At 64.7% G+C, this 85,469-nt stretch carries 62 protein-coding genes; 31 read left to right on the forward strand and 31 right to left on the reverse strand.

The features are described from left to right. The 3 genes from A3E77_RS01255 to A3E77_RS01265 all read left to right on the forward strand — a co-directional run. Nucleotides 1–614: NAD-dependent epimerase/dehydratase family protein (locus A3E77_RS01255; protein ID WP_293643088.1), on the forward strand; the 614-nt coding region annotated here is incomplete at its 5' end. Beyond that, a complete protein-coding gene (locus A3E77_RS01260) occupies nt 611–2,221 on the forward strand; it encodes a serine hydrolase domain-containing protein (RefSeq protein WP_293643089.1) in 1,611 nt (536 codons plus the stop codon). The genes A3E77_RS01255 and A3E77_RS01260, both read left to right, overlap by 4 nt. A gap of 32 nt (nt 2,222–2,253) precedes the next feature. Then, a complete protein-coding gene (locus A3E77_RS01265) occupies nt 2,254–3,543 on the forward strand; it encodes an erythromycin esterase family protein (protein WP_293643090.1) in 1,290 nt (429 codons plus the stop codon). 146 nt (nt 3,544–3,689) lie between these two features. Here the strand turns inward: A3E77_RS01265 and A3E77_RS01270 are convergent, their stop codons facing one another. The 6 genes from A3E77_RS01270 to A3E77_RS01295 form a co-directional block, all read right to left on the reverse strand. Beyond that, nucleotides 3,690–3,992, reverse strand: a complete 303-nt coding sequence (locus A3E77_RS01270; RefSeq protein WP_293643091.1) for a helix-turn-helix transcriptional regulator — start codon at nt 3,990–3,992, stop codon at nt 3,690–3,692. Between the two features lie 285 nt (nt 3,993–4,277). Further along, entirely contained in the window at nt 4,278–5,924 is a 1,647-nt protein-coding gene (locus A3E77_RS01275) for an N-acyl-D-amino-acid deacylase family protein (protein WP_293643092.1), read from the reverse strand. After that, entirely contained in the window at nt 5,921–7,324 is a 1,404-nt protein-coding gene (locus tag A3E77_RS01280) for a serine hydrolase domain-containing protein (RefSeq protein ID WP_293643093.1), read from the reverse strand. The genes A3E77_RS01275 and A3E77_RS01280 overlap by 4 nt, the downstream gene beginning before the upstream one ends. 68 nt (nt 7,325–7,392) lie before the next feature. Further along, nucleotides 7,393–10,155 (reverse strand): TonB-dependent receptor domain-containing protein, encoded by a 2,763-nt coding sequence (locus A3E77_RS01285; protein ID WP_293643094.1) that lies wholly within the window; start codon nt 10,153–10,155, stop codon nt 7,393–7,395. Between the two features lie 1,252 nt (nt 10,156–11,407). Beyond that, a complete protein-coding gene (locus A3E77_RS01290; RefSeq protein WP_293643095.1) occupies nt 11,408–12,658 on the reverse strand; it encodes a tyrosine-type recombinase/integrase in 1,251 nt (416 codons plus the stop codon). Between the two features lie 225 nt (nt 12,659–12,883). Then, on the reverse strand, nt 12,884–14,020 hold the full coding sequence (locus A3E77_RS01295) for a sensor histidine kinase (RefSeq protein ID WP_293643096.1): 1,137 nt from the start codon (nt 14,018–14,020) through the stop codon (nt 12,884–12,886). 242 nt (nt 14,021–14,262) lie between these two features. Here A3E77_RS01295 and A3E77_RS01300 point away from each other — a divergent pair, with 242 nt between their 5' ends. After that, nucleotides 14,263–15,060, forward strand: coding sequence for a LytR/AlgR family response regulator transcription factor (locus tag A3E77_RS01300; RefSeq protein ID WP_293643097.1), 798 nt, complete (start codon nt 14,263–14,265; stop codon nt 15,058–15,060). A 124-nt stretch (nt 15,061–15,184) separates the two neighbouring features. Here A3E77_RS01300 and A3E77_RS01305 read toward each other — a convergent pair whose 3' ends face one another. The 5 genes from A3E77_RS01305 to A3E77_RS01325 all read right to left on the reverse strand — a co-directional run bounded on the left by A3E77_RS01305 (nt 15,185) and on the right by A3E77_RS01325 (nt 21,408). Further along, a complete protein-coding gene (locus tag A3E77_RS01305) occupies nt 15,185–15,709 on the reverse strand; it encodes a sarcosine oxidase subunit gamma (protein ID WP_293643098.1) in 525 nt (174 codons plus the stop codon). Further along, complete coding sequence (locus A3E77_RS01310; protein ID WP_293643099.1) at nt 15,702–18,632, reverse strand: sarcosine oxidase subunit alpha family protein; 2,931 nt, start codon at nt 18,630–18,632, stop codon at nt 15,702–15,704. The genes A3E77_RS01305 and A3E77_RS01310 overlap by 8 nt, the downstream gene beginning before the upstream one ends. Beyond that, nucleotides 18,629–18,916, reverse strand: coding sequence for a sarcosine oxidase subunit delta (locus tag A3E77_RS01315; protein ID WP_293643100.1), 288 nt, complete (start codon nt 18,914–18,916; stop codon nt 18,629–18,631). Before A3E77_RS01315 ends, A3E77_RS01310 begins: the two co-directional genes overlap by 4 nt. A gap of 7 nt (nt 18,917–18,923) precedes the next feature. Next, the gene (locus tag A3E77_RS01320) at nt 18,924–20,168 is read right to left on the reverse strand and encodes a sarcosine oxidase subunit beta family protein (protein ID WP_293643101.1); all 1,245 of its coding nucleotides are present in this window, start codon (nt 20,166–20,168) and stop codon (nt 18,924–18,926) included. Nucleotides 20,169–20,253: 85 nt separating this feature from the next. Next, on the reverse strand, nt 20,254–21,408 hold the full coding sequence (locus A3E77_RS01325; RefSeq protein ID WP_293643102.1) for an MFS transporter: 1,155 nt from the start codon (nt 21,406–21,408) through the stop codon (nt 20,254–20,256). Nucleotides 21,409–21,548: 140 nt separating this feature from the next. Between A3E77_RS01325 and A3E77_RS01330 the strand changes: the two genes are divergently transcribed. The 13 genes from A3E77_RS01330 (at nt 21,549) to A3E77_RS01390 (ending at nt 39,215) form a co-directional block, all read left to right on the forward strand. Then, nucleotides 21,549–22,181: a TetR/AcrR family transcriptional regulator gene (locus tag A3E77_RS01330; protein ID WP_293643103.1), complete on the forward strand. Its 633-nt coding sequence runs from the start codon at nt 21,549–21,551 to the stop codon at nt 22,179–22,181. 242 nt (nt 22,182–22,423) lie between these two features. Further along, nucleotides 22,424–23,398: a prolyl aminopeptidase gene (pip, locus tag A3E77_RS01335; protein WP_293643104.1), complete on the forward strand. Its 975-nt coding sequence runs from the start codon at nt 22,424–22,426 to the stop codon at nt 23,396–23,398. A 4-nt stretch (nt 23,399–23,402) separates the two neighbouring features. Further along, complete coding sequence (locus tag A3E77_RS01340) at nt 23,403–24,791, forward strand: peptide MFS transporter (RefSeq protein WP_293643105.1); 1,389 nt, start codon at nt 23,403–23,405, stop codon at nt 24,789–24,791. 427 nt (nt 24,792–25,218) lie between these two features. Then, nucleotides 25,219–27,621 carry a TonB-dependent receptor gene (locus tag A3E77_RS01345; RefSeq protein ID WP_293643106.1) on the forward strand — a complete coding sequence of 801 codons (2,403 nt, stop codon included), beginning with the start codon at nt 25,219–25,221 and terminating at the stop codon, nt 27,619–27,621. A gap of 71 nt (nt 27,622–27,692) precedes the next feature. Further along, nucleotides 27,693–30,119, forward strand: coding sequence for a S9 family peptidase (locus tag A3E77_RS01350; RefSeq protein ID WP_293643107.1), 2,427 nt, complete (start codon nt 27,693–27,695; stop codon nt 30,117–30,119). Nucleotides 30,120–30,143: 24 nt separating this feature from the next. Then, nucleotides 30,144–31,268 (forward strand): dipeptidase, encoded by a 1,125-nt coding sequence (locus tag A3E77_RS01355; protein ID WP_293643108.1) that lies wholly within the window; start codon nt 30,144–30,146, stop codon nt 31,266–31,268. 40 nt (nt 31,269–31,308) lie between these two features. Continuing rightward, on the forward strand, nt 31,309–31,812 hold the full coding sequence (locus A3E77_RS01360; RefSeq protein ID WP_293643109.1) for an Lrp/AsnC family transcriptional regulator: 504 nt from the start codon (nt 31,309–31,311) through the stop codon (nt 31,810–31,812). Nucleotides 31,813–31,933: 121 nt separating this feature from the next. Beyond that, nucleotides 31,934–32,950 carry a DUF1611 domain-containing protein gene (locus tag A3E77_RS01365; RefSeq protein ID WP_293643110.1) on the forward strand — a complete coding sequence of 339 codons (1,017 nt, stop codon included), beginning with the start codon at nt 31,934–31,936 and terminating at the stop codon, nt 32,948–32,950. Continuing rightward, entirely contained in the window at nt 32,943–34,037 is a 1,095-nt protein-coding gene (locus A3E77_RS01370; RefSeq protein ID WP_366652604.1) for a dipeptide epimerase, read from the forward strand. Before A3E77_RS01365 ends, A3E77_RS01370 begins: the two co-directional genes overlap by 8 nt. Next, nucleotides 34,037–35,707: an N-acyl-D-amino-acid deacylase family protein gene (locus A3E77_RS01375; protein WP_293643111.1), complete on the forward strand. Its 1,671-nt coding sequence runs from the start codon at nt 34,037–34,039 to the stop codon at nt 35,705–35,707. The genes A3E77_RS01370 and A3E77_RS01375 overlap by 1 nt, the downstream gene beginning before the upstream one ends. After that, complete coding sequence (locus tag A3E77_RS01380) at nt 35,707–36,204, forward strand: Lrp/AsnC family transcriptional regulator (protein ID WP_293643112.1); 498 nt, start codon at nt 35,707–35,709, stop codon at nt 36,202–36,204. Before A3E77_RS01375 ends, A3E77_RS01380 begins: the two co-directional genes overlap by 1 nt. Nucleotides 36,205–36,325: 121 nt before the next feature. After that, the gene (locus tag A3E77_RS01385; protein ID WP_293643113.1) at nt 36,326–37,117 is read left to right on the forward strand and encodes a trypsin-like serine protease; all 792 of its coding nucleotides are present in this window, start codon (nt 36,326–36,328) and stop codon (nt 37,115–37,117) included. Next, the gene (locus A3E77_RS01390; protein WP_293643114.1) at nt 37,083–39,215 is read left to right on the forward strand and encodes a S8/S53 family peptidase; all 2,133 of its coding nucleotides are present in this window, start codon (nt 37,083–37,085) and stop codon (nt 39,213–39,215) included. The genes A3E77_RS01385 and A3E77_RS01390 overlap by 35 nt, the downstream gene beginning before the upstream one ends. Here the strand turns inward: A3E77_RS01390 and A3E77_RS01395 are convergent. Beyond that, complete coding sequence (locus tag A3E77_RS01395; protein WP_293643115.1) at nt 39,212–41,050, reverse strand: hypothetical protein; 1,839 nt, start codon at nt 41,048–41,050, stop codon at nt 39,212–39,214. The two genes, A3E77_RS01390 and A3E77_RS01395, sit on opposite strands and share 4 nt — an antisense overlap. 251 nt (nt 41,051–41,301) lie before the next feature. After that, a complete protein-coding gene (locus tag A3E77_RS01400) occupies nt 41,302–42,033 on the reverse strand; it encodes a Crp/Fnr family transcriptional regulator (RefSeq protein ID WP_293643116.1) in 732 nt (243 codons plus the stop codon). Nucleotides 42,034–42,324: 291 nt separating this feature from the next. On the opposite strand from A3E77_RS01400, the gene A3E77_RS01405 reads away from it, so the two are divergent. Both A3E77_RS01405 and A3E77_RS01410 read left to right on the forward strand, forming a co-directional pair. Further along, entirely contained in the window at nt 42,325–44,922 is a 2,598-nt protein-coding gene (locus tag A3E77_RS01405; RefSeq protein WP_293643117.1) for an HWE histidine kinase domain-containing protein, read from the forward strand. Further along, nucleotides 44,922–45,518, forward strand: a complete 597-nt coding sequence (locus tag A3E77_RS01410) for a biliverdin-producing heme oxygenase (RefSeq protein ID WP_293643118.1) — start codon at nt 44,922–44,924, stop codon at nt 45,516–45,518. The genes A3E77_RS01405 and A3E77_RS01410 overlap by 1 nt, the downstream gene beginning before the upstream one ends. Here the strand turns inward: A3E77_RS01410 and A3E77_RS01415 are convergent. Further along, the gene (locus A3E77_RS01415; RefSeq protein WP_366652605.1) at nt 45,511–45,795 is read right to left on the reverse strand and encodes a response regulator transcription factor; all 285 of its coding nucleotides are present in this window, start codon (nt 45,793–45,795) and stop codon (nt 45,511–45,513) included. The two genes, A3E77_RS01410 and A3E77_RS01415, sit on opposite strands and share 8 nt — an antisense overlap. Before the next feature lie 337 nt (nt 45,796–46,132). Between A3E77_RS01415 and A3E77_RS01420 the strand changes: the two genes are divergently transcribed. Continuing rightward, entirely contained in the window at nt 46,133–46,810 is a 678-nt protein-coding gene (locus A3E77_RS01420) for a helix-turn-helix domain-containing protein (protein WP_293643120.1), read from the forward strand. Beyond that, a complete protein-coding gene (locus tag A3E77_RS01425; RefSeq protein ID WP_293643121.1) occupies nt 46,807–48,243 on the forward strand; it encodes a hypothetical protein in 1,437 nt (478 codons plus the stop codon). The genes A3E77_RS01420 and A3E77_RS01425 overlap by 4 nt, the downstream gene beginning before the upstream one ends. Before the next feature lie 77 nt (nt 48,244–48,320). On the opposite strand, the gene A3E77_RS01430 is transcribed toward A3E77_RS01425, so the two are convergent. From A3E77_RS01430 to hutI, 10 genes are all read right to left on the reverse strand, one after another. Further along, entirely contained in the window at nt 48,321–48,899 is a 579-nt protein-coding gene (locus A3E77_RS01430) for a hypothetical protein (RefSeq protein ID WP_293643122.1), read from the reverse strand. Continuing rightward, nucleotides 48,896–49,630, reverse strand: a complete 735-nt coding sequence (locus tag A3E77_RS01435; RefSeq protein ID WP_293643123.1) for a C39 family peptidase — start codon at nt 49,628–49,630, stop codon at nt 48,896–48,898. Before A3E77_RS01435 ends, A3E77_RS01430 begins: the two co-directional genes overlap by 4 nt. A 6-nt stretch (nt 49,631–49,636) precedes the next feature. Further along, nucleotides 49,637–50,053, reverse strand: coding sequence for a hypothetical protein (locus tag A3E77_RS01440; RefSeq protein WP_293643124.1), 417 nt, complete (start codon nt 50,051–50,053; stop codon nt 49,637–49,639). Nucleotides 50,054–50,137: 84 nt separating this feature from the next. After that, entirely contained in the window at nt 50,138–50,650 is a 513-nt protein-coding gene (locus A3E77_RS01445) for a hypothetical protein (protein WP_293643125.1), read from the reverse strand. A gap of 219 nt (nt 50,651–50,869) precedes the next feature. Then, a complete protein-coding gene (locus A3E77_RS01450) occupies nt 50,870–51,706 on the reverse strand; it encodes an HTD2 family dehydratase (protein ID WP_293643126.1) in 837 nt (278 codons plus the stop codon). Between the two features lie 4 nt (nt 51,707–51,710). After that, complete coding sequence (locus A3E77_RS01455; RefSeq protein WP_293643127.1) at nt 51,711–52,874, reverse strand: acyl-CoA dehydrogenase family protein; 1,164 nt, start codon at nt 52,872–52,874, stop codon at nt 51,711–51,713. 75 nt (nt 52,875–52,949) lie between these two features. Continuing rightward, nucleotides 52,950–54,626 carry a urocanate hydratase gene (hutU, locus tag A3E77_RS01460; RefSeq protein ID WP_293643128.1) on the reverse strand — a complete coding sequence of 559 codons (1,677 nt, stop codon included), beginning with the start codon at nt 54,624–54,626 and terminating at the stop codon, nt 52,950–52,952. Further along, nucleotides 54,623–55,417, reverse strand: coding sequence for an N-formylglutamate deformylase (hutG, locus tag A3E77_RS01465; protein WP_293643129.1), 795 nt, complete (start codon nt 55,415–55,417; stop codon nt 54,623–54,625). The genes hutU and hutG overlap by 4 nt, the downstream gene beginning before the upstream one ends. Then, a complete protein-coding gene (gene hutH, locus A3E77_RS01470; RefSeq protein ID WP_293643130.1) occupies nt 55,417–56,937 on the reverse strand; it encodes a histidine ammonia-lyase in 1,521 nt (506 codons plus the stop codon). The genes hutG and hutH overlap by 1 nt, the downstream gene beginning before the upstream one ends. After that, entirely contained in the window at nt 56,934–58,118 is a 1,185-nt protein-coding gene (hutI, locus tag A3E77_RS01475) for an imidazolonepropionase (RefSeq protein WP_458574397.1), read from the reverse strand. Before hutI ends, hutH begins: the two co-directional genes overlap by 4 nt. Nucleotides 58,119–58,174: 56 nt before the next feature. On the opposite strand from hutI, the gene A3E77_RS01480 reads away from it, so the two are divergent. Together A3E77_RS01480 and A3E77_RS01485 are read left to right on the forward strand one after the other, a co-directional pair. Continuing rightward, entirely contained in the window at nt 58,175–59,524 is a 1,350-nt protein-coding gene (locus tag A3E77_RS01480; RefSeq protein ID WP_293643132.1) for a formimidoylglutamate deiminase, read from the forward strand. Further along, a complete protein-coding gene (locus A3E77_RS01485) occupies nt 59,521–60,201 on the forward strand; it encodes a UTRA domain-containing protein (protein WP_293643133.1) in 681 nt (226 codons plus the stop codon). The genes A3E77_RS01480 and A3E77_RS01485 overlap by 4 nt, the downstream gene beginning before the upstream one ends. On the opposite strand, the gene A3E77_RS01490 is transcribed toward A3E77_RS01485, so the two are convergent. Then, entirely contained in the window at nt 60,185–61,708 is a 1,524-nt protein-coding gene (locus tag A3E77_RS01490) for an MFS transporter (protein ID WP_293643134.1), read from the reverse strand. The genes A3E77_RS01485 and A3E77_RS01490 overlap by 17 nt on opposite strands. 132 nt (nt 61,709–61,840) lie before the next feature. Next, nucleotides 61,841–62,875 carry a LacI family DNA-binding transcriptional regulator gene (locus tag A3E77_RS01495; protein WP_293643135.1) on the reverse strand — a complete coding sequence of 345 codons (1,035 nt, stop codon included), beginning with the start codon at nt 62,873–62,875 and terminating at the stop codon, nt 61,841–61,843. Between the two features lie 317 nt (nt 62,876–63,192). Between A3E77_RS01495 and A3E77_RS01500 the strand changes: the two genes are divergently transcribed. From A3E77_RS01500 to A3E77_RS01520, 5 genes are all read left to right on the forward strand, one after another. Further along, the gene (locus tag A3E77_RS01500; RefSeq protein WP_293643136.1) at nt 63,193–66,021 is read left to right on the forward strand and encodes a TonB-dependent receptor; all 2,829 of its coding nucleotides are present in this window, start codon (nt 63,193–63,195) and stop codon (nt 66,019–66,021) included. Between the two features lie 70 nt (nt 66,022–66,091). Further along, nucleotides 66,092–67,600, forward strand: a complete 1,509-nt coding sequence (locus A3E77_RS01505; protein WP_293643137.1) for a tryptophan halogenase family protein — start codon at nt 66,092–66,094, stop codon at nt 67,598–67,600. Next, on the forward strand, nt 67,597–69,399 hold the full coding sequence (locus tag A3E77_RS01510) for an alpha-amylase family glycosyl hydrolase (RefSeq protein ID WP_293643138.1): 1,803 nt from the start codon (nt 67,597–67,599) through the stop codon (nt 69,397–69,399). Before A3E77_RS01505 ends, A3E77_RS01510 begins: the two co-directional genes overlap by 4 nt. Before the next feature lie 12 nt (nt 69,400–69,411). Next, entirely contained in the window at nt 69,412–71,055 is a 1,644-nt protein-coding gene (locus tag A3E77_RS01515; RefSeq protein WP_293643139.1) for an alpha-amylase family glycosyl hydrolase, read from the forward strand. Then, entirely contained in the window at nt 71,055–73,085 is a 2,031-nt protein-coding gene (locus A3E77_RS01520; protein ID WP_293643140.1) for a glycoside hydrolase family 97 protein, read from the forward strand. The genes A3E77_RS01515 and A3E77_RS01520 overlap by 1 nt, the downstream gene beginning before the upstream one ends. A 93-nt stretch (nt 73,086–73,178) precedes the next feature. On the opposite strand, the gene A3E77_RS01525 is transcribed toward A3E77_RS01520, so the two are convergent. Beyond that, entirely contained in the window at nt 73,179–76,208 is a 3,030-nt protein-coding gene (locus A3E77_RS01525; RefSeq protein ID WP_293643141.1) for a TonB-dependent receptor plug domain-containing protein, read from the reverse strand. 414 nt (nt 76,209–76,622) lie between these two features. On the opposite strand from A3E77_RS01525, the gene A3E77_RS01530 reads away from it, so the two are divergent. Beyond that, nucleotides 76,623–79,013 (forward strand): penicillin acylase family protein, encoded by a 2,391-nt coding sequence (locus tag A3E77_RS01530; protein ID WP_293643142.1) that lies wholly within the window; start codon nt 76,623–76,625, stop codon nt 79,011–79,013. A gap of 114 nt (nt 79,014–79,127) precedes the next feature. Here the strand turns inward: A3E77_RS01530 and dacB are convergent, their stop codons facing one another. Genes dacB through A3E77_RS01550 form a run of 4 tightly spaced genes read right to left on the reverse strand, consistent with a single transcriptional unit; the run spans nt 79,128 to nt 83,356 of the window. Continuing rightward, on the reverse strand, nt 79,128–80,615 hold the full coding sequence (gene dacB / locus A3E77_RS01535; RefSeq protein ID WP_293643143.1) for a D-alanyl-D-alanine carboxypeptidase/D-alanyl-D-alanine endopeptidase: 1,488 nt from the start codon (nt 80,613–80,615) through the stop codon (nt 79,128–79,130). A gap of 1 nt (nt 80,616) precedes the next feature. Next, complete coding sequence (locus tag A3E77_RS01540; protein ID WP_293643144.1) at nt 80,617–81,639, reverse strand: serine hydrolase domain-containing protein; 1,023 nt, start codon at nt 81,637–81,639, stop codon at nt 80,617–80,619. Then, nucleotides 81,636–83,189 (reverse strand): MFS transporter, encoded by a 1,554-nt coding sequence (locus A3E77_RS01545; protein ID WP_293643145.1) that lies wholly within the window; start codon nt 83,187–83,189, stop codon nt 81,636–81,638. Before A3E77_RS01545 ends, A3E77_RS01540 begins: the two co-directional genes overlap by 4 nt. Further along, entirely contained in the window at nt 83,168–83,356 is a 189-nt protein-coding gene (locus tag A3E77_RS01550; RefSeq protein ID WP_293643146.1) for a hypothetical protein, read from the reverse strand. The genes A3E77_RS01545 and A3E77_RS01550 overlap by 22 nt, the downstream gene beginning before the upstream one ends. 94 nt (nt 83,357–83,450) lie before the next feature. Between A3E77_RS01550 and dgcN the strand changes: the two genes are divergently transcribed. Then, the gene (dgcN, locus tag A3E77_RS01555) at nt 83,451–84,488 is read left to right on the forward strand and encodes an N-acetyltransferase DgcN (RefSeq protein ID WP_293643147.1); all 1,038 of its coding nucleotides are present in this window, start codon (nt 83,451–83,453) and stop codon (nt 84,486–84,488) included. Between the two features lie 26 nt (nt 84,489–84,514). Continuing rightward, complete coding sequence (gene dgcA, locus A3E77_RS01560) at nt 84,515–85,435, forward strand: N-acetyl-D-Glu racemase DgcA (RefSeq protein WP_458574398.1); 921 nt, start codon at nt 84,515–84,517, stop codon at nt 85,433–85,435. Nucleotides 85,436–85,469: the final 34 nt, after the last annotated feature.

Genomic DNA, 85,469 nt, shown 5'->3' on the forward strand with positions numbered 1-85,469 from the left:
CAACAGGACGACGACGGAGCGGCAAGCGGCTGCTTACCGTCGGCACCGATTGCGCGCTGGGCAAGAAATATACCGCCCTCGCGATTGCCGATGCCTTCCGTGCGCGCGGGGTCGATGCCGATTTCCGGGCGACCGGACAGACGGGCATCATGATTGCGGGGCGGGGTATCCCGGTCGACTCGGTTGTCAGCGATTTCGTCGCGGGCGCCGCCGAGATGCTGAGCCCCGACGCCGATCCCGTGCACTGGGATGTGATCGAGGGGCAGGGCTCTCTCTTCCATCCTTCCTACGCCGGGGTGTCGCTCGGACTGCTTCACGGCTCGCAACCCGATGTCCTTGTCCTCTGCCACGCGCATGGCCGAGACCGGATCGTCGGCCTGCCCGATTATCCGCTGCCGTCGATCGGTCGCGCGATCGAGGTGACGGTGCAGCAGGCGCAACTCACCAACGCGCATGTCCGCTGCGCCGGCGTATCGCTCAACACAGCCGGGCTGACCGGCGAGGACTCCGAGCGGGCGATTTCCGATCTGGCGCGCGAATGGGGCGTCCCGGTCGCCGACCCGATGCGCGGTGGACCCGCCTTCGAACGACTGGTTGAGGCGTGTCTCGCATGATCCGCCTGCTCCTCCTGTCCGCCTTTGCGGTCGGCTTTTCTGCGACCGCGGCGGCACAGGAGAGCGACGATGCCCGACGCGATGCCACGCTCGCCGACATCCGGGCGATGGTCGAGGGGGCCGAGGGTGATACCGCGCTCGTCGTCGCGGTGACCGACCGCGACCGGATGCTGATGGTCGCATCGCACGGTCTTGCCGACGTCGACCGCCGGATACCCGCGGCACCCGATACGCGCTTCGCGATCGGATCGATCTCGAAATCCTTCACCGCGGTCGCATTGATGCAGATGGCCGACGACGGCCGCTTCGATCCCGACGCGCCGATAGCGCGTTACCTGCCCGATTTCCGGGTGCGCAGTGATTTTGCCCCCATCACCGGCGGCGCGCTGATGTCGCACACGTCGGGACTGCCCAATTATTTGGCGCATGTTGCGTCGATGCGATTCCTCGTGACCGCGCTCCAGGATTTCGAGCCACGCTACGCCCCCGGCGCGCATTTCTGGTATTCCAACTCGGGCTATCAACTGCTCGGCTATGCGGCCGAAGCGGTCGATAAGGCGCCTTTCCCGTTGATCCTCCAGCGTCGCATCCTGGACCCGCTGGGCATGGCGTCGACCGCGCCGCAGATCGACGACCGGCTGCGGCGAAAGATGGCGACGAGCTATGCGCGTGCGCCCAACGGCGACCTCGTCGTGGCGCCGTGGTTCGAGCATCTCGCCGCCGACGGGGCGATCGTGTCGACCGCGCCCGACATGACCGCCTATGCCCGGATGCTGCTCACACGCGGCAATTCTCCGCAGAGGCGGATCCTCTCCGAACGGGCTTTCGCCCGGCTCATCACGCCGGTCCGCGACGATTATGGCTTTGGCTTCGACATTGGCGAGCGCGGCCAGATGCTGTTTCACACCGGCTCGATCATGGGCTTTCAGGCCTATTTCGCCGTCCATCTTCAGCAGGGCCTCGGCATTGTCATCCTCGGCAACGGACCTGCCGACCGGACGCTGCGTGAACGCATCGTCGCGCGACTGTTCAATATCGCCCCGCACCAGCTGCCTGATCTCCAGTGGCGCGGGACGGAAGGTTTTGCGGGTCGCTTCGTCGGGCGGGGCGGGAGAGCGCTGCTATTCCGTCGCGGTCCGTCGGGCGATTTGCTGGTCGATGACGGCGGCGGCACGCTGATGCTTGCGCGGATCGCCCGCGAGGCTTGGGGTGCGCATCTGACCCCCGCCGGACCGCGCGCTTTTCTTTTCTTCCGCGACGCGAGCGGCGCGGTCTCGGAGGTCGTCGAAGGCGATGCGACTTATGCCCGCGAGAATGCGGCCCTGTCCGCCGACCCACCGACAGGCTACCGCCCGCTTGTCGGGCGCTATGCCGCGCATGGCGAAGAGGGACCGAGCGTCCGTATCTATGCACGCGGCGCGCAGCTCACCATGTCCTATGCCGACTCCAGCCTCGCCATGCCGCTCGTCGAGGATGGTCCCGGCCGCTTCCGTTTCGAAACGCCGATCTACGCGCCCGAGTGGCTGCAGTTCGATACGGTTGTCGAGGGCAAGGCGGAGCGGCTCGTCCTGAACGGGGTGCCATTGTACCGCATCGATCTGCCATGAGGTTCGGGTGGCGGATCGGAGCAGCCCTTGCGATGCTGTTCAATGCGATACCCGCCACGGCCGCGACGCCGGCCGAGGATGCTTTCGTCGCATGGGCGCGTACCCACGCAATCGACCTGCCGGTCTGTTCATCGATCCTTTCAGGTGCAGACTATTCCAATCTGGCCAAAAGGATTGGCAGCGCGCGCATTGTCGCACTCGGGGAGCCGGTGCATGGCGCGCACGAGCCGCTCGCCTTCCGGAACTGCCTCTTTCGTTACCTCGTCGAGAAACAGGGTTTCACCGCAATCGCGCTGGAATCCGGCCTTCATGAATCGCGCCGCCTCCACGATTATGCTGCCGGTGGACGGGGCGACGTGCGCGACGTCGCGCGGCGTGGCTTCACCTGGGGCTTCTGGCGTTATCCCGAGAATATCGAGCTGCTCGAATGGATCCGCGCCTATAATCTGGACCCGCAGCACACGCGCAAGGTCGCCGTCTATGGCATCGATGTGAGCGGCGGTGACGCCGACGGGGCGTGGGCGCGCGCGCGGATCACGCTCGACGATGGGCTCGCCTATCTGGCGCGCGCCGCGCCAGCCCAATCGGCGCGCGTTCGCAAGGATATCGCCCCCTTTCTCGGTCACTTCTCGGCGCCGGCTTACCGCGCGCTGTCAGGCAAGGAGCGTACAGCGCTGCGCCGCTCGCTCGTCCGCGTCCTCGAAATCTTCGATTCAAATCGGGCGGTTCTGCTCGCTGCGTCCTCGCGAAAAGATTTCGATTGGGCCAGGCAAAACATCGTTGCGGCACAGCAGCTTCAAGTCCTCTTTGAGGTGTCCGAGACCCCCGATCCTGGGGGCCGACTGTTGCCCGGCGAATATCGCGCCGATGCGGCGCGCGAGGCTGCCATGGCTGACAATGCCATGTGGGCACTACACCGCGAAGGGCCTGAGGGTCGGATACTGCTTTTTGCGCATAACGGTCATATAATGAACGTGCGCACGCGCGGCGGGATATGGTCAGTCTATGCCAAGCCCCCTGCCGCAATGGGATTCCACTTGCGGCGCGCGCTTGGCCGTGATCTCCTGATCATTGCTGCCAGCTCGCCGACCCGTGGCGAAGGCGCGGGCGGCCCGGGTGAGATTGACACGGCATTGGCGCGCGTTGGCCGAGAGCATTTCCTCGTCGATATCCATTCGGCCACGGGTCTGCCAGCCCAGTGGCTGTCGCGTGAGAAGCATCTGAGCGCCAATTATACGACTGAAAGTCTCGTCTGCCCACGGCAGGCATTCGACCTGTTGATCTTCTTCGATCGGCTGACTCGGTCGCAGAAGGATCGTTGAAGCATGCCTAGCTCATGCTCCCGCCCGCCCCGTCGCGTATGTCGGCTTTGAGATGCTCGCCTCCTGAAAGCGGACAGGCTGTAAACGGCCAGAACACGCGGCCTCGCTCGTCTAACCGCCATTGAGCCCCGGATCAGGATTGCCTTCTATCGGTGTAATGGACTTCCGAGCATCGCTGCCAGTTCCACCTCACGACCGACGCCAAATTTGGCGAAGACCGATTTGATCTGCGCGCGCACCGTTCCGAGACTTGCGTCGCGGCCGACGGCGATGCTGTCGCGACTCTCACCGGCGGCGAGGCGCAAAGCGACATCGGCTCCGGCGGCGGGGAGGCTGTAGAGTTGCTGCAGGATGGATGCCGACGCGCCGTGCCAGTTCGCGCTCGTCCGCGCGATCACCAGAGCGCGCGGGCGAAAGTTGAAATTCCACGCCGCGCGCGGTGCGGGCATATGTCGAGCACTAGCGGGAGCGCGCCGGACTGAGCCACCACGACCGTTCGCGTCGGATGTGGCGGCGCTCCTATAACTCGTTGCAGGGCTTTGCTTACCGTGCTCGCGGCGTTCGGTGACAGCAGGTCGAGCCGCCTCTCAATTAAACGAAGCCGACCGTCCTTGAGCAAGGCTTCCGCTGCACCGGACATCGCGGAATGCGCACAGGAGGTCACCTCTCCGGTCACCATGCGGCCGTAGTTCCTCAGACGCGGCTGGCAACCGCCGAAGCGGCCGCCGCCACGATTAAGAGCAGCTTCCAGCAGGCGGCACGTGCTTGAGCCCGCGACCCGCGGCAGCGCCCGTTGGAGTGCCCCGCTCGACGGCCACGACGCCGTTGACCAGCAGAGCCTGGACGCCGAGCGTCAGCATCTCGGGGTTCACATAGTCGGCCTTGGGCCGGTAGCTCTTTGGGTCGAACACGACGACATCGGCGAAATAGCCGTTGCGCAGGTGGCCGCGGCGGTCGAGCTTGAACGTGTCTGCGGTCTGGCCGCTGCTGCTGTTGATGAACTCGGCGATCGAGATCGTCTTTTCTTCCAGAACGTATTTCGCGTACTTCCTCGGGAAGGTGGCGTACATCCTCGGGTGGCCGTGGGACCCATCGGAGCTCGTCATGACCCAAGACTGCTTCATCAGCAACTTGATGTCTTTCTCGGCCATGTTGAACGACACGACGGAGGTGCCGCGCTCGGATTCGCGGATGATGCGCAGTGCGGCATCGATCGGCTCGAAATTCCATTCTCGAGCGACCTCGTCGAGGCGCTTGCCCGTCCAGGGCTGATTGGGGGCGGTCAGCAGCAAAGAATTCGCCCCGCCGCGGCGGCGCAGATTGTCGCGCATCTCGGCCTTGATCATTTCGAGGGCCGCGGGATCGTCGAGGCGCTTGAGCATCGGCGCGCGGCCGCCGTCGACGGCCCAACGCGGCAGCAGCGAGGCTTCGAGGCCGGAGCCGGAGGCTTCCCACGGATATTGATCGGCAGTGACTTGGAGCCCTCCGGCTCGTGCATTCTCGATCGTGGCGATCAATTCGGGCCCCTTGCCGTGCACGTCGACGCCGAGTGCCTTGAAGTGCGCGAAGTGGACCGGCATGCCCGCGGCACGGCCGATTTCGATGCCTTCCTTGGTCGAGTCCACCACGCCGATCGTGTATGAGGATTCATCGCGCTGGTGGCTGTCGTAGATCCCGCCGCGAATGGCCGCTTCCCGCGCGATCGCGATGACTTCGTTCGTCTTAGAGAAACTCTGCGGCGCGTAGAAGAGGCCGGTGGAGAAGCCCAGCGCGCCTTGGCACATGCCGTCGGCGACGACGCGCTTCATCCTGTCCAGTTCTGGCCCTGTAGGAGCTCGGTCCGCGTCGCCGATGACGGCGCGACGGACCGCACCGAAGCCGACATAAGCGGCGACGTTGACGCCGAACTTGTTCCGGTCGATGCCGTCGAACAATCCGGCGATGTCGACCTTGCCGCCGGGCTGGCCGTGGCCGTCGACGCCGGTGAAGATTGTCGTCACGCCCTGCATCATCCACGGCAGGTTGAGGCGGGTGGTTGCTTCGGTGCCGGTCAGGAAGGTGTCGGCATGGGTGTGCGGATCGATGAAGCCCGGCGCGACGACCAGGCCGCGCGCGTCGATCACCTTCGCACCCTTATACGGGTTCTTTGCGGCGGCGCCGACATAGACGATTTTATCGCCCGAGATTGCGAGGTCGCCGATTACGGGCGTCTGGGACGAACCATCGTAAATGGTGCCGCCCTGGATCACCAAGTCGGCGTTTCGCACAGCTTGGGCCTGCGTCGGCTGCGCTGCGGCGAGCGACATCATTGCCGCGCCCAAGCCGAGGGCGCTCGCCATCGTCGCGCCGCGGTCGCGGGAGGTGGTGGAGGAAAGAGTCATTGTGAGTTCTCCCCGATGTCTTTTGATCTGTCGGCGCGGCGGAAACGGAGCGCGTGGACCCGGGAGGATTTGATCGTGAAGCCCTGACCGTCCTCGTCGAAGATCAACCGCGTGCCGAGCCCGCCGAACGAGCCGTCTGGATTGCGCTTCAGGGTGAGCGGCTCACCCGGCGCGCGGGCGTAGGGCGACGTGACCACGGCCTTCAGCTCATCGCCGACGATGCTGACGTCGTAGGTCGCCTGGAGCTCATCCGAGAGATAGCGGTCATCAAGGGCCGGCTTTGCAGCAGCGGACGCATCCGCGGCCGTCAGGATGTCGCCCTCGATCACTTCGATGATCTCGTCGGCCTTATCCTGAGACACCCAGTCGCCGCGGTTGCAGAACACGGCTACGCCGAGCTTCCGCTCGGGGAGGCGGGCGTACATGTTCTTGAACGCTTCGGCGCCACCGCCGTGCTGGACGAAATACTGGCCGTTGCGGCTGCCGATCATCAGGCCGCCGCCATAGACGAGCCCCGTCCGCTCCTCGAGGGCGGGCTCACCGTTGGTGAAGGTGCCGGGCGTCGTCATGATCTTCGCGACCGCTGGCGTCCAGACCTTGTGGCCGACCTCAATGTCGCGGTCGAAACGGGCGAGATCGTTGATGGTGACCATGAGCCCGCCGGAGCCGCTGAAGGTCGGATAGGTATCGCGAATCTCGAACCCCTCGCCCACCGGGACGTAGCCGTGGGCGATGTTAGTCCCGCCGGGCTTGGCGTCGTTCATGAAGAAGCTGCGCTTCATTCCGAGCGGCCGAAGGATGGCCTTCTTGGCGTAGTCCGCGAACGGCATGCCGGAGACTCGCTCGACGATTTCGGCGAGGAGCAGATAGCCGCCGTTCGAGTAGGTGTAGGCGATTCCGGGCGTGAAGTTGGTGCTCTTCTGCGCGAACAACAGTTTGAGCGCGGTGGCCTTGTCGGTATCGGCTGCGCTGTCGATTCCGGCGAGGCGGATCAGCTCGAGCGAATCGCGGATGCCGGCGGTGTGCAGCATGAGCATCCGAACGGTGACCGGAACTTCATATTCAGGGAGTTCCGGGAGGTACTTGCGGACATCGTCGTCGAGCGACAGCTTTTTCTGCTCGATCAGCTTGGCCGCGGCGAGCGCGGTAAACTGCTTCGAGACCGAAGCCGCATAAAAGAGAGTGTCGCCATCGAGCGGTTTGCCCTTCTCTATGTCGCCGGAGCCGGCCGCAGTGACGAAGAGAGTCTTCCCTCCGCGAAAAGCGCCGGCCGCGCATCCGGGCGCAGCGAGGCCCTTAGGGTCGGATATGATTTCCCTTACCTTGGCGACGTCGATCGCCTGGGCGGGAGTCGCAACGAGCGTTGCGAGGAGAACGGAAATGATCTTGACCTTGGGCATCACTGCACTCCGAACGATTTTTTTATAAGGTGGGGCTGTGGCGCCATGCTGCACCACAGCCCCGAGGCTTAGTAGCGGAAGCGAACACCCGCGGTGTAGGTGCGGCCGACTACGTCGTAGAGCGAGCGCACCGTCGCGAAGCCACCCGTTCCAGTGATCGGTGGATCATTGTCGAGCAGATTTGAGATACCCGCGAAAAGGGAGACCTTCCGGTCACCGTCGTCGATGATCGCATATTGCGCCGACAGATCCACGTAGAGGCGGCCCGAGTGCTCGAGCACGTCGAGATCCTTGAAGGTGAAAGCGTTGTTGATGTTGCCGCCACCGACATAGCGACCGGTGAGGCTGAGCGTCGTCGGCCCAGCTTCGTAAGTCGCATTGGCGTTGGCGCGCCAGTGCGGCGTGCCGCCGAGGCTGGCGATGGTCGGCTGGTCAGTGGAGCCGGCCAGCTCGGTGACGGTCCGACCGTCATCCAGCGTCATCTTGCCGACATACGTCACGAGCGTACGCAGCGACAGATCGCCGGATGCCACCGGCATGCGGTAGGCAATTTCGATGTCCACGCCCCGCGTATGGACCGCCTGCAGGTTCTGCGGCGAGGATTCCACCTGGGCGATCCGCCCATCCGCTCCGCGGGTGATCAGGCCGCACAGCTGTGGCTGATCACGATAGCAGCGATCGACGATCGACGAAGCGGAGAGCGCAAGGATCGCATCCTTCAGCTTGATGTCGTAATAGTCGATCGAGACCCGGAGGTTCGGCACGAAAGCAGGGCTCAGCACGACGCCTGCGGTGAGCGTGTCTGCTTTCTCCGGTTGCAAGCTGACGTTGCCGCGGGTGAGGGTCTGGACGCTGTACGACTGGTTGATCACCGGGTCGAACGGGCTGAACTGCGCAGTCGTCGCTCCCGAGAAGAGTTCTGCCATGCTGGGCGCCCGGATGTCGCGCGAGCGTGTCGCCCGGAAGCGGATGTCGTCGTTGACCTCCCAAGTGCCGCCGACCTTCCAGGTCGTGACCGTTCCCGAGGTGCTGTAGTCGGTCAGGCGGCCGGCGACGTTGAGCTCGAGCGAGTCCGCCCAGCTCTGGTCAGCAGCGAGGGGAACGACGAGTTCGCCGAACGCTTCCTTGACGGTGACTTTGCCCTTCCACGGTACGGTGTTGCCGGTCGAGAAGGAGCCCGCCGCCGAGAGCGGATCCGAAGTCACGTCCGCCGTCTCGTGGCGCCACTCTGCGCCCATGGCGAGCGAAACCGGCCCGGCCCAGGTCGAGAAGGGCTCGCCGCGAAGCGTGACCGCCGCCGCATCCTGCGTAAGGTCCCACACGCGCCAGGTTTCGCCAGTCACATAATCGATCGCCTCGGGTGAGGGTGCTCCGTCACCGAACAGATTGATCGGCACGCAGCCCGCTGCGCGCGCGGCAAGGTTGCGGCAGACGGCGGCGCCGGTCACCGGATCCGTGACAGCATCCACTGCGAAAAGGTAATTGGCATTGATACGCGCGTTGGAGCCGCGGTGACGGTTCTTGGTCTGGCCGCGGGTATAATAAGCGTCCCAGCTCCAGCCGCCACCGAACTCACCCTCGAGGCCGCCGACAAAGCGGGTGGTCTCGGAGCGGATGTGGTTCATGCCCCGGCCGTAATCGCGGCTGTACCGGCCCATCGTGAAACGATCGATGCCGGCATCCACCATGGCACCGCGAACCGATTCCTGAAGGAACGGGTTTTCGATGCTGATGGCGATTGCGTTATCGGTGCGGGTAAGGCCGGGGTGATCGGTCTTGGACTGCGCCCAAGAGGCCTCGGCGTAGGCCGTGATCGAATCGGTGGCCTCGAACGAGAGGCGGCCGTAGGCGCTGCGGCGCTTCAGCGGCACTTCGAGAACAAGGTCGCGGGATCCGGAGGCTCCGTCGCCGCCAACCATACCGGTTGCAGTGCGGAGGCTTCCGTAGCGGAACGGAATCAGCGTGCCGTCCGGAGCGAAATGATAACCAGCCAGCGGGCCGGAGTTGATGACGCCGCCGTACGAGAGGTTGGCGGAGCGCGCGTCGGCGACGAGGAGGTTGCGAGGCTCCTGGTTGGTCGAGGTGTAGGCGGGATTCGCGATGATGCCCCAGCCTTGGTCGCCCCAGTCGCGGTCGCCCTGGCGCGCGATGCCGCTATTCTGCGCGATTTCGCCGGCGAGCAGCAGCTTGCCGCGACCATCGGCAAAGCCACGGCCGTAGGCAATGGAAGCGAGATAGTTGCGGTGGTCGTTATGGTCTGTGATGCCGGCCTGAACGCTGCCCTTGAAGCCTTCGAGCTTGTGGTCGAACTTGAAGTTGACGACGCCGGCAACGGCATCGGAACCCCACGCCGCGGAGGCGCCGCCGGTGACGATGTCGATGCTGCCGATCAGCGCCTGCGGGATGGCGTTGATGTCGACCGGACCCTGGATCTGGGCCGGAACGAAACGCTTGCCATCGACTAGCACGAGCGTGCGGTTAAAGCCGAGGCCGCGCAGATCGAGATAGTTGCCGCCGGCATATTGCGAGTTGTTGGTCGAGCTCGAGGGAGTCAGCGAGGGGCGGACCGCCGGCATCTGATTGACGACATCGGCCAGGTTCGGCGCTGCTACCTTCTCGAATTCCTCGGTACCCAGAACGGTGGTCGGGGTGGGTGCGCTGAAACCCGAACGGGCGACACGGGAGCCCGTAACGATGATGTCCTCGCCCTGTGCCTCATCTGCGTCGGCCGCGGCGGCGGTCTGCGCAAACGCCGGCGTTGTTCCCAGCAGGCTCGCGGTCGCGAGCAGCGCCAGTTTGAAGCCAGCGTGCGTTACTTTTTGTTCGGTCATTCGGTACTCCTCTTGCTCTCTCCGTCTAACCGCAGGTGCACCCAGGATGCGCCCGCGGCCTTTTGCTTCCCGCTCCGCCAATCGGCACAACGTGATTGTGAAACAGTCCCACAGACTGATCGGAATGCCGGCGCGCTCGGCGCGTCGGCTAATCTGGATGTATTTGAAACCGCATTCAAAGACCGCACAAGCGATTACAGTTGGCCGTTCTATAACTTTGGTGCATATTAGGAGGTGCAGCGCGGCGGTCGCAGAACGGCAGCGCGAGCGGGGTAAACGCCACCGGTGAGTATGATGCGAAGACTGAGTTGCGGGCTGTCATGACTGACGGCACTGATGCTCGGAAACATCCGGCCCCGGCCTCCTGGCGCTAATCGATGCTCCCGTCAGCGCGGCGGACTGAACCGCGCCGGGACTGCCGGAGGCCATTTGGTTTAAGCTACGCAGCCATGGCGACCTCGTCCAGCATGGCACGGTCGGCTGCGGCTACATCGCTTGTACCGATGGCGGCTCTGGCCGAGCCGGTGCAAGCGCTGCGCGATAGCATGGCCAACGTCGGCGCCGAAGGCCGCGCCCGACAATAGCTTCGTGACCACATCCATCTTGATTTATTGGCTTATGATGACTGGCTGGGCTCGGGCCACGCTGCGCCAAGGCGGGTCTGGTGGACTGCGCGCGGCGCCTCTGACGCTCGTCGGGGTTTACACTCGGCTCCACCGCGTGATCGGTGATAGCTTGACCTATCTCAAGTATGCCGTCTGACAATCTTTGGGTGCGTTTGAGCCGCCTTCTCAAACCCGGATTCCGAGAAAAGCTTTCGGCTTACATCCGTCTGACTTTTGCGCCGGACTCTATTTATGATCGGTCTATTTCAGGGGGAGCATGTTCCCGACCGGTTCGCACCAGTTTTTGCCGCTCCCTGTCCATGAAAGGCCGACTTTTGGGCGCAACGCAAACGTCGTCAAATGTCCTACTAGAGGCGCAAAACAGCCGTTCTTTGCCCTTAAAAGAGCTTTAGATGGTGATCTCCAGTGAGTTATAACAATGGTGTGCCCGTGAACGCGGGAACCCAGTGTGGAGTAAGCCGACGCACGCCCTGGGTCCCGCTTTCGCGGGGATGATGAAAAAGAAAAGAACGCGGCGACCGCTACCGGTCACGTGCTGTCACTCTCGCTCCACGGGCTGCGAACGTCCGCTTCTCTATGTTCGCCGCCTAGAAGCCGCCGGTCCGCGATCGGCCAATTATGGTCATTTACGACGCGTCAGCCAGTTCAACTGGCCGAGGTTCGCGGGCATCGTGAACTATTCTCGCTACGTGCCGACCCCACGTGTTCAACGCTTCGCGCTTTTCGTCCGCATACTCATAGCGCTGATACGTGCCCGCGACTCCCGCCTTTCGCCGGTTCTGTACGGCCTCGATCCACTCGCTAGAAACGCGAAGGCGTTGCAGACCCGTTGCAACCGATCGCCGTAGGTCGTGAAATCGCCACGCGGTGACGGGCGCCGCGTCATCTTCAACAAGGTCACGTACCTGCTCATCCAATTTGCGTTTGCACCGCGAGAAGCCGGATACGCGCGATTTTCCGCCATCGGTCGTCAAGACAAAGCCTTTTCGTGGCCAAGATGCGCTTCCTGCCAGGGCGTCCAGTTCGGCGATGACTTGTTTAGACAGGGGAATAAGGTGCTCTTTGCCATTCTTTGCCCGGGCCGAAGGCAGTATCCACTCTGCCCGGGCTCGATCCAGTTCTTGCCACTCCAGCCCGGCGACCTCGTCGCGGCGCTGGCCGGTAAGAAGCAGCAGCCGGACGAGCCCGCAAAATATCGCTCCGAGTTCCTCGCTAGCGGTCCAGACCAGCTTCAATTCGTGATCGTTTAACACGCGATCCCGGCTCGGAGCGGCGGCGGGTACCTCGAAGCCTTCGAGAGGATTACGGTCAATAATGCCACGGCCTTTGGCCCACCGCATCATCCTGCGAGCAACGGCGAAAACATTCCGTCGCAGCGCGGGACTGTGCGTCGAAAGGCCATCGAGGACCGAAAAAATCTCGCTACCCTGGATAGCGGGTAACGGACGCTTGCCTAATTTGGGGCGGAGATAGATTCTCAGGGTCGATTTGAAGAATTCGCGAGTCTTTTCGCGCAAGCCTTCAAGGCCCTTTTCTTCGAACCGATCAGCGACCGCGCTAAACGTCAGTTCGCTCGCGACGTAATGCCTGCGCCGTTTTTCTTCAGCGGGGTCGATGCCCTGCGCAATGAGGACAAGGAGGCGGTTGGCTTCTCTTCGAGCCAGCTCTGGCGTCCATCCGCTTCCATGCTGGCCAATCTTGTATCTCCTGGTTGGCGTCGTTCGCCCACCCATTCGATATTGAAGAACGTAAATCCGCCGACCCTCGGGCGTTACCTTGACGCCGAACCCCTTACATTCTGTGTCCCATAGGAAGGTGTCTCGTGGGCCTTTCGACAGCGAGTCGACACTCGTCTTTGCGATCTTTCCAACAGTCATAGCAATCACACCGCAATCACCACAAAGAAAGCTGTGGCGAAAACGAGAATACGAGTTCGTAGCTTAAATACCAGATAAAATTACATATTTCGTAGAAACGGACACGGTTGGATACCGCGGCGAACCGCGGCCCTCCCATTTCCTAATCTGGGGGCCACAGGTTCGAATCCTGTCGGGTGCACCACTTCGGAACAATGCTGGGCACCGCGCCCGGCTCTTCGGTCGCTATGCGGGTTCGGTGATGCGGGTTTCGCGGAGCTGGCGGATGGTTCGTTTGATGGGAAGGCGGATTTCGGATCTAAACCCTTCGTTCAACTGCGTTGTCATCAATTCGGCGTCGGGGCCATACATCGTTCCTAGCCGCTCACGCGTATTGGCAAGGCCGATACCAAAACCCGATGTCTTTGGCGCCGCGCGCCGCTGCGCGGCGTGATCGTCGACCGTCAGTATCAGGTCGCCGTTCCTCTCGCGCGCCGCAATGGTCAGGGTCATATTCCCGATCGCGCTGTTGAACCCATGCTTCATTGCGTTTTCTACCAGCGGCTGGAGGATGAAACTGGGGACCACCGCATTTCCAAGATCGTCCGGGCACGTCACATCGATGCTGAGCCGATCGCCAAATCGGACCCGTTCGACGTTCAGATAGGCGCGCACCAGCGCAATCTCGTCAAGCAGCGGTTGTTCCGCACCATCCGAGCGCTCCAGCGAAAAGCGCAGAAAGTCGGCCAGGTTATCCGCCATCTCTGATGCTCGCGGGCCGTCGTCGGTGAGGGCGAGTGTGGAAATGGCGCTGAGCGAATTGACCATGAAGTGGGGGTCGAGCTGCAGGCGCAGCATCTTGAGTTCGGCCTGCGTACGACGCGTTTCTGCCAAAGCCAGATCCCGCTCGGTCTGGCTCAGCGCGATTTCCCGTGCTTTTGATTGCTGGGCAACCACCGACAGCCAGAGCAACGCAGCGTTGCAGGCGTAAAGCGCGAAATAAACGACCCATGTGATCCCCAGATATTTCAGGTCGGTCTGCGGCATGGCGTGATCCGGGAATATCTGTGCAAAAAGCGCGTGCGTGCCATAGTCGGCAGCCGTCTGTAGTATCGATGCGACCAGGATGGCGGCCATGACGCCCGCCAAAGCGATGACCGCGCGCCTTTCCTGCAAAAGGCGGATCGGTCCATAGAGCAGTGTCGCAATTCCTGCGGCCGTGCTGACCGTGACGGGTACCGTCAGATACGCGCTTATCGTGTTCATCTGACCAACGAAGATTGCCCCGATGGTGACGACGGTGCTTGATGCGAGCCACAGGACTATCGAAAGTTGAAATGTCAGCCGCAGCTCGGGAGATTGCTGCCGGTTCCACATGAACATCTGTTTCGTCCTCCGTAATCGGGTTCGCCGGGCCATATCGCCTTCATCCGCGCAGAAATATCGAATTGTCGCTCGCACCAAATGATTGCATTTCGCAATCGCATTTTGAATATACGGAATTGCCGCGATCTGGCCGCAACGGTGTTGCCCGATGTTTCATCGCTTAAATGGACAACCAGCGAGCCGCAACTTGTCCTTATTCCGCCGAGCGTGGAAGCAACACGGCGCTTTGTGGAGGCATGATGACGTTTCTGAAGGTCATGGCGGTCGACGATGAAGATCTGGCGCTGCGCCGTATCGCTTTGCTGATGAAAGAGATCGGCGACGCGGAACTCGTCGCGACGAACCAGGATCCGCTGGATGCATTGACCCAGATTGACCAATTGCAACCCGACGTGCTGTTGCTGGATATCCAGATGGCGGGGCTCAGCGGGATCGAGCTGGCGGAACAATTATTGCATATCGGCGGCCATGTTCCACAGATCATTTTCATTACCGCGTTCAACCAACATGCCGTGCGCGCGTTTGAAACGCGTGCCGTCGATTATATTATGAAGCCGTTGCGGGCCGACAGGCTTTCGATCGCGTTCGACCATGCCCGTCTACGGATTCAACAGGAACGGGCATCGCACCATGTCGCGCATCTCCGGCGTGTCGTGGACGAGCTTCGGGGATCGACCGTGGCTGCCGGGTATGACAGCGACGATCAGGAGATATGGGCACAGCGCGGCGACAAATATGTCCGCTTGCTCGCGCGCGAGATCCAGTGGGTGGAATCGGAACGCGATTATGTCCACATCCATAATCACGAGCGCGCTTTCCTGCTTCGGAGCACGATGGCAGCGTTGAGTGACCGACTGGGTAGCGAACGTTTCATTCGTGTCCGGCGTTCCGCACTGGTCCGGCTCGACTGCATCGAATCGATCCGCGACCGGGGCTATGGTAATGTGCATGTGCTACTCCGGTCGGGCGCCGAAGTGCGGGTGGGGCGGACCTATCTCAAGCCTTTGCGCGATCGCATGCGACCCAAGATAGCCTGACAGGTAAGTAGCTGTTAGAATTTTACTTGCGGCGAGCTTGCCCTCGCCGTCAGCCAAATGAACCACCAATTATACCGGCTCCTCGCCAGTAGCAGCGCACCATTGTCGTTCTTTATGCGCGGGATCAGGCGGAACGGGCGCCTTGGCCGATGAGGTGGAGAATGTAGGGCGCATAGCTTTGCTCCGCGAGCAGCAGATAGGCTGGGGCGTCGCCGGTGCGCGCGACGAACAGGCCGACGTCGCCGAAGCGGGTCCGGACCGCTGCGCCGACCGGCAGCGCCTGCGGACGCAGGTCGAGCGGGGTGAAGGCCGCGAGGCAGGCGGTGCCCGCCGCGCCTTCGAGCCGCAGCGCGACCAGGCCGTCGGTGACATCGAGCGCCAGCAGCGTGTCCTCGCCGAGCGCCGCCTCGGCCCGTTCGAGCGCCCATGCGACGCCGTCCGCGCTGCCGGTGAGCAGCCATTCACCCGGCGCGATGGCGGCCAGTGCGATGTCGCTGTTCGCGCTGTATCGGTTCGCGGCGGGCGGCGGGATGCCGAGGGCCGCGGAAAGCCGGGCGGGCGCATCGGCAGCACCGCAGACCTGAACCTTTGCCACCGCCAGATCGGGGTCGATCCGGCACCAGCCGGGGGGAGGCGACAGGTCAGCCATCGAGCCGCGTTCCTTCGCGGTCATATCGGCAAAGGTCGGTGATGCGGGCTTCGCGCCAGTTGCCGAGATCCCATATGGGGACAGTTTCGCCCATTCGCGCCTGTCCACGCTCGACCATCGCAAGCGCCAGCGGCACGCCCAGCGTCGGCGACCATGCACTCGATGTAACCCAGCCGTCGCTGGGCCGGGGCTGCCCGGTTCCGGCGGGGAGGATGTGCGCGCCGATCGTCAGCGGGGCGGCATTGCCATCGGTTGTTTCGAGGCCGACCAGGCTGCGCCGGTCGGGGCGCAAGCCGTCGGGGCGATGCGCGGAGCGACGGCCGACGAAGTCATCGGTCTTTTTGCGCATGATCTCTCCAAAGCCGATGTCCTGCGGCAGCGTCGTCCCGTCGGTGTCCGCGCCGACGTGAAGAAACCCCTTTTCGATTCGCATCGTCATCAACGCCTCGACCCCGAACGGCGTGAGCGCGTGCGCAGCGCCGGCCGTGACAAGCGCGTCCCACAAATCTCCGGCCCGCCGCCAGGGCACCGCGATTTCATAGGAAAGCTCGCCGGTGAAGCTGACGCGTGCGACACGGGCGGGTGCGCCGCCGATATGGCCGATACGCGCGGTCATGTGCGGGAAGGCGTCGCCCGATGCGTCGATGTCGGTCGGCAAGGCGCGGAAGAGGGCGCGCGCCTTTGGTCCGGCGATGTTCGCGACGGCCCAGCAAGCCGTGACATCCTCCACCAGAACGCGCATCGTCGTCCATTCGCAGCGCAGCCATTCTCGAAACGCTTCGGTGACGGCGGCGGCGTGGCCGCTGGTCGTGCCGACCAGGAAATGATCGTCGGCCAGCCGCGTTACCACGCCGTCGTCGAACACGGTGCCATTTTCGCCGAGCATGATCGCATAACGGCAGCGACCGGGTTTCAGCGTGCTGATCCGGTTCACATACATGCGGTCCAGGAACGCCGCGGCATCCGGCCCCTTCACTTCGATCTTGCCGAGCGGTGACGCCTCGAAAATGCCGACGCCGCTGCGCACCGCCAGCACCTCGCGATGGACGGCATCGGCTTCGCTTTCGCCGGTTTGCGGATAAGCCGCGGGACGCATCCAGCCGCCATATTCGTCGAGTGCCGCGCCGCGCGCCACATGCCAGTCGTGGCGTGCCAGATGGCGGCGCGGGCGAAGGCCGTCGCCGACCCGATGCCCCGCAAACACACCGAAAGGGGTCGGGTCATAGGGCGGGCGAAACTTTGTCGTTCCGATCGCTTCGATGGGTTTTCCCAGCAGGTCGCCGAGGATGCCGATGCCGTTGACATTCGACGTCTTGCCCTGGTCGGATGCCATGCCCAGCGTGGTATAGCGTTTGAGATGCTCGACCGAGCGGAAGTTCTCGCGCGCCGCGAGCGCGATGTCGCCCGCGGTCACGTCGTTCTGGAAATCCACCCAGGCCTGGGCGTCGGGCGCCCCGTTTTGCGAGATCGACCACAGCGTCGCATGGATCGGGCCGTGCCGTTGTTCGGCGGTTTGCCCGCGCGCTGCGGCGAGCGTGCTGTAGCGCGCAAAATCGCCCGCCGCCCCGCCGATACAGCGATAGCCGCCCGCCGGTTCCGGGACAAAGCCGTTCAGGCGGCGATCGAAGTGCAATCGTCCGCCGGCCTGCGAATGCAGATGCACCGCCGGGCTCCAGCCTCCCGCCATCAGCAACAGGTCGCACCGCAGCGTCCGGGTCGCCCCCTCGATCCGCCCCGAATGGCTGATCCGTCCGATCCGGACCGCCCGCACCGCGCGCCGGCCCAGCGCCTCGGCGGGGGCCATGCCCAGGTAAAGGGCGATGCCCAGCCGCTGCGCGCGTTCGATGAGCGCTGGGGACGGGGCCGCACGGACATCGACGATGCCGACGATCTGCGCACCGGCCTCTGCCAGATCGAAAGCGGCGTACCAGGCGCTGTCGTTGGTGGTCGCTACGACGACGTCCTCCCCCGCGACGACGCCGTGGCGATGCAGATAGGCGCGCGCCGCGCCTGCCAGCATGACGCCGGGCCGGTCGTTGCCGCGAAAGACGAGCGGGCGTTCGATCGCCCCGGTGGCAAGGATCAATTCCCCGGCCCGCACGCGCCACAATCGCTGGCGCGGCCCCGAACCTTCGGTCGGCGGCAGGTGATCGGTCAGGCGTTCGCACAGGCTGACCATGCCATGGTCGAAATGGCCCGTCGCAATCGTGCGCGTCATCAGCGTCACATTGGGCATCGCGCCCAGCGTGCGCAGCACATCCTTGATCCAGATGCGCGCGGGCTTGCCCTCGACCATGTCGCTGGTGCCGGCAAGTCGGCCGCCCCAATGCCGGCCGCCCGTTACCAGCATCACCGACTGCCCCGATGTCGCCGCATGGTGCGCCGCCGCCAGTCCCGCGATGCCGCCGCCGACGATCAGCGTGTCGATATGCGCCGAGGTCTGCGCATAATGGTCCGGGTCGGCAAGCGCGGGTGCGGTGCCGAGTCCCGCCGCCTTGCGGATCAGCGGCTCGAACAGTCCCCAGTTGGGCCACATGAAGCTTTTGTAATAGAAAGCCGCCGGGATGAATCTTTTGAAGAGCTCGTTGACCGCCAGCAGGTCAAGGCGAAGGCTGGGCCACGCATTCACGGGGGCGGCATCCAGCCCCTCGTAAAGCTCGACATAGGGGGCTTTCAGGTTCGGGGTCGTGCGCGCGCCGCGGCCGAGCTGGACGATGAAATTGGGCTCGTCGAGGCCGGCGGCGATCAGGCCGCGCGGGCGGTGATATTTGAAACTGCGACCGACCATGCGCACACCCGACGCCAGCAGGGCGGACGCCAGCGTGTCCCCGACAAAGCCGGTGTAATGTCTGCCCTCCCATCGAAAGCGGATCGGGCGGTCGCGGTCGATGTCGCCGCCATGGTCCAGCCGATAGCCGCTCATGCGCCCGATTCCAGCAGGGGGCGCGGATCGGTGATGCCATAAACCGCCAGGATTTGATGTGAAACCGTATCGCGCGCAACGTTGAACCAGACGCCGCAGCCCCATTGATGATGCCAACGCTCGAAGCTCAACCCCTTCGCATTGTCGCGATAGAAGAGATAGTCTGCCCACGCGTCGTCGTCGGTCGCGGTGGGGTCCGCGGGGCGCACGATCGGGCTTTCGCCGCCACAGCGATATTCGTTTTCGGCTCGCGGCCCGCACCACGGACAGGGGATCAACAGCATAGGAACCTCAATGTGCGATGCCCGACGCCGCCGCTTCGTCGATCAACGCGCCGGTTCGGAAACGGTCGAGGGAAAAGGCAGCGGCAAGCGGATGGGCCGCGCCGGTCGCCATATGGTGCGCCAGGCAAAAGCCGCCGGCGGGGATGGCCTTGAAACCGCCGGTGCCCCAGCCGCAATTCAGGTAGAGTCCTTTTACCGGACTTTCGCCGAGGATCGGCGTTGAATCGGACACCACGTCGACGATGCCTGCCCATTGCCGCAACAATCGAACGCGCGAGAATTGCGGGAACAGGTCGATCAGCCCCGCAGCGGTCTGTTCGAGCACGGGCAGGCTGCCGCGCTGCGCATAGGAAGGGAACAGGTCGAGCGCACTGCCGATGACCAGTTCGCCCTTGTCCGACTGGCTGAGGTAGGTGCCGGTCGATGGCGCGAGGACGACGGTGTCGAGTACGGGTTTGAGCGGTTCGGACACGAACGCCTGGAGCGCATAGGATATGATCGGCAGCCGAAAGCCCGCCCGCTCTGCCATCACCCCGCTGTGCCCCGCGACCGCCATGCCGACGCATTCTGTGGCGATATTGCCGCGCGTGGTCTGGACGCCGACGACACGGCCTTCGCGGATGTCAAAGCCGGTGACGTCGCAATTCTGGATGATGTCGACGCCCAGCCCATCGGCGGCGCGCGCATATCCCCAGGCGACGGCGTCGTGGCGTGCGGTGCCCCCGCGCGGCTGAAGCAGGCCGGCCAGGATGGGAAAGCGCGGCGACGGGTTGAGGCCGGGAATGCGCCGCCGCACCGTATCGCCATCATGATATTCGGCATCGACGCCGTTCAGTTGCATCGCGTTCACCGACCGGCGCAGCATTTCGACGCCGTGCCGATCATGCGCGAAGCTCCACATGCCGCGCTGCGAAAACATGATGTTGTAATTGAGTTCGCGCGACAGGCCTTCGTAGAGGGTCAGCGCAAAGTCATAGAAGCGCGCGCTTTGCGGAAAAAAATAATTGGAGCGGATGACCGTCGTGTTTCGCCCGGTGTTGCCGCCCCCGATCCATCCCCGCTCAAGCACCGCGATGTCGCGGATGCCATGCTTGCGGGCGAGATAATAAGCGGTTGCCAGCCCATGGCCGCCGCCGCCGATGATGACGGCCTGATAGCGTTTTCGGGGCGCCGCATCGCGCCAAGCGGGCGCCCATGTCCGTTGTCCGGAGAAACCCGCGCGCACGAGTGACCACGCCGAATATCGTGTCACAGACGCTGCTCCCCCCGTTTGCTACAATCTGCGTGCCTCTATAAATACATCACTGTATTTGTGCAATGGTCTGATGACCGAATTTTCACGACGGAAGAGCAGCGGGGGTTCCACCGGACAGACGACGGGCGACAAGCGGCATGCAGAGCGGGATGGTCAGAACGCAACTGAGGAACCCCAATATGCCCAGCATCGAATAGGAACCGAAGTCGGCCACGATACCGCCAATCGGGGCGCCGATGGCAAAGGCGAAACGTTCGCAGCCGCCCCCCAATGTGCCGGCGCGGCCGGACGGGTCGATCGACGCGGCGACCCCCAGGAACACCGAATATTGGTACATATAGAAAATCCAGTAGGTGAGAACGCCGAGGGCAAACATCACCGTTCCCGTCGCGAAACCCAGCAAAAGGCAGGAAATGCCCGTGCCGACCAGCCCGACCACCATCGACAGGATGCGCGGCGACCGGCCGCCCAGCCATGCCGCGACCCCCGTGCCCAGGATGCCGCAAAGCGCGCTGAGCGACAGGATGGTGGCGGTTGTTTCGGGCGCGATCGCCAGCCCTTTCGCGATCCGTTCGGCAAAGCTCCACAGCGCGCCCGTTCCCAGCGAATAACCCGCCCACATCAGCATGAGCGCGAGGACCGCGGGTTGGCGAAGCAGGCCGCCGGCGTGGATTGTCGGCAGGCTGGCGCGAGCCCTGAACGCCAGCATGACGGGCATGGTAATGAGGATCGCGATCGCGACGGCGAGAAACGCCCCCATGGTGCCGAGATATATGCTCGCCATCGGCATCACAAACATCAAGGCGACGACATAGGCGACCGCGCCGCCATTGCCTATCGCATAGACCCGGTCGGGGTTTGCGGCGGTCGAGCCGCCGGTAATGGTCGCCGCGAAGATCAGGCCATAGCCGGTCCCGGCGAGCGCCGCGAACAGCAGCAACAGGGCGAATGATCCCGGCACCAGATACATCAATATGTGCGCCGCAATCGCGAGCGCCGCGCCCGTCATCGCGACGGTGACCGAACGGGCGCGGTGGATGACGGGAGCGAGCAGGATCATCGACAAGGCCAGCGCGCCGATCTGGAAAAATCCGAAAAGCCCAGCTTCGCGCCCGTTGAGGCCCATGTCCATCAGCGCCCCAACCTGGAACGGCATGGTCGATGTGCCGATATGTGCGATGCCGTTGCCGATGACGACCGCCGCGATCAATGCCCAGCTGTCCGTCCTTCGTGCCATCCTTGTTCCCTCTCGATAGCGCCGCGTCGCCGTCTGGAATACATCTATGTATTGACATGTCCAGCCTCTCCGAACAACGGCCGTCCCCTTTGGTGGCGGGGCGATTGACCGCGCGCCTGTTTTTCCGGCAATGAGGCAATATGGCTGAGAGAAAATCGACAGCAGCGAAGACGGGGACGGGGACAGGGAAAACGGGGCGCACCTGGCGGCGGACCCCACCCCCCGAACACACGCCATCGACGCAGGAGTGGATCGACACCGCGCGGCGCGCGCTGATCGACGATGGTATCGTCGGCGTGAAGATCGACCGGCTCGCCAAAATCGCGGGGGTTACCCGCGGCGGATTCTACTGGCGGTTCAAGGATCATACCGAACTTCTCGACAAGCTGCTCGAGGACTGGCGCGCCAGCAACACGCAGCCGATGCTCGACGTGCTCGCGATGCCCGGAACCGTCAGCGAACGGCTGTCCCGCCTCGCGCATCTCTACATTTCCGAACAGGGGTTCAGTCCGGCCTATGACCGGGCGGTGCGGGCGTGGGCCAATTTGTCAGCCGACGTCGAAACCGTCGTGCAAGAAGTTGACGCGATACGCATCGCCGCGATCCGCCAGGTGTTTGTCGATGGCGGTTACAGCGAGGATGATTCGATGATCCGCGCCCGCATCGTCTATTTCCACCAGGTTGGATATTATGCGACCGGCCTCCAGGAATCGCTCGAGCAGCGGCAGGCGCTCATCCATCGTTATGTCGCGGTGTTTGCCGGGCGCGATTGACGCGGCCGCGCGGCCATTGGCGCGATTGCCATTCATGCCGAGCAGCCACATGCGGCCATAGGGCCGCGCCGACCGCCGTGCGCGCATTGCCCTTGACAGTCGGCGACCGCCAATGCAGTCACAATACATAACTGTATTTATGACTCGGAGGGGCGTGGCATGCGGCGGTTTGGCCTGCGGAACGGAAAGACGAATGAGCGGCGCGTGTGCCGCGCCACCGTTGCGGCGGGGATGGCGCGCCGATGACGGCGCTCCGCACCCTATATCCCCCGATCGAGCCTTATGAGACCGGGCTGCTCGACGTCGGCGACGGCCACCATGTCTATTATGAGCGCGTCGGCACGCGTGGCGGCAAGCCCGCGCTGTTCCTCCACGGCGGGCCGGGCGGCGGCATATCGCCATCGCATCGACGCCTGTTCAGCCCGGACCATTATGACGTCCTGCTGTTCGACCAGCGCGGCTGCGGACAATCGACGCCGCACGCGAGCATCGACGACAATAGCACCTGGCATCTCGTCGCCGACATCGAAAGGCTGCGGGCGCTCGTCGGGGCCGAAAAATGGCTGGTGTTCGGGGGATCGTGGGGATCGACGCTGGGCCTCGCTTACGCCCAAAAATATCCGCAGCACGTCAGCGAACTGGTCCTGCGCGGAATCTTCATGGTGACAAAGGCCGAAATCGACTGGTTCTACCGCCATGGTGTGTCGGAAGTTTTTCCAGAAAAATTTGCGATGCTCCAGGCGCCGATCCCGGAGGCCGAACGCGGCGACCTGGTGGCGGCCTATCACCGCCGGTTGACCGGCGCCGATCCGATGGCGCGGGTCGCCGCGGCGCAGGCGTGGACGCGCTGGGAATGCGAGACGTCGACCCTGCTTCCCGACGCCGCGCTGGCCGCGCTGTGGCAGGACGAACATTATGCGCTCGCCTTTGCCCGGTTGGAAAATCACTATTTCACCCATGGCGCGTGGCTCGAGGACGGGCAATTGTTGCGCGATGCCCATCGCTTGCGCGGCATCGACGGCGTCATCGTTCATGGGCGGTACGACCTGCCGTGCCCCGCGAAATATGCCCATGCGCTCCACCAGGCCTGGCCTGAAGCCGATTTTCACCTGATCGACGGCGCCGGCCATGCCTATTCCGAACCGGGTATTCTGGACCAGTTGATCCGGGCAACCGACCGTTTCGCCGCGCCGGTTTCGCCCGACAGCGGGTCGTAGCCGCGTGGCGGCGGCGTCCATCCCGTCGGGCGGGGCAGGGGAACCGGCCGGGCACAGCTTTCTAGGTCATCCCAAGGGACTGGCCTATCTGGCCTTCACCGAGACGTGGGAGCGTTTCTCCTTTTATGGCATGTCGGCGCTGCTGCTGCTCTACATGATCCAGCATTTGCTGGCGCCGGGCGTCGCCGACGGCGTCCACGGCTTCGCCGGTCTCCGTTCGGCGATCGAGTCGCTCACCGGCCCGCTGTCCAACCAGGCGTTCGCCAGCCAGATATTCAGCCTTTACACCGGGCTGGTCTATTTCACGCCGATTTTTGGCGGATTGCTGGCCGACCGGCTGCTGGGCCAGCGCCGCACGGTGGTGCTGGGCGCATTGCTGATGACGGCGGGGCATGCGTTGATGGCCTATGAAGCGGGCTTTCTGTTCGCGCTGTCGCTGCTGATCGCGGGAACCGGGTGCCTGAAGGGCAATATCTCGGTCCAGGTCGGCCACCTCTATCGACTCACCGACGGCGGACGCCGCACCCGCGCCTTCGCGATCTTTTCCGCCGCGATCAACGTCGGCGCCTTGCTCGGCCCGCTGGTGTGCGGCATCTTGGCGCAAAGCTATGGCTGGCATGTCGGTTTCGGCATGGCAGGCGTGCTGATGCTGGTTGCGCTGGCGACCTATATGGCGGGCTGGAAACATCTGCCGCCCGATCGCAAGCGACAGCGCGGGACCGCCGAAAGCAGCGGGCTGGCGACGGGCGATTGGCGGAACATCGCGGCGCTGCTGTTCCTCGCCGCGATCAGCATCCTGCCCTGTGCGGCCTATTTTCAGGAAATGAATGCCGGATTGCTCTTTATCGATGCGTCGGTCGATCGCAGCCTGTTCGGCTGGACGGTGCCGACCCCGTCGTTCAACGCGCTCGACGGCCTGTTCTGCATTCTGGCGGTGCCGACACTGATCGCAGTGTGGCGTCGGCAGGCGCGGCTGGGCGGCGAAACGCCGGAGATGACCAAGATCACGATCGGATACATGATCATCGCGGGCGCGAACCTGATGATGGTCATCCCCGCCGGATGGGCGGATCGGGGCGAGGTTGTGGGCGCGATCTGGCCGGTCCTGCTTTATGCGTTGAACGCGCTCGGCTTTACCTTCTATTGGCCGACGCTGCTCGCGCTGTTCGCCCGCGCCGCACCGGCACAGGTCAATTCGACGATGATGGGGGCGGTGTTCCTGTCGGTCTTCCTCGGCAATCTGCTCGTCGGCCATGTTGCGACCTGGTGGGAGGCGATGAGCCACGCGAGTTTCTTTGCGTTGCACGCTGCGTTCGCCGCTGCCGCCATGGTGGTGATGCTGTTCGTCCGACGGCCGTTGCAGCGGATGCTCCTCGACGAAATCGACCAATAGATTTTGTTTGCTTTTCGGCTCTGTCGCCGCGCCGCGCGGCCGGGCGACCGACGGGTTCGCGGCCTGTGCGGGGCACGCCGCCGATTGTCGGGCGCGCCGCGAAACCGCGCCATCACGCCCCGGAGCAAGACGAAAAAACCCGTGACAGTTTGTTGACAATACATTGATGTATTGTAAAACGAATCAGGTTGGAGTGCGAGGGGAATCAAAGGGAGCCGGAAGGAGGCGCCGGACGCGAAATGTCGTCGGCGTCCCATGTCTGGACGGCAGGAAGATCGGGACGGGTTTTGCGCGGCGCGCTTTTCCCGGTGCATCCGCGGTGGCGTGTCTGCGCACCCCGGTTCGAGGCCACGCGGCCTGGCACGGTGATGACTATACCATTGTTATTTAATTACAATATCGGTTTCGTCCATTAGAGGAGGGTCATGTGGCACGTAGGGGGATAACGGCGACTTTGGTCGCGAGCGTTTCGACATTGATGTTCGGCGCGGGGGCCGGGGCCCAAGAGGCGGGCGTCGCGGCGAGCGAGGCCGACGAGATCGTCGTCACCGCCCGGTTTCGCGAGGAATCGATTCAGGATATCGGCGGCAGCATCGCGGCGCTCGATGGCGAGGAGCTGCAACGATCGGGGATCGTCGATTTCGAGGATCTGGCGAACCGCGTCGCGGGTGTCGAATTGCTCGATCGCGGGCCCAACACGAATGAAATCAACATTCGCGGCGTGACCAACAGCACCCAGGTTTCGGGCAACGCGCTCCAGCCGCTCGTTTCGATCCTTGTCGACGACATCTCGGTGGCGTCGTCGTCCGCATCGCAGCGCGACTTCAACTTTTTCGATTTCGACCGGGTCGAAGTCCTGCGCGGTCCGCAGCCGACCTATTTCGGCGAAGGCGCGATGGGCGGGGTGATCCGCTATTTTTCGGCCGACCCCGACCTCGACAGCGGAAAGACGGTCGAAGGCACCTGGAGCGGCGGCGTCAGCGCGACCAACAACGGCGGTTTCAACTATCGGGTCGAAAACGCGACGAGCCTGATCCTTGTCCCCGAAAAGCTCGGCATCCGGATGGTCGGTTTCTATCGCAAGGACGATGGCTACATCGACAATCCGGGCCTCAACAAGAATAATATGAATGATTTTGAATCCTATGGCGGGCGCGCGATCATCGTGGCCCGGCCGACGGAAAATCTGACCCTGCGCCTGGCGGCGCATGTCGGGCGCGACGACATCGGCGAGCTTAATTTCATCGAACCGACGACCATCGGCGACAGCGTCGGCACCGAAGACCTGATCGCGCCGTCGTTGAGCCTGATCGACGGTTTGAACCAGGACGACTTCGAGCTTTATAGCGGCAAAATCTCGTACAATTCGGGGCCGATCACGATCGAGTCCATCACCGGCCTGTACAAGCGTCGGCGTGAAGCGGAAACGTTCAGCTCGGCCTATACCTATGGGTTCGAGGGTTTCTTCAACGCTTTCCCGCCGTTCGATACCGCCAGCAACCTCCTGTCGTCCGACCTGACCGCGATCGCGCAGACGCGCGGCAAGGAACGCAGCGTGTCGCAGGAGTTTCGTTTCGTTTCGGACTTCGACTCGCCGCTCAACGTCACCGCAGGCGGCTTTTTCCAGGATACGAAGTCGACCTCGACCGCGCTGGTGACCGGCGACGGCTATGCCAATATCACCGATACGGGGTCGACAGAGATCGAACGCAGCACGACGCGGATCGATACCCGGCAATTCTCCGGCTTCGTCGAACTGAGCTATGACGTGACGGACCGGCTGCGGCTTTTTGCCGGCGCGCGCTACGTCAACGAAAAGGTGACATCGACGCTGGTCGAATCCTTTGTCATCGGCATCTTCTCCCCGATCTTCACCGATCCCAGCGATATTTTTGCGCCAATCTATTTCCCGGTGCCGAACGATGTTGAGGCGCTGAACGCGCCGGGCGGGCCGGGGACGAGTTTCGACTTCAAACTCAATACCTTCCTGCCGCGCGTGGCGTTTGAATATGACATCAGCGACGATGTGATGCTGTATGGCACGCTGGCGCGCGGTGTGCGCAACGGCGGGCTCAACAGTCCCTTCTCGGCGCTGGGTTTCGGGCCGGTGGGATCACCCGAGTTCGAGGATGCGCTGACCTATGGATCGGACGACATCGTCACGGGTGAAATCGGGGTCAAGTCGCGGTTGATGGATGACAAGCTGACGTTGAACCTTGCCGGTTTCTATTCGGATTTCGACAATCCGCAGATTGGGATCAGCAACCCCGGCGCGCTCACTGCCAACGGACCGCAGCTTCGCATCTATGGGCTGGAAGTCGAGAGCGTCTACAAGGCCAGCAGCAATGTCTCGCTCTTTTTCAGCGGCAATCTGACCGAAGCCGAATATACCAAGGGCATGTCGGTGTTTGCCGTCGCCGGGGCACCGGCGGATTATCAGGATCTTGCCAAGGGGAACCGGCCGCCGAACGTTCCGAGCCTGTCCTTTTCGACCGGCGCGGATCTTCGCTACCCGCTGGGCAGCGACGACCTGGAACTGACCGGACAGATTGCCTTCCAATATATTGGCGAGCGCGAAACGTTTCCGCAGAATTTCGCGACGGGCAAATTGGGCAGCATGGAAATGCTGAACCTGCGCGTCGGGCTGGAACGCGAATGGTGGTCGCTGACGGCCTATATGACGAACGTGCTCAACGATCTGGAATTGCAGGCGACGACCATCCCGACCAGTTCGGCGCGATTGGTCAACGGCGTGCTCGACGGACCGTTGTCGTCGGCCTTCATCAATCGTCCGCGGACGACGGGCCTGACATTGACTGTTCGTTACTAATGATGTCCCAGATGGCGGCGGTTCGTTCTCGCAACGGATCGCCGTCACCACGTCGCTATCCAGGAAATTCGATGATCGACGCTTATGTTCGACGCCTGTTGGCGGCAGCACTGCTGGTTCTGGGGGCCACATCGGCCAGCGCGTCGCCGGGCCAGGCGGACCAACAGGACGGCGCACTGACGCGCGCCGACGTCGAACGAGCCGCCGCTTTCTATCCGGCAAATGTCCGCAAGCTCGTGCGCAACGCTGCGCCAGTGCCCAACTGGATCGCGGGCAGCGATCGCTTCTGGTATCGGCATGAAATCGACGGCGGCTTCCGCTTCCTGACCGTCGACGCCGCGACGGGGCGTGCCGAACCCTCGTTCGACCACAAGGCCGTCGCGGCGATGCTGTCGCGCGCATTGGGCAAGGAGGTGTCTCCCACCCAATTGCCGTTCGGGTCGATCACTTATTCGCAGGATATGCGGGACATTTCCTTTGCGGCCGGGGACCGATCGTTCCAATGCGACCGGGCCGGGACGCGGTGCAAGGATATGGCGGCGATCGCGCCCGACCCCGCCATCGTCGCGTCGCCCGACGGCAAGCGCGCGCTGTTCACGCGCGACAGCAACTTGTGGCTTCGCGATATGGCGACGGGCGCGGAACGGCCGCTGACCACCGATGGCACCGCAGAGTTCCCCTATCAATATACCGCGTTCAAGACGACCTATGTCGAGGAACGGCGCGGACAGGCCAAACCGACCTATGCGGGTGCGACCTGGTCGCCCGATGGCCGCTATGTGCTCGCGATCCGCACGGACCGCCGCGGCGTGAAGACCGCACCCTATGTGGTCGAATATCTTCCCCCGGATTCGCCGCGCCCGATCGCGCACCAGATCGCGATGCCGACCCCCGCCGACGCGCCCGAAACCCCCTATGCGCTGGTCCTGATCGACCTTCACGACGGTGGGATCGTGCCGGTCGATGGCGGTGCGCTGGGGTTCAACGACTATGCGCCCTATTGGGCGATCGTCGGCGAACCGGGTTGGGACATAGCGGACGGCGCATTATATCTGGCGACATCGACCCGCGATTCGCGCGCGCTCGGCCTGGTGGCGATCAACCTCGACGACGGGACCAGTCGCACGGTGCTGGAGGAACGCGCCGACCAGTTCCTCAACCTCAACCCCTTCGACTATCACGTCCCCAACATACGCCTGCTGGCGGCGCGCGACGAGATATTGTGGTGGTCGCAGCGCAGCGGCTGGGGGCATCTCTATCGCTATGACGCCCGGACAGGGGCGCTCAAGAATGCGGTGACGAGGGGCGACTGGGCGGTATTCGACATCGTCCGCGTCGATGAGGCGGCAGGGTTCGTCTATTTCACGGCGGGCGGGAAAGAGGCCGGGCGGAACCCCTATTACCGCCATCTTTATCGCGCCGACCTTCGCGGGGGTGATCCGAAGCTGCTGACCCCCGAGGATGCCGATCATTCCTACACCAACTTCCCGGCGCGGGGGCTAAACGGCCATTGGGATACGCCGGTGGAGCGGTTTTCGCCCAGCGGCCGCTATTTCGTCGACTCGCATTCGACGATCGCGACGCCGCCGACCACGCTGGTCCGCCGGTCCGACGGGACATTGGTCGCGAAACTTGTCGACGCCGACGCCAGCGCGTTGCGCGCAACCGGCTGGACCCCGCCCGAACGGCTTGTCGCGAAAAGCGCCGACGGGACGCACGACATCTATGGCGTGCTCATCAAGCCGACGAATTTCGACGCGCGCAAACGCTATCCGGTGATCGAGCAAATCTATGCCGGCCCGCAGGTGTCCTTCGCGCCGCAGGGGTTCACCGACGCGATCGGCGCGCGCGCGGCCTATATGCAGGCGCTGGCGGAACTGGGCTTCGTCATCGTCGTTCAGGACGGGCGCGGGACGCCCCGGCGGTCGCGCGACTTTCACATGGCGCCGATGCAGGACGAGGATTCGATCGCGCTGGCCGATCATGTCGCGGGCATTCGGGCGGCGGCGGCCAGCCGCCCCTATATGGACCTGGACCGGGTCGGCATTACCGGCATTTCTTTCGGCGGCTATGCGTCGGCGCGCGCGATGCTGCTCTTCCCCGAATTTTACAAGGCCGGGGTCTCGATCGCCGGACCGCACGATTACCGCACGATGATTTCGTCGATCTCGCTCGAGCGTTTCTTTGGCGTGCCGGGCGAAAAGGGCGCGAAGGATGACAGCTATACGCGGGTCGACAACCTGCACCTTGCCGATCGCCTGACCGGCAAGCTGATGCTCGTCGCGGGCGACATCGACCAGAATGTGCCGTTCAACCAGACGGTCGCATTATCCGACGCGCTGATCAGGGCGGGCAAGGAATTCGACCTGGTTCTGGTGCCCAATGCCGCGCATGACGTCGGTTATCACCCCTATGTCGCGCGGCGGCTGGCGGGATATTTCCTGCGCCATTTGAGGGGCCAGGAACCGCCTGTCCCGTTCGCGCAGCCGTTGAAATAAATGTTGCCTGGTGGAGATGGAATGATGACGACCGACATGAACCGCCGCGGCCTGATGAAGCTTGCCGGTGGCGGCCTTTTTGCAGCGACGGCGGGCGCGGGAAGCGCGGCATCGGCAGCATCCGCCGCGCCGGCAAAGCCATCGCCCGGCGTGACGCCCATCGTCGTCGACGGATGCAGCCCCTCGGCACCGACCGCCGAATATCTGGCGCTGCTGCGCAAGGGCGGCGTCGATAGCTGGAGCGTCAGCATGTTGCCCACGCTCCTCCAGATGTCGGCGCTGCTCGAGTTCGTCGACCTGCATTCCAAGGAAGTCGCCATCGCAAAGAGCGCCGCCGACATTCGGCGCCTGAAGCAGGAGGGCAGGATATCGCTCACCATCGGTTGGCAGGAAGCTGACCTGTTCGCGATGAAGGGCGAAAGCGACTGGTGGTCCAAACCGCCAAAAACCACGATGCGGCTTTTCTACGAAGCGGGGCTGCGCGTCGTGGGCCTTGTCTATAACCTCACCAACGCCTTTGCCGGGGGCTGCCTGGACCCGAAGGTCGGTTTGACGAAGGCGGGCCGCGCGGTCGTCGCCGACATGCAGTCGATGGGCATCCTGGTCGATGTCGGCGGGCATATGGGCGAGCAATCGAGCCTCGACATCATCGCGATGGCCGAGCGCCCGATCGTGTGTACGCATTCCAACGTCGCCGCGCTCAACCCCAACCCGCGCAATACGTCCGACCGGGTCATCGAGGGCATCGCGCGGACCGGCGGCCTGTTTGGCGTCAGCGCGATCGACCCGTTCATGAGCTGGAGCGGCAACGATGTCGGCAAACGGCAGCAGCCGCAAAAACGTGCGGACGTAAAACGTTACGTCGACGAACTCGACTATCTGAAAAGGCTCGTCGGCGTCGACCATATCGGCATCGGCGGCGACTTCACCGTTGGCTCGACCTCGTCGATCTATCCCGACGAGTCCTTCGCCTTTCCGCCCGAAATGACCTATGTTCAGGACCCGATCCAATATGCGAACGGCTTTGAGGATATTTCAAAGCTGCCCGCGGTTCGTGCCGAGATGGTACGCCGCGGCTGGCGCACCGACGAGATCGACAAGGTCATGGGAGAAAACTGGATGCGCGTTTATGCGGCGAGCATCGGTTAGCGCGGTGTCGGCCATCGACAGCGCCGCCGCCTGACCGACCATGACCCGGACGCGCCCGGTCGACCGGCTCGACATCAAGATCATGGCGGCGCTCGAACGGAACGGGCGCATGACCAGGGCGCAATTGTCCGACGCCGTGGACCTGTCGGCAACGCCTTGCTCCGCCCGCATCGCCAGGCTGGAGGCGGCCGGGGATATCCGGGGCTATCACGCCGACATCGATATCGAGCGGCTGGGCGGCCTGCGCCAGTTTGTGGTGATCGCCAGCCTTTCGCAATGGACGTCCGATCGCGCGCGGCGGTTCGAGGAGATGGTGGCGGGCGTTCCGCAGATCGCCGAATGCGACGCGGTTTTCGGTTCGGTCGACTATATGATGCGCGTTTATGCGGTCGACGCGGCGCATTGCAGCGCGATCATGGCGCCGCTGCTTTCGATCGACCTCGACTATACCGTTCTGCCGGTGTCGCGCACCGTGCGCGCGCCGCACGAAATTGCCATGACGACCCTGCTGGCGCTCGACGGTCCCGACAGGCGAAGTCGCTGATGCGGCGCGCCAATATGGACACAAATCCTGTGCCTCTTGTCCTAGGTCCGGCGGAGGCGGGGGCGTCCGGGAAACGGGACGCAGCCTGCCGTCTTTTCCTGTTCTGCCATTGGGGCCTATCATGATCGAGCTGCGCAAACCCTATCTTCTGTTCATCGGCGACGTGGCGAAAGTCCATAGCGCCAAAACCGCGTTCGGCATCCGCGACTGGGCGCGCGATGCCTGTCTGGGCCAGTATCGGCTGACCGACAGCGCCGTCGATATCGGCCTGCCCGATCTCGATCCCCGCTCCGCAGCTGCCAGCGGGGCGGGGTCGCTGGTGATCGGCGTGGCGCCGGTGGGCGGCCAGATTCCCGCCGGCTGGCACGCGGCGTTGATCGAGGCCGCGCACGCCGGGCTCGACATCGTCAGCGGGATGCACAGCTTGCTGGCCGACATCGCGCCGCTGCGCGAAGCGGCCGAGGCATCGGGCGTGCGCCTGGTCGACGTGCGCGTGCCGCCGCCGGATATCCCGATTGCGACCGGACGGAAACGGACGGGGCGGCGATTGCTGACCGTCGGGACCGATTGTGCGCTGGGCAAGAAATATACCGCGCTGGCGCTTGCCGATGCGCTGCGCCGGTCGGGCGCCGACGTATCGTTCCGCGCGACGGGACAGACCGGCATCATCATCGCCGGTTCGGGCATCCCGATGGATGCCGTCGTGTCCGACTTCATCGCCGGTGCGGCCGAGGCGCTGTCACCCGATGCGGCAGCCGATCATTGGGACGTGATCGAGGGGCAGGGCGCGATCTACCATCCCGCCTTTGCCGGTGTGACCCACGGGCTGATCCATGGGTCGCAACCCGATGTGATCATTTTGTGCCACGAACCCGGCCGCGACCATTTCCATTCCTTCCCCGACTTTCCGGTCCGATCGCTGCGCGCGGTTGCCGATGCCTGTCTGGATGCGGCGCGCGTCACCAACGCGTCGGCACGGCTTGCCGCGGTGAGCCTGAATACGTCGCACCTCGACGATGCCGCCTGTGCGCGGGCGCTCGAATGCGCCAGCGCCGAACTGGGGGTGCCGGCGTTCGATCCGTTGCGGACGTCGATGGACGACGCGCTGGCGTCCATCCTGGGCCGCGCCGATGGATAGGTTTTCCGGGCCTGCTCCCATGCTCGGCGCCGCCAGGGCCGCCGACACCATCGTCGCGGCCGCGTCGCCGATGCCCCCGCTGTCGCTCGACGTGGCGATTGAAAGGCTGGGCTTTGCCGCGCCGTTTCGCATCTCGGGATATGTTTTCGATCATCAGGACGTCATCGTCGTGACGCTGTCCGATGGCGAACATGTCGGCCGCGGCGAGGCGTCGGGCGTTTATTATCGGGGCGAGACGGCCGATGTCATGGCGGCGCAGGTTGAGGCCACGCGCGCGCTCATCGAACAGGGCGTGAGCCGCGCGATGCTGCGCGCGGCGATGTCAGCGGGCGGCGCGCGCAACGCGGTCGATGCGGCGATCTGGGATCTGGAAGCCAAGCGGGCCGGGCGCTCGGTCTATGAACTTGTCGGCATTGCGCCGCTGGCCGCGCTCGCGACGACTTTCACGCTGGGCGCGGACCATCCGGCCGCGATGGCCGCCCGCGCCGCCGCATTCGCCGACGTCCCGCACCTGAAGGTCAAGTTGACGGGCGAATTGGACGTCGACATCGACCGGGTCCGCGCCATCCGCGCGGCGCGGCCTGACGCCTGGCTGGGGGTCGACGGCAACCAGGGGTTTGCCCGCAAGGATCTCAAGCCGCTGATCGCCGCGCTTGTGGAAGAGCGGGTTTCGCTTCTCGAACAGCCGGTGCAGCGGGGCCGCGAGGCCGACCTGGACGGGGTGAAATGCCCGATCCCGATCGCGGCCGACGAAAGCGTGCTGACACTGGAGGAAATTCCCGGCCTTGTCGGGCGGTTCGACGTGGTCAACATCAAGCTCGACAAGTGCGGCGGCCTGACGGAAGGGCTGGAAATGGCGAAGCAGGCCCGCCTGCTTGGCCTGGGCGTGATGGTCGGGTGCATGGTGGGGTCCAGCCTCGGCATGGCGCCGGCGTGCGTGCTGGGACAGCTTTGCGATGTCGTCGATCTCGACGGCCCGATCTTTCTGGCAGAGGATCGTGTCCCGTCGATGGAATATGTTCGCGGCCGCGCCCGGTGCCCCGACGACCTTTGGGGATTTCCAGCGACCAGCGGGGCGCGCGGGTGATGCGCCGGTTACGCCGTTCCGCCGCGGTTGCTTCGGCGTTCCGCCGTGCCCGCACCGCACGCGCGCTGGCCGTTGCCGCCTGTGCCGCCCTGCTGGTTTCGGCAACACCCGCCGCCGACTATGACATCGTCATAAGGGGAGGGCGCCTGCTCGACGGTGCGGGCAATCCCTGGGTCCATGCCGATGTCGGCATCAAGGACGGCCGGATCGCAAAGATCGGACGCATCGCGGCGCCGGGCGCGAAGGTCATCGACGCGACCGGAAAATATGTGTCGCCCGGCTTCATCGACATGATGGACCAGTCGGGCGCCGTGTTGCTGAAAAGCGGCGCGGCGGAGAACAAGCTGCGCATGGGCGTGACGACGTTGATCGGCGGCGAGGGCGGGACGCCCGTCCCGGCCGGTCGGATAACGCAATATTTCGATGACCTTGCCCGGCGGGGGATCGCCGTCAACTTCGGCACATATTACAGCGCGACGCAGGCACGGGTCGAGGTCATGGGTGACGCCGCGGGCGCTCCGACGTCGGCCCAGATCGACCAGATGGGCGGACTGGTCGATACCGCGATGAAAGCGGGGGCGTTCGGGATCAGCACCGCGTTGATGTATCCGCCCGATTCCTTTCAATCGACCGAGGATCTGATCGCGCTGGCAAAAGTGTCCGCCCGGTGCGGCGGGTTTTACGCGACGCATCTGCGCGACGAAAGCGCGCGGCTGGTGGAATCGGTCGACGAGGCGATCCGGATCGGCGAAGAAAGCGGCGCGAAGGTCGAGATATTCCACCTCAAGGCGGCCTATGCGCCGGGCTGGGGCACGCTGATGCCGCGGGCGATCGCGAACATCGGCGCGGCGCGCGCGCGCGGGCTCGACATCGCCGCCGACATCTATCCCTACACCGCCGCGGGCACCGGGCTCGAAGGGACTGTGCCCGCGCATGTCTTTGCGCAAGGCACCGATGCCGCGATCGCCAAGCTGCGCGATCCTGCCATGCGCGCCCGGCTGAAACAGGAGCTTGCGGCAGGAAGCCGGGCGGGTTGGTCGAGCCTTGTCGAGGCCGCCGGTGGCTGGCGGAATATCGTGCTCGCCAATTCGCATCGCGCCGACACTGCTCGCCTCCATGGCAAGAATTTTGTCGAGATCGGCGCGATGCTGGACAAGGACCCCGCCGATGCCGCGTGGGACATCATGCTCGATGCGCTTCCTGAACGCGCGTTCGCACTCTATTTCGTGATGGATGAAGCCGACATCGACGCGGCGATCAAGCAGCCGTGGGTGGGTATCGGGAGCGATGGGGCGGCGGCCGAAAAGCTGGGCGAGCTCGACGGCATGGCGCTGCCCCATCCCCGATCCTACGGCACCTTCGCGCGCGTCCTCGCCGAATATGTGCGCAACCGCCAGATACTCCCGTTGGAAGACGCAGTGCGCAAGATGACCTCGTGGCCGGCGCATCGCTTGGGGCTGGCGGACCGGGGTGTGCTGCGCGAAGGGTTGCGCGCCGACGTCATCGTTTTCGACCTCGACGACATCCGCGACCATGCCGACTGGGCGGCGCCGACGCGGCCGGCGACGGGAATCGACCATGTCATCGTGAACGGGGTGCTGGCACTCGAACAGGGCCGTCACACGGGCGCCCGTTCGGGAATGGTGCTGCGGCACAGCTGCGACGGGTGATGCCGGTGCCGTATAGCCGTCCGGGATCGCTTGATCCGATCGACCTGAAAATCCTTGCCGCGCTGCATGCGGACGGGCGGCTGAGCAAGGTCCGGCTGGCGCGCGCGGTCGGCCTGTCACCGACCCCGTGCGCGGCGCGGATCGACAGGCTGGAAGCGGCCGACATTATCCGCGGATATCATGCCGCGCTCGATGTCGAACGGCTCGGCAATCTCAGCCAGTTTGTCGTGACGGTCAGCATCAAGGATTATACCACGCAAAAATCGCGGCAGTTCGAGGCGATCGTTGGTGAGAGCCTTTACATCGTCGCGTGTGACGCCGTGTTCGGCGCGGTCGATTATGTCATGCGGATCTTCGCGCGGAATGTGCGCCACTATCACGCGATCATGGAGCCGTTCCTGGCGATGGAGATGGACTACACAACATATCCTGTCTCGAAAAACATGCGTGATCGTGCAGGTCTCGATCTGATCCAGCTTCTAGGTCCGCAATCCTGATCCGGTCACAGCATCGCCCACCATCATTCTTCATCGAAGTTGTTTCAAATCGGTCGCAATAGCTGTTTGCAATTCATCGGCATTAACTGAATAAGCGGGTTCATCAGGCGCGGAGGGGGTGATGCGCGGACTCGCATTTTTCGTCTATTTGACGGCGTGCTCCGCCTCGGCAGAGGCGGCCGACCTCCTGTTCGAGCGACCCACGGCTCCAAATGACGCGTCGCCCGAAATTATCGGCGGCTCGAAACTCGATCCTGACCAGTGGCCGGCGACCTTGGTGTTCACATCGGCCTCGGCCGAACGCTGCACCGCCACCGCCATCGGCCCGCGCGTCCTGTTGACCGCGGGGCATTGCATCCGCAGCGGCGCAAAGGGCCAGATTGCCGGATCGGCGGTGAAGGTCGAATGCAATGCGCACGAAAATTATTCGACCGGCGCTTATTATGACATCGCCCTGTGCTTTGCTTCCACGGACATCAAGCTGCTGGCCGGCGCCCCCTATGAGCGCATCGACGTCGCCGACGGATCGGTGCGCGGCGAACAGCTGATGCTGCTGGGCTATGGCTGCACAAAGCTGGGCGGCGCAGGCGGCATCCTTTATGGGGGCGCGGGCATCGTCCGCGATGCCGCGACCGCCGAAATGCCCTATTTCGTGACCGGCGGCGGCGCGGCGGTCTGTTCGGGCGACAGCGGCGGCGGCGCTTACCGCGTGTCGGGTGCGATTTCGCGGCGTATCGTCGGCATCGCGTCGGCGATGGCCGGCGGCGATCGCTCCAATTTTGCGGCACTCGCCGACCCCGATGTCGCGCAATATATTCGCGACTGGCAGAGCCGCCGGGTCGATCCTGCAACCGGCGCAACCATCAAGGCGGATATTTGTGGTCTCGACCCGATCTATACTTGCCATCCTTAGCGCCTGCGCGGCCCCGCCCGCCCTGGCCCAGGCGAGCGTGTCGCCGACGGCGCTCGACATGCGCATCGACGGCCCGCCGACGCCGCGCCTGGTCGCGAAAATTGCCGAGATCGGTCAGCCGGAGCGGATCACGCTGGGCCGTGACGACACCATACGCCAAATTATCGAAGCGCGGTGCGGCATTGTCGACACGGGCTATCTCGCCATCTTCCTCGAAGAGAATAGGGACACGCTGGGCAAGCTGACGGCAAAGCAACGCGACGAACCGCTGCCCGGGACGACGCTGACCTTTCCTTATTGCCTGAGCTTTGAAGCGCGCCCGGTGGCGCTCGCCAGCCCGTCGGTCAGCGCGATGTTCGCCGCGGCGAGGCTCCCGCTCGACGCCAAGGCACTCCAGGACACGGCGGAGGGTGGCAAGGCGATCGAAGCGCGCGAATTGTCGTCGCTGGCCTCTGCCGACCTAGCGGGCAACCTCGACCTGTTCCTGGCCGCCAATCGCGGCTTTACCGCGACCGAATATGCCCGCCGCTTTGCGTTCGACAATCCCGACGTCCAATTCACGAAGATGCAGAAGGGCGCCGAAATCCGGTTTCCGTCCGCACCGCAGCGCGCGACGGTTCCCCTGCGTAGCGGCTTCGACGCGCGTTCGGGCACAGACGCGTTGCAGGCGGTAGCGGCGAGCGATGGCGCCACGATCGTCACGGCGGCCGCCGAAGTCGCGCAGTTGATCTCCAATCTGGAGGTGAGCCCCGCCGATTGCCCCGGCGCCGACGGCAATCCCGACTGGCCGATCCCGCAAGCGGCCTTTCGCGAGGCGCTGGCGATCAACAGGGCGGGCAGCGACCACGCCGTGCTTCCGCCGCAAAACGTCCTCATCGTCGATACCGGATATTTCCCCGGCATGACGGGCCCTGCGATACCCGCGGCTTTTCACGGCCGGATGCGTGGCATTGATCCGCGGAGCCTTTACAGGGAAATCGGCGTGAACACCGCCAGCCGCGTCGATGACCCGACCCCGCTTGCCGGGTTGCCGCACGCATCGCATGGCGGCGAGGTCGCCGCCACCTTGCTGGGCGGCCGCTTCCTCGACCGGACCGACCACGCCGCGCATCTGCCCAAAGTCGTCTTCGCGAGCGTCGCGCAATCGTCCGCGGGCGGCCCCTTTCTCGACGTCGGTGCCATCATGCGCGCCTATCGCCATGCTGTTGGCAGCAAGATCCCGGTGATCAACACCAGCCTGTCCGCCACGTCGCAGCGCGACGATTTTGAGTTTACGCTGAAGGCGCTCGGTGATCAGGCGCTGCTCGTGACCGCCGCCGGCAATGTGTCGGGGCCGCCGCAGGAATTTGTCCCCGGCAGCCCCTATTGGCCCGGCGCGCTGGGCGGCAATCCGCTCGGCGCCGCGCCTGCCACGGTCATCAGCGTCGGGGCGCACGATCCCGAAGGCCGCCTGCTGGCCTTCAGCCGCGAAGGCGAGGCGCATGTTGACCTGTTGGCGCCCGGATGCCGGATACCGACCTACAGCTTCGATCCGGCGAGCGGTGCCGTGACGGACGTGCTGCGCAGCGGCACCTCCTATGCGGCGCCGATCGTGTCGATGGTGGCGGCGAAACTGTCTGCCGAAGGATTGGCGCCCGCCGCAATCAAGGATCGCCTGATCGTCAGTGCCGATGTCGATGAACGGCTGCACGCACGGGTCTGGTCCGGCGGCCGGCTCAACATCGCCAAGGCTTTGTCGATTTCCCACGATTTCGTCGAATATGGAAAAGCGCAGCCCGACGGGACGGTGGTTCGCCATGTGGTGCGCGGCGAACTGCTCAACCGCCATGACGCGCCCCTTATCTGCGGCGTTCAGGTGCAGTTGGGGGCGCTCAGAAAACTCGCATTGTCGCGCGATCCGACCGGGGCGCGACCACCGATCTGGCGCGGCTGGCGGATGAATCCGAACGCGGGCGCCCTGTCGCGGATCGAACGGCTTGCCGCCTGTTCGGTCATGCCGTCCGACGCGTTTCTGGCGATCAGGAACCGGGAAGGTGGAGCCGAGGTCCGAATCCCCCTTCCCGAAATCATCGACTTCGTCGCGCGTTACCCCGGTTAGGGTGCGGCCTGCGCCGCGGCGAGCGCGCGTTCGGCGGCGAGAACCGCGGCTTCGGCCTCGAGCTGTGCCTTGCGCGCGTTGAGCACCGCGGTCTGCGCCGCATATTGTTCCCTGATCTCTTCCTGATCGGCGTTCGGATCATCCTCGAGGCGTTTTTGCTGTTCGGCAAGATCGACCTCAAGCTTCGCGATCTGGATCGCATTGGTCAGGTCCTCGACGCGGTTGGGCCCCAATGCCTTGCGGGCGTCGGCAACCTTCTTTTGCGCATCGAGCAGGGCCAGTTCGTCGGTCAGCTGTTCGGTTGGCGATTTTTCCAGCGCCTTTTCGGCGTCGGCGAGGTCCTTCTGCGCCTTGGCGAGCCGCGTGGCGAAGTTCAGGTCCGCGATCGGCTCTTCCTGCTTTGCTTTTGCATAGGCAAGCATCTGGTCGGCGATCGCGCCGCCGGCGCCTGCCATGTCGAGCGCCGCGGCATTGTCGCGGCGGAGCCCGGCTTTCGTCAGGCGCCCCTGATCGTCGAAGTTCGCGTAGACGCCGCCCGACGCGAAGGCCGGGCTGGAGAAGGGCAGGTTGAACACATGTCCGAGCTGGGCGATCGCACTGGTCACGCGCGCGATCGGCTCGGCATCGCTGCCGTTGAGGTGGCAGGGCTCATCGCCCTCGCAGACATAGATCGCACCGGCGGCCGGGACGCGATAGCGCAGCCCGTCGGTGGCGATACCCTTCGGACGATCCTTGGTTTCGCCGCCATAGCTGCCGATCGCCACCAGATGGAGCGACACCGGCAGCGCGAAGGCGCTGTCATATTTCGGCTTGATCCGCCGGGCGGTCATCGCCTCATATTGTTCGCACAACGGCCCGCCCGCAGCAGGACAGCCGGAGATGTCCGCGCCATTGGTGAGCATCGGGAACCCCGCATAGAAAGCCGCCGGTTCCATGCCGAGCAGCTTGATGTTCCCGTTCGGCCCATCGTTCCGCAACTCCTTGCCGTTTTTGAGCGCGACGGGGGCGGCTTCGAGCAGCCCGGCGCGAACCTGCGCACCGTCGAACCATTTCGCGATCGTTGCCGGCCGGATCGGTTTGATCGGCCCCTCGTGAAAGCGCGTGCTCTGTTCGGGCCAGCGGAACGTCTGCTTGTCGGTCAGCCAATCCTGCGCCTTCGTCGACGCCTTGGTCAGTGCATCAAGCGCCTTTTGTGCCTTTTCGATCGCGTCGGTCTTCGCCTTGATGGCCTTGCGCAGCTTTTCGGTCGGCTTGGCGCTGAATTGCGCGGTCAGCGTCGTCAACTGGCCGCGCGCGTCGTCGATCTGGCTCGTCGCCGCTTCGATCAACGGCTTGTTCGTCTCGATCAGTTTCAAATTATCGACTGCTTCGGCGCTGCAATATTGGGTTTCGTTTGCACCGGCGGCCACGGGGATCGGGAAACCCGCCGCGAGCCCCGCGAGCTTGCCGGCGGTCACCGCAATCGATTTCACCACCTCGCCCGATTTGTCGACGGTCGAGGCGTTGAACGCCGTCATTCGCCCGTCCTTATATTCGACGCTGATGTCGGATGTCTTGAAAGCTGAAATAAGCGCGTTGGGGTCGATGACATAGACATGCTCGCCGTCGGGCACGAGCGTGGTGCCGATCGTGGCCTCAGCCTTGATCTTTGGCATTTCGCCGGCGTCGCACTTCAACAAGCTGCGCTTCAGTTCGACCTCATATTGCGTATAGTCGAGCATATAGGCGTAGCCCGCACCGCTTTTCGGATCGCTCGCGCTATATGGCCGGACTTCCAGCTTGGTGCAGGCCGCGGCAAACAGCAGCGGTGCCAGAAAAAGTAGACGGTAACGCATGATTCATCCCCCCGTTTGAATCGACTGTCCCTATATTTATTTTACCTGTCGTTTTATTGCAGTCGTCAAAGACGTCCTTGTGTCCTTGAACCGCTATCGCTTTCCCGCCCCTGGCGATAGCATTGATTCGGCCGAACGACAGTCATCAACAGATACCAAAATGGTGATTGATCGCGCCGGGCAGGCTCTTCTGCGGCGCTTGTCGACAAGAACGTCTGTGTCGCCCCCGTAAATTCTTCGGGTTTGGGGCTCTATTCGACGGGGTAGATCCCGTGGAGCACCGCATCGAAGTGACTCTCGATGCTCGTCGTGCAGCTACACGATCTTTCCCTCAGCGCGTCTTCGTCCTTGATGATGAACAGTCCGCGGCGCGTTGCGATCAACTCTTCGGCGCGCAGACGGCTGATGACCCGGGTGACGAAGGTGCGGCCGACGCCCAGCATTTCGGCGAGCTGCTCGTGGGTCAGCTCGATCTCGGACTTCTGGGTCCGCGCCGCCGCCGCGAGAAGCCATTTGGCCGCTCGCTGCGATATGGTGTGGGTCGCATTGCAGGCGGCGGTCTGGAACACCTGCGCCAGAAGGCAGTCGGAATAGCGCGCGAACCAGTGGCGCAGCGTGATCGAGTCGAGTTTCGCATGTTCGAGCGCCGACGTCTTGATCCGCAGAAAGCGGCCGCTGAAACGCACCTGCGCCGTTGCAAAGGCCGGGACATGGCCGTTCGACACAATCCCGCCGATCGCCCCCTCGCTGCCGACCAGGGCCACCTCGACCGAATTTTCATCGTCGATGGCGATGCAGAAAGCCGCCATGGCAGAGTTGCACGGAAACCATGTGTGAATAACCTCGTCGCCCGCATGTTGGAGCATGTCGGGCGCGTCGAGATCGACGACGATCATATGCGGCGCGAGGCGCGCTCGATCAGCGTCGCTCAGCGTCGCGAGCAGGCCGTTGCGGCGGAGATCATCTTCGGAGGGTGTTGTCATGGATTCTCCGCCTAATATGAGTGAGACTTGCCTGTCTGTCCACAAGTGGACCGACATCCGCCCGGCGCTATGTTACTGACGCACATAACTTGCCAGCGATGCCGCGCCGGGTCGCCTCGCAGCCATGTTTCCGGCGGCGCTTTTTTGCCGGTCCTCGAACGAAATAGGTGACGTCCTTGCATTTTTGCTCAGATCTGCGGCGCCCTCGGGCTTCGCAGCAATCCTTCGGCCCTCTTCTGGCCGTCACCTTGTCCCTGGTTTCTGCGAAACGGTGGGCGGATGACCGTTGACATGACGAAAACCCGTTCGGCCCAGGTCGACCTGACCAACTGCGATCGCGAACCGATCCAGATCCCGGGCAGTATCCAGCCGCACGGCGCGATGCTCGTCGTCGATCCCGACAGGTTCGAGTTGCTCTATGCATCCGAAAATGCGGGTGAACTGACCGGATATCGCGGCGTGATCGAGCGCGGCACGCCTCTGGCCGATATCGTCGGCGAGCAGGCGGTCCACGATATTCGCAACGCCTGCGCCAAATCCGGCGGTGGCGAGATTGCGGGCATCGAACTCGGTCTGCGGCTCGGCCATTCGAGCGCGCCGGTCGATGTGATCGCGCATCGTCATCAGGATCGTGTGCTGATCGAGATCGAGCCTTCGCTCGATGGCGGGCGAAGCGCGAAAAAGGCGCTGGGACTGACGCACGCGCTGGTCCGCCGCCTCGGTGTCGAAACCGAAGTTGCAGGCCTGGCGCGGGCCGGCGCGCGGCTCGTCAGGACGATGCTGGGATACGACCGGGTGATGGTGTACCAGTTTCTCCACAACGGCGCCGGGCGCGTTATCGCAGAGGCCAAGCGATCCGATCACCAGAGTTTCATGGGCCAGCATTTCCCGGCGTCGGACATCCCCTATCAGGCGCGGCGCCTCTACGAACTGAATGCCATCCGGATGATCGGCGATTCCGGTTATACGCCGGTGCCGTTACAGCCCCCGCTTGTCCCCGGCGATCCGCCCGTCGACATGTCCTTTGCACAGCTTCGCGCGGTCTCGCCGATCCATTGCGAATATCTTCAGAACATGGGCGTCCACGCGTCGATGTCGATTTCGATCCTCGTCGACGGCAAGCTGTGGGGACTCATTTCGTGCCATCATGACAGCCCGCATATCGTTCCCGTTGCGCTGCGCATCGGGGCCGAACTCTTCGGCCACTATTTCTCGCTGCAAGTCGCGGTTGCGGAGCGGCGCGCGCATGTCGTCGCCGCGGGGCTGGCGCGGAAACGGATCGACAAGATCCTGTCCGGGCTTCCGGTCGATGAGGCACTTTTGCCCGGACTTCGCGACCACCTTGACGATTTCATGGCCCTTTTCGACTGCGATGGCGTCGGCATCTGGGCGGAGGAACGATGGGCCTCCGCCGGGCTCGCGCCCTCGCAGGACGAGGCGCTGGCGCTCGTCCGCTTTCTGGCGGGGGAGGGCGAGGGCCTTCCGCGTACCATGTCCTCGAAACTCGGCCTGTGGCATACGCAGGACTTGCACGGGGTGACCGGGCTTGACGGTTTCGGTGGGGCGGTCGCGGGCGCGCTCGCCATTCCGCTGACGCTGACCCCGCGCGATTATCTGCTGATTTTCCGCAGCGAGGAAGCCCATCGGATCGAGTGGGCCGGCGAGCCTGCCAAAATCATCCTGTCGACCCCCAATGGCAACCGGCTGACGCCGCGGGGCAGTTTCGACACATGGCGTGAGGATGTGCGGGGCCAGAGCAAGCCGTGGACCGAAACCGACCTGTCGGGGTGCGACACGGTGCGCAGCTATTTGCGTGACCTGTTCCTGAAGCAGAATGAGGTCACGGCCGAGGAACGCGGGCGGACCGAACATCGCAGGCGCGTGCTGAACGACGAGCTGAATCATCGCGTGAAAAACATCATCACGCTGATCAAGTCGATCGCCGTCCAGACCGGCGCCCATGCCGAAACCGTCGCCGGCTATGCGGCGTCGCTGGAAGGGCGTCTGCGGGCGCTGGCCTTTGCCCATGACCAGTCGCTCAGCGCAGCGGTCGGCGGAGATCTGGCGACATTGGTCGAGGCGGAGGCGGGCTTTCATCGCCACGGTCCCGACCTGGACCGGGTCGTCGCGGGCGGCGACCAGGTGCGGCTCGACGATCGCGCCTTTGGCGTCATGGCGCTGGTTGTCCATGAAATGATGACCAATGCCGCCAAATATGGCGCGCTGTCGGTGCCCGAGGGACGGCTGGAAATCCGCTGGTCGTGCAGCGAAACCGAGGGTTGCCGGGTAAGCTGGGTCGAGACCGATGGGCCCATTGTTTCGGCGCCGACGCGCGAGGGGTTCGGGTCGAAGCTGATCCAGACCATGATGGTCTATGATCTGGGCGGCCGCGCCGACATATCCTATCCGCCGAGCGGGATGGTCGCGCATCTTGTCATTCCGGCAAAACATGTCGCGATCGACGACGATGAGCGCGAGCCCGAAGCCGAAGCGCCGCGAGACAAGGTCGACGATCATTCGCTCGCGGGCATGTCGGTGCTGCTCGTCGAGGATCAGTCGCTGATCGCGCTCGACACCGAGGATATTCTTCGCCGTCTGGGCGCAAAGGAGGTCCGCCTTTCGCCCGACGCGCCGCACGCGGTTTCGACCTTGCAGTCGTTCCGGCCCGATACGGCGATCCTCGATTTCAACCTGGGTGATACGACGTCGGAGGAAGTTGCCGATCAGCTTGTCGCGATGGGCGTGCCCTTCGCCTTTGCGACCGGCTATGGTGACAGCGTGATGATCCCCCGGCACCTGCGGTCGGTGCCCGTCGTTCGCAAACCGGCGAGCGCGGCCAGCGTGTCGGCCCAGCTTGCCGAGGCGCGTCGGATCGCGGCGCAGGGGTGATGGCAAGGAATCCGTCGCGCGCCGTGCTTCGCGCCGCAACCGCCGATTGTCACCGGCGCGTCGATGCCATCTATTCGGCGGCGGTGCTGGGCGATCGCGGGTCTTATGGCGATTTTCTGCGGGCCCAGGCGGCGGCGCATCTGCCCGCCGAACGGGCGCTTGATCGAGCCGGTATCGCGACGCTGCTGGACGATTGGCCGGCGCGGATGCGCGGTTCGCTGCTGGTGCGGGATCTGTCCGACCTGGGCCTTCCCGTTCCCGCACCGATCGGCGGGCTGGATATCGCGACGCGCGCCGAAATGTTGGGCGCGCTCTATGTCCTGGAAGGCTCGCGCCTTGGCGGGGCGATGTTGAAACGGGCGGTGCCGCCTCATTTCCCCGCGCGATTTCTGGGCGGCGGCGGTGCCGGTTCGTGGCAGTCGCTGCTCGCGCTGCTCGACCGGGCGCTCGACACGGCCGCGCGGCAGGGCGAAGCGATCGACGCCGCCCGCCGCGCGTTCGCGCTGTTCGAGGATGGCGGCCGCCGCTTTCTGAACTTGGCATCCGATCGCCGGGCGCGGGTCGCCCATATGACGGACGCGCCGCCCGTCATTTGAATTCAAAAAGGGTCGGTTCGTCCTGCACCGGCGCGTCGATCACGAGCAGGCCGAGGTGCATCGCCTGGGTTATCAGGTGCGCACGGTTTCGCGCGTTCAGTTTCAGACGGACATTTTCGATATGCCGTTCCACTGTTCGCGGCGCGATATTGATTTCGAGCGCGATCTGCTTGGCCGACCACCCGACGGCCACCAGCTCCAGGATTTGGTGTTCGCGAAAAGTTAGATGCGGTTCAATATTCAAGGCGTTTCGATGCACGGCGCAATCCCCTGACACCCAAGGCGTGGACAATTGGCGACCGACGAGCAGCTTTAACGCGCGGCAATGCCGCTACCCCACCTGCTCTATTTGCATAATATCCCTTTGCGACCTGTTTAGCAATTAACTCGGCTTGCCCGCAAATTTAGCGACACTGTTGATGTCAATTCAGCTACAGACCTGAAATCAAATATAATATCGCAGGTGGATCCTAAGGAATAATACCTAGTATTTTTGCTATGTTAATAGGCCACGCGAATTCCTACGTCTTTCTTCGGATGGATTCACGATGCCCAAAGGCACATGAGACTCACAAATGGGGTCGCCGCAATACCAATTCAGTTGGAGAAGTGGCGTGCAAGGTCTGGCAAAATTTCACCGCGGGGGCATTCCCCAGGACACCATCCTAAAGTTTCGCAAAGGAGAGATCATATTCTCTCAGGGCGACCCCGGCGATTGCTGGTTCGAGGTCGTGTCGGGCACCGTCCGCACCTGTCACTTCCATCTCGACGGGCATCGCCAGCTGACGGGATTCTATTATCAGGGCGATGTTTTCGGCGTCGGATATGGCAATCGCGATGCGGCGGCGGAGGCGGTGACCAACACCATCCTGGCTCGCCGCCCGGTCTCCAACGACGACCCCGAAACATCGGGGCAGAGCCGCGCGCTCGAACGCGCGCTCGACAGTGCGAACCAGTGCATCTTTCTGCTCGGCCGCCGCAATGCCAATGAACGGGTCGCCGCATTCCTGCTAATCGCGGCCAAGCGATCGTCGGCGCTGGGCAGCATCCCGCTGCCGATGACGCGCAGCGACATCGCCGACCATCTGGGACTGACGATCCATACCGTCAGCCGCACGATTTCGGGATTTGTCCGTCAGGGCCTGATCGAACTCGAAGGCCCGCAACGGTGCCGCCTCATCGACGTCGAGGGACTCCGCGCCATCGCGGGCGAAGAGATTGGCGCCGCGATCGATACGCTTGCGGTCATGCGCCAGCGCGACGTGGCGGGCGCGCAAGGAGCCGGGCTATGACCATGTTCGCATCCCCACCCGCGCTGCGTCACATGGGCGTCGCCGCCGCGGGCCTGTCGGTCATTTTCGTCGTGCCGTCGGCGAACGCACAACAAGGCGTCGCGCTGGAATGCCTGTGCGAGGCGCTGCCCTTTCTCGACGTGGCGACGACGTGGAAGGCCGTGGCGGCAGGACAGGGCAGCATCCCCGAAGGCCAGCCTGCCGCGGGCGCCGAAAGCGAGATCGAGGCCCAGCGCCGCGTCATCGCCGAACAGCGCGCGCTGATCGACCAGCAGAATGTCATGCTCGCCGAACAACGACAGCAAATCGCGCAGATGCAGCAACAATTGGCGACGCAGCAGGTCCAGGTCGACCGGCTGACATCCTATGCGCTCGCCGACCGGCCGCTCGACCAGCTCCGCGGCGCCGGCATGGGGCAGGGCAGCTTCCCCGGCCCGACGCTTCCCGGTCCCGGCAGCGATGCGGTGGCGCTGCCCGACGCCCCGGTGGGCGAAGCGCCGCCGCCGACCGAGTCGCCCGAACAGCGCATCGCCGCCGTTCCGGAAGGGCAGGGCGTGCTGACGCGCGCCGGGCAGCTGTTTTTTGAACCATCGTTTGAATATACGCGGTCTTCGACCAACCGGCTGGTCTTCCGCGGGATCGAGCTGATCCCCGGCATCCAGATCGGGCTGATCGAGGCGACCGATGCCGACCGCGATACGCTGGTCGGCACGGGTTCGCTGCGCTACGGCCTTTCGGACCGGCTCGAGGTCGAGGTGCGCGTCCCCTATCTTTATCGCAACGACCGCATCGAAGTGGTGCAGCAGCGCGACGAAGGCATCGTGCGGTCGATCAAGCTGCGCGAGGACGGGATCGGCGATGCCGAGCTGTCGCTGCGTTATCAGTTCAACCGGCCGGTCGGGCAAAAGCCGATCTTCGTCGGCTCGCTGCGCGTCAAATCGGACACCGGCAAGGGACCGTTCGACATCGGTTATGACGAGTTCGGCGTGGCGACGGGGCTGGCGACCGGATCGGGCTTCTGGGCGGTGCAGCCCGGCCTCAACTTCCTGATGCCGTCGGACCCCGCGGTGATCTATGGCGGCGTCGCTTATCTGTACCATATCCCGCGCGACGTGAACAAACTGGTCGGCGACGTGATGATCGGGCGTGTCGATCCGGGCGACGCGGTCAGCGCCAACATCGGGTTCGGATTTGCGCTCAACCCGCGCTTTTCCTTCTCGCTCGGCTATCGCCACAACTATATTTTCCCGACCCGGTCCGAGATCGGCGATACGATCCAGAAATCCAACTATCTGCACGTCGGGTCGCTCAATTTCGGGATGTCCTATCGCCTGACCGAGCGCGATGTGCTGAACCTCGGCTTTGAGATCGGGGTGACCGAGGATGCGCCGGACGTGTCGATCACCCTGCGTATGCCGTTCGGCGGCAAATAGACCCGCGATAACAAAAAGAGCCCCGCCGAAGCGGGGCCAGATGGACCGTCCCCGTCGCAACGGGGGCGGGGGGTCGTTCAGTTGCCGATCGCGCCGACCGTCTGCGCGCCCATCACGGCGCCGATCGCGTCGCTCATCCGGGTCGTCGCCAGCGCATCGCGGAAGCCTTCATATCCGCTGATGTCCAGCACCGCATCGACCTGCTGGTTCAGCGAGACGTTGCTTGCGGTGTTGATCAGCACATTCTGGATCGAGTCGGTGCTCTGGATCAGCGCGGTCTGTCCGTTGTTGGCAAGGAACACCGATTCATCGCCGACGCGCATGGTGATGCCGCCGCTCGTCAATATGCCGCCCTGGATCTGCGCGGCGTCGACGGCGGTCAGCGCGGGCGAGACGAACCGTTCGATCGTCGATCCGTGCGGCGTCCAGCTGACGATGGTGCGCAGCGCGAGCTCGTCGTTCACAAAGCTGCGGATGTCGGCGCCGAACGCGATCACCATTCCCTGAAAGGCAAAGCCGCCGCGCTGCTCGTCCAGCACCTCGTCGGACACCACCGCCGCGCTGGCGAGCGGGTCGACGGTCGCAGGCTCGCCGGCGGCGAGCAGGGCTGGCGCGATGGCGACCAGGAGGAGGCGTCTGGGCAGGGGCATTCTCATTGTACGGTTCCTACGCGGACATCGAGCAGGACCTGCGGTGTCAGCTGATATTGCGGGGGGAGGTTGGTCGTCAGATCACCGACCGAGACGTGGAGCGAGCCGTCCTTTTCGAGCGGCGCTTGCGACCAGGGACCCCAGTCGCCGGCCAGGTTGAACGCCGGGCGTTTCTGGCCGCCGCCCACGATTGCCAGCGCGATGCCGTTCCAATGCTTGTCGAAATCCTCGAGCGAATATTCGTTGAGCCCGAGCACCGAATCGCCGGTGAGGACGCGGTCGCCCCGCACCCCCTTGATCACCACGAAATGTTTGAAGCCTTTGAGATCCATCAGCACGACCGTCGGACGTTTGACCTGCTTCAGCTGCTCCGTGGTCAACCGGAACCCCTCCGCGCGGTAGCCGCGCGAAGCGAGATAGGTTTTCATGTCGAGCATGGAGAAGCCGACCTTGCGGATTTCTTCACGATCGCCCTTTTCCCACATGGCGCGAAAGGGCATCGATTCCGACGTCGGCGCATCATAATGATAGGTGAGAAGCGTCGCGAGCGCGGCCGAACCGCAGCTGAAGTCATAACGCTGCCGGATGACCGATCGAAACGGAATGTCCCACCAGGTCATCACGTTCAACTGATAGCTGCCGCCGGTTTCGGGTCCGGTCAGCCGGACCTCGGCAGCCGCGGGCGCGGCGGCGAGTGCGCACAGGGCGCCCGCAATCAAGGCTCGCATAGCCCGCATGGCGGCTCAGTCGCCGAGGTTGATCGTCAGGTTCATGCCGCTCTGGGCACTGACCTGCGCGCCGGTGTTGATCAGCAGGTTGCCGACACCGTTAAAATTGGACAGGGCGAAATCGCTGAGCGTCACCGCGCCGGCGGTATAGTCGCCCTTGAGCACGTTGCCGCTGACGATGGACTCCATCGTCTGATTGGTGATGACCAGCGACTGGCCGCCACGCTGCGTGTCGAGTTCGCTGTCGGCCAGCATCGGCGATTTGCGCTCTGCACGCACCGTAATGGAGGGGGCGGCGGCATCGACGGGGATGGCATAGGACAGCATGGGGCTGGGAACAGACACCGCGCTGTCCGGCGGGGCCAGTTGCGCGACGGCGGGGGTGGACAAGCTTGCCAGGATCAGCAGAGCCGGAAGCATTGCGGGTTTCATGACAGGAATACTCCTGAAAACATCAAAAAAGGTGATGGCCGACGCCCTGGGGGGCAGGCGCGCCGGCCATCCGGGGGGACGTGGTTAGTCGCCGCCGCCGCCGTTGCCGTCACCGCCACCGGTGCCGAAGTTGACGGTGCCTTGTGCCGCGATGTTGGTTGCGGCCTGGGTGTTGGCGTTGATGCCGGTGTTCCAGGCTGCATTCAGGATGCCGGCATAGGCCGCGAACGCGTTGCCGCGGACCGAGTTGTTGCCGCTCTGATAGCCGACGTTCGTGTCGCTGTCGTCTTCACCGTCCATATCGACGACTTCGTCGAGATTCTGGTTGGTGTTGTTGGCGCTCAGCGATTGCGTCGCGACAACCAGATTGTTGCCGTTGAACGAACCATTGCCGTCATTGTCCTGATCGTCGTCCGAGAAGGTGTCGGCCGCGTTGTCCTGGACGAACAGGTCGATCAGGTCGTTGACGACGAGCGTGTCGCTGTTGTTTCCGGCAGCGCCGTTCGTGTTCGTACCACCGCCCAGAGTTTGCGCGTAAGCGGGGGCCCCGGCAATGGCAAGCGCCAGAACCGACGCCGCAAGCATGACTTTCTTCATGATCGTCTCCTTACATTGGCAAAAAGGGAATTCGCTCGCGCCGCTTGGCGCGATGGTGCGGACCTCCCCACATATGTCCGCATTCTCGCGAACAACTGCACTATGCTCGCTGCCCGCGCCGCCCGCTTTGCGAATTGGCAATGTCAGCGGTGGAGAATTACCCAGATGATATCAGTGGGAGGAATTGCGCAGGGTCCAAGCCGCCGCAAATTCGCTGTTTCAGGCGAGGTTCGCCCGCATCGTCGTGCGCCCCGCGGCATCGCGTGCCCACAGACGCGCACCGTCGTCGGCCCGCGTCAGGCAGAGGTCGAAGGGCGCGCCGTCGATGAGCGGCGCCTCGGCGCGGAAGGCGAAGCTGTGCGGGATCAGCCCGGCGCGCAGGCCATGGTCCATCAACAGCGTCGCGATCAGCGGGCCGTGGACGACGAGTCCGGCATAACCCTCTACATCGCGGGCATAGTCGCGGTCGTAGTGGATACGGTGCGCGTTGAAGGTCAGCGCGGAATAGCGGAACAGCAGGACCGGGTCGGGCAGGACGCTGCGAACGAAGTCGGCGGGTTCGGGAGCGGCGGGAGCGGTCGGGGCGGCCGCAGCGGTCGGCGCGGCGCCTGCGGCCTCGCGAAACACAATGTCCTGGTCTTCGCGGATCGCGGGAACGCCATCGGCCGAAATCTCGTGGCGCAGCGTCACGAACAACAGGTCGCCACTGGCTCCGCGTTTGGGCTTGATCGCGTCGATCGTCGTGACGCGGATCATCGCGGCGCCGACCGCGATCGGCGCGAGAAATTCGATCCGGCTGCCTGCCCACATCCGGCGGGGCAGCGGGACGGGCGGTAACAGGCCCTTGTCGCCCCGCACGGGGTGCCCGTCGGCGCCGATCACCGACTGGCGAGCGGTCGGCAGGAAATAGAGCCAGTGACCGAGCGGGGGAACGGTGCCCGCCGTCCACGGCGAGACATCATGGTCGAGCAGCGCGGCCAGCCCGGTGAGCGGCGCGGCGGTCGCGACATCCTCGCGCATTTCGCTGCGGCCGACCCAGGCGGAATAATCGTCCATCGGATCAGAAGCTCTTGGGCAGGCCGAGCGCGTGGGTCGCGACATGGCTCAGGATGAGGTTGGTGCTGATCGGCGCGACCTGGTAGAGCCGCGTTTCGCGGAACTTGCGCTCGATGTCATATTCCTCGGCAAAGCCGAAACCCCCGTGCGTCTGGACGCACATGTCGGCGGCATACCAGCTCGCTTCCGAGGCGAGCATCTTTGCCATATTCGCCTCGGTCCCGCCGTCCTGTCCGGCGTCGAACAGCCGCGCCGCCTTGTCGACCATTTCGGCGGCGGCGGCGATCTGGACATAGGCGCGCGCGATCGGGAACTGGATACCCTGATTCTCGCCGATCGCGCGGCCGAACACTTCGCGGTCCTTTGCGTAAGCGGTGGCGCGGTCGATGAAGAAGCGACCGTCGCCGATGCATTCGGATGCGATCAGGATGCGTTCGGCATTCATGCCCGACAGGATGTATCGAAAACCCTTGCCCTCCTCCCCGATCAAATTTGCGGCAGGGACTTCGAGATCGTCGAAAAACAGCTCGGTTGTCGCATGGTTGAGCATTGTGCGCACCGGGCGGATCGTCAGCCCCTTGCCCTCTGCCTCGCGCATGTCGACCAGCAGCACGCTCATCCCGTCCGATGGCTTCGCGCATTCCTCGCGCGGCGTGGTGCGGCACAGCAGGACCATCAGGTCCGAATGTTCGGCGCGGCTGATCCAGATCTTTTGCCCGTTGACGATATATTTGTCGCCGACCTTGCGCGCGAAGGTGCGGATACGCGTCGTGTCGGTGCCCGCGGTCGGCTCGGTGACGCCAAAGGCCTGCAGCCGAAGCTCGCCGCGGGCGATCGCGGGCAGATAGGCCTGTTTCTGCGCCTCTGACCCATGTTTCAGCAGCGTGCCCATCGTATACATCTGCGCATGGCAAGCGCCGCCGTTGCAGCCCGAACGGTGGATTTCCTCGAGCACCGCGGTCGCGGCGCCCAGGCCGAGGCCCGAACCGCCATAGGCTTCGGGGATCAGGACCGACAGAAAACCCGCTTCGGTCAGGGTGCGGACAAATTCGGTCGGATAAATACGGTCGCGGTCGAGTGCTTGCCAATATTCGCCCGGAAAACCGGCGCACAAGCGGCGCACCGCGTCGCGGATTTCGGGATGGCTTTGCGGCTGGGCTTCGGACATCGGCGTCTGGCTCTCCCCTGATCGTTGGGGAGAGCCTTAGAATGCGAAGCTGTTTCGGTGCAACTGAAACAAATGTCAGATGCTCGGCAGGTCGAGACCCTTGTCGCGCGCGCAGTCGATGGCGATGTCATAGCCCGCGTCGGCGTGGCGCATGACGCCGGTGCCGGGGTCGTTCCACAGCACGCGTTCGAGCCGCTGGGCCGCTTCGGGGGTGCCGTCGGCGACGATCACCATGCCGCTGTGCTGCGAATAGCCCATGCCGACGCCGCCGCCGTGATGGAGCGACACCCAGGTCGCGCCCGACGCGGTGTTGAGCAGCGCGTTAAGCAGTGGCCAGTCCGAAACCGCATCCGACCCGTCGCGCATCGCTTCGGTCTCGCGGTTGGGCGAGGCGACCGAGCCTGAATCGAGATGGTCGCGGCCGATGACGATCGGGGCTTTCAGCTCGCCCGACGCCACCATTTCGTTGAACGCGAGGCCAAGCCGGTGGCGGTCGCCAAGCCCGACCCAGCAGATGCGCGCGGGCAGGCCCTGGAACCGGATTTTATCGCGCGCCATGTCGAGCCAGTTGTGGAGATGCTTGTTGTCGGGAAGCAGCTCCTTCACCTTGGCGTCGGTCTTGTAGATATCCTCGGGATCGCCCGACAGCGCGACCCAGCGGAACGGGCCGATGCCGCGGCAGAAAAGCGGGCGGACATAAGCGGGCACGAAGCCGGGAAAGTCGAAGGCATTTTCGACGCCTTCGTCCTTCGCCACCTGGCGGATATTATTGCCATAATCGGTGGTGGGAACGCCCGTGGCTTGCAGGTCGAGCATCGCCTGGACATGGACGGCCATCGACGCTTTCGCGGCCTTGGCGACCGCGGCGGGATCGCTCTCGCGCTTCGCGAACCACGCGTCGAGCGTCCAGCCCGCGGGAAGGTAGCCGTTGATCGGGTCGTGCGCCGATGTCTGGTCGGTCAGCAGGTCGGGGCGGATGCCGCGACGAACCATTTCGGGCAGCAGTTCGGCGGCATTGCCGAGCAGGCCGACCGACACGGGCTTGCCCGCGGCATGGGCCTCCTCGATCATCGCCAGCGCCTCGTCGATGCTCGACGCCTGCTTGTCGAGATAGCCGGTGCGCAGCCGCATTTCGATGCGGCTCGGCTGGCATTCGATCGCGAGGCAGCTGGCGCCTGCCATCACCGCCGCGAGCGGCTGGGCGCCGCCCATGCCGCCCAGGCCCGCGGTCAGCAGCCAGCGGCCCCTGAGGTCGCCGCCATAATGCTGGCGCCCCATCTCGACAAAGGTTTCGTAGGTGCCCTGCACGATGCCTTGGCTGCCGATATAGATCCAGCTGCCCGCGGTCATCTGGCCGTACATCATCAGGCCTTTGCGATCGAGCTCGTGGAAATGCTCCCAATTCGCCCATTCGGGGACGAGGTTCGAGTTGGCGAGCAGCACGCGCGGCGCATTTTCGTGGGTGCGGAACACCCCGACCGGCTTGCCCGACTGGATCAGCAAAGTCTCGTCGCCCTCCAGCCGTTTCAGCGTCTCGACGATCTTGTCATAGCTGTCCCAGTCGCGCGCGGCGCGGCCGATGCCGCCATAGACCACCAGTTCGTGCGGCGCCTCTGCGACATCCGGGTGGAGGTTGTTCATCAGCATCCGCATCGGCGCTTCGGTCAGCCAGCTTTTCGCGCTGATCTCGGGGCCGGTCGCCGGACGGATCACCCGGCTGTTGTCCAGTCGCGGACTGAGGGGTCGGTTCATTTCTGTCCTTTCGCAAAGTCGAGGGCCGCGGCGATCACTTGCTGCAAGGTGGGCAGGATCGCCGGGTTCGGGTCGAGGGGAGCGGCTTCGGTCAGTGCAGCGGATTCGGTCATGTAACCGCGCTGCGCCAGCTCCATCTGGATCGCATGGATGCCTTCGTCGGGACGGCCATAATGGCGCGTCGTCCAGCCGCCCTTGAAGCGACCGTTGACGACATGGCTGTGGCCGCTGGCTGCGCAGATGTTGGCGATTACGGTTTCGAGTTCGGGTGCGCAGGTCGCGCCATCGTTGCTGCCGATGTTGAATTGCGGCAGCTCGCCATCGAACAGCCGGGGCACATGGCTGCGGATCGAATGCGCGTCATAAAGGGTGATGCGGCCATGCCGCGCGCGCAGTCGATCGATCTCGCCCGCCAGCGCCTCGTGATACGGCCGGTGATAGAGGTGGAGACGCTGCATGATCTCGGTCTCGTCGGGTCCGCCGAAGCGATAGAGCGGATCGCCGTCGAAGGTCGTGGTCGGGCAGAGTTCGGTGGTCGCCTGTCCGGGATAGAGCGACACGCCTGACGGATCGCGGTTCATGTCGATCACGCTGCGCGAGATATCGGTGGCGACCAGCGTGGCGCCAAGGTCGGCGGCAAAGGCGTAAAGATCGGCAATCCACCAGTCGGTATCCAGCTGCGCCCGCCAGGGCGAAACGAACTGGTCGTCGAGCCCCGCAAGGTCGGTGCCGCCGTGCGGGAAGGCGAGGATGAGCGGCGCGTCGCCGCGATGAACGCGCAGCCAGTCCATCACGCGATGCCGGGCAGGGCGGCGGGCACCGCAGCGACGAGGCTGCCCGACCGGACCAGCGCGGTCGCGGCCTCCATATCGGGATGGAAATGCCGGTCGTCGCCGAGCATCGGGACCGCGGCGCGGAGGTGTGTGTGTGCGGCCTGGAGCGCGTCGCTCGATTTCAGCGGCGCATGGAAGTCGATACCCTGACACGCCGCAAGCCATTCGATGCCGATCACCGCGCTGGCATTGTCGGCCATGTCGAGCAGGCGGCGCGCACCATGCGCGGCCATCGACACATGATCCTCCTGGTTGGCCGACGTCGGGATCGAATCGACGCTGGCGGGATAGGCGCGCTGCTTGTTCTCGCTGACCAGCGCCGCGGCGGTCACCTGCGGGATCATGAAACCCGAATTGAGGCCGGGGCGCGGGGTGAGGAAAGCGGGGAGGCCGGACAGCGCGGGGTCGACGAGCATCGCGATGCGGCGTTCGGAGATCGAACCCATCTCGCACAGCGCCATGGCGATCATGTCGGCGGCGAAAGCGACGGGTTCGGCGTGGAAATTGCCGCCCGACAGCGCCTCGTCACTATCCGCAAAGATCAGCGGATTGTCCGACACGCCGTTCGCTTCAATGCCCAGCGTCTCTCCAGCCTGGCGCAGCAGGTCGAGCGCGGCGCCCATCACCTGCGGCTGGCAGCGGAGGCAATAGGGGTCCTGCACGCGCGGATCGCCCTCTGCGTGCGAGGCGCGGATCGCGGAGCCCGCCATCAGGGTGCGCAGCGTGTCGCCGACCTCGCGCTGCCCCCTGTGACCGCGCAGCGCGTGGATACGCGCATCGAACGGCGCATCGGAGCCTTTCGCCGCTTCGGTTGAAAGCGCGCCGGTCACGAGCGCGGAGCGGAAGATGGTTTCGGCGCGGAAAAGCCCCGCGAGCGCGTTGGCGGTCGAAAATTGGGTGCCGTTGAGCAGCGCAAGGCCCTCTTTGGGGCCAAGCTCGAGTGGGACGAGACCGGCCTGCGCCAGCGCATCGGCGGCGGGCAGCGTCTGATCGCCGACCTCGATCAAACCAACCCCGATCATCGCCGCTGCCATATGCGACAGCGGCGCCAGGTCGCCGCTCGCGCCGACCGATCCCTGCGACGGGACGACGGGGGTCAGGCCTTTTGCGAGCATCGTCTCCAGCATCGCCACCGTTTCGCGCCGCACCCCCGATGCACCGACGCCAAAGCTCGCAAGCTTCAGCGCCATCATCAGCCGGACGACGGGGACGGGCGAGGGTGCGCCGGTGCCCGCCGCATGGCTGAGCACGATGTTGCGCTGGAGCGTCGCCAAATCGTCACTCGCGATCCGCACGCTCGCCAGCTTTCCAAAGCCGGTGTTGATGCCATAGACCGGGTCGCCCTTGGCAACGATGCGCGCCACCGCGGCGGCGCTCGCGTCGATCGCATCCCATGCACCGGCGTCCAGCGCCGCGCTTGCGCCTTCATAAATGGCGCGCCAGTCGGCGAGCGTCATGGCGCCGGGGGTGATGATCATTGTCCGTCCTTGATGCGTTGGTGAAGCGGGTTGAAGCCGATGCGGTAAACCAGCTCGGCGGGGTCGGTGACGTCCCAGATCGCGAGGTCGCAGACCTTGCCGGGCTCAAGCGTGCCGACATCTTCGCCAAGGCCCAGCGCGGCGGCGGCGTTGACCGTCACGCCGCGCAGCGCCTCGACCACCGTCAGCCCGAACAAGGTCGCGCCCATGTTGAGCATGAGCAGCAGCGAAGTCGTCGGCGAGGTGCCGGGATTATTGTCGGTCGCAAGCGCAATGCGCGTGCCGTGGCGGCGCATCGCGTCGACCGGCGGCAATTTGGTTTCGCGCATGAAATAATAGGCGCCGGGGAGCAGCACCGCGACCGTGCCCGCTTCGGCCATCGCGCGAACGTCCTCTTCGGTCGCATGTTCGAGATGGTCGGCCGACAAGGCGCCGTGCCGTGCCGCGAGCGCACTGCCGCTCAGCGCCGATAATTGTTCGGCATGCAGCTTGACCGCCAGCCCGTGCGCCTTGGCAGCTTCGATCACGCGCTCGCATTGCGCCGGCGAAAAACCAATGCCTTCGCAAAAAGCGTCGACCGCGGTGGCAAGCGGCGCGGCGGCGGGGATCATATCGGCCACGACAAGGTCGATATAGGCATCGCTGTCGTTCTGATATTCGGGCGGCAGCGCGTGCGCGCCGAGGAAGGTCGGTTCGACGCGAACGGCGCGGCGTCCGGCGAGCGCGCGCGCGGCGCGCAGCATCTTCAACTCGTCCGCGGTCGAAAGCCCATAACCCGACTTGATCTCGATCGTCGTCACGCCCTCGGCGATCAGCGCATCGAGGCGGGGAAGGGCGGCGTCGACCAGGTCCGCTTCGCTCGCCTCGCGCGTCGCGCGCATCGTCGATACGATCCCGCCGCCCGCGCGGGCGATGTCTTCATAACGCGCGCCTGCAAGCCGCATGGCCCACTCATTGGCACGGTTGCCGCCATGGACCAGATGCGTGTGGCAGTCGATCAGGCCGGGGGTGATCAAGCGGCCTTCGCAATCGGTTATGCGCGCGGCCGTCGCAGGGGCGTCGTCGGCGGGCCCCGCATAGACGATCCGCCCATCCTTCGCCGCCACGACGCCCTTGTCGATCAGCCCAAGGCTGCCATCGGCCATCGTTGCGAGTCGGGCGTTTGTCCAGATCTGCTCCATCTGGACAGTCTCGCCCCGATGCGCCATTATGTCTAGACATAATATGAGGACGGATGATGGCTTCTCTGTGGTTCGAGCGGGCGTGGCTTTGCAGCGAGTGGAAACGGGATGTGCGCCTGCGGATCGCCGACGGCATGATCGCCGCGGTCGAGGTCGGGGTCGAAGCGGAGGAGGGTGATGAGCGGCACCGCGTCGCGCTGCCCGGGCTTTGCAATGTCCACAGCCACGGCTTTCAGCGCGGGATGGCCGGGCTTTCGGAGCGCCGCAGCCGACCCGACGACAATTTCTGGAGCTGGCGGGAGATCATGTACCGCTTCCTCGACCGGCTGACGCCCGAGGATGTCGCCGCGATCACCGCGCAGGCCTATGCGGAGATGCTGGAGACCGGGTTCACCCGCGTCGGCGAGTTTCACTATCTGCACCATGACCCGGCCGGGGCGCCCTATGCCGACCGGGGCGCCATGGCGGGGGCGATTGTCGAGGCCAGCGCCGTGAGCGGGATCGGCCTGACCTTGCTCCCCGTCTTTTACGCGCATGGCAATTTCGGCGCCGCACCACCCAGCCCCGGTCAGCGGCGTTTCCTTTGCGATATGGACGGCTTTGCCGCGCTGCTCGATGCGGCGCGGCCAAAGCTGGTCGGCGACGCCAATATCGGCATCGCGCCGCACTCGCTGCGCGCGGTGACGCCGAGCGAACTGGCGACGCTGCTCGACATGTCGCCCACCGGCCCCGTGCATATCCACGCCGCCGAACAGGTGAAGGAGGTTGCCGACTGCGTCGCGTGGAGCGGCGCACGGCCCGTCGAATGGCTGCTCGACCATGCCGGAGTCGACGAACGCTGGTGCCTGATCCATTCGACGCACATCGACGAAAGCGAAGTGGTGCGTTTGGCCGCCAGCGGGGCGGTCGCGGGATTGTGCCCGATTACCGAGAGCAATCTGGGCGACGGCATCTTTCCTGCGGCCGAATATCTCGCCGCGGGCGGCCGTTTCGGCGTCGGCACCGACAGCAACATCCTCGTCGACGCGGCGCAGGAACTGCGCGCACTCGAATATTCGCAGCGGCTGGCGCAGCGCGCGCGCGCGCTGCTGGCGCGCGAGGATGTGCCTTTTGTCGGAACGAATATGTTCGGATATGCGCTGTCCGGCGGGGCGCAGGCGCTTGGCGTGCCCGCCGGGTTGGCGGTGGGCCATGCCGCCGACATCGTCTCGCTCGACCTCGACCATCCTGCCTTTGCAGGGACCGATGATGCGACGCTTTTCGACCGCTGGATTTTTGCGGCGCGCGCGGGTGCGATCGACAGCGTGTGGCGCGCGGGGGTCCAGCGCGTCGCCAAGGGGCGGCATGTCGCGGCCGACGCGATCGGCGGCGCCTATCGCGCCTGCATCGCGCGGCTGCTCGCGTGAACCCCGCGCGCCGCATCCGCGACGAGATTGCCGCGTCGATCCAGTCGGGCGAATGGCGCCCCGGCGACCGGGTGCCGACCGAGCAGGAACTGGCGGCCCGATATGGGTGCGCGCGCGCGACGGTGAGTAAGGCGCTTGGCGAGCTGGCCGCATCGGGGCTGGTCGAACGGCGACGCAAGGCCGGAACCTTCGTCGCGCATCCGCCGGTTCATTCGGCGGTGATGACCGTGCCCGACCTCGCCGAACTGATTGCCGCGCGCGGAGAGGCCTATCGCTGGGATCTGGCGTCGATCGCGGCGGAGGATTCGGGCGAGGCGCTGTGCCCCGGTCCGGCGCTGCGGATCGAGGGCGTGCATATGGCGGCGGGCGAGGCCTTTGCCCTCGAACGCCGCGTCATCGCGCTCGGCGAAGTGCCCGCGGCGGCGGAGGCCGATTTTGCGAAGGAAGCGCCCGGCACCTGGCTGCTGGGCCACATCCCCTGGACCCAGGCGCGGCACGTCATCCGCGCGCTGACCCCGACGCGCCGGGAAGCCGCGCTGTTGGGGATCGGAACGGGCGCCGCCTGCCTTGAACTCGACCGCACGACGTGGCGCGCGGGTCGCGTCGTCACGCATGTCCGGCAATTGTTCCGCGGCGACCGTTTCGACCTGGTCGCAGAATTCAACGCGGGGCCATGACGCCGCCCGCGCCGTGCGGGATCATCGGCACGATGCGCAGCATGGCGATCGCGGCAATCACCCACGCGGCCGCGGCAAAGCCCATGGTATAGACGGGTTCACCGGGAAACAGCGCCTTCATCACCTGGCCCATCACCGTTGCGACCAGCAATTGGGGGACGACCACAAAGATGTTGAACAGCCCCATATAGATGCCAAGCTTTGCCTGCGGCAGGTTCGAGGCGAGGATCGCATAAGGCATGGCGAGAATCGAGGCCCAGGCGATGCCGATCGCCACCTCGGCAAGCAACAGCGCCTGCGGGTCACGCAGGACAAGGAAGCTGGCAAACCCCGCCGCACCGATCAGCAGGCAGATGATGTGCGTGCGCGCCTGCCCGACGCGCCGCGACAGCCAGGGAAGAAGGGTGAGGGCGGCGATGGCCGCAACGGCGTTATACGCGGCAAACAGCACCCCGACCCAATTGCCCCCGGCCTGGTAGGCGGACGACGCGGGATCGCTGCTTCCGAACATATATTGCGCGACGACGGGCGTGGTGTTGATCCACATGATGAACAGCGCCGACCAGCTGAAGAATTGGACCAGCGCGAGTTTCTTCATCACCGGCGGCATCCCGGCGAAATCGCCGACGATATGCGCCAGCATATTGTTGCCGCGCCCGGCGCGGGCGAGCGCGATGGCGGCGGCATTCGCGGCGCCAAAGGCGACGAGCAGCGCGGCGAGCAGATAAAGTTCCTTTTCGAGCGCCCAGCGGGCGACAACCAGGGCGACGCCCATTCCCGCGGCGATCCATGCCACGCTGCCGGCATAGCGGCGCGCGGCGAGGCGTTCGGTCAGGCTGGTCGCGGTGTCCGCCGGTTCTGCGTCGGCAAAACCGGCCATTTCTTCGGGCGTATATTCGCGTGTGGTCAGCACCGTCCACAGGACCGAGACGAAAAATGCGGCGCCTCCGGCCCAGAAACTGTAGCGCACCGTATCGGGGATTTCGCCCGGCGGCGCGGTGTTGGCGACGCCGAACTGGTCGAGCAGCCAGGGAAAGGCCGATCCCGCCACCGCGCCGGCCCCGATGAAGAAGGTCTGCACCGCATAACCGATGCTGTGCTGGTCACGGCGCAGCATGTCCCCGACAAAGGCGCGGAACGGCTCCATCGATATGTTGATCGCCGCGTCGAGGATCCACAGCATGACGACCGAGAACCATAATATGCGCGATTCGGGCATGACGGCCAACGCCAGCGCGGCGAGGATCGCACCGGCGAGGAAATAGGGGCGCCGACGGCCGAGCCGACCGAGCCAGGTGCGGTCGGACATATGGCCGATGACGGGCTGGACGAGCAGGCCGGTCAGCGGTGCGGCGATCCAGAGCGCGGGCAGCGTTTCCAGTTCGGCACCGAGCGTCTGGAAAATCCGGCTCATATTCGCATTTTGCAGCGCGAAGCCGATCTGGATTCCCAGAAAGCCGAAGCTGATATTCCACAGGCCCCAAAAGCCCTGTCTCGGCTTTTCCATCTCACTCTCCCCGGTGGCCGCTGGTGCGGCTCGCCCGGCGCGACGATGGCCGCGGGGGCAAGGCAGGGCAAGCCGCGCGGCCGCTGCGTATACGAATACGTTGGCCGAAGGGGGGCGGCTAGGGTCCTGACCCTAGACCGCCGTGCTCTGCCGCTTGATCAGCCGCGTCGGCAAGACGCTGCGCTCGACGGGCAGGTTGTCGAGACGCCGCAGCAGCGCATCGACCAGCAATTCGCCCGCGCTTTTCATGTCCTGCATCACCGTTGTCAGCGTCGGCGAGGTCAGGTTGGCGGCCGGAATATCGTCGAAGCCGATGACCGCGACGTCCTGCGGCAGGCGGAGCCCCGCCTCGGTCAGCGCGCGCATTGCACCGATCGCGATCAGGTCGCTCGCCGCGAAAATGGCGTCGAACGGGCGCCCGCTCGCCAGCAGCGCGCGGGCGGCGGCATGGCCCGATTCCTCCGACGAGATTGCGTCGCGCTGCAACGCGGGATCGGGCGACAGACCCGCCCCCTCCATCGCCCGGCACAGCCCGGCGTAGCGGTCCTGGAATTCGGGGGCGTGGTCCGATGCATCGCCAAGAAAGGCGATGGTGCGCCGCCCGATTTCGATCAGGTGCCGGCCCGCCTGCATTCCGGCGCCGACATTGTCCGATCCGACGGTCAGCCCGATGCTGTCGTCCGACACCGATCCCCAGCGGACGAATTTGGTATCCATTTCGACCAGATGTTCGAGTTTCGAGCGATAAAGCTGGTAATCGCCATAGCCGAGCAAGATGATGCCGTCGGATCGGTGGCTGTCCTGATAGGCGACGTGCCAGTCGTTGTGCATCTGCTGAAAGCTGATCAGAAGGTCATAGCCGCGCAGCGCGCACTGGCGCGTGATCGACCCGAGCATCGACAGGAAAAAGGGATTGATCATCGACTGGTCGGGGGTCGGGTCCTCGAAAAACAGCAGCGCCAGCGTATGCGTGCGCTGTGAACGGAGGCTGGAGGCGTTTTTGTCGACGGTGTAGTTGAGTTCGCGCGCGATGCGTTCGATGTTCGCGCGGGTCGCCGCGCTGACCGACTTGCTGCCGCGCAGCGCGCGCGACACCGTGGGTTGGGACACGCCCGCGAGATAGGCGATGTCAAAGCTCGTCGGCTTGGCGGAGGGCTGTCGCCCCATGCTGCTCTCCCGGTCGCGGCGGCCTTATCGCTGGTCGCTGCATGGGGCAGACTAGCGATTGGTCCGGTCGATGCCAAGAATTTGCATGAAGCCGACGCGCGTCGCGATCGGCCGGAAAACGACCGATTTGGAAGGCCGCCGCCCTTTCGCATATTATGCGTATACGTATACCCTATGGTCCCATGGCCCGATTGGTTCCAATTGCAAGGCCGAGATGGGAAAACCCACGCTTCGTTGAGAGGATGCTGCGCGGCACGATTGCCGCCCCCTTTTGCCGTCGCTCGGGTTCGACCGCCCATCGCAGCAGGGGACTTTGAATGACCAGAACCACCAGCCTTCGCCGCGGCGCCAGTGCCATCGCGCTCGGCCTTGCCCTGACCGCTTTCGTGCCCGGCGCCGCCATGGCGCAGGATAGTGAAACCGCGCCCGTCGCCGAGGAAGGCAGCGGCGAGGACGAGATCGTCGTATCGGGTTTCCGCGCCAGCTTGCAGAGCGCGGTGAACGCCAAGAAGAACCGCGACCAGGTGGTCGAATCGATTTCGGCGGAAGATATCGGCAAGCTGCCCGACGCCTCGATCGCGGAGGCGATCGCGCGCCTGCCCGGCCTGACGTCGCAGCGCGTTTCGGGCCGCTCGAACGCCATCTCGATCCGCGGTTTCGCGCCCGACTTTTCGACCACCCTGCTCAACGGGCGCGAGCAGACCTCGACCGGCGACAATCGCGCGGTCGAATATGACCAATATCCGTCCGAAGTCGTCAACCAGGTGCTCGTCTACAAGACGCCGATGGCGTCGATCGTCGGGCAAGGCCTGTCGGGGACCGTCGATCTGCGCACGATCCGGCCGCTCGATTATGGCAAGCGGGTGATCTCGATCGGCGGCCGCGGGACGTGGGCCGACCTGGGCAAGCTGAACGCCGGGTCGAAAAAATACGGCTATCGCATCAACGGCACCTTCGTCGATCAATTCGCGAACGACACGCTGGGGATCGCGCTGTCGGCGAGCTATCTCGACGAACCTTATCAGATCCAGGAATTCAATGCGTGGGGTTATGCCGGTGACGGCACCGCGGCCAACCCGGTCGTGATTGGCGGATCGAAAAGCTATGCGACCTCGACCCAGCTCAAGCGTCTGGGCCTGCAAGGCACGGTCCAGTGGCGCCCGACCCCCAATTTTACCTCGACACTCGATGCCTTTTATTCGGATTTCAGCGACGACCAGATCAAGCGCGGCATCGAACTGCCGCTCGCGTTCGGCGGCGCCGGCGTGATCGTCGATGACATTGATGAAACGGGCGAGTTCGTCTTCGCGCGATCGGGCCGCTTCACGGGCGTCGAGGGCGTGGTGCGCAACGACGTGTTCGAGCGCAAGGCAAAGCTCTACAGCTTTGGCTGGAACAATCGCTGGGAAGGCGATGATGGCTGGAACGCGACGTTCGACATCAGCCTGTCGAAAACCGACCGCAACGAACTGATCGTCGAAAGCAATGCGGGGACGGGCCGCGGTGCGGGCGTCGGGGCGACGGACACCATCGGTTTCACGAGCGACATCAACGGCACCCTCTTCTCGCCCATGCTCAACTATGGCGATTACAACCTGATCCAGCTGACCAGTCCGCTGGGCTGGGGCGGCGACCAGACGTCGGTCGACGGCCGGCGTATTCGCGGCGGGCAGGACGGCTATTACAACAATCGCATCATCAAGGACGAGCTGCGGCAATATCGCGTCGAAATCGAGCGCGAGCTCGAAGGCTTCCTCAAATCGGTGCAGTTCGGTGCCAATTACACCGATCGCAAAAAGAGCCTGACCCCCGACGAAGCATTTCTGGGCCTTGTCGACAACACCGACGGGCTGACGAGCGTGCCGATCCCCGATCAATATCGCCTTGGCACGACGAACCTCTCCTATCTTGGGCTGGGTCCGGTGGTCAGCTATGACCCGCGCGACCTGATCGCGGGCGGCGTTTATCAGCTGGTGCCGAACCCCTATGGCGATGTTGTCGTGAAGGCCTATGATGTCAGCGAAAAGCTGATGACGACCTATTTGCAGGCGAATATCGACCATGAAATGGGGTCGTCGCAGCTGACGGGCAATTTCGGCGTCCAGGCAATCTTCACCGACCAGAATTCGAGCGGCGCCAGCGCGTCCTTCATCGGCACCAACCCCAATGGGTCGCCGAATATCCAGGGAATTCCACGTCGCGAAAGCACCGATTACCTCGACGTGCTGCCCAGCCTGAACCTGTCGCTGCGCACCGCGAGCGACTTCGTCATCCGGGTCGGCGTCGCACGCGAAATCATCCGCCCGCGGCTCGACGACATGCGCGCGACGCTGAGCTATGGCACGACCGTCGGCGATCCGGGCGGCATGGTCTGCCCGACCGGACGGACCTGCGCGGTGGTGCGCGGCGATTCGGGCAATCCCGACCTGCGTCCCTGGCGCGCCAATGCCGCCGACGTGACGCTCGAAAAATATTTCGGATCGTCGGGCTATGTCGCGCTGCAACTCTTCTACAAGGATTTGAAGAGCTACATCTACAACCAGGCGGTGCCGTTCGATTTTTCGAGTTACCCGGTGGCGGAGGCGGGCAATGACGGCAACGGCCTGCCGATCATCGTCAATTACATGGGCACCGCCAATGTTCCCATCAACGGCGAGGGCGGCAAGATTTATGGCGCCGAATTTGCGGGCACGCTGCCGTTCAGCACCTTTACCGCGGCGCTCGACGGCTTTGGTGTGACCGGCGGGGTTTCCTATACCAAGACGAAGATCGAGCCGACGCCGGGCGCACCGGCGGAGGACATCCCCGGCTATTCCAAATGGGTCGCCAACGGCACCGCCTATTTCGAGAAATCGGGATTCAACGCCCGCGTCAGCGCGCGTTATCGGTCGAGCTTCATCGGCGAATTGTCGGGTTTCGGCGGCGTTCGCGTCCGGCGCCGCGCGCGCGCCGAAACGATTGTCGACGCCCAGCTTGGTTACGACTTCCAACCGGGAAGCACGCTCGAAGGCCTGTCGATCTTTGTGCAGGGCCAGAACCTGACCGACGAACCCTTTGTCACCGACGATCCGCGCGATAGCCGCGCGGTGATCGACTATCAGGTTTATGGCCGCCGCTTCCTCGCGGGCGCGTCGTTCAAATTCTGAGTCCTCCCTCGTGGGGCGGCGCGCTTGCCGCCCCACGCTTTTGCTGCTCAACTGGTCGCAGGCTGATCCCATGAACCCTATGCGGTTGATCATCATCGGTGGCGGAACGGCGGGCTGGATGGCCGCGGCCTGCTTGCGTCGCTTCATGCCCGATGGCTGGTCGGTCCAACTGATCGAATCCGACGATATCGGCACGGTGGGCGTCGGCGAGGCGACGATTCCGCAGATCCGCCTGTTCAACGATGCGCTGGGGATCGACGAAGATGAATTCCTGACCGCAACACAGGGCACGATCAAGCTGGGGATCGAATTTGCCGACTGGACGCGGCCGGGGCATCGGTACATGCACGCCTTTGGCGCGATCGGGCGCGGCCTGGGCCTGCTCGAATTCCAGCATTACTGGCTTCGCGCGCGCGACCTGGGTGCAGCGCAAGAGCTTGGTGCCTATTCGCTGAACGAACAGGCCGCGCGCGCGCGGCGGATGCAGCGGGGAAGCCCGCGGACATCCGCCTATCTCCATGACATGCCCTACGCCTTCCATTTCGACGCGGCGCTCTACGCCGCCTATCTGCGCCGCCGTGCCGAGGCGTCGGGGGTCGAACGGATCGAGGGCAAGGTCGCCGGGGTTCGCCGCGACGGCGAGACGGGCGATGTTGCCGGCGTGACGCTCGCCGACGGGCGCGCCGTCGACGGCGATTTCTTCATCGACTGTTCGGGCTTTCGCGGACTGCTGATCGAGGGCGCGCTGGCAACCGGCTATGACGACTGGTCAGGCTGGCTGCTCAACGATCGTGCGGTCGCCGTGCCGTGCGCACATGGCGCGGCGCCGCAACTGCCCTGGACGGGTGCAACTGCCCGCGACGCCGGGTGGCAGTGGCGCATCCCGCTTCAGCACCGGATCGGCAACGGCTATGTCTATTCGTCGGCGCATCTGTCCGACGATGCGGCGATCGACACCCTGCTCGCGCATCTCGACGGCCCTGTGCATGCCGAACCGAACCGGCTGCGCTTTACCAGTGGCAAGCGGCGCCGGATGTGGAACCACAATGTCGTCGCGCTCGGCCTTGCCAGCGGGTTCATGGAACCGCTCGAATCGACGAGCATTCATCTTGTCCAGTCGGGCATCTCGCGGCTGTTGAAAATGCTTCCCGCGGGCGTTGCCGACCCCGCCGTCGCGGCCGAGTTCAACCGGCAGAGCGATTTCGAGTGGGAGCGCATCCGCGATTTCATCATCCTGCATTTCAAGGCGACCGAGCGGCGCGATACCCCCTATTGGCAGGACCGCGCGGCGATGCCGATCCCCGATACGCTGGCCGCAAAGATCGAGCTGTTCCGCGCGCAGGGCCTGATCTTCCGCGAGCATGAGGAATTGTTCACCGAATCCGGCTGGCTCCAGGTGCTGGTCGGACAGGGGATCGAACCGCGCCGATGGCACCCGATCGCCGATGGCATCGGTGACACCGAAATCGCCCAATATATGGCGGGCATCGCACTGATGATCGAGCGCGAGGTCGCCGCGATGCAGGATTATGACGCCTTTCTCGCCGCCACCCGTCCCGCCGCAGGAGTCGCCGCATGATCCGCCGTTTCGCCTCGCTCGCTCTGCTGCTCGCGTCGCTTCCCGCGCAGGCCGACGAGGCGGCGGTGCGCGCGCGGCCGGCGACCGACGAGGTCATCTATTTCGTGTTGCCCGACAGGTTCGAGAATGGCGATCGGTCGAACGACAGGGGCGGGCTGAAGGGCGACCGGCTCGTCACCGGCCATGATCCGGCGGCGAAGGGATTTTACCATGGCGGCGACCTTGCCGGCCTGACCAAGCGCCTCGATTATATCCAGGGGATGGGCGCGACCGCGATCTGGTTTGCGCCCGTGTTCCAGAACAAGCCGGTGCAGGGACCGAAGGGCGACGAGAGCGCCGGTTATCACGGCTATTGGGTCACCGACTTTACGCGCGTCGATCCGCACTTCGGATCGAACGCAGAGTTCAAGGCCTTCGTCGATGCGGCGCACGCGCGCGGGATGAAGGTCTATATGGACATCATCACCAACCACACCGCCGACGTGATCCGGTACAAGGAGGGCGCGGCGGAAGCTTTTCCCTATCGGGCGCTTGCCGATTATCCTTTTTCGCGGCGGGGCGGGGTCGGCGGGGCGCCGATCAATCCGGGCTTTGCTGGCGATCAGGTCGCCGATACGGCGAACTGGCAGAAACTGACCAATCCCGCCTTCGCTTATACCCCTGTGGTCCCGGCGGGGGAGGAAAATGCCAAGACGCCGGCCTGGCTCAACGACCCGATCTATTATCACAATCGGGGCAACAGCAATTGGGTCGGGGAATCCGCGCTTTATGGGGATTTTGCGGGCCTTGACGATCTTGCCACCGAACATCCGCGCGTCGTTGCGGGCTTCATCGACATCTATGGCCGCTGGATCGACGATTTTGGCATCGACGGCTTTCGCATTGATACCGCCAAGCATGTAAACCCCGAATTCTGGCAGGCGTTCGTCCCCGCGATGCAGGCGCGGGCGAAGGCGAGGGGCATTCCCAACTTCCATATCTTCGGCGAAGTCTATGTCGATGCGGTCGATCCCGGCGCGCTCGCCTGGTACACACATGCGGCGGGCCTTCCCGCGGTGCTCGATTTCGGATTCGCGCGCGCGGCGATCGACGCGGTCAGCGGAACGAAGGGGACTGACCAGTTTGCGCGGCTGTTCGATGGCGACCTGCTTTACAAGGGTGGCGCGGCGGCGGCGCTCGGGCTTCCGACCTTCCTTGGCAATCACGACATGGGGCGCTTCGCGATGTTCGTGAAACAGGCCAACCCCGATGCGAGCGAAGCCGAACTGCTCGCGCGCGTGATGCTCGGCCATTCGATGCTGCTGACGCTGCGCGGGGTTCCGACGATCTATTATGGCGACGAACAGGGGTTCGTCTCGGACGGCAACGACCAGCTGGCGCGCGAGGATATGTTCGCGTCCCAGGTCGCACTCTATAACGACAACGACCTGATCGGCACCGACGCGACGACCGCGACCGCCAATTTCGATCCGGCGCATCCGCTGTATCGCCATATTGCCGCGCTGACTGACATCCGGCGCAAAACGCCGGCGCTGACGCGCGGCGCAACGAAGGTCCGGGCCTTTTCCGAAAAGCCGGGACTGCTCGCGGTGTCGCGCTTCGATCCCGACACCGGGCGCGAACTGGTGCTGGCGTTCAACAGCTCCGCGGCGCCGCTGTCGGCGCATATTGCCATCGATATGAAAAGCGCGGGCTTTACCGCGCTTCATGGCGATTGCCCGGCAAGGCCTGCTGCGCCGGGCAGCCTCCATCTTTCCCTCCCCGCCTTTGGCACCGCCATCTGCCAGGCCAGCGAATAAGCGAAAGCACGCGTGATCACGAACAGCCCCCTCGTTCAGGACCAGACCGCAACCGAAACCGCCGCGCCGTGGTGGAAGGGCGCGGCGATCTATCAGGTCTATCCTCGCAGTTTCGCCGATTCAAATGGCGACGGCATCGGCGATCTGGCCGGCATCACGGCGCGGCTGGACCATATCGCGTCGCTTGGCGTCGATGCGATCTGGCTGTCGCCCTTTTACCCGTCGCCGATGGACGATTTCGGATATGACATCGCCGATTATTGCGACGTCGATCCCATTTTCGGCACGCTCGCCGATTTCGATGCGCTGATCGAAAAGGCCCACGCGCTGGGCCTGAAGGTCACGACCGACCTGGTCTTTGCGCACACGTCCGACCAGCATCGCTGGTTCGCCGACAGCCGCGCGGGCAAGCATGGCGACAAGGCCGATTGGTATGTGTGGGCCGATGCGAAACCCGACGGATCGCCGCCGACCAACTGGCAATCGGTGTTCGGCGGCCCGGCGTGGACCTGGGACGCGCGGCGCGGCCAATATTATCTGCACAATTTCCTGACGAGCCAGCCGCAGCTCAATGTCCACAAGCGCGCGGTGCAGGATGCGCTGCTCGACGTCGTGCGGTTCTGGCTCGACCGCGGGGTCGACGGGTTCCGTATCGACGCGATCAATTTTTCGATGCACGATCCCGACTTGCGCGACAATCCGCCCGCGCCGCCGTCGAACAAGCCGCGCACGCGGCCATTCGATTTCCAGCAGAAAATCTATAATCAGTCGCATCCCGACATTCCGCTGTTCCTCGAACGCATCCGCGCGCTGACCGACCAATATCCGGGCCGCTTCACCGTCGCCGAAGTCGGCGGCGACGACGCGCTACGCGAGATGAAAAGCTTCACGGCGGGCGAGGGGCGGCTGAACAGCGCCTATGGCTTCAACTTTCTCTACGCCGACCGCCTGACGCCGAAACTGGTGCGCGAAGCCGCCGATGCGTGGCCTGACACGCCGGGGGTGGGCTGGCCGAGCTGGGCGTTCGAGAATCACGACGCGCCGCGCGCGGTGTCGCGCTGGACCCCGCAAGCTGTAGCGCCCGGCGCCTTCGCGCGGATGAAGATGGCCTTGCTGTGCGCGCTGCGCGGCAGCATCATCCTCTACAATGGCGAAGAACTCGGGCTCGACCAGGTCGACATTCCCTTCGAGCTGGTGAAGGATCCCGAGGCGCTGAAGAACTGGCCGCTGACGCTGTCGCGCGACGGGGCACGGACGCCTTTGCCGTGGGTCGCGGGGGCGGCACATGCCGGTTTTTCCGACACCGCACCATGGCTGCCGCTGGGGGCGGAGCATCCCGCGCTCGCGGTCGACCGGCAGGATGCCGACCCGCGCTCGATGCTTGCGCATACGCGGCGGCTGATTGCGCTGCGCGCGGCGAACCCGGCGCTGCGTCTGGGCGCAAACGCGCGCTGGGTAAGCGAGGGCGAACTGCTCGGTTTCGACCGGGTGGTCGATGGGCAGCATATCCGCTGCCTCTTCAACCTGGGCGCCGCGCCGGTGGCGGTGACCGCGCACACCGCGGGCGCGGCCGTGATGCTGGCGGTGAACGGCGCCGACATGAATGAATTGCCGCCGGCGGGCGCGCTGTGGCTCGATATGAAAGTGATGAAATAATGCGGAATCTGTTGCTCCTCGCCGCCGCTGTGGCCGCCCCCGCCGCGGCGCAGGAGGCGCCGATCACCGCGGCTTCGCCCGACGGTTCGATCATTCTGACCGTCGCGACCGACAATGACCAGCGCCCGACCTGGTCGTTGTCGCGAAAGGGCAAGCTGTTGATCGCGCCGTCGAAGCTCGGCTTCATCCTGGCCGACCGGATCGGGCTTCAGCGCGGCTTTGCGGTCGAGAGCGCCGAACGCGCAAAGAGCGACACGCGGTGGGAACTGCCCTGGGGCGAGCGCCGCTTTGTGCGCGACCAGCACAATGAATTGCTTGTCCGGTTTCGCCAGAATGACAGCTGGGGCGGGCACCGGATGAACGTGCGTTTTCGCCTGTTCGACGACGGTTTCGGTTTTCGTTACGAACTGCCCGAACAGGACGGGCTCAAGACTGCGAAGATCGCGGACGAGATCACCGAATTCGACATCGCGGCAAAAGGCACGGCGTGGTGGATTCCGGGCGGCGAATGGAATCGGTACGAACAGGTGTATCAGGAAACGGCGATCGACGCCATCGCCACGGCGCACACGCCGATCACGATGCGGCTCGACGACGGCACGCATTTGTCGCTCCACGAAGCCGCGCTCGTCGACTATTCGGGCATGTGGCTGAAGCGCGCCGAGGGGCAGAAGTTTCGCGCAACGCTGGCGCCGTCGTCGCGCGGGCCGCGCGTCGTGCGCGACCTGCCGTTCGCGACGCCGTGGCGCACCATCCGCATCGCCGACGATGCCGCCGGCCTGGTCGAAAGCGATCTGGAACTCAACCTCAACGAACCGAACAAGCTGGGCGATGTCAGCTGGTTCAAGCCGATGAAATATGTCGGCATCTGGTGGGGCATGATCCGCGGCGACTGGAGCTGGGCCGAAGGGGCAAAGCATGGCGCCACGACCGAACGCACCAAGGCGACGATCGATTTTGCCGCGAAACATGGCTTTGGCGGCGTGCTGGTCGAGGGGTGGAACAAGGGCTGGAACGGCAACTGGTTCGGCCATGGCGATGCCTATAGCTTCACCGAGGCGACACCCGACTTCGACCTGAAAGCCGTCACCGATTATGCGCGGGCAAAGCGCGTGCAGCTGGTCGGCCACCATGAAACCGGCGGCAATATCGCGGTTTACGAGGCACAGCTTGACGACGCGATGAAGCTTTACGGCGGGCTGGGCGTCGGCACGGTGAAGACGGGCTATGTCGCCGACGCGGGCGGGATCATCGCGCCGGGCGATGCGCCGGGCGAGACGCGCATGGAATGGCACGACGGCCAGCGCCAGGTGCAGCATCATCAAAAGGTCGTCGAGACCGCCGCGAAATATCATGTCGCGGTCAATCCGCACGAGCCGGTCAAGGACACGGGCTTGCGTCGGACCTGGCCGAACTGGGTCGCGCGCGAAGGCGCGCGCGGGATGGAATATAATGCCTGGGGCGCCTTCGCCAACGGACCCGAGCATGAACCGACGCTCGTCTATACACGGATGCTGTCGGGCCCGATGGACTTCACCCCCGGCGTGCTGAGCCTGGAGGGTGCGAACAAGGCGCCGCTCGCGTCGACGCTTGCCAAACAGCTTGGGCTTTACCTTGCCATCTATTCGCCGATCCAGATGGCGGCCGACTTTCCGGAGACGCTGGAGAAATTCCCGCGCGAGCTGGCGTTCATCAAGCAGGTTCCCGCCGACTGGGCCGACAGCAAACTGATCGCGGGCGCGGTCGGCGATTATGCGATTTTCGCGCGCAAGGACCGCGCCAGCGCGGACTGGTATGTTGGCGGGGTCAACGACGCGACGCCGCGAACGCTGACCCTCCGTTTCGATTTCCTCGACGCGGGCAAGACCTATACCGCGACGGTTTACAAGGACGGCGAGGGCGCAACCTATCTGACCGAGGCGCGGCACCGCATCGCTTACGAAACGATCAAGGTGAAGAAGGGCGACAGCTATACGCTGTGGCTCGCCCCGGGCGGCGGGGCGGCGATCAGGCTCGCTGCACCGCGATAATATCGGCATTCAGCCGGGCGCCGACGTTCGACTGGCTCGCCAAAAAAAAGGCCCCCTGCGGCGTGTCGATCACGCCGCAGGGGGCCTTTGTCGTTATTTCAGCTTGAAGCGTACGCCGACGCGGAAGCTGCGGCCGAGCAGGTCCGAATAGGTGCTGTTCGCAGCCAGGCCGGTTTCGGGCAGCAGGATCGGATCGGCGTTGAACAAGTTGCTCACATTGATGAAAAACTCGCCCTGCGTGTCGCCGCTGCCGGAAAATTTCTGCGTCAGGTTCAGGTCGACATAGAATGCGCCATCGATGCTGTTGCTTTCATAGGTCGGCGCATTGACCGTCGAGGTCGGGCAGCCCGTCTGGCACTCGATGCCGTTGGCGACATATTTGCCCGAACTCACGCCGCGGCCGATCGCGGTGATGCCGAAATCTTCGGAATCATAGGACGCGCTGACGCGGTAGATCCATTTCGGCGTGCTCGACTGGCCGCCGTTGACGCCGGTCGTGTCGATCACGACGGTGTTGGGCACGCCGCTGTCGAACCGATTTTCCAGATAGCGGGTGGCAATACCGCGAAGCGTGACGGCGCCGTTGCCGAGCGGCATGCGATAGGACGCATCCATGTCGATGCCGCGGACTTTCTGGCTCGCGGCGTTGAACGGCTGGGTCCGGATGATCAGATACGGACGCGCCGGCTCCTGCGTGCGGGTGGGATCGGTCGTGATCGCGTCACAGAATGCCGCCTCGCCCAGGAAGCACAGGTTGACGATCTGCTGCGCGCTGAAGGTGCTGATCCCGCTGTTCACCTCGATATCGAAATAATCGACCGCGAGGTTGAAGCCCGGCAGGAAGGTCGGCGTAAAGACCGCGCCGACATTCCACTGATCGGCCTTTTCCGGGCCCAGGGCGGTGTTGCCGGTGGCAAAGCCCGAATAGGCGTATCCCGACTGCGCGGGCTGTCCCGCGGGCACGAACGACGGGCTGGTGCCGTTCACAAAGCCGGGGTTGCTGACCGAATCGCTGTTCGCGGTGCCAGCCTGGAACAGGTCGTTCAGATTGGGTGCGCGAATGTCGCGCGACCGGGTGACGCGCAGCCGGATGTCGTCGATCGGCTGCCAGGTCGCGCCCGCTTTCCACGTCGTGACATAGCCCGCGGTCGAATAGTCGGTCGCGCGCACGGCGCCGTTGAATTCAAGGCCGAATCCGAGCGGGATCACGGTTTCCAGATAGGCTTCCTTGACGTCATACGACCCGAAGCTGGGCAGATAATTGCCCACCGACCACAGGTTGCGGGCACCCGTGACATTTCCGTTCGCATCGGTGAGTTGCAGCGGCTGGAACTCTTCGGGGACGAACCCCTTGACCTCTTCCTTGCGATATTCGGCGCCGATCGCGACGCTGACGTCGCCCGCCCAGGTTGCGAACGGGGTGGCCGAGAAGTTGGCGCCGATCACCGTCTGTTCGATCACCTGGTCGCGATAGGGATCGCCCAGCACATAATCGATCGCCGCGGGGTCGGCGACGCCGAGGCCGAGACGGTTGAGCGGCACGCACGCCGAATCATTGTTCAAGGGGTCGGCGTCGACGTTGATCAGGCACTGGATCGACCCGGCGGGAAAGCCGCTCCCCGCGGGTGCAAAGGCGGCGTCGCGGGCCGCGTTGATCCGGGCGATATTCTGGATGTCGCGCAGCTGTTCGCGCAATTCGGCGCGGCTATACTGGCCGAAAATGTCCCAACGCGCGGTCTTGCCGAACGCGTCGAAATCACCCTGGGCGCCGATCAGGTAACGCTGCACCTTGCGCTTGTTGTCGATCCCGCGGCCGGGCAGGTCGGCCGACGTCGTGGCGATCGTGACGCTGGTGATGCCTTGAAGCCGGTCCGCGCCCAGCGCATTGAGCAGGAAGGCGTTGCAGGTGATCGGAACAGGCGTCTGGGTGCAGCCGGTGGCGTTCAGGAGGATGCCGGTTTGCAGGTTGGGGCCGGCGTTGAACCGCACCTTTTGCTGGTTATACGCGCCTTCGGCGAACAGTTCGATGCCGTCGCTGATCTCGAAACTGACGCGGCCGAAAACCCCGTAACGGTCATCTTCCGGGTCGAGGCCGATGCGGCGGCCCGAATCATTGACCTGCCACGACCCGCCCTGGGTCAGCGTCGGCGGGGACGAGCCCGTCGGCGAAGGGAAGGTCAGCGGCCCATAGATGAACTGGTTGATGGCGCCGTTTTCGGTGAAATAAAGCCCCCGCAGCCGGTTGGCGGTGCCGCCCGCCGACCCGGTGATCAGGCTGCCCGGCGCCGAGTTTGCCGCGCCGACCTGGCGACGGATCAGGAACTGCGGTTGCCCGTTCGTCGTGGTGTAGTCGGGGTTGGTAATGCGGACAAAGCCCGTGGCATTCCAGTCGCGGTTGACGTCGAAAATGCCGTCACGATGGGCGACCTCGCCGCTCAGCAGGACATGGCCGCGCCCGTCCGCAAAGGCCATCCCGGCGGCGATATTGGCCGAATAGTTGAAACCGTCGCCTTCCTGGGTGATGCCGCTGTCGGCTTCGACCTTCAGACCTTCATATTTATTGTTGAGGACGAAGTTGACGACGCCCGCGACCGCGTCCGAGCCATAAGCGGCCGAAGCGCCGCCGCTCACCACTTCGACGCTGGAGATCAGCGCCTGCGGGATGGTGTTGATGTCGACCAGCCCGGTGATCGTCGAGCCCACCGAGCGACGCCCGTTGACCAGGATCAGCGTGCGTTCGGCGCCCAGGTTCCGCAGGTTGAGCGCGTTGATCCCCGCCTGTCCGCTGGAGATGTTGAGGCGCGAGTTGGACGGACGGGTCGACCCCGCCAGCGCGGGCAGCGTGTTGACGAAATCGGCGATGTTGTTCGTCGGCGAACCGCCGTCGATTTCGGTTTCGCTCAGCACCGTCAGCGGTGTCGGCGCCTGGAAGCCGTCGCGCGCGACGCGTGAGCCGGTGACGATGATCTGGTCGCCGGGCGCTGCTTCGACATTGTCTGGCGCGACGGTCGCGGTTTCCTGCGCCAGCGCGGGCGCGGCCTGGACCAGCGCGATGGCGCTCATCGCCGCGCCGAAATGGCGCGTGCGGCTCAACGGCAGGCGAAATTGTTCACGAATACGCATTTCATCAGTCCCCTTTTTGTTTCCAAGGGATGAGCCGCACGCCGCCCAAGGCGTGCCCGGCGCAGCGCCGGGTTGGCTTACCCTGTTGTCCCACCTGACCGTTCGGCGGATGCTGGTTCCGCCTTTTTGTTTTTAGTGATATTCGTCGTACCGACCCGGCCATCGCGACGACCGAGACGCGCGGACAGCTGGTTCCGTGACAACGAAGTTACAGGGTGACGACAGCAGGTCAACAGCTAGGCTAATAACCTGAACATATGGATATATAGCTCGAAGTAATGTCGACCGCCGGATGGCATGGGCGGGCGGCGATAGCTTGCAGTTATAGGACGCCGCGTGCTTGTTATGGCCTTGGCGCCCGATCGTGCGATAGGCTCCTGCATTCGCTAACTTCCTTTCAGTCGGAGAGACGCCTTGATCCAGCGCCGTGCGTTCCTGCTGGCTTCCGCCGCGCTTGTCGCGATGCCCGGAAGCCTTCTTGCGAAACCCAGGGTGAAGGGGACGGCCCGCGCCGTGCGGCTGTCCGGCGCGCGCGCAGCGGTCGAGGTGATCGAGGATGAACTGGGCGTGCCGCATGTCCGCGCCGCGTCGCTTCACGATGCGTTTTTCGGGCAGGGTTATCTGGTGGCGCGCGATCGTCTGTTCCAGCTAGACATGGGGCTTCGCCGCGACATGGGGCGGATGGCCGAGGCGTTCGGTCCCCGTTTCGTCGCCGCCGACAAGGCGGCGCGGCTGTTCCTGTATCGCGGCGATGTCGAGGCCGAACTGGCGGCGTTGCCGGCCGACGTGCTGGAATGCGCGCGCGGCTATGTCGCCGGGGTGAACGCCCGGATCGACGAACTGGCGGCCGATCCCGGTCAGCTGCCCCTCGAATATGGGATATTGGGGATCAGCCCGCTGCGCTGGGACATCGCCGATTTCGTCCGCAACCGCGGCATCGGCATGGGCGACGCCGACGACGAGGTGCGTCGGGCACAGCTTCAGGCGCGCGGCCTGCTCGACGCAGACGAGTTGATGGTGCCGCTGCGCCCCGCCTGGTCCTTTACCGTGCCCGATGGGCTCGACTGCGCGGCGGTGAGCGACGCCGACCTGGGCGTGCTCGACCCGGCAAACCGCCCGGCGGCGTTCGACCCCGTTCAGGAGGCGCATCTGGATGCCGAATCGCGTTGGACCGACCGTTTTGCGCTGGGCAGCAATGCGTGGACGATCGCGCCGTCGCGCAGCGCGACGGGGCGGCCGATCCTCGCCAATGATCCGCATCTGGGGATCGGGCGCGCCAACCCGCGCCATATGTGTCATCTGTCGGCGCCGGGGCTCGACGTGATCGGGGCAGGCGCACCGGGGCTGCCCGGTATCATGCAGGGGCACACCGATCGTTTCGCCTTCGGCCGGACGAATTTCCACATCGACCAGACCGACCTGTTCATCCTGCGCACCCGCGACGGCGATCCCGGCCGATATTGGCACAAGGGCGAGTGGAAAGCGTTCGAGACGTTCGAGGACGAGATTTTGGTGAAGGGCGCGCCGACCGAGCGCGTGACGCTGCGTTACGCCGGGGGGCGGCCGATCGTGTCGCAGGATGCGACGCGCAATCGAGCGGTTGCCTTTGCCACGGTCAGCATGATGCCCGGCGCGAACCAGCGGTTCGCGATCATCGCGATCAACCTGTCGAAAGACTGGGCCTCGTTGCGGCAGGCGTGCAAGCTGCACGTGTCGCCGACCAACCTCCATTATGCCGATATCGACGGCAATACCGGCTGGCAGACGATCGGCTTCACCCCGCGGCGCCCCCGGCACGACGGACTGTTCCCGGCGCCCGGCGACGGCGATTTCGACTGGACGGGCATCTTGCCGGTCGAAGACATGCCGCACGTCTATAACCCGCGCGAAGGCTGGTTCGCATCGGCCAACCAGATGAACCTGCCGCCAGCCTATCCATATCGCGAGCGGATCATCAGTTTCAGCTGGAGCGACCCTTTCCGTTACAACCGGATTGCCGAGGTTCTGCGCGCCCAGCCCAAGCACCGGATCGAAGACAGCATCGCACTTCAGCACGATGTGCAGTCGCTTCCGGCGCGCGCTTTGCTGAAACTCCTCCCCGCCAGCCCATCGGTCGGCGCCGCGGCTCAGGCGGCCGCGCTGCTTCGGCGCTGGGATTGCGGGATAGAGGCGGACAGTGCGGCCGCGCTGCTGTATGAAATGGTGATGCTGTCGCTATCGGCGACCTTTTACGACCGGATCGTTCCGGCGGCGGCGCGTGACCTGATCCCGTCTGTCAACCTGTCGGAAATGCTGCGCATCCTGGCATCGCCCGACAAGCGTCTGGGCGACGACCCCGCCGCCGCGCGCGATGCGCTGGTCGACGGCGCGCTGGCCGCTGGGTGGGCGAAAGCCGTCGAACTCGGCGGCCCCGACCCCGCCGCGTGGCGCTGGGGCGACTTGCACCGCGTGACGATCGCGCATTCTTTGTCGGCATCGCACCGCGCCATCGCGGCCGCCTTCCCGAAAATCGAGGGCGGCCGGTCGGGCGGCGACGGCACGACGCCGATGGCGCGCGGTTTCAACGCCAAACGCGGGTTCGACGTGTCGCACGGCGCCAGCTATCTGTTCGTCGCCGACGTCGGGGCGTGGGACAACAGCCGTTTCCTGCTGCTGCCCGGCCAGTCGGCCGACCCGCGCTCGCCGCACTATCGCGACTTCTATCCCTTCTGGCTGGCGGGTGCGATGCAGCCGCTGTGGTTCAGCAAGGCGGCCGTCGACCGACATGCCACGTCGCGGCTGACGCTGACGCCCGTGGCGGGATGAACGAAGTCACTGCCGATCCGTTCGCATCGAGCGAAGTCGAGATGCCCCTCGGCCTTATGCTACCCTGACTGGCGTCTCGACTTCGCTCGGCACAAACGGATATGAAGCCGTTGCCTAAAGCGCTTCGGCGATCGCGACCAGCGCGCGGTCGACCGCCGCGGTGGCCTGTCCGTCGGTGCCGTCGGGCATATCGTTGGCAAGCGCGGAAAAGATCAATGTTTTTCCGCTGCGCGTCGTCAGATACCCCGACAGCGCGCGCGAAGCGTTGAGCGATCCGGTCTTGGCGAACAGCTTGCCCTCCAGGATCGTGCCCTTGAACCGGCTTTGCAACGTCCCGTCGCGGCCCGCGATCGGCAGCGTCGCCCGCCAATCGAGCCCCCACGGCTGGCGCGCGATCCAGTGCAGCAATCCGACGGCGGCGCGAGGGCTGATGCGGTTATAACTCGACATGCCGGACCCGTCGGCGAAGTGATAGCCGGTCTTGGGCAGCCCGGCCTCGGCCATCACCCTGTGCATCACCGCCTGTCCGTCGGCGATCGAGCCGCTGCCCGCGTTCCGGGCAACGCGCCGCAGCATCAGCTCGGTGTGGAGATTCTGGCTTTCCTTGTTGATCCGCACCATATTTTCGGCGAGCGACGACGTCGGCAACTCGGCGAGCATCGCGGGTTCGGCCGGAAGGGCCGCCGGAGCGCCATTGCGATTGTCCGGGTCGTCGGCGGCGGTCAGCGGCCGGTGACGCACGCCGATGTCGCCATCGACGCGGACGCCGCGCGCGCGAAGCAATTCGCCCAGGCGCCACGCCGCATAATGCGCCGGATCGTCGATGCCATAGCGCAGCGTCATCGGCGCGACATCGGCGCCGACGGTGCCGCTCAGGTGCAGGATGCGGCTGTTCGGCATACGAAAGGTCTCGATCTCGTCGGCTTTGCCGGCGACGGTGGCGATGCGGTTATCGACCGTGAAATAGCCGGACCCCTCGATCGTCGGCGCCGCGCCGGCCGATCCCGGCGTCAATTTCAGCACCAGCTCATTGTCGTCGAGTGTCAGCGCCGATGTGCCGGTGCCGTAACGCGACTGGATATTGTTCCAGCTCATCCCCGGACCCCAGCGTTCGTCGGGAAACCAGCTGTCGTCGCCGATGATGTTGCGGACATGCCGCGTGCGGGCCGCGACGGCATCGGCCAGCGTCTGCAAACAGTCGGTCTTGCAGTCGTCGGCGCTCGACAACAGCGCGTCGCCGCGGCCGTGCAACACGACGTCGGTCATACCGTCGCCGCCGGTTTCGAGCCGGACGCCGGTGCCTTTCGCGGTCCGCTGGAGCAGCGGCAGCTCGGCATAGGCGATGGCGGTCGTGAACATCTTGGTATTCGACGCCGGGATGAAGCGCTGATCGGGCGCGATCGACACCAGCACCTCGCCGTCGAGCGTCGTGACGAGCATCCCGAACCGCGAGCCCGCCGGTCCCTCCGCCAGTTTCTGTTCGACCGCCGCCAGCAGCGGTGCAGGCGCCAAGGTCGGGGCCGTCTGGGCGTTGGCCGTGGTCAGCGCGAGCGAAAGTGCGAGCGCAGAGGCAAATGCGAAGCCTTTGATCGATGTCGTCATATTATTCCTGTTCGTCCCAAGCTGTGATGATGCGGTCGCCCACGGCGGGGCGCAGGGCGGCAATGCCGCTGTCGAAATGCCGGGTCGGATGGACCCGATTGGTCAGCAAGGTCCACGCCAGGCCGCGCTCGAAATCGATCCAGAGGCCGGTGCCGGTAAATCCGGTGTGGCCGATCGTTTCCGCCGAACAGGCGTCGCCGCCGTGCCATCCGGCAAAGGCGCGTTCCCAGCCCGCGGTGCGGTGACGCTCGTCTGCGGTGCGTATCTCGGCCAGCATCGCAGGCGACAGCATCGAACCGTCGAGCAGCGCGCGCGCAAAGCCGAGCACACCATCGACGGTGCCGAACATCCCGGCGTGGCCGGGCGCCCCGCCAAGCGCGAAGGCGTTTTCGTCGTGCACCTCGCCCTTCATCACCCGCCCGCGCCAGCTGCAATATTCGGTCGCGACCGCCGGGCCGGGGGGCGGGCCAAATCCCAGCCCCTCGCCAAACGCCCAGTCCGACAGCGGCGCGCCGGTGATGCGCTCGATCGCGATCCCGAGCAGCATGTAATTGATGTCCGAATAGAGCGGCGGTCCATGCCGCCATTCGCGTTGGAGGATAAAGGCGCGGAGCCGCGCCGGATCGCCGCCATAGGTGTAGATCGGCTCGACCGCGGGCAGGAATGTCCGGTGCATCAGGCAGTCGCGGAACGTCAGCCGCCGCTCGGCCGCGCCGGCGACGTCATATTGCCGCAGGTCCGGGATCGCGTCGGTCAGCGGTCGGTCGATGTCGATGCGACCCTGTTCGGCGAGCGTCAGGATCATTGTCGTCGTCGCGATCACCTTGCTGAGCGAGGCGAGGTCGAACCAGTGGTCGCGTGTCAGCGCCTCGCGTTCGGGGACCAGCGCCGCCATCCCGGCGAAGCGCACGGCGCTTTCACCGTCGGCCCGGACCACGCCCAGCATCGCGCCGGGAATCCGGCTGCGCTCCACCGCTTCCAGCGCCGGCGCGAAACCCCGCTCGCAGATCGCATCGACCCTCATGGCGCCGGGCGCCCCTTGACGCGGGTTATGATGGGCAACAGGAAAATGGCTGCGAAGCTGAGTGCCCCCGAAAGCAGGAAAAAGCCGTCGTAACCGATCTGCGTCTGCATCGACCCCGATGCACCCGCGAGCAGGCGGGGCAGCAGGAAGGCGAAACCCGACAGCAGCGCATATTGCGCGCCGGGGTAGGTCGGACTGACCAGCATCGAGAGATAGACGACGAAAACCGCCCCCGCAAAGCCGTTGCCGAACTGGTCCACCGCCACGGACGTATAGAGCACGAAGGACGATGGCTCGCTGTGCCAGAGCCAGACATAGATCCAGTTGCCCGCCGCTGCGGTCACCGCGCCGGTGCCCAGCGTCCAGCCGAGCGACCAGCGCGTCGACAGCCAGCCGCCCAGCGCGACGCCAGCCATGCTGGCCGAAAGCGCGACGACGCCGTCGGCAAAGCCGATCTGCTCCAGACTGTATCCCGCCTCGTTCCACAGCGGATGCGACAGGGTCAGCGTCAGCACGTCGCCCATGCGATAGAGCGAAACAAAGGCGAGGACCGCCAGCACGGCATAGCCATAGCGCCAGAACAGCTCGACATAGGGCGCGGCGAAGCTGGACATGGTCGCCGGGGGACCGGACGGCAGGCGGCGGATGCGCGGCAGGGCGAGCGCCAGCGCCGTAAAGGGCAACAAGGCGATGGCAAGGACGATCGGCGTCACATTGGTCTTCGCCGAAAAACCTGCGCCCTGCACGGCGGAAAGCAAAGCCCAGCCGACCGCTGCGGTGACGAGTGCCGCCGCCAGCAGAATGGCAAGGCTGGCGAGCGATCCGCGCAGCAGCGCGCGCACACGGCCCGGCGCGCCGTCCTGTTCGGGGCGCATCGCGGCGAGGATGGGGAAGGGCGCAAAGGCGGCCACCGCGATGACCAGATAGGCCCAAGTCCAGTCCGCCCATGCTGCGACCAGTATCGCGCCGCTGCCCGCCGCGACCATTGCGCTGCGATAACCCCACAGGTTTGCGGCGACGATCGGTGCCTGTTCGGCCTGCGTCGGGGCGAGTTCGATGCGCCAGCCGTCGGCCGCCACTTCCAATGTCGTCGTCCAGAAGGCGAGCAGGATCGCGAACAGTGCGGTCAGCGGCAGGCTCGCGTCGCTCGACGTGAACGCCATGGCAACCATCGAGGTAAAAATACCGAGCTGCGACAGCATGATCCACCCGCGCCGTCGCCCCCAGAAGCGCGCGAAACCGGGGATGTCATACCGCTCGATCAGCGGCGCCCAGGCAAATTTGAAGGTCGGCAACAGCGCGATCCACGCAAAGAAGCCGATAATCACGATATCGACCCCGTGCCGCGCAAGGCGCAACGTCAGCACGGCGTTGAACATGTAAAAGGGCAGCCCGGCCGAAAAGCCGAGGAGCAGGTAAAGCCCAAGCAGGCGGCGTGCCGACGGCCTGGGGGACGCGTCGCGCCCGCCCGCCAGCGCGTCGGCGGCCATCGTCCCTGCCAGGGCATGGCCCTCGATCGCGGACGCGGTCACGCCATCGCCCCGATCCACGCGCCCCGGCCGGCCATTTCATATTGCAACGGCGCCGCTGCAACGCGGCGAACAAACCCTCTCATCGACCCATGTGCCCCGATCTTGTTGACGCCGACCCCAAGCGTGCAATCCTCTGCAAGGCGGGGCGGCGCGTCAAGCGCGGCGACGATGGCATCGCTCGCCATATAACTTTCAGCTATAGTTCCGCATCGTCTTTGAAGGCGCATCAATGCCGAACTTCTCGCATGATGATGGCGTCCCCCACCTGAGAGGCCTTTCATGATCGCCAGTCCCTATCTTCTCTACCTCGGCCATGTGAACGACGAAGTCGGCATCAAGACGTCGCGCGGCCTGGCGGTGTTCCGGCCCGACGAATGCGTCGGCGAGTTTCGCCACGACGACTGCGCACTGACGCTTGGCCTGCCCCGGATGGGTTTTGCCGAAGCGGTCGCCGCGGGCGCGAAAACGCTGGTGCTGGGCATCGCCAATGCCGGCGGCAAAATGGGCGACGATCTGGTCCGCGATGCGCTGGCCGCGATCGAGGCGGGGCTGGACATTGCGTCCGGGCTGCACAATCGCCTGCGCGACGAACCTGCCTTGGTCGCGGCCGCTGCGCGCCATGGCCGTCAGCTGCACGATGTGCGCGATCCGCGCCCCGACATTCCGATCGGCAATGGCAAGCCGCGCCTCGGCAAGCGGTTGCTGGCGGTCGGGACCGATTGTTCGGTCGGCAAGATGTATGCGACATTGTGCCTCGAAAAGGGAATGCGCGCGCGCGGCATGAAAGCCGATTTTCGCGCGACCGGACAGACCGGGATATTGATCGCGGGCAGCGGCGTGCCGCTCGATGCCGTGATCGCCGATTTCATCTCGGGCGCGATCGAACAGATTTCGCCCGACCGCAACGACGATGGCTGGGACCTGATCGAAGGGCAGGGGTCGCTTTTCCACCCCTCTTTCGCGGGTGTGTCGACCGGCCTGCTACACGGGGCGCAGCCCGATGCATTGTTGCTGTGCCACGATCCCGTGCGCCCGCATATGCGCGGCCTGCCGCATTATCCGATGCCGGGGCTTCAGGAAACGCTGGCCGCCAATTTGCAAGTGGCGCGGCTGACCAGCCCGCAAGTGCAGGCCGTCGGTGTCGCGCTCAACACGTCGAAACTTTCGCCAGAAGAAGGTTTGCGCCTGTGCGCCGAAACGTCCGACCTGCTCGGGCTGCCCTGCACCGACCCCTTTGCTCATGGGGTGGACCCCATCATCGACAGGATCAATACATGCTTCGAACCGTCGTCGCGCGAAGCGACGCTTTCCCTTTAGCGCAACCTTTCCGCATTTCGCGGGGGGTGAAGACGGTGGCCGATGTCATCACCGTCGAGATTGCGGCCGACGGCGCCACCGGGCGCGGCGAGGCCGTGCCCTATCTCCGCTATGATGAAACGATCGCGGGCGCGCTCGACGATATCGCGACGGCGCGCGGCGCGATCGCCGACGGCGCGACCCGCGACGATCTGCTGACGATCATGTCCGCCGGTGCCGCGCGCAACGCGGTCGATTGCGCGTTGTGGGATCTTGAAAGCAAATTGTCGGGGCGCAGTGTCACCGAACGGCTCGGCCGACCCGCCATTGGGCCGACGCCCACTGCGATTACGGTCAGCCTCGACACGGTCCAGGCAATGGCGGCTTCCGCGCGCGCCTTGGCCGATGTCCCGCTGATCAAGATCAAGGTCGATCGTTCCGATCCCGCCGCGCAAATCCGGGCCGTGCGCGATGCGGCGCCGACGCCGCGGATCATCGTCGATCCCAACGAAAGCTGGACGATTGCAGAGGTCGAACGCCTGCAACCCTTGCTGGCCGAACTTCGCATCGACCTGCTCGAACAGCCGCTGCCGGCGGGCGACGACGATGCGCTCGAAGGCTTTGGGTCGCTCGTGCCGATTGCCGCCGATGAATCGGCGCATGTCGCGGGCGACGTTGGCGCGCTTGCCGGCAAATATCAGGTCATCAATATCAAGCTCGACAAGACGGGGGGGCTAACCGGCGCGCTCGCGCTCGCCGATGCCGCCGCGGCGGCGGGGCTGGGCGTGATGACCGGCAGCATGATTTCCTCGTCGCTGTCGATCGCCCCGGCGTTGATCGTCGCGGCGCAGTCGGCCTTCGTCGATCTCGACGGGCCGCTTTGGCTCGCGGCCGACCGCGCGGGCGGGGTCAAAGGTGAGCGCGGCGTCCTGACGCCGCCTGTCGCAGGCTTTTGGGGAACGACGTAGCGTCTTTGCAAATCAAGAAAAACGGGGTGTCGCA

It is taken from the genome of Sphingopyxis sp. RIFCSPHIGHO2_12_FULL_65_19, assembly GCF_001830555.1.
In the GTDB taxonomy this organism is placed as follows: domain Bacteria; phylum Pseudomonadota; class Alphaproteobacteria; order Sphingomonadales; family Sphingomonadaceae; genus Sphingopyxis.

Coding starts and splice junctions, on each gene's coding strand:
- A3E77_RS01260 (WP_293643089.1), top strand. CDS start 611: ATGATCCGCCTGCTCCTCCTGTCCGCCTTTGCGGTCGGCTTTTCTGCG.
- A3E77_RS01265 (WP_293643090.1), top strand. CDS start 2,254: ATGCTGTTCAATGCGATACCCGCCACGGCCGCGACGCCGGCCGAGGAT.
- A3E77_RS01270 (WP_293643091.1), bottom strand. CDS start 3,992: ATGCCCGCACCGCGCGCGGCGTGGAATTTCAACTTTCGCCCGCGCGCT.
- A3E77_RS01275 (WP_293643092.1), bottom strand. CDS start 5,924: ATGACTCTTTCCTCCACCACCTCCCGCGACCGCGGCGCGACGATGGCG.
- A3E77_RS01280 (WP_293643093.1), bottom strand. CDS start 7,324: ATGCCCAAGGTCAAGATCATTTCCGTTCTCCTCGCAACGCTCGTTGCG.
- A3E77_RS01285 (WP_293643094.1), bottom strand. CDS start 10,155: ATGACCGAACAAAAAGTAACGCACGCTGGCTTCAAACTGGCGCTGCTC.
- A3E77_RS01290 (WP_293643095.1), bottom strand. CDS start 12,658: ATGACTGTTGGAAAGATCGCAAAGACGAGTGTCGACTCGCTGTCGAAA.
- A3E77_RS01295 (WP_293643096.1), bottom strand. CDS start 14,020: ATGTTCATGTGGAACCGGCAGCAATCTCCCGAGCTGCGGCTGACATTT.
- A3E77_RS01300 (WP_293643097.1), top strand. CDS start 14,263: ATGACGTTTCTGAAGGTCATGGCGGTCGACGATGAAGATCTGGCGCTG.
- A3E77_RS01305 (WP_293643098.1), bottom strand. CDS start 15,709: ATGGCTGACCTGTCGCCTCCCCCCGGCTGGTGCCGGATCGACCCCGAT.
- A3E77_RS01310 (WP_293643099.1), bottom strand. CDS start 18,632: ATGAGCGGCTATCGGCTGGACCATGGCGGCGACATCGACCGCGACCGC.
- A3E77_RS01315 (WP_293643100.1), bottom strand. CDS start 18,916: ATGCTGTTGATCCCCTGTCCGTGGTGCGGGCCGCGAGCCGAAAACGAA.
- A3E77_RS01325 (WP_293643102.1), bottom strand. CDS start 21,408: ATGGCACGAAGGACGGACAGCTGGGCATTGATCGCGGCGGTCGTCATC.
- A3E77_RS01330 (WP_293643103.1), top strand. CDS start 21,549: ATGGCTGAGAGAAAATCGACAGCAGCGAAGACGGGGACGGGGACAGGG.
- pip (WP_293643104.1), top strand. CDS start 22,424: ATGACGGCGCTCCGCACCCTATATCCCCCGATCGAGCCTTATGAGACC.
- A3E77_RS01350 (WP_293643107.1), top strand. CDS start 27,693: ATGATCGACGCTTATGTTCGACGCCTGTTGGCGGCAGCACTGCTGGTT.
- A3E77_RS01355 (WP_293643108.1), top strand. CDS start 30,144: ATGACGACCGACATGAACCGCCGCGGCCTGATGAAGCTTGCCGGTGGC.
- A3E77_RS01360 (WP_293643109.1), top strand. CDS start 31,309: ATGACCCGGACGCGCCCGGTCGACCGGCTCGACATCAAGATCATGGCG.
- A3E77_RS01365 (WP_293643110.1), top strand. CDS start 31,934: ATGATCGAGCTGCGCAAACCCTATCTTCTGTTCATCGGCGACGTGGCG.
- A3E77_RS01370 (WP_366652604.1), top strand. CDS start 32,943: ATGGATAGGTTTTCCGGGCCTGCTCCCATGCTCGGCGCCGCCAGGGCC.
- A3E77_RS01375 (WP_293643111.1), top strand. CDS start 34,037: ATGCGCCGGTTACGCCGTTCCGCCGCGGTTGCTTCGGCGTTCCGCCGT.
- A3E77_RS01380 (WP_293643112.1), top strand. CDS start 35,707: ATGCCGGTGCCGTATAGCCGTCCGGGATCGCTTGATCCGATCGACCTG.
- A3E77_RS01385 (WP_293643113.1), top strand. CDS start 36,326: ATGCGCGGACTCGCATTTTTCGTCTATTTGACGGCGTGCTCCGCCTCG.
- A3E77_RS01395 (WP_293643115.1), bottom strand. CDS start 41,050: ATGCGTTACCGTCTACTTTTTCTGGCACCGCTGCTGTTTGCCGCGGCC.
- A3E77_RS01400 (WP_293643116.1), bottom strand. CDS start 42,033: ATGACAACACCCTCCGAAGATGATCTCCGCCGCAACGGCCTGCTCGCG.
- A3E77_RS01405 (WP_293643117.1), top strand. CDS start 42,325: ATGACGAAAACCCGTTCGGCCCAGGTCGACCTGACCAACTGCGATCGC.
- A3E77_RS01410 (WP_293643118.1), top strand. CDS start 44,922: ATGGCAAGGAATCCGTCGCGCGCCGTGCTTCGCGCCGCAACCGCCGAT.
- A3E77_RS01425 (WP_293643121.1), top strand. CDS start 46,807: ATGACCATGTTCGCATCCCCACCCGCGCTGCGTCACATGGGCGTCGCC.
- A3E77_RS01430 (WP_293643122.1), bottom strand. CDS start 48,899: ATGAGAATGCCCCTGCCCAGACGCCTCCTCCTGGTCGCCATCGCGCCA.
- A3E77_RS01435 (WP_293643123.1), bottom strand. CDS start 49,630: ATGCGGGCTATGCGAGCCTTGATTGCGGGCGCCCTGTGCGCACTCGCC.
- A3E77_RS01440 (WP_293643124.1), bottom strand. CDS start 50,053: ATGAAACCCGCAATGCTTCCGGCTCTGCTGATCCTGGCAAGCTTGTCC.
- A3E77_RS01445 (WP_293643125.1), bottom strand. CDS start 50,650: ATGAAGAAAGTCATGCTTGCGGCGTCGGTTCTGGCGCTTGCCATTGCC.
- A3E77_RS01450 (WP_293643126.1), bottom strand. CDS start 51,706: ATGGACGATTATTCCGCCTGGGTCGGCCGCAGCGAAATGCGCGAGGAT.
- A3E77_RS01455 (WP_293643127.1), bottom strand. CDS start 52,874: ATGTCCGAAGCCCAGCCGCAAAGCCATCCCGAAATCCGCGACGCGGTG.
- hutU (WP_293643128.1), bottom strand. CDS start 54,626: ATGAACCGACCCCTCAGTCCGCGACTGGACAACAGCCGGGTGATCCGT.
- hutG (WP_293643129.1), bottom strand. CDS start 55,417: ATGGACTGGCTGCGCGTTCATCGCGGCGACGCGCCGCTCATCCTCGCC.
- hutH (WP_293643130.1), bottom strand. CDS start 56,937: ATGATCATCACCCCCGGCGCCATGACGCTCGCCGACTGGCGCGCCATT.
- hutI (WP_458574397.1), bottom strand. CDS start 58,118: ATGGAGCAGATCTGGACAAACGCCCGACTCGCAACGATGGCCGATGGC.
- A3E77_RS01480 (WP_293643132.1), top strand. CDS start 58,175: ATGGCTTCTCTGTGGTTCGAGCGGGCGTGGCTTTGCAGCGAGTGGAAA.
- A3E77_RS01490 (WP_293643134.1), bottom strand. CDS start 61,708: ATGGAAAAGCCGAGACAGGGCTTTTGGGGCCTGTGGAATATCAGCTTC.
- A3E77_RS01495 (WP_293643135.1), bottom strand. CDS start 62,875: ATGGGGCGACAGCCCTCCGCCAAGCCGACGAGCTTTGACATCGCCTAT.
- A3E77_RS01500 (WP_293643136.1), top strand. CDS start 63,193: ATGACCAGAACCACCAGCCTTCGCCGCGGCGCCAGTGCCATCGCGCTC.
- A3E77_RS01505 (WP_293643137.1), top strand. CDS start 66,092: ATGAACCCTATGCGGTTGATCATCATCGGTGGCGGAACGGCGGGCTGG.
- A3E77_RS01510 (WP_293643138.1), top strand. CDS start 67,597: ATGATCCGCCGTTTCGCCTCGCTCGCTCTGCTGCTCGCGTCGCTTCCC.
- A3E77_RS01520 (WP_293643140.1), top strand. CDS start 71,055: ATGCGGAATCTGTTGCTCCTCGCCGCCGCTGTGGCCGCCCCCGCCGCG.
- A3E77_RS01525 (WP_293643141.1), bottom strand. CDS start 76,208: ATGCGTATTCGTGAACAATTTCGCCTGCCGTTGAGCCGCACGCGCCAT.
- dacB (WP_293643143.1), bottom strand. CDS start 80,615: ATGACGACATCGATCAAAGGCTTCGCATTTGCCTCTGCGCTCGCACTT.
- A3E77_RS01540 (WP_293643144.1), bottom strand. CDS start 81,639: ATGAGGGTCGATGCGATCTGCGAGCGGGGTTTCGCGCCGGCGCTGGAA.
- A3E77_RS01550 (WP_293643146.1), bottom strand. CDS start 83,356: ATGGCGAGCGATGCCATCGTCGCCGCGCTTGACGCGCCGCCCCGCCTT.
- dgcN (WP_293643147.1), top strand. CDS start 83,451: ATGATCGCCAGTCCCTATCTTCTCTACCTCGGCCATGTGAACGACGAA.